The 115343-nt window shown below is 51.3% G+C and carries 107 protein-coding genes, 2 tRNA genes, 1 other RNA gene and 1 pseudogene (1 of these 111 cut by a window edge); 64 read left to right on the forward strand and 47 right to left on the reverse strand.

Features of this window, described 5'->3' with window-relative positions; all coding sequences use genetic code 11:
- Nucleotides 1-469, reverse strand: partial view of a DUF2851 family protein gene (locus tag EGM51_00385; protein ID QBG45941.1) — the 5' end (the start) only. It extends 875 nt beyond the left edge of the window; only the first 469 of its 1344 coding nucleotides appear in the window; the start codon lies at nt 467-469; its stop codon lies off the left edge, out of view.
- A gap of 99 nt (nt 470-568) precedes the next feature.
- On the opposite strand from EGM51_00385, the gene EGM51_00390 reads away from it, so the two are divergent.
- The 39 genes from EGM51_00390 (at nt 569) to rfbC (ending at nt 45670) form a co-directional block, all read left to right on the forward strand.
- Nucleotides 569-1072 carry a hypothetical protein gene (locus tag EGM51_00390; protein QBG45942.1) on the forward strand — a complete coding sequence of 168 codons (504 nt, stop codon included), beginning with the start codon at nt 569-571 and terminating at the stop codon, nt 1070-1072.
- Between the two features lie 129 nt (nt 1073-1201).
- Nucleotides 1202-3448, forward strand: coding sequence for a polysaccharide biosynthesis tyrosine autokinase (locus tag EGM51_00395; GenBank protein QBG45943.1), 2247 nt, complete (start codon nt 1202-1204; stop codon nt 3446-3448).
- A complete protein-coding gene (locus tag EGM51_00400; protein QBG45944.1) occupies nt 3448-4476 on the forward strand; it encodes a glycosyltransferase in 1029 nt (342 codons plus the stop codon). The genes EGM51_00395 and EGM51_00400 overlap by 1 nt, the downstream gene beginning before the upstream one ends.
- 795 nt (nt 4477-5271) lie before the next feature.
- Nucleotides 5272-7053: a hypothetical protein gene (locus EGM51_00405; protein QBG45945.1), complete on the forward strand. Its 1782-nt coding sequence runs from the start codon at nt 5272-5274 to the stop codon at nt 7051-7053.
- A gap of 26 nt (nt 7054-7079) precedes the next feature.
- Nucleotides 7080-7376 (forward strand): hypothetical protein, encoded by a 297-nt coding sequence (locus tag EGM51_00410; GenBank protein QBG45946.1) that lies wholly within the window; start codon nt 7080-7082, stop codon nt 7374-7376.
- A gap of 35 nt (nt 7377-7411) precedes the next feature.
- Complete coding sequence (locus tag EGM51_00415; protein ID QBG45947.1) at nt 7412-8140, forward strand: hypothetical protein; 729 nt, start codon at nt 7412-7414, stop codon at nt 8138-8140.
- Entirely contained in the window at nt 8140-9300 is a 1161-nt protein-coding gene (locus EGM51_00420; GenBank protein ID QBG45948.1) for a hypothetical protein, read from the forward strand. Before EGM51_00415 ends, EGM51_00420 begins: the two co-directional genes overlap by 1 nt.
- A 689-nt stretch (nt 9301-9989) precedes the next feature.
- Nucleotides 9990-11525, forward strand: a complete 1536-nt coding sequence (locus EGM51_00425; protein ID QBG45949.1) for a hypothetical protein — start codon at nt 9990-9992, stop codon at nt 11523-11525.
- Entirely contained in the window at nt 11474-12853 is a 1380-nt protein-coding gene (locus EGM51_00430) for a hypothetical protein (protein QBG45950.1), read from the forward strand. The genes EGM51_00425 and EGM51_00430 overlap by 52 nt, the downstream gene beginning before the upstream one ends.
- Nucleotides 12854-13140: 287 nt before the next feature.
- Nucleotides 13141-14688 (forward strand): hypothetical protein, encoded by a 1548-nt coding sequence (locus EGM51_00435; protein ID QBG45951.1) that lies wholly within the window; start codon nt 13141-13143, stop codon nt 14686-14688.
- Nucleotides 14685-15641 carry a hypothetical protein gene (locus tag EGM51_00440; GenBank protein ID QBG45952.1) on the forward strand — a complete coding sequence of 319 codons (957 nt, stop codon included), beginning with the start codon at nt 14685-14687 and terminating at the stop codon, nt 15639-15641. The genes EGM51_00435 and EGM51_00440 overlap by 4 nt, the downstream gene beginning before the upstream one ends.
- A gap of 32 nt (nt 15642-15673) precedes the next feature.
- Nucleotides 15674-16642 carry a glycosyltransferase family 1 protein gene (locus tag EGM51_00445; protein ID QBG45953.1) on the forward strand — a complete coding sequence of 323 codons (969 nt, stop codon included), beginning with the start codon at nt 15674-15676 and terminating at the stop codon, nt 16640-16642.
- 24 nt (nt 16643-16666) lie between these two features.
- Complete coding sequence (locus tag EGM51_00450; GenBank protein ID QBG45954.1) at nt 16667-17557, forward strand: glycosyltransferase family 8 protein; 891 nt, start codon at nt 16667-16669, stop codon at nt 17555-17557.
- Nucleotides 17558-17564: 7 nt separating this feature from the next.
- Nucleotides 17565-18647, forward strand: coding sequence for a glycosyltransferase (locus tag EGM51_00455; GenBank protein QBG45955.1), 1083 nt, complete (start codon nt 17565-17567; stop codon nt 18645-18647).
- Complete coding sequence (locus EGM51_00460) at nt 18644-19924, forward strand: hypothetical protein (protein ID QBG45956.1); 1281 nt, start codon at nt 18644-18646, stop codon at nt 19922-19924. Before EGM51_00455 ends, EGM51_00460 begins: the two co-directional genes overlap by 4 nt.
- Nucleotides 19925-20009: 85 nt before the next feature.
- A complete protein-coding gene (locus tag EGM51_00465; GenBank protein QBG45957.1) occupies nt 20010-21254 on the forward strand; it encodes an IS4 family transposase in 1245 nt (414 codons plus the stop codon).
- Between the two features lie 279 nt (nt 21255-21533).
- The gene (locus tag EGM51_00470; protein QBG45958.1) at nt 21534-22691 is read left to right on the forward strand and encodes a glycosyltransferase; all 1158 of its coding nucleotides are present in this window, start codon (nt 21534-21536) and stop codon (nt 22689-22691) included.
- Nucleotides 22692-22703: 12 nt separating this feature from the next.
- Nucleotides 22704-23831 (forward strand): polysaccharide pyruvyl transferase family protein, encoded by a 1128-nt coding sequence (locus tag EGM51_00475; GenBank protein QBG45959.1) that lies wholly within the window; start codon nt 22704-22706, stop codon nt 23829-23831.
- A gap of 22 nt (nt 23832-23853) precedes the next feature.
- Nucleotides 23854-24789, forward strand: a complete 936-nt coding sequence (locus tag EGM51_00480; GenBank protein ID QBG45960.1) for a glycosyltransferase family 2 protein — start codon at nt 23854-23856, stop codon at nt 24787-24789.
- Between the two features lie 9 nt (nt 24790-24798).
- A complete protein-coding gene (locus tag EGM51_00485; GenBank protein ID QBG45961.1) occupies nt 24799-25890 on the forward strand; it encodes a glycosyltransferase family 1 protein in 1092 nt (363 codons plus the stop codon).
- A 5-nt stretch (nt 25891-25895) separates the two neighbouring features.
- Nucleotides 25896-27032, forward strand: a complete 1137-nt coding sequence (locus EGM51_00490; protein QBG45962.1) for a glycosyltransferase family 1 protein — start codon at nt 25896-25898, stop codon at nt 27030-27032.
- Nucleotides 27029-28090 carry a glycosyltransferase gene (locus tag EGM51_00495; protein ID QBG45963.1) on the forward strand — a complete coding sequence of 354 codons (1062 nt, stop codon included), beginning with the start codon at nt 27029-27031 and terminating at the stop codon, nt 28088-28090. The genes EGM51_00490 and EGM51_00495 overlap by 4 nt, the downstream gene beginning before the upstream one ends.
- The gene (locus EGM51_00500; protein QBG45964.1) at nt 28083-29213 is read left to right on the forward strand and encodes a glycosyltransferase; all 1131 of its coding nucleotides are present in this window, start codon (nt 28083-28085) and stop codon (nt 29211-29213) included. Before EGM51_00495 ends, EGM51_00500 begins: the two co-directional genes overlap by 8 nt.
- Nucleotides 29210-30343 (forward strand): glycosyltransferase, encoded by a 1134-nt coding sequence (locus tag EGM51_00505; GenBank protein QBG45965.1) that lies wholly within the window; start codon nt 29210-29212, stop codon nt 30341-30343. Before EGM51_00500 ends, EGM51_00505 begins: the two co-directional genes overlap by 4 nt.
- Entirely contained in the window at nt 30340-31755 is a 1416-nt protein-coding gene (locus EGM51_00510) for an MBOAT family protein (GenBank protein ID QBG45966.1), read from the forward strand. Before EGM51_00505 ends, EGM51_00510 begins: the two co-directional genes overlap by 4 nt.
- Nucleotides 31730-32746 (forward strand): hypothetical protein, encoded by a 1017-nt coding sequence (locus tag EGM51_00515; protein QBG45967.1) that lies wholly within the window; start codon nt 31730-31732, stop codon nt 32744-32746. Before EGM51_00510 ends, EGM51_00515 begins: the two co-directional genes overlap by 26 nt.
- Nucleotides 32734-33300, forward strand: a complete 567-nt coding sequence (locus EGM51_00520; protein QBG45968.1) for a putative colanic acid biosynthesis acetyltransferase — start codon at nt 32734-32736, stop codon at nt 33298-33300. Before EGM51_00515 ends, EGM51_00520 begins: the two co-directional genes overlap by 13 nt.
- Nucleotide 33301: 1 nt before the next feature.
- A complete protein-coding gene (locus tag EGM51_00525; GenBank protein ID QBG45969.1) occupies nt 33302-34141 on the forward strand; it encodes a glycosyltransferase family 2 protein in 840 nt (279 codons plus the stop codon).
- Nucleotides 34138-35097 carry an NAD-dependent epimerase/dehydratase family protein gene (locus EGM51_00530; protein QBG45970.1) on the forward strand — a complete coding sequence of 320 codons (960 nt, stop codon included), beginning with the start codon at nt 34138-34140 and terminating at the stop codon, nt 35095-35097. Before EGM51_00525 ends, EGM51_00530 begins: the two co-directional genes overlap by 4 nt.
- Complete coding sequence (locus tag EGM51_00535) at nt 35097-35870, forward strand: glycosyltransferase (protein QBG45971.1); 774 nt, start codon at nt 35097-35099, stop codon at nt 35868-35870. The genes EGM51_00530 and EGM51_00535 overlap by 1 nt, the downstream gene beginning before the upstream one ends.
- A 17-nt stretch (nt 35871-35887) precedes the next feature.
- Complete coding sequence (locus tag EGM51_00540; protein ID QBG45972.1) at nt 35888-38143, forward strand: amino acid adenylation domain-containing protein; 2256 nt, start codon at nt 35888-35890, stop codon at nt 38141-38143.
- A gap of 32 nt (nt 38144-38175) precedes the next feature.
- Entirely contained in the window at nt 38176-39123 is a 948-nt protein-coding gene (locus EGM51_00545) for an alpha/beta fold hydrolase (protein QBG45973.1), read from the forward strand.
- A gap of 9 nt (nt 39124-39132) precedes the next feature.
- Nucleotides 39133-40143 (forward strand): hypothetical protein, encoded by a 1011-nt coding sequence (locus EGM51_00550; GenBank protein ID QBG45974.1) that lies wholly within the window; start codon nt 39133-39135, stop codon nt 40141-40143.
- On the forward strand, nt 40140-41186 hold the full coding sequence (locus EGM51_00555; protein QBG45975.1) for an SDR family oxidoreductase: 1047 nt from the start codon (nt 40140-40142) through the stop codon (nt 41184-41186). The genes EGM51_00550 and EGM51_00555 overlap by 4 nt, the downstream gene beginning before the upstream one ends.
- A complete protein-coding gene (locus tag EGM51_00560) occupies nt 41183-42352 on the forward strand; it encodes a methyltransferase domain-containing protein (GenBank protein QBG45976.1) in 1170 nt (389 codons plus the stop codon). Before EGM51_00555 ends, EGM51_00560 begins: the two co-directional genes overlap by 4 nt.
- 9 nt (nt 42353-42361) lie before the next feature.
- On the forward strand, nt 42362-43114 hold the full coding sequence (locus tag EGM51_00565) for a hypothetical protein (GenBank protein QBG45977.1): 753 nt from the start codon (nt 42362-42364) through the stop codon (nt 43112-43114).
- A gap of 15 nt (nt 43115-43129) precedes the next feature.
- A complete protein-coding gene (gene lhgO, locus EGM51_00570; protein ID QBG45978.1) occupies nt 43130-44335 on the forward strand; it encodes an L-2-hydroxyglutarate oxidase in 1206 nt (401 codons plus the stop codon).
- A 19-nt stretch (nt 44336-44354) separates the two neighbouring features.
- Entirely contained in the window at nt 44355-45134 is a 780-nt protein-coding gene (gene rfbF, locus EGM51_00575) for a glucose-1-phosphate cytidylyltransferase (protein QBG45979.1), read from the forward strand.
- 11 nt (nt 45135-45145) lie between these two features.
- The gene (gene rfbC, locus EGM51_00580; protein ID QBG45980.1) at nt 45146-45670 is read left to right on the forward strand and encodes a dTDP-4-dehydrorhamnose 3,5-epimerase; all 525 of its coding nucleotides are present in this window, start codon (nt 45146-45148) and stop codon (nt 45668-45670) included.
- Between the two features lie 70 nt (nt 45671-45740).
- Here rfbC and EGM51_00585 read toward each other — a convergent pair whose 3' ends face one another.
- Nucleotides 45741-46379 (reverse strand): redox-sensing transcriptional repressor Rex, encoded by a 639-nt coding sequence (locus tag EGM51_00585; GenBank protein ID QBG45981.1) that lies wholly within the window; start codon nt 46377-46379, stop codon nt 45741-45743.
- A gap of 361 nt (nt 46380-46740) precedes the next feature.
- Here EGM51_00585 and pflB point away from each other — a divergent pair, with 361 nt between their 5' ends.
- Nucleotides 46741-48969 (forward strand): formate C-acetyltransferase, encoded by a 2229-nt coding sequence (gene pflB / locus EGM51_00590; GenBank protein QBG45982.1) that lies wholly within the window; start codon nt 46741-46743, stop codon nt 48967-48969.
- Between the two features lie 91 nt (nt 48970-49060).
- The gene (gene pflA, locus EGM51_00595) at nt 49061-49813 is read left to right on the forward strand and encodes a pyruvate formate lyase-activating protein (protein QBG45983.1); all 753 of its coding nucleotides are present in this window, start codon (nt 49061-49063) and stop codon (nt 49811-49813) included.
- A gap of 197 nt (nt 49814-50010) precedes the next feature.
- Here pflA and EGM51_00600 read toward each other — a convergent pair whose 3' ends face one another.
- From EGM51_00600 to EGM51_00620, 5 genes are all read right to left on the reverse strand, one after another.
- Nucleotides 50011-51483 carry a 4Fe-4S dicluster domain-containing protein gene (locus tag EGM51_00600; GenBank protein QBG45984.1) on the reverse strand — a complete coding sequence of 491 codons (1473 nt, stop codon included), beginning with the start codon at nt 51481-51483 and terminating at the stop codon, nt 50011-50013.
- Nucleotides 51483-51746 (reverse strand): hypothetical protein, encoded by a 264-nt coding sequence (locus EGM51_00605; protein QBG45985.1) that lies wholly within the window; start codon nt 51744-51746, stop codon nt 51483-51485. Before EGM51_00605 ends, EGM51_00600 begins: the two co-directional genes overlap by 1 nt.
- On the reverse strand, nt 51743-52918 hold the full coding sequence (locus EGM51_00610) for a serine/threonine protein phosphatase (protein QBG45986.1): 1176 nt from the start codon (nt 52916-52918) through the stop codon (nt 51743-51745). Before EGM51_00610 ends, EGM51_00605 begins: the two co-directional genes overlap by 4 nt.
- A gap of 56 nt (nt 52919-52974) precedes the next feature.
- A complete protein-coding gene (locus tag EGM51_00615; protein ID QBG45987.1) occupies nt 52975-54675 on the reverse strand; it encodes a 4Fe-4S dicluster domain-containing protein in 1701 nt (566 codons plus the stop codon).
- 88 nt (nt 54676-54763) lie between these two features.
- Complete coding sequence (locus EGM51_00620) at nt 54764-55021, reverse strand: (2Fe-2S) ferredoxin domain-containing protein (GenBank protein ID QBG45988.1); 258 nt, start codon at nt 55019-55021, stop codon at nt 54764-54766.
- Between the two features lie 149 nt (nt 55022-55170).
- On the opposite strand from EGM51_00620, the gene EGM51_00625 reads away from it, so the two are divergent.
- The 3 genes from EGM51_00625 to EGM51_00635 all read left to right on the forward strand — a co-directional run bounded on the left by EGM51_00625 (nt 55171) and on the right by EGM51_00635 (nt 57101).
- Entirely contained in the window at nt 55171-55887 is a 717-nt protein-coding gene (locus EGM51_00625) for a 4'-phosphopantetheinyl transferase superfamily protein (protein QBG45989.1), read from the forward strand.
- Nucleotides 55875-56834 carry a hypothetical protein gene (locus EGM51_00630; protein ID QBG45990.1) on the forward strand — a complete coding sequence of 320 codons (960 nt, stop codon included), beginning with the start codon at nt 55875-55877 and terminating at the stop codon, nt 56832-56834. Before EGM51_00625 ends, EGM51_00630 begins: the two co-directional genes overlap by 13 nt.
- Nucleotides 56835-57024: 190 nt before the next feature.
- Nucleotides 57025-57101, forward strand: a tRNA-Arg gene (locus EGM51_00635).
- A gap of 472 nt (nt 57102-57573) precedes the next feature.
- Here EGM51_00635 and EGM51_00640 read toward each other — a convergent pair.
- The gene (locus EGM51_00640; GenBank protein ID QBG49212.1) at nt 57574-59169 is read right to left on the reverse strand and encodes a hydroxylamine reductase; all 1596 of its coding nucleotides are present in this window, start codon (nt 59167-59169) and stop codon (nt 57574-57576) included.
- A 164-nt stretch (nt 59170-59333) separates the two neighbouring features.
- On the opposite strand from EGM51_00640, the gene EGM51_00645 reads away from it, so the two are divergent.
- Nucleotides 59334-59409 (forward strand) — tRNA-Phe (locus EGM51_00645).
- A gap of 73 nt (nt 59410-59482) precedes the next feature.
- On the opposite strand, the gene EGM51_00650 is transcribed toward EGM51_00645, so the two are convergent.
- The 28 genes from EGM51_00650 to EGM51_00785 all read right to left on the reverse strand — a co-directional run bounded on the left by EGM51_00650 (nt 59483) and on the right by EGM51_00785 (nt 84174).
- Entirely contained in the window at nt 59483-59698 is a 216-nt protein-coding gene (locus EGM51_00650) for an RNA-binding S4 domain-containing protein (protein QBG45991.1), read from the reverse strand.
- Between the two features lie 2 nt (nt 59699-59700).
- Entirely contained in the window at nt 59701-59961 is a 261-nt protein-coding gene (locus tag EGM51_00655) for a hypothetical protein (GenBank protein QBG45992.1), read from the reverse strand.
- 11 nt (nt 59962-59972) lie between these two features.
- Nucleotides 59973-60194, reverse strand: coding sequence for a hypothetical protein (locus EGM51_00660; GenBank protein ID QBG45993.1), 222 nt, complete (start codon nt 60192-60194; stop codon nt 59973-59975).
- A gap of 35 nt (nt 60195-60229) precedes the next feature.
- A complete protein-coding gene (locus tag EGM51_00665) occupies nt 60230-60961 on the reverse strand; it encodes a tetratricopeptide repeat protein (GenBank protein QBG45994.1) in 732 nt (243 codons plus the stop codon).
- The gene (locus EGM51_00670; GenBank protein ID QBG45995.1) at nt 60958-61740 is read right to left on the reverse strand and encodes a hypothetical protein; all 783 of its coding nucleotides are present in this window, start codon (nt 61738-61740) and stop codon (nt 60958-60960) included. Before EGM51_00670 ends, EGM51_00665 begins: the two co-directional genes overlap by 4 nt.
- Nucleotides 61653-62723, reverse strand: a complete 1071-nt coding sequence (locus tag EGM51_00675) for a hypothetical protein (GenBank protein QBG45996.1) — start codon at nt 62721-62723, stop codon at nt 61653-61655. The genes EGM51_00670 and EGM51_00675 overlap by 88 nt, the downstream gene beginning before the upstream one ends.
- A gap of 11 nt (nt 62724-62734) precedes the next feature.
- A complete protein-coding gene (locus tag EGM51_00680; protein ID QBG45997.1) occupies nt 62735-63316 on the reverse strand; it encodes a hypothetical protein in 582 nt (193 codons plus the stop codon).
- On the reverse strand, nt 63313-64281 hold the full coding sequence (locus tag EGM51_00685) for a tetratricopeptide repeat protein (protein QBG45998.1): 969 nt from the start codon (nt 64279-64281) through the stop codon (nt 63313-63315). The genes EGM51_00680 and EGM51_00685 overlap by 4 nt, the downstream gene beginning before the upstream one ends.
- Nucleotides 64263-65264: a VWA domain-containing protein gene (locus EGM51_00690; GenBank protein QBG45999.1), complete on the reverse strand. Its 1002-nt coding sequence runs from the start codon at nt 65262-65264 to the stop codon at nt 64263-64265. Before EGM51_00690 ends, EGM51_00685 begins: the two co-directional genes overlap by 19 nt.
- The gene (locus EGM51_00695) at nt 65264-66226 is read right to left on the reverse strand and encodes a VWA domain-containing protein (protein ID QBG46000.1); all 963 of its coding nucleotides are present in this window, start codon (nt 66224-66226) and stop codon (nt 65264-65266) included. The genes EGM51_00690 and EGM51_00695 overlap by 1 nt, the downstream gene beginning before the upstream one ends.
- Nucleotides 66226-67200, reverse strand: a complete 975-nt coding sequence (locus tag EGM51_00700) for a hypothetical protein (protein ID QBG46001.1) — start codon at nt 67198-67200, stop codon at nt 66226-66228. The genes EGM51_00695 and EGM51_00700 overlap by 1 nt, the downstream gene beginning before the upstream one ends.
- 6 nt (nt 67201-67206) lie before the next feature.
- Complete coding sequence (locus tag EGM51_00705) at nt 67207-68136, reverse strand: DUF58 domain-containing protein (protein QBG46002.1); 930 nt, start codon at nt 68134-68136, stop codon at nt 67207-67209.
- Nucleotides 68133-68486 carry a four helix bundle protein gene (locus EGM51_00710; GenBank protein QBG46003.1) on the reverse strand — a complete coding sequence of 118 codons (354 nt, stop codon included), beginning with the start codon at nt 68484-68486 and terminating at the stop codon, nt 68133-68135. The genes EGM51_00705 and EGM51_00710 overlap by 4 nt, the downstream gene beginning before the upstream one ends.
- 45 nt (nt 68487-68531) lie before the next feature.
- The gene (locus tag EGM51_00715) at nt 68532-69518 is read right to left on the reverse strand and encodes a MoxR family ATPase (GenBank protein QBG46004.1); all 987 of its coding nucleotides are present in this window, start codon (nt 69516-69518) and stop codon (nt 68532-68534) included.
- A gap of 65 nt (nt 69519-69583) precedes the next feature.
- Nucleotides 69584-70036, reverse strand: a complete 453-nt coding sequence (locus EGM51_00720; protein QBG49213.1) for a tRNA (cytidine(34)-2'-O)-methyltransferase — start codon at nt 70034-70036, stop codon at nt 69584-69586.
- A 736-nt stretch (nt 70037-70772) separates the two neighbouring features.
- A complete protein-coding gene (locus EGM51_00725) occupies nt 70773-71174 on the reverse strand; it encodes a hypothetical protein (protein ID QBG46005.1) in 402 nt (133 codons plus the stop codon).
- 310 nt (nt 71175-71484) lie between these two features.
- A complete protein-coding gene (locus tag EGM51_00730) occupies nt 71485-71874 on the reverse strand; it encodes a hypothetical protein (protein ID QBG46006.1) in 390 nt (129 codons plus the stop codon).
- 676 nt (nt 71875-72550) lie between these two features.
- Entirely contained in the window at nt 72551-73549 is a 999-nt protein-coding gene (locus tag EGM51_00735) for a haloacid dehalogenase-like hydrolase (GenBank protein QBG46007.1), read from the reverse strand.
- Nucleotides 73550-73620: 71 nt separating this feature from the next.
- Nucleotides 73621-73857 (reverse strand): hypothetical protein, encoded by a 237-nt coding sequence (locus tag EGM51_00740; GenBank protein ID QBG46008.1) that lies wholly within the window; start codon nt 73855-73857, stop codon nt 73621-73623.
- Between the two features lie 3 nt (nt 73858-73860).
- Nucleotides 73861-75456, reverse strand: coding sequence for an IS66 family transposase (locus EGM51_00745; protein QBG46009.1), 1596 nt, complete (start codon nt 75454-75456; stop codon nt 73861-73863).
- A 42-nt stretch (nt 75457-75498) separates the two neighbouring features.
- The gene (locus tag EGM51_00750) at nt 75499-75849 is read right to left on the reverse strand and encodes a transposase (GenBank protein QBG46010.1); all 351 of its coding nucleotides are present in this window, start codon (nt 75847-75849) and stop codon (nt 75499-75501) included.
- Nucleotides 75843-76061 (reverse strand): hypothetical protein, encoded by a 219-nt coding sequence (locus tag EGM51_00755; GenBank protein ID QBG46011.1) that lies wholly within the window; start codon nt 76059-76061, stop codon nt 75843-75845. The genes EGM51_00750 and EGM51_00755 overlap by 7 nt, the downstream gene beginning before the upstream one ends.
- Before the next feature lie 114 nt (nt 76062-76175).
- Nucleotides 76176-77603, reverse strand: a complete 1428-nt coding sequence (locus tag EGM51_00760; protein ID QBG46012.1) for an arylsulfatase — start codon at nt 77601-77603, stop codon at nt 76176-76178.
- A gap of 123 nt (nt 77604-77726) precedes the next feature.
- On the reverse strand, nt 77727-78407 hold the full coding sequence (locus tag EGM51_00765; protein ID QBG46013.1) for a hypothetical protein: 681 nt from the start codon (nt 78405-78407) through the stop codon (nt 77727-77729).
- Nucleotides 78408-78410: 3 nt separating this feature from the next.
- Nucleotides 78411-81554, reverse strand: a complete 3144-nt coding sequence (locus tag EGM51_00770) for a multidrug efflux RND transporter permease subunit (GenBank protein ID QBG46014.1) — start codon at nt 81552-81554, stop codon at nt 78411-78413.
- Nucleotides 81555-81568: 14 nt separating this feature from the next.
- Nucleotides 81569-82717 carry an efflux RND transporter periplasmic adaptor subunit gene (locus EGM51_00775; protein ID QBG46015.1) on the reverse strand — a complete coding sequence of 383 codons (1149 nt, stop codon included), beginning with the start codon at nt 82715-82717 and terminating at the stop codon, nt 81569-81571.
- A gap of 170 nt (nt 82718-82887) precedes the next feature.
- Nucleotides 82888-83688, reverse strand: a complete 801-nt coding sequence (locus EGM51_00780) for a hypothetical protein (protein QBG46016.1) — start codon at nt 83686-83688, stop codon at nt 82888-82890.
- A 3-nt stretch (nt 83689-83691) separates the two neighbouring features.
- The gene (locus tag EGM51_00785) at nt 83692-84174 is read right to left on the reverse strand and encodes a hypothetical protein (protein QBG46017.1); all 483 of its coding nucleotides are present in this window, start codon (nt 84172-84174) and stop codon (nt 83692-83694) included.
- A 361-nt stretch (nt 84175-84535) separates the two neighbouring features.
- Here EGM51_00785 and EGM51_00790 point away from each other — a divergent pair, with 361 nt between their 5' ends.
- Entirely contained in the window at nt 84536-84814 is a 279-nt protein-coding gene (locus EGM51_00790; GenBank protein ID QBG46018.1) for a hypothetical protein, read from the forward strand.
- 85 nt (nt 84815-84899) lie between these two features.
- On the opposite strand, the gene EGM51_00795 is transcribed toward EGM51_00790, so the two are convergent.
- On the reverse strand, nt 84900-85850 hold the full coding sequence (locus EGM51_00795) for a glutaminase (GenBank protein QBG49214.1): 951 nt from the start codon (nt 85848-85850) through the stop codon (nt 84900-84902).
- Between the two features lie 217 nt (nt 85851-86067).
- Between EGM51_00795 and EGM51_00800 the strand changes: the two genes are divergently transcribed.
- Nucleotides 86068-86547 carry a hypothetical protein gene (locus tag EGM51_00800; GenBank protein ID QBG46019.1) on the forward strand — a complete coding sequence of 160 codons (480 nt, stop codon included), beginning with the start codon at nt 86068-86070 and terminating at the stop codon, nt 86545-86547.
- On the opposite strand, the gene EGM51_00805 is transcribed toward EGM51_00800, so the two are convergent.
- From EGM51_00805 to EGM51_00835, 7 genes are all read right to left on the reverse strand, one after another.
- Nucleotides 86544-86978: a phosphate-starvation-inducible E-like protein gene (locus EGM51_00805; GenBank protein ID QBG46020.1), complete on the reverse strand. Its 435-nt coding sequence runs from the start codon at nt 86976-86978 to the stop codon at nt 86544-86546. The two genes, EGM51_00800 and EGM51_00805, sit on opposite strands and share 4 nt — an antisense overlap.
- A 55-nt stretch (nt 86979-87033) precedes the next feature.
- Entirely contained in the window at nt 87034-88701 is a 1668-nt protein-coding gene (gene ettA / locus EGM51_00810) for an energy-dependent translational throttle protein EttA (protein ID QBG46021.1), read from the reverse strand.
- Nucleotides 88702-88924: 223 nt separating this feature from the next.
- Nucleotides 88925-89356: a hypothetical protein gene (locus EGM51_00815; protein ID QBG46022.1), complete on the reverse strand. Its 432-nt coding sequence runs from the start codon at nt 89354-89356 to the stop codon at nt 88925-88927.
- Nucleotides 89357-89430: 74 nt separating this feature from the next.
- Nucleotides 89431-90672 carry a HEAT repeat domain-containing protein gene (locus EGM51_00820; protein QBG46023.1) on the reverse strand — a complete coding sequence of 414 codons (1242 nt, stop codon included), beginning with the start codon at nt 90670-90672 and terminating at the stop codon, nt 89431-89433.
- A gap of 106 nt (nt 90673-90778) precedes the next feature.
- Entirely contained in the window at nt 90779-92596 is a 1818-nt protein-coding gene (locus tag EGM51_00825) for a HEAT repeat domain-containing protein (protein QBG46024.1), read from the reverse strand.
- A 114-nt stretch (nt 92597-92710) separates the two neighbouring features.
- Nucleotides 92711-93178 carry a hypothetical protein gene (locus EGM51_00830; protein ID QBG46025.1) on the reverse strand — a complete coding sequence of 156 codons (468 nt, stop codon included), beginning with the start codon at nt 93176-93178 and terminating at the stop codon, nt 92711-92713.
- Nucleotides 93179-93205: 27 nt separating this feature from the next.
- Complete coding sequence (locus EGM51_00835; GenBank protein ID QBG46026.1) at nt 93206-93751, reverse strand: hypothetical protein; 546 nt, start codon at nt 93749-93751, stop codon at nt 93206-93208.
- 321 nt (nt 93752-94072) lie between these two features.
- Here EGM51_00835 and EGM51_00840 point away from each other — a divergent pair, with 321 nt between their 5' ends.
- From EGM51_00840 to ssrA, 7 genes are all read left to right on the forward strand, one after another.
- Nucleotides 94073-94504, forward strand: coding sequence for a hypothetical protein (locus EGM51_00840; GenBank protein QBG46027.1), 432 nt, complete (start codon nt 94073-94075; stop codon nt 94502-94504).
- 76 nt (nt 94505-94580) lie between these two features.
- The gene (locus tag EGM51_00845; GenBank protein QBG46028.1) at nt 94581-95984 is read left to right on the forward strand and encodes an HlyD family efflux transporter periplasmic adaptor subunit; all 1404 of its coding nucleotides are present in this window, start codon (nt 94581-94583) and stop codon (nt 95982-95984) included.
- On the forward strand, nt 95981-96679 hold the full coding sequence (locus EGM51_00850; protein ID QBG46029.1) for an ABC transporter ATP-binding protein: 699 nt from the start codon (nt 95981-95983) through the stop codon (nt 96677-96679). The genes EGM51_00845 and EGM51_00850 overlap by 4 nt, the downstream gene beginning before the upstream one ends.
- Before the next feature lie 5 nt (nt 96680-96684).
- Nucleotides 96685-97830 (forward strand): ABC transporter permease, encoded by a 1146-nt coding sequence (locus EGM51_00855; protein QBG46030.1) that lies wholly within the window; start codon nt 96685-96687, stop codon nt 97828-97830.
- A 2-nt stretch (nt 97831-97832) separates the two neighbouring features.
- The gene (locus tag EGM51_00860; protein QBG46031.1) at nt 97833-98984 is read left to right on the forward strand and encodes an ABC transporter permease; all 1152 of its coding nucleotides are present in this window, start codon (nt 97833-97835) and stop codon (nt 98982-98984) included.
- A 112-nt stretch (nt 98985-99096) separates the two neighbouring features.
- Nucleotides 99097-99624, forward strand: coding sequence for a hypothetical protein (locus EGM51_00865; protein QBG46032.1), 528 nt, complete (start codon nt 99097-99099; stop codon nt 99622-99624).
- A gap of 98 nt (nt 99625-99722) precedes the next feature.
- Nucleotides 99723-100077, forward strand: a transfer-messenger RNA (tmRNA) gene (gene ssrA / locus EGM51_00870).
- A 535-nt stretch (nt 100078-100612) separates the two neighbouring features.
- On the opposite strand, the gene EGM51_00875 is transcribed toward ssrA, so the two are convergent.
- The 3 genes and pseudogenes from EGM51_00875 to EGM51_00885 all read right to left on the reverse strand — a co-directional run bounded on the left by EGM51_00875 (nt 100613) and on the right by EGM51_00885 (nt 103101).
- Nucleotides 100613-101026 (reverse strand): hypothetical protein, encoded by a 414-nt coding sequence (locus EGM51_00875; protein ID QBG46033.1) that lies wholly within the window; start codon nt 101024-101026, stop codon nt 100613-100615.
- Nucleotides 101023-102599, reverse strand: a pseudogene (locus tag EGM51_00880) (recombinase family protein). The gene EGM51_00875 and the pseudogene EGM51_00880 overlap by 4 nt, the downstream one beginning before the upstream one ends.
- Nucleotides 102592-103101 carry a DUF2924 domain-containing protein gene (locus EGM51_00885; protein QBG46034.1) on the reverse strand — a complete coding sequence of 170 codons (510 nt, stop codon included), beginning with the start codon at nt 103099-103101 and terminating at the stop codon, nt 102592-102594. The pseudogene EGM51_00880 and the gene EGM51_00885 overlap by 8 nt, the downstream one beginning before the upstream one ends.
- A 417-nt stretch (nt 103102-103518) precedes the next feature.
- Between EGM51_00885 and EGM51_00890 the strand changes: the two genes are divergently transcribed.
- From EGM51_00890 to EGM51_00935, 10 genes are all read left to right on the forward strand, one after another.
- Nucleotides 103519-104685, forward strand: coding sequence for a hypothetical protein (locus tag EGM51_00890; protein QBG46035.1), 1167 nt, complete (start codon nt 103519-103521; stop codon nt 104683-104685).
- On the forward strand, nt 104678-105739 hold the full coding sequence (locus EGM51_00895; GenBank protein ID QBG46036.1) for a hypothetical protein: 1062 nt from the start codon (nt 104678-104680) through the stop codon (nt 105737-105739). Before EGM51_00890 ends, EGM51_00895 begins: the two co-directional genes overlap by 8 nt.
- Before the next feature lie 322 nt (nt 105740-106061).
- On the forward strand, nt 106062-106646 hold the full coding sequence (locus EGM51_00900) for a sigma-70 family RNA polymerase sigma factor (protein QBG46037.1): 585 nt from the start codon (nt 106062-106064) through the stop codon (nt 106644-106646).
- 111 nt (nt 106647-106757) lie between these two features.
- Nucleotides 106758-107072 (forward strand): hypothetical protein, encoded by a 315-nt coding sequence (locus EGM51_00905; GenBank protein ID QBG46038.1) that lies wholly within the window; start codon nt 106758-106760, stop codon nt 107070-107072.
- Entirely contained in the window at nt 107072-108106 is a 1035-nt protein-coding gene (locus EGM51_00910) for a hypothetical protein (GenBank protein ID QBG46039.1), read from the forward strand. The genes EGM51_00905 and EGM51_00910 overlap by 1 nt, the downstream gene beginning before the upstream one ends.
- Before the next feature lie 31 nt (nt 108107-108137).
- Nucleotides 108138-108881 (forward strand): ATP-binding protein, encoded by a 744-nt coding sequence (locus tag EGM51_00915; protein QBG46040.1) that lies wholly within the window; start codon nt 108138-108140, stop codon nt 108879-108881.
- Between the two features lie 2 nt (nt 108882-108883).
- The gene (locus tag EGM51_00920; GenBank protein QBG46041.1) at nt 108884-109357 is read left to right on the forward strand and encodes a DUF669 domain-containing protein; all 474 of its coding nucleotides are present in this window, start codon (nt 108884-108886) and stop codon (nt 109355-109357) included.
- Nucleotides 109358-109360: 3 nt separating this feature from the next.
- A complete protein-coding gene (locus EGM51_00925; GenBank protein ID QBG46042.1) occupies nt 109361-109822 on the forward strand; it encodes a hypothetical protein in 462 nt (153 codons plus the stop codon).
- On the forward strand, nt 109777-111978 hold the full coding sequence (locus EGM51_00930) for an AAA family ATPase (protein ID QBG46043.1): 2202 nt from the start codon (nt 109777-109779) through the stop codon (nt 111976-111978). Before EGM51_00925 ends, EGM51_00930 begins: the two co-directional genes overlap by 46 nt.
- A complete protein-coding gene (locus EGM51_00935; protein ID QBG46044.1) occupies nt 111975-115274 on the forward strand; it encodes a DNA primase in 3300 nt (1099 codons plus the stop codon). The genes EGM51_00930 and EGM51_00935 overlap by 4 nt, the downstream gene beginning before the upstream one ends.
- Nucleotides 115275-115343: the final 69 nt, after the last annotated feature.

Consider the following 115343-nt stretch of genomic DNA (forward strand, 5'->3'; position numbering starts at 1 on the left):
TTTCGAAGGAGAAATCGGGATCTGCGGCGAGGGTTTCCTGCAGGGGAATCTGGATGAGACCGGGAATTTCCTGCCCCTGGAAGTAGACAACGTGGAAGCGGACCTGATCGAAGTTGGGGTCGTTGACGTGTCCGTGCTGTTTCCAACCGTTAGGGTGGATGTGAATTTCGAGGTCGCCGGTGACGCGGCGTTTTTCATTGCCGATCAGAAGAACCGTGTTGAGGAAATCGGGGCCGGATTCGAGGTTCCAGTGGCCGGGATGTTCGACGGTCACGGTTTCTCCTTCCGAGGTTCGGAGTTCGACGGGGCGGTTACGGGGATCGGCCCAGAGGCATTGAAGGTGGCGTTCGCGCCAGGGGAAGCGGCCGAAAGGGAGGGCGGATTCGTGTACGGTACCTTCCGCATGTCCGTTTCGGTAAAGACCGGAGCGGGGAAACGCGGTTTCCAGAGTCTGTAGGCTTATGGGCATTTATGTAGAATAATGAAAACTTTCAAAGTGGGCAATGGGTTTGATCGGCAAAAGGTGCAAAAATATTGCGTCGGGATCTCTGATGAATAGGATGGGCGCATGAATGAGTTACAGGCAGACCGGGTGCTGAAGGCCGTCGTAGACGGCGTGACGGATTATAAAGAAATCGGGGGGCGGGCGGCTGTGGATCGGGCTGAGCTGGTTGAAAAATCGGAAGTGCTTGACCGGGCGATTCAGCTGATTCGGGGTTTTTATAAATATGCACACGAAAATATGAAGCCGGCGGGGTTGCCGCCGCCGCGGAATCCGTATCTGGACAAAATGAAGGATATAGAAGAGCAGGCTCCGGAATATTTTGCGTTTGAGAGCGTGCAGCGGAACGGAATGACGATGGAAAAGTGTATCTGGACCTGTGGTCAGCTGGGGCTGGATGAGGTTGTTGCGGTAGCGGCGTTGGAGAATGTGGCCATGCCGTGGCGGGATTCCAATGGGTGGAAATCGTATGCTCAGGTGAATGCGGAAGGCTGTTTTGTGCTGATGGATAAACCGCCGGTGAAGCTGAAGCGGCATGTGGAGCGGTTTTTGTTGGAATTGGCCGAATAGGTCCGGGTTTTATAATCTGGCAAAGATGTTGCTTTCAGTTGCTTTAAGGTTGTGTTTTGTGGCGGTATGTCCGAGCATCCCGCGCATATTTTTGTTTAGGGATTGAGTAGAATTTTAAGGTGAAAATTTATGTTTTCTGGAAATGAGCCCCCTCCGGTATATGGAGCATCCCACACGCCGCCTCCTGTTGATCCGGCCAATCCGTATGGAGCTGCTCATCAGCCTGCACCGTTTAATCTGAAGGGGGGCGGCGGTTTCAAGCCGATGCGGCTTTTGTTTGTCGTGCTGCGACGGTGGTATATTCCGGTGATTTTCGGTCTTATCGGGATTGCGGTCGGAATTCTCCGGGCGTTGTATGCGGTTCCGGTTTATCAGGCCAAAGCTGAGATTGAAATGAGCGTGCAGCGGCCGCAGTTTATTCAGACTGAGGTCAATCTGGAAGAGGGCGGGGGTACGCTGAGTGAAGATGTGATCTTTAATACGCGTTTTGCGAAGTTCCGCTCGCCGGCTATGGAAGAGATCGCTGCGGAAGTGTATTTCAGCAAATATTCCAAAAAGGAGTATGAGGAGCGCACCTCCTGGATCGGCCTTGAGGATCTGGCTTACTGGGTGCGGCAGGTTGGCTGGTATAAGCAGGGAAATGCCAATATTGTGCATGTTTCTTTCCAGAGCCCGGATCCTGAGTTTGCCGCTCAGCTTGTGAATGTGATGATTGAGGCGGCGGGTGTGCTGATGGAGCGGGACAATAAAGAGCTGTCTGACGGCGCCGTAAAATGGCTGGTGGATCAGACTGAAGTCCTGCGGAAGGAGCTGGAGGCGGTGGAGCTGGAGCTGGCGGGTAAGCGGCAGGATTTTCAGATTGCGACGCTGGAGCAGCGTAGGGAAAGTCTGAGAGCCATTCTGGCCGATCTGGGGACGCAGAAGGCCGGGCTGGAGAATCAGCTGGCGTTGCGGCAGACGGAATATGATTATCTCTCTGAGTGGGAGGAATCGGGACGGAGTATTGAGACGCTTCCGACCGGTCTGCCGAAAGAACAGCAACTCTATGAGCTGCTCGGGGTCTGGCAGACGGCTCTGGACGAATTTCAGCGGGTTTCTGAAAAATATACGGAAAAACATCCGAGATATCAGGAGGCCAAACGGGCTGAAGAGCGGGCGCTTTCGAGACTGGATCAGTTTGTTGAGGTGTCCTGGAAGGCGATTCAGAATGAGTTGACGCTGCTGAAAACTAAAATCAGTCAGATGCAGAGCCGTATGGAGAATATTGAAACGGAACTGCGCGATCTGGATAAGCAGATCGCAGACGGAAAACGGAGATTGCTGAAGCTGGAGCGGAAGCGGGATGCCGCTGAGACATCGTACCGCTCGATTCTGCAGCGGACGGAGAATACGCGACTGGCGGCAGAGCAGGATACCGCATTTGTGAAGGTGCTGCGGGAAGCAACGGTGCCTCGGATTCCGGTTGCTCCGGATAAAAAGAAAATTGTGATCGTGACCGTTTTCCTGTTCGGAATAATCGGTGCAGGATTGGCGATTCTCATGGATTTTATGATGAACCGCGTCGGCAGTGTGACTGATTTGAAGGATCTGGGGCTGCATGTGCTGGGTATTCTTCCGCGTGAAAGTAAATATATGACCCGGGCGGATATTGCGAAATCAGGGATTGTGGACAGTTTCGGGCCGATGGTGGAAGTATTTGTCGGCATCAATGGTTATATCCTTTCTGAAAAGTATAAGGAACAGTCCAGGGTTCTGATGATCAGCAGTGCAGGCCCCGGCGAGGGGAAAACGATTTCGTCGTGCAATCTGGCGATCAGCCTGGCACGCAACGGACTGAAAACGCTGTTGATCGATGCGGATCTGCGCCGGCCTCAGATTGGGAATATTTTTGAAATTCCTGCGGAACATCCCTCGCTGCTGGAGTGGCTTTCTTCCGGCAGCTCAGAGCTGGAGCGAAGTGAGCTGGTATCCCGGAATGTCATCGAGCATCTGGATGTGATCACGAGCCGTCCTTTGAAAAATGTGAACCCGGCTGAAATGCTCGGGCGCAAAGAGCTGGCGGAGCTGATTAAGTGGGCTCGAGATGAATATGACCGGGTCATTATTGATACTCCTCCGATCGGACCGGTGGGGGACGGCGTGATTCTGGCCTCCTATGTGGATTCGGTTATTGTGGTTTCCCGGGTGGGTAAGACTAAAATGAGGGGGCTGAAAACCATGCTTTCCCGTTTGCTTGAGGTTGATGCGCTGGTTTTGGGATGTATAGCCAATGATGTGCCTTATTCCCTTGCCGGTAAATTTTCCGGCGCAGAGGGCTATGGTTATGGTCATAGTTACAAGTCGTATGTAAGTGATACAGCTGAGACTGCGAACTGATGGAATTTGATATACGCACAGATAAACCAGAAGTCAGCGTATCGGTCATCACGTACAATAATGGACCGTATATTCGGGAATGTCTGGATAGTATTCTGGCTCAGGAAACCGATTTTCCTTATGAAATCTGTCTCGGAGAGGATGGCTCTACGGATGGAACCCGGGAGATCTGTATTCAGTATGCGAAGGAATATCCCGGTAAAATTCGTCTTTTTCTGAGAACGCAGCAGGATGCGGGGCGCGAGCGCTTCAGATCGCAGGGGGTATACAACTATATTGAAACCACGAGGGAGTGTTCCGGAAAATATGTTGCATTCTGTGACGGAGATGATGCCTGGATCTGTAAGCACAAGCTGCAGAAGCAGGTTGATCTGATGAAGGCGGATCCGGGTATATCACTCGTCCATTCGGATTTTGATAAATCCAACGAGGTTACCGGGAAGCAGATTCATGGCTTTAATGCAAAACGCGGGATCAAACCCTGCGTAGAGCAGGAAGAGGACCGGATCATTATTGACCTTCTGTTGTGCCGTTATGCTATTGCGGCCAGTTCGGTGATGGCCCGTACTTCAGATGTGCTGGATATTTTCAATACCAATGAGGAGCTTTTTCTCTCCTATCCTATGGGAGATACTCAAACGTGGTGTGAGCTGCTGCGTCGGGGCAGGTTCCATTATATGGATGATGCGCTGGCTCTGTACAGAATCACCAGGGAATCGACATCCAATTCGCTGTCCGCATTAAGAAAATTTGAATTCGTTAATAAAACCGCTGATCTGGGGCTGAAGCTTATCGGCCGGTATAATCTGCCGAATCGGGAACTGATTGCTTATAAGGTAAAGAATTCCAACCGGTATGCGATGCTCAGTGGAAATATCCATGAGCTGGAGAAACTGTATGCCGCGCATCAAAGTGCTTTTGAGGGGATTGAAAAGCTGCTCTTCAGGATCAACCGTAGCGCCTTGTTCCGGCCTGTTATCGCGACGCTGTTTCAGCTGAGATATCTCCGGAATCATTTGAGACTGTAAGGCCGGCTGCTGTAATGCTACAGCCGCATTGAAAACGAAATTCGCCGTTTGCTGATGAGGCGTCTCTCATTTCTGTATAATCCTTGAAATTCACCCTGTTCAGCCTGCTCTTCAGATTCGGTCTGCGGCCTGCAACGGGAGTAAACCGGTCGGAAAGCAACTAATCGGGATAAAGAATTGACGGGTAGCAGACGGTTTAGTAAACACGTTCGCTTAACAGACTGGGGTATGTCTGTTAATGCGTAAGTCCTTATGGATTAAGGGAGAATGAAACAGATTTTCTATCGTTAAAAGAATTTACACACAAGCGTGAGGGCGTATAATCAGGACTTTTTATAAGTGTTTTTATCTTCGCTGATTATCTTCTCATTGCTGAAAAAAAGAGCGTCGCTGATACACAACAGATTGTTTATAAGTTATTAATATAATGAAACTTCCGTTTCGGGAGCCGTCCATTGATGGCACATCTTCAGGAGCTTTACCTGGCCTGACCGGGAAACGGTTGAATTCTTCCTTTGCAGCATACATACCCCGATAGATTGGCATACCGAATGCTGTAGAGGTCATACGTATTTCTTCGGCGGGCAAACAGGCCGTCCCGTCGAGACTCTTGGGGCAGAGTGGAATACGTGTGAACATCAATATAGGAAGAATTCGATGCATAAAAATAATAAGAGAGGGTGGTTTCGGGATATTGCCGTCAAACTGCTCGCACTATCCGTGATTTACTCGGGAGGCGAAGCATGGGCGATTGATATACCATCCCCTCCGCCTGGCGGCCCGCCGGCGCCGGTAATGACAGGTATTGAAATTTCCGGTCCTGCATCGATGGATGAAGATGGGGAAGCCCGGTTCATTTGCACAGCAAAATATTCCGATCTCAGCACGGAAACGGTAACTCCGACATGGTCGGATAATGCTGATTTTGCTGCCATCAGCGAGACAGGTATGCTGACATCCGATGATCTCATTGAGGATAAACCGGTGACGGTTTCTGCAACGTATGAGGGCGAAAGTGCCAGTCTGCAGATTACGGTTATTGATTCCGTACCTACACTTACCGGGTTGACTGTAGAGGGGCCGTCGCAGATTTATGAACAGACGAACGCGCTTTTCAGCTGTAAAGCAGCCTATTCAGACGGCAGTTCTCAGACGGTCGATGCGGACTGGAGTGTGTCGTCTACGGAAGCTTCTATTAATTCCGACGGATTGCTGACCGCCGGCGACGTAAGCGAGGATGTTGATATTCTCGTGTACGCGGCTTTCGGCGGAAAATCTGCGAATGCGTCGTTGTCTATTAAATATGTTCCTGCGGAACTGGTGGGAATCATGATTTCCGGCGGAGTTTCCGTGGATGAAGGGGATTCGATTGATCTGGACTGTATTGCTCAGTTCGCAGATGGAACAACGCGCGTTGTTGAGCCGATCTGGAGTGAGAATTCCGGGTATGCGACCATTTCCACCTCTGGACTGCTCGTTGCGGGCGATGTACTTTCCGATCAGACGGTGATTGTCGGGGCAAGCTATGGCGGTTTTGCTGATACCCATTCTGTTCTTATTTCCTATGTGGCGCCTTCGCTGGAGAGCATTTCCATTGCGGGTCCGGCTTCGATCTTTGAAGAATCGTCTGCGCAGTATGCATGTACAGCGCATTATTCTGATGGAACGCAGAAAACGGTGACGCCTACCTGGAGTGAATCTTCTGCATATCTTTCGGTCAGTGCCGGAGGGCTGGTCAGTACAGCTGATGTAACGGAAGATCGAACCGCTTCGCTCTCCGCTTCCTATGGCGGAAAATCCGCCAAAATAGATATAACGGTTCTTTATGTGGAGCCGGATCTGGAATCTATATCGGTTTCCGGAGCGGTCATTGTGGATGAGGGCGTTTCCACCCGTTATACTTGCACCGGCTATTATACCGATGGAACATCCGGCACTGTGGATGCGATCTGGAGTGTCAGTTCCTCGAATGCCGTAATCGGTGCTGACGGCTGGCTGACCGCCGGAAATATTCTGGAAGATGAAGTTGTCGCTGTGACGGCTTCAGTGGGTGAATTTTCCGATTCAATTTCTGTGACGCTCAAATTTGTTCCGGCACCGGTGGTGGTTACGGGGATCTGGATCGAGGGTACAAATACGATGTGGGAACTGGATTCCACCGAACTCACCTGCATGGCCTCGTTCTCTGATGGAACGACGAATGCGGTTGCAGCAGCGTGGTCGGTGTCTTCAGACCAAGCCTCGATTTCGTCCGGAATGCTGTCCACCGGTAATTTTGAAGAGGATACGGAGCTCACTGTGACGGCATCCTATGCCGGTTTCGGGGCTGTGCATGAGATTGTAGTGCACTATGTAGAAACCACTGTTATTTATCCGTTGATCGATCTTGAAGATAAGACCGTGATGGCCACAGTGTATGAACAGGCCACAGAGCAGTGGTATACTGTTGGACCTTTTAAAGATGAGATTAAATTCGAGCGTAAAGATCCGGTGCAGTGGTATTGGGTATCTATCTATGAAACCAATACTGTCAGCGGTGAAACGACTGAAATTCAGGCCAACTGGCTGCACTTATAATCGTTTGGATGATGAAGGAGTACACAATGAAAAGAATATGGATAACACTGATCGCGGCATTTTTCTGTCTGCAGGCGTTTACCGGAGAAATCGGTCTGCCGACAGAGAGGTTGGCATTGCCGGCGGTGAGCGGAACGCATCTGATCTGCATCTGGGATGATACTGCGCAGGATTGGATGGGCAGTTTTGAGACCTATGATCATAGCGGAGTGTACGAGTTTCAGGTTCCGGAATGGGGAAAATGGTACTGGATCGGTCTCTGGGATTCCTCGAAGGGCGAATATGTCTATGGAAAATGGATCGGTCATTTCCTGACGGATTAATCCTTTCATGGACAAAACCGCTTGTTCAGCAGTGAATGGATTGTATCCTTGCAAGAGAGCAGTCTTATATAAGACTGTTCTTTGTTTATAAGCGGAGTCGCGAAGTTATGTTTGGTAAAATTACAGTTGCTGCAGTTCTGTTAACCGTGTGCATGCTCTCCGGGTGTGTTTCCACGGATACAGAAGAAGTTTCTGCAAAAGAGTTTAAACCTGTGCCCGGTGCTGTGGGGTCGGAGCAGATTCCGGAACTCACTGCGGGTGATGCACTGGAGATTTCGGTGGAGGTTGACGGCAATATGGAAGTGGCGTCCTATCAGTCAGAAATCCGATCGACCGGACGGGTTACTTTACCGCTGGTCGGAGATGTGGCGATTTCCGGCATGACTTTGGAAGAAGCCCGTCTGGCCATTGCTGCAGCCTATGGGAAATATTTTGTCAGCAAGCCGGTTATCATCATCAACCGCGTGAATGATCTGGCAAATACGGAGTGGGGTTTCGTTACGGTTACCGGGGCCGTGGCGCAGCCCGGGCGGGTGAGTATTCCTTCTGCACAGGGCATCAAGTTGACCTCTGTAATCAGTAATTCCGGCGGATTTGCCGCCAGTGCCAAGAAATCGGAAATCCGCATTACCCGCAAGCTTGAAGATGGCCGTAAAATACGGGTGAACATCAATTATAATGATATTGGTCAGGATGGCGATGCCGATTCGGATATCACCCTGTTTCAGGGTGATATCGTGTATGTGCCCCAGCGGATTTTCTAATGAAGCGTATTGGTGCTCTTTTTATCCTGTTTTTCGTTTTTTCCTTTGCGGCACATGCTCAGGAGGAACTGACGGGGATTAAACTGGGGGGATTTGTGTTCAGACCTTCGGTGGCTGGAGCGCTTATTTACGATGACCGAATTCAGTATGATGAGGCGACCGATACGGCATTGCACGATGTCTACACAGAAACGTCTGTCGGAGGGGAGTTTTCCAACCAGGATGCTCTCGTGGATATGTCCGCCCGGGCTAACTACGGTTATCGTTACTATGATGACTATGATCGAAATAATGGTGAATTTTATAATGCCGGTGGAGACATTGGATCTGATGCCTATGCATTGCGCTGGAGGCTTGCTGCAAATGTTGCGAAGACGCTGGGTTACGACTGGAATTTGGAAAATGAAGCGGTCAACAATTCCGGATCTATTATATCGGATGAAGTCAATACACAGTGGATTTTCAATGGAAATCTGGATTATACCGCGCAACTATCTGAAAAAACCGCAATTATTCCCTCGTATTCGGTGCAGCACTATTATCAGGAATTTGAGGGACCCGATACGGCAGAGTGGCAGACGCATCAGGCTTCATTAATTTCAGCATATGCCTTATCGCAACGGACGAGTATTAATGTGGGCGGATATTATTCGATACAGGTGAACGATGATGAGGACGGTTCTATTGCGGTACTTGGCGGAGGGTTTGATAGCCGGGTAACGGACAAGACCGCAATTAGTTTCATGGGTGGTGTAGGGTATGCGGATTATGATCTGTCTGGATCCGATATCACAGGTCTGGTCGATTTGAAAGTCAACTGGCAGGCGGTCTCTAATTTCGGTCTCTATATTTCCGGAGGGAATTCGTATGAACCCGGCTATGATGGAGGCGAAGCACGTATGGTATATCGGATGGGGTATGGTGCAGATTGGTTGCTTGCATCTAAATGGAAATTGAGTGGATCGGTATTGCATAATTATGAAGATGGGATTGACGGAGATGATGATTCCATCTATGGCAGTGTACAGCACTTTTTTACCGTGCAATGTGCTTATGATCTAACCCGTAGATTAAATTTGGCACTGATTGGAAATTATGCCAACGATCAGGAGCCGGTTTCCCGTTCTACGGTTTCGCTGAGACTGGATTATACGTATTAGTCAAAATGCAATGGTCTCTTTTGGGGTGTCTGCAAAAATGTACTTTTTACGTCCGGGCATTCCTTTCAGAGAGTTGTTTCCAGACTTTTAATCGCCCTGTGTAACCGCAGTTGAAGAATGGGAAGTTCATGGTTTTTCAGGCATTCCGTTGTTCTTATGGTCAGCTGATTCGCATGGTATGCTTTTTCTGTGGGCGTATTTTCATGCACAGCTACTGTTGCACAATTAGAAGCGATGTTTTGTTAAGTCGGTTGTTGTGTTCTCTCCGCAATTTCGGTTCTGTAAGGCATTCTTGTTGCATGAGCGGCAATTTTACAGATTTAGTAAAAAATACTACTTCCGGTTTCTGCCCGCTCGGGGTTCAGGATGACCAATGGCGGCAGCGTGTTATTAGACTTGTAATATCGAATTGGTGATGCGGTCCAGAGGAGTGCCGGTTTTTATACTTATTTTCCATTCTGCTTGTGGCATAGGTGTTGCTTTATAGTCTGTAAGAGAGAAGCTTAGGCCGAAGTAACTGGAACGAATTTGAGATGAGGCTGAATTGATCAGCACCCGGCTTACTGTGTGATACAATGTGGAGCATGTATGATGAATACGATGCAGTATAATTTTCTGAAGTTTAGTTTCCTGTTTGCGATGACGATCGGATTGACGACTGTGGTTCGAGCGCAGGGGGATATCCCGATATGCAGGTGTCGGGTCCGACCGACGAGTTCCCTGCGGAGTTTGCCCCGTTTAATCCGCCTGTTGATACTGACTATGTGATTCCCGATGGGGCTCCTGAGATTGCAGAGTGGATACGGTCTAATCAGCCTGGTGATACATTAGTTCTTGCGGGAGAAAATTTTAGTTTAAAAACGGCTGATGAAGAAGGTGAGGATACTCGCTTTACCGTTTATGCAGGTGAAGAATTGTTGGTCGATGCTTCAATTCTTAGGTTGGATGGTCGTATCGGTTCTATAATGTTGCCGGAAATATTGCCGAAGAATGAAATGTATTTAATGTGGCCGTGCAATGCTGCAGGTTATGGCCGGCCTGTAGCTATCAATAAGGCGGAGCTTTGGTGGGTTGGTTTTGATCGGGTTGTTGCGGGAGAAACCTTTTCTGTCTATGGAAGGAATGTGTCTTTAAAAGGCGGAAAAAGTTATATCTTTGTGGAAAGTTACGGATGGGTTGAAAGTTTTTCGGCAAACCCGTTTAAAGCAACTTTTGCTGTTCCCAAAGAATTGGAAGAAGGAAGCTATCGGATCTGGTTGCACAATGGGTATGGGAAGGCATTCGGATGGTCTGATGCTACCAGTATACAGGTTGTATCAGCGGAAAACAGGAGCTCGAATATTTTCAATGTAATAGATTTCGGGGCTGATGGAGGGGATTCGTATTCCGATAGTGAAGCTATAGGGAATGCTTTATCTGCTGCTGAAAAGGTTCCGGGGTCTACAGTCTATTTTCCCGCAGGAGTATATTTAGTAGATACTGTTGTGGAATGTAGAAGTGACAAGGTTGTTTGCGGTGATGGGATGGGGAAGAGTGTGATTCGATCCACCGGCGAATTCCCAGCGAGCAAACCCGTGCTTGCTGCAAAAGATAATGTAATTTTACGAGATCTGACTATTGAGTGTACTGCTGTTCTGGACGGAGCAGACGCAGTTACCATGGGAGGGAGTGGCTCCTCTTTTCTCAGAGTGGAATTTTCTGCATTATTAGATGAGGAGCGCCGGACAATACTTGATATTACAGGGTCCTCTTATACAACGATTACAGATTGTCGATTTATTCAAGTGAATGATGTGAATTTAACAGAAGCCACACAGGCTAGATTCAGCGGATGTACTTTCTTGGGAACTGAAGACTGTAATCAGATGGTTACCCTGAAAGGATCGCAATATATTGATTTCAGTGAATGTTTTGCGGGGAATTATGATGAGACAGATGCTTCCGGTAGTTTTGGGTGGTGCAAGGGACGATGGTTGACCGGGGCTGGGCCATCTAAAGATTGTTATTTCGGACTTAATGAAACGAAAAATATGCTTCCAAGACAGTCTGCACCTTACGCGAAAGATATTTCTCCTTCATATATAGGGGATTATGAGCAGATTGATAATAATTGGGGCAGCAGGTTTGGAGATTTGAAAATCTTCCGGAAGTTGCTAATGGGAGAAAGGGACGTTTGTATATTATCGAAAGTCCGGAGGGCGATATTCTTAGAAGTTATGAAATAAAAGAACGGATTGATACTGCTTCTGGAGAACTAATTCTTGCTGTCGAGGATTGGCTTTCGAAAAAACCTTCTGATTTAAACTGTAAAGTAGAGTTGCGTGACGTAGTTGATCAGAATTCCGGTGAGCAGATTATGTTTGAGGGATTGGTGACTAGATTTCGGGGAAATCCGGTTGAAGTATCAGATTATAAGGTCCGTTTTGACAAGTTATCCGTCAGTAATGGCCCTCGGATGATTTCTGTTGTTCAGGGAAAAGGGGTTGGTCAATCGCGAAGGATTCTGTCCTTAGATGAGGCATCGGGGGAAGTTATTTTAGAAAAACCGTGGAGGGTTATTCCGGATACGGAAAGTGTTTTGGCTGTAGGAAACTATTTAAGCCGGGTGGTCGTCTATGGAAATACATTGGATGGAAGACCGTATGGCGCAACTAATGATAAAACAGCATCAACGGGAGCGGAGGCTTATGGTGGGGCATCAGATTTCATCGTGTATGGTAATGTTTTTACTGAGCTGGAAAGTGCTTCACATAATTTTGGATATGGATCTTTTGAGTTTGATGGGATCCATAGCACTGTAGCCCCAAATTATTTCAATGTTTTTGAATCCAATTTAGTTGAAACATGCTTCTTTGGGGCTCCAAACACTCTTTATTGTCCGAAAAGTGAACTGCCGATACAAGATGGAGATATCGGCCTTTTGGGCAATCTGTGGAGAGGAAATATATTTAGTAATATTGTTTCTACTGTATTCAGCTCTAGATCCACTTTTTCTGATCCGTCAATCTACATGAATGTATATGATGGAAATGTAGCTGTTAATTGTGGGGAGTTCCTAAATGAGGGCCAAGGGAATAGGCACAGTGTGATTGTTAATAACAAAAGCATACATCAGAATGTAGAAAAAGCTGAAATAAATACTGAAGCCGACAATGTTCCAATTCTGTATGGAAATCAATGGAGCTCATCTTCTCCATATGAGGCTTTGAAGGTGAAGCTGGGGGTTTTGGCTGCACCGCATCGGGTTATTCTGATTAATGAATCGGTTAAAAATTTCAAGATTTTTAATTTAGGTTCAGCGGAACTTCTATGGAGTGCAGTTTCGAAGGCTGATTGGATTTCTCTTGAATCTGACGAGGGAATGCTATCTGCAGAGGAGGCCGCACAGATAGGCTTTGAAATTTTAAATGTTCCCGAAGAAGGGGACGAGGCGCAGGTTGAACTTCAATCTGGAGATGGTAAAACGTTTTCCTTAACGTTGATTTATGAACCAGAAGCTATCATATTGAATGACAGCATTACATATCCTTTACGGGGTTTGAGGGGAAACTGATCAGGGCCAGTGTGTGGGATGAGGTCGCGGAAAAGTGGGAAATACTTTGGGCTAAAGAATCTCCAGTCGAGCTTAAGATAGATAACCTAGTAAATGGAAGATGGTACAAGGTTTTACTGGAGGAGTACGAAGAAGAGACGGAAATGTGGAAAAAAGCGCATGCCGAGTTCTGGTTCTGTCCGCGAAAATAACCCATACGGATTATTATTAATAGGGTTTAATCAAAGGTAATGTCTGTAATGTAAGAATTATGGATAATACCTTTTTGTAAAGATTGTTTGTGGCAGATGCCTGAGTTTAAGTCTGACAGTAGCTTGAAACGAATCCTGAGCAATGGTGTTTACACTGTTAGTCGATTCGGTGTATATGCGATTTCCGGAATTCTATTTATTCCTTTTTTGGTAAAAGAGTTTGGAAGCGGTTCTTATGGACTGCTTGCTCTGGGAGGATTCCTTACTCAGTATATTGGTATGATTTCCAGTTGTGTGGGAACGGCTGTTGCTCGCTATTTAAATATTGCTCTTAACAGCAATGATTGGAGACAGGCTAATGAGATCTTTACAACGGCTATTGTAGCGAATGCAGGTTTTATCTTGTTGCAACTTCCTTTGTTTGCTTTAGGGGTTTGGAAATTAGATTGGTTGATAGATTTCCCTGAGGAGCTTTCACGTGATTTTCGTATTTTAGTTGCGTGTAATATTTTGCTGTTTTTCTTAAACATTATGAAGGGGGTGCTGTTTACTCCTATTCAGGCTGCAAACCGTTTGGATATCAGTGAAAAATTCATGATCGGATCGCAGATTGCAAGAATGGTGCTTCTGTTTAGTTTAATCAAATGCTGTGGTGCAAGGCTTTGGATTGTCGGGGCTGTTGATCTGAGTCTTTCAGTTTGTGTGTTTTTAATCGGAATATCCATATACCACAGGCTTGTACAGAAAAACCTCGTTTTCAAGCGCGAATATATTACAGCCAAGTGGGTAAAGCCTATTCTTTCGATGGCAGGGTGGTCTTTGGTTTCAATGCTTGGGTTTTCGTTGTTTGTGAAGACTGATGTGTGGATTATCAATCGATTTGTGAGTAAGGAAATGGCAGGGGTGTATGCGGCATTATTGGTGTGGCCTAATCTTATCAAGCAGATTGGTTCGGTGTTGGGGGGATTGGTGGCGCCAGTCTTTACGATTGATTTCGCGCATGGGCGTAATGAACGTATGATAGATAGCCTGATGTTTTCCGCTCAGTTCGTGGCATATGCGGCATCGCTCCTTTGTGGTATATTTATTGCGTTGGCTCCGGGGTTGATCAGATTGTGGCTTGATGAGACCTTTATTCAGTATGCGTTATGGATTCGTTTATTACTGGGCTTGTTGGTTTTCACAATCAGCGGTTCTGTCTTTTGGCGGATTTTTGTAACGATCGGAGAAACAAAATATATGGGATTGGGAAATCTTATTCCGGGAGTATTGAACATATCCTTTTCATTATTGCTGGTACATTTCGGCTATGGTGCTTTGGGGGTGATTTGCGCGTCAATGGTTGCTCTGGTCTTAAAAGAAAATATTCTTTTTCCGGTTTGGATATCCAAAGAAGTTGGCATTCCGTTTTCGCGGTTTCTATTAATTTACCTTCGTGCTGGAGCCGGATGTGTGTTGGTTATTCTGGTAAGCCGGTTACTGATTTCAACGCCTGTTGATCTGTCGATATGGCAACTGGGTTATGTAATGCCCTTGAGTGGGCTGGCTCTTCTTGGTCTTGTCATATTTATGTCAACCAATAGTGAAAAGCTGGCCTTCATGAAGGTGCTTCAGAATCACTTTCTGATAGGAATAAAAAAATGAAGATATCCATATTAGTTGTTTATTTCGGAAATCTTCCGCCTTTTGTTCCGTTGTTTCTCTCTTCATGTGCAAATAATTCTGCAATCGATTTTTTATTATTGGGTGATGCATGGCAAACGCTTAATGGGGATGTGCCGAAAAATTGTCGTATACTTGGAATTGGTCTGGATGAATTTAAGAAACGGGCTCTTGCTGCCACGGGTATTAGGCCCGGGTTTTCATCGCCATATAAATTGTGTGATTATAAACCGGCTCTTGGAGCAATTTTTGAGCGGGAGCTTTCCGGATTTGATTATTGGGGGTTTTGCGATACCGATATCATCCTGGGAGATGTGATGTCGTTTCTAGGGGACTTGGAATCATATGATATTTTCAGTACCTGCAGGGAATATCTAAGCGGGCCGTTGTTTCTTTTCAGAAACACAGAGCGAGTCAACAGGTTGTATTCCGGGAGCAGAGATATTGAAAAAGTGATGAGTTCCGAGAGACATTATTGTTTTGATGAGTGTTCTTTCGCTTGGTCGAAGCTTCTCGCTGGTCAGTCTATTCTTGAGGTCGATACTGAAATTGAGAGTATGACGGAGGTTATTGTTAAGGCTCGCGATAGAGGGGAGATTACGGCTCATTTTGAGAGTCTTTCGCTGGAGCCTCGCAGGGGGTTTAAGGGTGTGGTATCGGTGGATAACGGGCGGGTTATGATGAATGAACAATCCTATATTCATTATCATCACTTACACAATAAAGGCAGTTCGGTTTATACCTATCCAAAATGGCACTGGAGTCAGGTGCCTGAGAGCTACTGGATTAATCGTTACGGTGTGTTTGGTAAACACGGGCTGGATATCGGTTACCGGCTTAATCAATATAAGAACCGGTGGTTAAAACGCGTTGGCAGAAATTTGAGCAACCCATTAGCTGGGGGGAAGGATAATAATGCCACAAAAATTACGTAGAAGGTCCAGAGCCAGATTAAAGGCAATTCTTGATGAAGAAGATGTTGAAGTATAATTTTGTCGGCAATCCAGATAGCGGGGATAATCTTAATGAATTACGTCGGTTGTCTTGGGATGAGGGTATCGTTATGTGTGCTCGGCATGCATGGGTTTGGCCTCTATATTGCCAGCTTAAGATGAAAGGACTGCCTGTTTTATTTAATTACGAATTACAAGAGGATGCGGTTAATTTTGTACATGCTCAGGTGGCGAGGGTTATACTGAGTCCTCATGAGCTGAGTAAATATTTTGTGGTTGTCATTCGTGCTGATTATCGGAGTTTTCCTTTCGGTCGATTTGAGATTGTGCAGAATAAGCATTGTGCAGCGGGAACTCGCCGGATTTTCATGCCTCACTATCCGCAACCGGGTTTATTGCCGCGGATGAAAGAGCGGACTAAGGTTGAAAATGTATGTTTTAGTGGGCAGGCCAATAATTTTTGTTTAGATAAAGAACAATTAGGAAATGATCTTGAGCAGTTGGGATGTAAATTGATTTTCCGGGAATGTGGTGAATGGCAGGATATGCGAGAGGTTGATGTACTTTTGGGTATCCGCTCTTTATCAAAAAAAAAATACCATAGCAAACCACCCACAAAATTGTTTAATGCCTGGCTGTCCAGGATACCATTTATTGGGGGCTATGATTCCGCTTATGAACAAGTGGGACGGCCGGGAACCGATTTCCTTAGAGTTTCAACATATTCGGAATTATTAGATGCAGTTTCTCAACTTAAGAAAAAACCGGAATTGTATAATCGCATCGTAGAATCAGGATTGAAAAAGGGAGAGAATTTTACCGCGGCGGCTACTACAGAACGCTGGGTTAACTTTATTGAAGAGAATGTTGTTCCTGCTTTTAATTGTTGGAATGCTTGTGAGTGGAGTATCTCTCAGGGGATTAAAAATCGGCTGTATACTATGGATAAATGGTATCATCGAATGCGTGGTCTGGGTCGTTAGCCAGAATGCAGAATTGGGATTATTATGAATATTTGTTTAGCGGCCGATGCGAACTACCTGCAGCACCTTGTTGTCACCATGGCATCCGTAATCATAAACTCGAATCCTAAGGAGCCGTTGGATTTTACGGTACTCACGGATGGAAGTATTAATCCGGACTGTCTGAATGGAATAAGCGGAGGGCGTTCATATGGTGTGCGAGTGATAAATGCTGCCGAGTTGGTACACGAGCATATGGAAATTGATACTGAATGCCGGTGGCCCGTGGCCGTATATTATCGTTTATTATTGCCTTCGTTATGTGAATCGGATTCACGGATTATTTATCTGGATTGCGATACAATTGTTCGCAAGCCACTCGATGAGCTGTGGAATCTTCCGATGGAGGAGTATTCTGTTGCGGGTGTCGCGGACGACGGATTCGGTCATAAAAAGCGGTTGGCACAGTATGGTGTGCAACTAAGAAATGAATACCTTAATTCAGGTGTTATGCTTTGGAATCTCGATCGTATTCGTTGCGGCGATTATGAAAGACGGCTGGAGGATGCCAGTATGCGCTTACCGAATCCGGAATTCCCTGATCAAGACTGGATTAATATAATGTTCGATACGGAAAAAAAGATAATTCCGGCGAAGTGGAATGCTATGAGTCACATATTTGAGCGGAAGAGGGGTACTGTGATCAATGATTCTGAGGAACTCCGTGCCGCAACGTGTGATCCCTACATTTGCCATTTTACAAACATAAAACCATGGACTATGACCTATACGGCGCATCCCTATTGGTTCGAATATTGGGAATATCTTGCTCGCACTTCATTTGCAGGTCGAAAGTACTGGGGAATTGTCAAAAAACAGTTTCTTTCCTCTGATCAGTCTTTGCTGTATCGACTGGTCAGATTTGTAAAAAAGTAATGGTTTTATGAAGGTATTATTTTATTTTGGTGTTTTTGCGCGAATCGGTGGTATCGAAGAGTTTACGAAAGATTTGGCTTCGGTGCTTTGCGTCAATGGGATGGAGGTCAGCATTGTATGTGCCTCATTGAAAAGTCCGATTCTGGATGAAATGGGGCGCATTGGAGTTAAAGTGCAGCGGATACCGTTTTATTGGGGGTGTCGGTGGAATTTGCCGGATTATGTGTTGCTCCCTTTCGCTCTTCACCAATTAAATAAAGCAGACGTAGTGATACATCAAAAGCCATTTAAAAAATGGTTTTACAAACTGTTTTCCAGAAAACCGAAACATGTATATATCACAGCTTATCGTCCTCGTGAGCAATTTCGGGATGCCAGCACTCTGAATTTTTTTTTCTCATGGTTTGATCATATTTTCACGCAGGCGACTTTGTTTAAAGAGGATCTACGAAAAGGGGGGGTGAATTGTTCTATTTCTGTTTTGCCTTACACGCCTCCACAGGGAGCTTCTGTTTTGCCAATGCCTTTCGAAAAAAATAAAGTGTTGCGTATTGCCATGATGGGAAGAATTGAGCCTCAAAAGAATCCATTTTATGCGATAGAAATTATTTCAGGGCTTTCCCATTGCTTGAAGCAGTCCGGCATTGGAGTTGAGTTTCATGTGTATGGATCGGGATCATTATTGGAGAAGGTAAGATCATTTGCGGATCAGCAAGGAGTCACGGTTGTATTTCATGGGGTTTATCAGCGTAAAGATGTCCCGGGTATTGTCGCTGAGAATGATTGTTTTTTGATTTCGTCCGTTTCGGAAGGACAGTGCATTGTTGCGTTGGAGGTTTTAGCTGGTGGCCGGCCTCTCTTTGCTACTGCAGTCGGTGCGTTGCCTGATATTTTACGTACACCCGTTCGTGGGGCATTAATTCCTCAGGGAAATTCAGAAAAAGCGATATCGATTATCCTAGATTGGCTGGAGGAAAATCAGCCGATTTCTCCTGAGTCTATTCAGGGAAGTTATAAGGACGATTATGACGGAGAAGCTGTAGCTAATCAGTATATTGGTGTATTTCAAAATTTAGTTGGGGACGTATGAATCTTATAGCGCTCATAGCATATGGCGGAGTGAATATTTCTATGTTCCTGTTCCATTTGCTAGGGAAAAATCGGATTTACCAATTTCCGTTTTGGGCGGCGGCGATTGCCTTGGGATGGTTTTTTCCTCAGTGCGTAGGCGGGTTTCGTACAGCTGATCAATATCCGGGAAGTGCCTATGCTACAGGGCTTATTTTTGCGACTTTTTGCACTGTGGCTTTATGGGCGGGATTTTATTCCGGTCATGAAAAAATGGATTATAGCCCTGCATGGTTAAATGCAAAATTTGATCGTAAAAGGTTATATATTGCAGGAGCGATATTGTGTCTGGGCGGGTTTTATTTCCGATATAAGCTAATGTCTTTGCCGGAAGAAGTTTTGGCAATGGGGCAGTGGTCTGGAGCTGCGGTTAAATATCTTTTTTTGGCAAGTATATTTGTTTTCGGATTTTTGAGCATATGGTTCTTATATTTGAGTCAGAACCGGTTAATAGTGGCTCAATATCTGTTATTTTTAATCCCTTCATTATTAATGCTTTTTCAGGCTGCTGTTATTAATGGGCGCAGGCGGGCGATGATGAATCTGGTGTCATATTTATTTGTAGCCCCTTGGTTTGTTCGGCGAATAGTACTGCCACGGTGGTTGATTGTTTCTGGATTATGTGTGGGGCTTCTATTGGTTAACTCGATTGGAATATACCGGTCAATAATGAAGAACAGTGATGAGAGTTTTCTGACACGACTAAAGCAGATTGTTGCAACAGACCTCACCAGTGAATCGGAAGAAGTTATTGAGAAGGGTGGGGCAGAATTCAATAATTATATATATCTTCGGCAGGTTCATGTTGAATTGGGGAAGTTTGATTGGGGAATTAAGCATTGGAATGGGTTGGTTTTTAATTATGTTCCCGGTCAGTTGATTGGGCGTGCCACCAAAAAGGCACTAATGCTTCCCGTTTTAAATGAGATTAAATTGGCCAATGAGATGTATGGTCATGTTTTTTTGACGGGAACAACGGCTACAGGATATTTGGATGCGTTTGCATCGTTTGGCTGGTTGGGCTTTATTAAATTTTACGCAATAGGATATCTCATGGGAGTGCTTTATAGACACGCTATGCAAGGTTTGTTTTTAGGCCAACTGTTGTATGTGTATGTGTTATCCCAAGCGATGCACGCGATTTCACATGGTACTCATATGATTCTGTTTTCAATATGGGTTTATTTTTTTGCGCTGGGCTATCCGGTTTTACGATGGGCAAGGGCTGAAGCTGAGTAGTAAAAATAGAAGTAAGATATTGTCATCCCATAGCTCTAAAACGAAAAGGCTGGCTTGTGAGCTCTAAATCCTCCACTCGGAGGGTATGAAAAAACAGAGACAAAAACACAAACCAGCCGGACATAGGTATACAACCTTGAAACAACTGTGCAACATGATTCCGGGACACATGGTCTCGAAGCTCGCGAAAGAGCATGGCGTGGACGCCCAAAGCAGGACGTTTACGCCGTGGAGCCACGTGGTCTCGGTGATGTACGCGCACCTCTCGCATGCATTCGGGCTTAATGACGTCTGCGACTCGCTCCAAATGAACTCCTCGGCGCTCGCCACGGTTCGTTCGGCGGTGCCGCCGTCGCGCAACGGCCTGAGCCACGCGAACACGAACCGGAATGCGGACATGGCCGAGGCGCTTTACTGGGGCATGATGAAGCACCTGACGCACACGGTGCCCGGCTTCGCGAAGCGCAAGGTGCGCAGCGGATACCTCCGCCGCTTCAACAAGACGATCCACGCGCTCGACTCGACCACGATCCAATTGGTGGCCAACTGCATCGACTGGGCGAAACACCGCCGCCGCAAGGCCGCGGCCAAGTGCCACTTGCGCCTGAACCTGCAAAGCTTCCTTCCGCAATGCGCCATCATCGATACGGCGAAGCACCATGACAGCACGAAGGCGCAGGAGCTGTGCGCCGGGCTCGAACCCGGCGAAATTGCCGTGTTCGACAAGGCCTACACCAAGTTCAGGCATCTCCATGAGCTGACGGAGCGCGGCATCTGGTGGGTTGGCCGCGCGAAGGACAATATGCAATACAATGTGGTTCGCACGCTCGAAACCACCGAACACAAACGCATCCTTTGTGACGAGGTGATCGAGATGGCGCTCGACAAATCGAAAGAGGCGTACCCCCGCGAGTTGCGTCGCGTCGCGGCCCTCGTTGAAATCAACGGTCAGGATGTCGAGATGGTCTTCATGACCAACAATCTGGAGTGGAGCGCGTGGACGGTCGCCGAACTCTACCGCTGCCGCTGGGACATCGAGGTGTTCTTCAAGGAAATCAAGCAGACGCTCCAGCTCAGCGACTTCCTTGGCCATAGCGCCAACGCCGTGCGCTGGCAGGTGTGGATGGGATTGCTTGTCCATTTGCTTATGCGCAGCCTCGCGTGCATGCACGAATGGGAACACAGCTTCAAGCGGCTGTTCACTGTAGTGCGGGCGTCGCTGTGGCGGCGATGGGATCTCGATGCGCTGCTCAAATCCTATGGGACAGCCAAACCGCCCGGACGCATGTGCGCCGCCCCGGAACAGGCGTTTCTACCGGGGTTCGGCTGAATGCTGTGGGACAGCCAAATGCATAAAACGAGGAGCCATTGTTATCCCATAACCAGGAAATCGGAACTGACTATATGGAACAGAGATCAAAAACCTTAACAAAACCGGGCGGTTACCAGCGGTTTTCGCCCTCTATGGGATGACAGTGGAAGGAAGAAGTATAATACTTTGTTTTATAAAAAATGCGTTTCGCATGTTGCTTTCCTGAACATTACAGAATTAGGACTGGAATGTGGTTGCTCTTTTTTTGAAGAAGGAAAGGGATGTCTTAGTGGTGATATGAGCCGGGTAATAGTGACACAAAGAGGAGCGCGGCATCGTTATCAGATACCGCGTATGCTGGAGGAGGCGGGGTTGCTTGCGGCGCTGTATACGGATTCAACGGCTTATAGTCCGGTCGGGCGTATAGCGGGTGTCCTGTGTAAAACGGGACTTGGTATTCATAAACTGAAAGCACTGGCTTCACGTTTGCCAGAGGGTATTCCGGCAGATAAAATATTTTCATCAGATCGTGAACTTTTGCACCGGGGGGAACTCAGTACAGATTTTGAAAAATGGGGGCTTCGCGGTGCAACGGTAGTTTACAATATGAATGGGGAGGATATCCCTTTTCTTAAATATGCTCGAGAACATGGTGCAAAGATAATTGTAGATGTTTTTATCAGTCCTCAGGCCAATCAAAATCTATATGATGAACAGCTACGGTTTAAAGGGGCTGGAGAAAAGGGGACTCTTTCAGAGGCGGACTGCCGACGCGCAGAGCATCGGGGAATCGGTGCGTATGCTCCTCTTGCGGATATTCTGCTTTGTCCTTCGGAGTGGGTGGCGGCCGGGGTTCGGGAGTTTGCTCCTGATCATGCGCACAAGATTCATGTAGTGCCCTATGGTTCAAGTATTGAGCCGAAGCGGCAGAGCGATGTGGAACCGGGCAGGCTTTTTTTTGCCGGTCGAGATGCATTGCGAAAAGGGCTTCCTTATCTGGCTGAGGCGGTTGCGCAGTTGAAAGAGTCCGGCCTTTCTCTGAAGGCTCGTATTGCCGGGTTATCCCGCGAGGAGTGCGACTGGATGCCTTATGCGGATCAGCTCGATTTTCTGGGGATTGTTCCGATGGGTGATATGACCAAGGAGTATGAGCGTGCTGATGTGTTTGTTCTTCCTTCATTGGCTGAGGGTCAGGCTGGAGTTATTCTGGAGGCGTTGTCGCATGGTTGCCCGGTTGTCGCGACCCGGGAGTCCGGTGTGGACCTGATCACGAATGAAAACGGTATGCTTGTGGAGTCGCGCTCGGCCGGTCAGCTTGCCGATGCCATTAAATCACTGGTAATGAACCGGGAGTTCAGAGATCGAATAGGTGTCCAGGGGCGTTGCTTTTTTGAGCAGGAGTTTGCTCGAAATGCATGGCGGTCCCGTCTTGTGGAAGTTGTGGAAAAACTTTAGATTGATGATCAAATGAATAATCATTCAGTGGCAATTATTACATTTCATTTATGGATTAACGGTAATCTGAACTATGGGGCAACCCTGCAGGCGTTTGCGTTGGCCCGTGTGGTGGCAGAGATGGGATTTCCGGTGCAGTTAATTGATTATATCCCGGAACCTCTACCGGCTAATGATATATTTCGTTCTGTTTATCGTCGTATTTTCCGATGGAAAGTTTCCAGAAGAATTCCTGGTGCGAAACGAAAAGGGTTTGAGGAATTTTTGCGAACTCACGGTTATTTAAGCCGGAACCGGTATGCCAGTCTGGAAGCATTGCGGGCAAATCCGCCGGAAGCGGATATCTATTTGGCCGGCAGTGACCAGATATGGAATACGCAGATTTTCCATGGAGAACTCTATAGAGCCTATTTTCTGGACTTTGGGGATCCTAAAGCAAGGATTTCATATGCCAGCAGTTTTGGTTCTGCAAACAATGAGAAAAAATATGATGTGGAGATTGGAAATCTGCTTTCTGAATTTTCTCATTTGGCGGTGCGGGAAAGCAGTGGAGCCGAAATAGTGAAAAGGTTGCTGCCTGGAACGCAGCGGGTAGAGACGGTTATAGATCCGACTTTGCTTCTGGAAGATTATACGCCATTTGTCAGATCGGTGGATGTGCAAGGGTGTCTGTTAGCCTATCTCTTCCATCCTTCGGAAACTGAAGTTGATGCATTAAAGAAAACGGCCCGGAACCTGGGGCTTATACCTGCAGTGATCAGCGATGTATCATCAGCTGTTTTTGAAGGGTGCAGAATTATACCGTGTAACTCTCCTGCCGAATGGCTGGGTGCCTTTCGGGGCGCTTCTGCGGTTGTTACGAACTCATTTCATGGCACAGTCTTTTCCATTTTATTTGAAAAGCCGTTTGTTAGTTTATTGAGTGACGAGCAGGGAGTTGCAAACCGGAATACGAGGGTACTCAATTTGGCCTCCAAACTGGGAGTAGAACCTCAGTTACTTAATCAGTATGATCCGGAGTTGTGGACTGGGCGGTTGCAGGCACCGATAAATTGGGAGACAGTACGTTCTTTGCTTATAGAGGAGCGTAGTCGATCGAAAGAATATCTCGTCCGGGCATTGACGGAATTAAAAAATTAATCTGATCGGAAACGGTTAAAGTATGAATACGGGAAATACAGCCGGAGTTTCAATTTACGTCATAACCTATATGTCTTCGGAGGAGCGATACCCGGTGTTACGCCATACCGTTGAATGTGCGCTTCAGCAGGATTATCCTGAATTTGAGGTGGTTGTTTCCGATAACTGCAGTCCGGTTTCTGTGCATGAAGCCCTGATAGGAATAGATGATCCGCGGCTACGAATCTGTACTAACCGTGAAAATACCGGATTCGCCGGGAATCTGAACCGCTGTGTTGAACATTGTGCTTACGATATCATCAAACCGCTTTGTGATGATGATCTGTTGCACCCCGGATTTCTTTCGACGACGGTGCCGCTAGTGGACGATTTTACAATGGTGGTGGCCGGAGTGGAAAAGTTTCTGGTGGGTAAAGAACCGGAAGGACTGAAGCAACCGCTGCCGGCCACCGTTCCGTCAACTGTTCGTGAAGCCGGTTACGGAGCGGATATCTGGCAACTGCCTTATGCTCCGAGTTCAATTCCTTCAGCGACGATCTATTCGCGCCGGCTTTTCGAAGAACTTGGCGGCTATGATGCCAAAACCGTAACGGCCGATTGGGATATGTTTATTGAAGCCTGTATTCATCGACGGGTGGCGTCGGTGGATATACCGCTCTGTTATGTCGGTGTATGGGGTGGGAGTCTGACTGAGGAGATGGTGGATAAACCGTATTTCTTTCCTCAGCAGGGGTTATATACAAAATTCCGTACCCTACACTGTAAAGAGCTCACTAAAGCAGATCGGCGGGAGTTAAAGAATATGCTTTATAAACAGCTTTTTATGCAGGGTTTGCGTCCTTTGAAACGATTCAACAGTGCTGCCTATCGAGTGGGGTTCCGGGCATACAGAAAACGGTTTTTTGAACTGCTTCATCAGACGCCTTCTGAATTCGGTGCGCGGCCGAATAATCCCTGAGTTTCTGTTATGCGCGTAATTCACATATGCCAGAGAGATGATCCGGATTCCGGGGGCTCCCTCCGTGTTGCGGAAGCATTGGGACGGGAGCAGCGGGCGATGGGCGTTGAGGTCTGGCTGCTTTTTCTTTATGGTTCGCGGTCCCATGTATGTGAGGAGTTTCAGGATCATGCCATCTGTTTGGATCTGGCTTCATCGAAGCAGGCGTTGCGGGGAATCAGGCGGTTCTGTTCGGTCCTTCGAAAGGTGAAGCCGGATATTATCCATTCACACGATGGGATCATATGGCCGCGTCTGGTTCTTATGCAGTTCCGTATTCCGGTCGTCATGCATTCCCATCTTCCATTGCGAAGTACAGACAGCCGAACAGGGCGTTTTCTGGTGAAGCATACAACAAAGCTGCTGGTCGGGATTTCTCTGCATACGATTGATACCTGGGTAGAGGATCACTTTCGGCCGTCACGCATTCACTATATTCCGAACGGTGTCGATTTCAACCGGTTCAGGATTGCGGATCAACGTGAAAAGACGGATTTGCGGAAAACGCTGAAGCTGCCGTCGGATAAGCGCATCCTGTTGTGGGTCGGACGTATTCACCGAAGTATGAAGGGGTCGGATCGGATAGAACGTGTGGCCCGTCAGCTTCCGGATGATATGGTTTTGGTCGTGGTTGGAAATGGTCCTGAATATCCGGGTATGCTCGAGCGCTGCAGTGCGGAGATTGCCGCCGGGCGGCTGATTATGGTGGGTTCCTGTAACGTACCGGAAAATTATTATAAAGCCGCTGATGAATTTCTTTTTACCTCTTATCATGAGCCTTTTGGTCTTGTTATTCTTGAGGCGGTGGCATCGGGTTTGCCTATTACGGCCTTCCCGGTGGTTGAGGGCGGCGGGGCGGTCTGTCTTCTGGAAGAATTCGGCGCTGTGATGCTGGAGGACAAAGCGACGGATGAAGAGCTGGCTGCGATGTTACAGCACTCAGGGAATCGTTCCGCGCAGGCTTTGGAAAATCGTACTCGTGCACTGAAAAAGTTCTCATGGCAGACCATCACCGGGAAGGTGATGGATGTGTATAAAATTGCTTTGATCAAAAAACTGTAATTCCTGTGAATATACTTTCCTACATTCATGTCCATCGTCTGCCCAATCCATCGGGAGTGGGGCGGGTTATCGATCAGTTGCTTAAGGCACATTGTGAAATGTTTCCAGGAGCCAGCCATCGGATACTGGTTGAAAAGGGGTTATACGACAGTGTGTATAAGCAACTGGATCATTTCTGGAAAAAGGCTTCTTTTATTCCGCATTCACGTTCGACGTCCTGGCAGCAGGCAGGCTGGGTCTGGCGCAATAAACCTGTGGCTGAGCATTATTGGGATGAGGTCGATCTGGTCTATTGTCCTGCGGAATCCTATGTTCCAACAGATAAGGCGCATCTGGTATGTACGATACACGATGTTGCCGGATTTGAAGAATCGTTGTATCCGCAGACGCTCAGTCGCCGTCTGCATTGTTTGAAATGGCGTTATCTGTTCCGGAGTATGGCGAAGTATGCCGATGCAGTCGTCACGGTTTCAGAGTTTTCCGCTTCGCGCATCGCCCGTTTTTTTCCAGCTTTGGAAAACAAGCTGAACGTGGTGTATAATGCGCCGCATCCCGTATTCGGCACTGAGGTGCCGGAAGCGCTGCTGGGTGAAGTTCGGGCACTGAGTGGCGGTAAACCTTATGTTCTGGTTCCCGGCGGATTGTCTCTGCGGAAAAATGCCGAGCTGATTATTAAGACGATACCTCTGCTCACCCAGCGGAATCCCGACATTCGGGTGATCATTTCAGGTTCGAATGCCCAGCCCTATTTGGACCAGCTCAATGCGCTTGGTTTAGATAATACTGTTCTTGCGGGTTATGTGTCGGATGAGCTGCTGAATGCGCTTTATCAGCAGGCGGCAATCGTTTGGTTTCCTTCGCGCTACGAAGGATTCGGCATGCCGGTGATCGAGGCCATGGCTGCCGGTGCTCCGGTGGTGGCCAGCCATGTGGCATCCATTCCAGAAGTGGCCGGAAAGGCCGCCCTGCTCTGTGATGTGGATGATCCGGCGGAACATGTTGAGGCGTTGCAGTCGTTGCTTGAATCCGGTTCGGCACGGAATGAACTGAGAGAACGGGGCATTGAGCAGGCGGGACAGTTCACCTGGCCAAAATCCGCTCAGAAACTGGAGCATGTTTTCCAAACGGTTGTAAACGGATGATTGTTGTCTGCGATATAAATGAGATCTGGCGGAGAAAGCCGTTTGCGGCTCTTGCAGAAATAGAGTCGGTGCAGGGGGTCGCACCGGCGGACTGGATGGTTGCCCGTAAACGCGGATTGCCTGATACGGATGATAGTCTGGATGTTTTGTCGGTGACCTTACCGCCGGGCTGGGCTTCGCGGACATCATGGCTGGGACAGCGCATGTTGTGGCGCCGCATTCGGAAGTGCTGTCCGGATGTGGAGACGCTGGTCGTCACCAGCCCGCATTATCTTCCGATGCTGGATTATATTTCTCCGAAAATCAGGACGATCTATTATGCATCCGATGACTACCGGAACTATGAAGGATGGGATGCCGTCGTTCGGCTGGAGGAACAGCTGGTGAAACGGGTGGATCATTCATTTTTTGTTTCAGAAGGTCTGAAAAACCGGGCACAGCGGGAGTACGGAGTGGATTCCGGAAAGCTGTCCGTGAGTATGAATGCGACTGAATCACGTTTTTTTTCTGAAGATCCAATGGAGCCGGTTTCTGCGCCGCTTGAAGGACTCAAGCGGCCGATTGCCGGGATCGTCGGGGGAATTAATGAACGGCTCGATTTTGAACTGCTTACAGCATGTGCGCAACTGCCCGAGCTGGGTACGCTTCTGCTGGTCGGGCCGCTGACAGGTAGTTCGTCTTCCGGACTGAATAAACTGCTGGAGCAGCCGAAATGCAGCGCGGTCGGCCGTCAGCCGCACAACACCATTCATCGATGGTTTCAGTGTCTGGATGTCGGTTTGATTCCGTATGTTGAAAGTGAATTCAATCAATTCTGTTCTCCGATGCGCCTGTTTGATCATCTCGCGAGCGGGGCACCTGTGATTGCGACAGCGGCCTGTGATCAGGTGCATGCATTTGAACGTCATGTGGTTGCGGCCGGGAATCGTGAGCAGTTTATTGAGGCATTGCGTAAAGCATTATCTTCCGGAACGAGACCGGGACGGATAGAAGGAATTACCTGGGCTGATCGTGCAACCTCCATGGCTGGAGTGATAAAGGGGTTATGCCATGATTAAGACGTGCATCTGGATGAATATTCCATCGCATTATCAGTCTGCGTTTTTTGAAGCGTTGGCTGCCCGGGATGATGTGGATCTGAACGTCGTGTATTTCAGTGGAACTTCGTCTGCCCGGGCTGCTGAGGGCTGGCAGTCGGAATATGCACTGAAAGCGTATGAACGTTTTGCGGAAGAGGGAGCCGCTCCGCAAAAACAGGTGGAACAGGTTGAGGATTGGCAGAACCGGGTGCATGTTATCTGCGGGTATTTTAATGAGGCATTGATCGACTTCTTCTGTAAGGCCGGAGTGTCCTGGTGTCACTGGTCTGAGATGCCGGGCATCCGGCTGGCGGATCTGCTGGGGTACCGCACGGTTCTTTACCGTATTTTTTATCCGCTTCAACTGATCGCCAAACGTTCTTATGGAGCGAGAATACGGAACTATGCGCTGGGGGCATTCGGGCAGGGGCATCTGGCAAGAAAAGCCTTTCAGCGTATGGGGGTTCCTGAGGCGAAAACGGCGGACCTCTATTATTCGCCGGAACCACTCTCACCGGCCGAGCCGTGTCGGCAGATGATGGATTTTGCCGGTGGCCGGAAAATCATTCTTATGGTTGGTGCGCTGTGTAAGCGCAAGGGTATTGATGTGCTGCTGAAGGCATTTTCCAAAGTGCGGGAAAACCGGGACTGGTGTGTGGTTTTCTGCGGACTTGATAAGGCCGGAGGACGCTATCATGCGTTGGCCGAAAAGCTGCGGTTGCAGGATCAGGTGCTTTTTCTTGGAGCTTATCCGGTTGACCGGATTTCCGAAGTGTACTGCGCTGCGGATGTGTTTGTGCTGCCTTCACGGTTTGATGGATGGGGCACGGTTTTCAATGAGGCGGCCTCGCTGGGTCTTCCGCTCATCGGAACTGATCTGTGCGGTGGGGCATGGCATCTGATCCGGGAAGGGCAGACCGGCTGTCGTGTTCGTACTTCTTCGGTGTCTTCTCTTGCCGGGGCATTGCGGTGTTACGTAAAAAATCCTGCGGATGCGGAAAAGCACGGGCGGGCCGCGCAGGAATGGTTTATGACTGAATTCACACCGGCCCGCAATGCGGAGCGCTTTGTGGCCACCCTGAAATTGTGGGGTGGGGTATGAAGGTAGCGGTTTTAACCACCAGTTCGCGTAAGGCGGGCGGGCTGTTCTATTCCGTCCGCTGGCTTTCGAAGGCGCTGGTGGATAAGGGATGTGTGCCGGAGGTGTTCAGTCCGGAGGATGAATTTTCAAAGGAAGATCTTCCGGTATGGGATCCGTTGCCGGTCAACCTCTATAAGGTTGCGGGTCCGTTGCAGCGTTCCTTGTCATTACGTAGAATGCTCAAAACATCCGGTGCGGATCTGATTCATCTGCACGGGATCTGGATGGACAACCAATGGGCGGCGATGCAGCACCAGCGGAAAAATAATGTGCCGGTGGTGGTTTCTCCGCGAGGTATGCTCGATCCATGGGCGATTCAGAATTCCGCCTGGAAGAAAAAGCTGGTGGAGGCTTTGTTTGCAAAAAAAGCGTTGCGGGAAGCGTCTTGTATTCATGCACTGTGTCGGTCGGAAGTGGAATCTATCCGGGCATATGGCCTGAAGAATCCGGTTGCGCTGATCCCTAACGGGGTTGAACTGCCCGGGCCCGGGCGTTTGCCGGCGGTTTCTGATTGTAAGACGATTCTGTTTCTCGGCCGGATTCATCCTAAAAAAGGCCTTGCTGAACTGCTGGAGGCCTGGAGTCGATTCGGAGGCGGCTGGAAGCTGCTGGTGGCCGGTTGGGATGACGGGGGGCATGATGAAGGGCTCAAGGCTCGAGCGACAGAACTGGGTCTGAAAAATATTGAATTTATCGGACCGAAATACGGGAAGGAAAAAGAAACGCTTCTGCGCAGCGTGGATGCGTTCATTCTCCCGTCTTTTTCCGAAGGACTTCCCATGTCGGTGCTGGAGGCCTGGTCGTACGGCCTGCCGGCCGTGATTACGGATTTCTGTAATCTGCCGGAAGGATTTGAATGCAATGCTGCGGTTCGGATTGAACCCCGGGCTGATTCGATTGTCGAGGGATTGGAAACACTGGCGGCGATGTCGGATGAAGAGAGGACGGCAATGGGTTCCGCGGGACGTGCTCTGGTCGAGAAGAGATTTACCTGGTCCGGAATTGCAGAGAATATGCGGCAGGTTTATGCATGGTGTCTGACGGGAGAAAATCCTCCGGAGTGCCTTGAGTTTGCGCGGACTGATTCATGATCTTTAATTCGCTTACTTTTCTGGTTTTTTTCGCAGTGTGCCTTGCGTTATATGCGTTGCCGTTAAAATGGACCGTGCATAAGGGCATTCTGCTGATCGCCAGTTATCTTTTTTATATGGCGTGGAATCCGCCGTTTGTATTGCTGTTGCTGATATCAACAGGAGTTGACTGGTGGGCGGCTAACCGGATTGCCCGAGCGGAATCGCAGAACATGCGGAAGCTTTTTCTGGCCTGCAGTTTAGGTGTGAATCTTGGTTTTCTGTTCTTTTTCAAATATTCGCCGATGTTGATGGAAACCCTGAACGGAATGCTGGGTTTTATCGGTGTTGAGATGGTTTTGCCTCGCTGGTCGATCATTCTCCCGATGGGTATTTCATTTTATACTTTCCAGACGCTTTCCTATACCCTGGATGTATATCGTAAAAGAGAGCTGCCCTCAGATTCGATGCTCGACTTTGCGTTATATGTCACGTTTTTTCCGCAACTGGTGGCCGGACCGATTGTCCGCTCAAATGAGTTTCTTCCTCAGCTTCAGGAGCGTCCGGAAATCAGGCCTGCCATGATCTCCTGGGGGATTGTTCTGATCGTTTTCGGCCTGTTTGAGAAGATTGTTCTGGCCGATACTATAATGGCTCCGGTGGCGGATACTGTTTTCGGTGCGTCCGGTGAGGCGGGGTTCCGCTCTGCGTGGATGGGAGTGCTGGCTTTTACGGGACAGATTTATTTTGATTTTGCCGGGTATTCCACGTGTGCCATCGGTATTGCGATGCTGATGGGATTTGAGCTGCCTGATAATTTCAGGGCACCTTATGGGGCCATGGGATTTGGAGATTTCTGGCAACGCTGGCATATTTCGCTTTCGTCGTGGCTGCGTGATTATCTCTATATTCCGCTGGGTGGAAATAAGAAGGGCAATGGAAGAACATATACCAACCTGTTTATCACCATGCTTCTAGGCGGGCTGTGGCATGGGGCGAACTGGACGTTTGTTGTCTGGGGCGGATTGCATGGGGCCTATCTGGCCATCGAGCGTCCGTTTCGGAAAAAACTGGAATCGGCGGCGGCGCGATCGTTGTTTTTCAGAATCGGCTGGATGCTCGCTACGCTGTTTCTGGTTATGCTGGCCTGGGTGCCGTTCCGAGCGGCATCGTTTGGAGACTGCAGTATTTTGTTTCAGGCGATGTTCGGTTTTGCGGATGGAAATCTTTCAGTTCACTGGTTCAGTGAATGTATGGTGGTTGGGCTGGCCGGAGTCATGTTTGTACTCCATGGTCTGATGAAAAATCACCGGTTGGAGCATATCGGCCGGAAAATGCCGATGTTGCTGGTGGCGGCTTCTGTCGTGTTTATGGTGTTAATGATTATTATGTCTCCGGTAAGTGATCGTGCCTTCATATACTTTCAATTCTAATACTGCTTTCGGACGCCACCCTTCTCATCTGGATGGAGGTTGTTTTGTACTGGCGGTTCTGATTATCCTGCTGTTGACCGGCGGCGGACTGGAACTGTTCTGGCGGTCAAAAGGGCATGTTCCGGTGGCGGCTGATACGGTTTCGCTCTGGGGGCTTCATGTGGATAAAGTATCTGCATTGGATTCGGATGGGTTGGTCATTGCGGGCAGTTCGCGCGTACAGCTTGGTCTGGATCCGGAAATACTGAAAGAAGAGCTGGGGTCTTCCGCTGTTGTACAGCTTGCGCGGGCGGCGGGATCGCCGGTTCCGGTGCTCGAATATATTGTGGATGAAACATCGTACGGTGGAACCGTGTTGTGCGGCATAACACCGGGGGTGGTTTTTGATGAACTGCAACGGTCGCGAAAAGCGCTGGAAGAGGCCTTGGTACAGCGAAAAAAACGACCCTTTTATGTGTTTTTGGAAGAACGGTTGATCTATGGCGTGCAATCGGTGTTATGTTTGAATAATACGGCTCTTTCGTGGAAACTGGCGGGAAACGGGTTGGTCCGAGGAAACTGGCCGGATCCGCCTTATGCAAAGTTTTATTCCAGCCGCTACATTGCGGCAGACTATTCGAAATGCAGGAAGGCGGAAATCTTACTGAATAATTTTGTTAATCTGCTGCAGGAAGGTGTTCCGATGACAGAGGATAGTTTGGCCGGGCTGGTGGATCAGTTTTCCGATCTGGCCTTTAAACTTGAACAACGCGGCGGAAAATTGGTGCTGATTCGTATGCCGTCGTCTGGAAAACTTTACGGGATGGAACATCACAATTATCCTGCAGGAAAATACTGGGCGGCCTTTAAACAGCGGTTTGGTGACCGGGCCATCCATTTTACCGATCTGGAAGAGGCTATGGGGACTATGTTCCGGTGTCCGGATGGCAGCCATCTGGATTATCGCGATGCAGAGCGGATTTCGAAGGAGTTAGGCCGGTGGATCAAGTGAGCGGACTGGATATCAGTAAAAATCGAAAAGCGCAGAAATATTCTCGTGCGGTGCAGCTTCGGCGTGTGCTGTGGGCGCTCGGGAAAGTCGTGTTCCGGATGGTGCCGCGGCCTTTTTATGCTCCCCGCCGGATGATTCTGCGCGCCTTCGGTGCCCGGGTGGGACGTCATGTGAATATCGCGAATACGGCAACAATCTATTTCCCCTGGAATTTTGAAATCGGGGACTGGTCATCAATTGGCGAACGGGCGATGATTTATAATCTGGGAAAAGTAACTATCGGTGAACGGGCGACGGTATCGCAGGGTGCGCATCTGTGTGCGGGGACACATGATTTTTCAGATCCGGCCACGCCGCTGCTGACACCGCCTATTAACATTGAATCGCAGGCGTGGATTTGTGCGGATGCATTCATCGGACCGAATGTGACGGTGGGTGAAGGGGCGGTGGTCGGAGCCCGGGCGGTGGCGGTTAAGGCGGTCGAAGCATGGTCGGTTGTTGCTGGAAACCCGGCAACGTTTATTAAGATGCGCAAATTAAAACAGGTGGAATAATATGGCAGGCGTATCGGTTCTGATTCTTACGAAAAATGAAGAGATCAATATTGAACGCTGTATTCGGTCGGTTGCCTGGTCGGATGATATTGTGGTGTTTGATTCATTCAGTGATGACCGGACGGTTGAATTAGCGGAGCGGCTTGGAGCCCGGGTGATCCAGCGGAAATTTGATAATTGGTCTGCTCATCAGAACTGGGGCGTGGAAAATATTAAATTCAAGCATCCCTGGGTTTACTATACCGATGCCGATGAAATCTGTGATGATCAGTTGCGCGATGAGCTGTTGTCGCTGGATAAAAACGGGGAATCGTTTTCGGCCTTTCAGGTGCGCCGGAAAGATTATTTTACGGGGCGATGGCTGAAGCGGTCGCAGCTTTATCCGACCTGGATTACCCGGGTGTTTCGTCCGGAAAAAATCCGGTATGAACGGCTGGTGAATCCGGTTGCCGTGGTGACCGGTGAGACGGGAAAACTCGATGGGCACATTATCCACTATCCGTTTTCCCATGGTATTGGACATTGGTTTGACCGGCACAATAGGTATTCTCAAATGGAGGCGGCGGATCTGGTGAACGAAGTAACAGAGAAAATCCGTTTCTCTGATTTTTTCTCCAAAGATGCGGCGGTAAAAAGACGGGCGCTGAAAACGCTGGCCTATAAAATGCCGGGGCGGCCGGTTTTAATGTTTTTATATCTTTATTTTTTCCGGTTGGGACTGCTCGATGGTCTGCCGGGACTGCGCTATTCGATCATGCGTTCGATGTATGAGTATATGATTGATTTAAAAGTGCTCGAATACCGCTATACGGAAACTGAAGGGAAAGGATCGACGCTTTGAAAATATTGGTTACAGGCGCGGCCGGTTTTATTGGATCGAATGTGGCGCATGTTCTACTGGATGCGGGGCATGAGGTGGTCGGAATCGATAATTTTAATGACTACTATCCGGTAGCGATCAAAGAGATGCGGCATACGGCATTGGAAAAAAGGTCGGGTTATACGGGCATACGTGGTGACTTTTCTGATCTGGAGCTGATGAATGAGCTTTTCGGGAAACATCGGTTTGAACGGGTCTGTCATCTGGGTGCACAGGCGGGAGTGCGTTATTCTCTGGAGAATCCGCATGCCTATGAAAGGTCGAATCTGGCCGGACATCTGAATGTGCTGGAATGCTGTCGGAATTTTGATGTGCCGCGGCTGGTATATGCATCAAGCTCCAGTGTATATGGGGGAAATAAAAAAGTACCTTTTTCGGAAACGGATCCGGTGGATCATCCGGTGAGTCTGTATGCCGCGACCAAAAAGACCAATGAATTAATGAGCCATGCCTATACCGATCTGTATGGGGTTCAAACCATTGGTCTGCGTTTTTTTACTGTATACGGACCGGCCGGTCGGCCGGATATGGCATACTGGCTTTTCACCGAGGCGATGCTGCAGGGACGGCCGATTACAGTATTTAATCACGGCGACATGAAACGAGATTTTACGTATATTGACGACGTTGTTCAGGGGGTGAAGGCCGCTCTTTTTACCGACGGCCTGGAACCGTATGAAATTTTCAACCTCGGGAATAATCAGCCGGAACTGCTGATGGATATGATCAGGTATCTGGGAAATTCGCTCAACCTTGAACCGCAGATGGAAATGCTGCCGATGCAGGCAGGGGATGTGCCGGTTACCTATGCTGACATTGAAAAAGCGAAAATAAAACTGGGCTATCAACCTCGCACAGGTTTGGCGGACGGGTTGGAGCAATTTGTGAAATGGTATAAGGACTGGAAGAAATCCTGATGAAGTTTTCGGTGATTACAGCGACCTATAATTGTGAGGCGAGTATCCTGGATACGGTGAAGTCGCTTCGGGAGCAGACCATTCCGCGGGAGGATATTGAATGGATTCTGGTGGATGGCGGTTCAACGGACCGGACGCTGGAATTGATCGAGGGGCAGGATTTTCATCCGGATCAGTGGGTTTCGGAAAAGGATAACGGCATTTATGACGCGCTTAATAAAGGGGTGCGGATGGCCACCGGCGATTTTGTCGGTTTTCTGCATGCGGATGACATGCTTGCGGCACCAGGTGTTTTGTATCATATCGGTTGTGCTCAGAAGAATTCGGGTGCGGATGCGGTTTATGGTGATCTGCAGTATGTTCGGCCGTTGGAGCAGGGCGGTTTCGGCATTGTACGGCATTGGGACAGCGGTGTTTATTTCCGCAGAAAACTGAAGTGGGGCTGGATGCCGCCGCATCCGTCGCTTTATTTAAAGCGTGAAATTTATGAGCAGGCCCGGCTTCCGAATGGTGAGTATTTCGATACCTCATACACTTGTGCGGCGGATTATGATTTTATGATGCGCATTCTCGGAAAGTATGAAGTGGAGCCGGCTTATCTCCGCATGGTTCTGGTACAGATGCGTGTCGGCGGAATCAGCAACCGCAGTCTGAAGCATATCATGACCAAATCCAAAGAGGATTGGCGGGTTATTCGTGAGAATAAAATCGGAGGGCCTCATACGCTGGCCTGGAAGAATCTGAGTAAACTGCAGCAGTTTTTCGTGCGTTAAATACAGGAATTTAAAATATGGATTGGCTCAAACTGTATTCAGAATTTGATAACGCAGTTCCTGTTTTATTCGGCATGGATGACGCGGGATTTGAACCGGGATGGACGCTGTCGCTGAATGTTGCTGAGACCGGGGTGGAGGTGTGTATCGGTGCCTGGGCATTATTGTTGTCCAGATGTTCCGGGGAACGCTGGGTTACGCTGGGTTATATGGATAAGGAGACCGCTGAACCGTTTCCTGTTCGACTTGAGATCGATGAGTCCCTTGTCGTAAGGGATTTTCTGAATTCGGTCAGAGATCAGCTCAGACTGCAGTTGGAGCATGCCGATATCGGCGAAGAGCAGCTTCGCCGATTGTTGGAACTGGAATCCGGACTGCAGCTGTATTCCAGTACCGTGCAGGAGGAAAAGAACGGGACCGTAATCATTTCCGGCGATAACGGGATGTCGGAGGAGACGGTTGGTCGGGTTGCATCCTATGTCGATACTGTTCTTGATTTATTCCGTTCGGTGCCGGAGGCCAAAGTAAAGGATCTCGTTTATCTACCCGACGAAGAGCTTCAGTTGGTTACAGAAAAGTGGAATCCCGCCGCTTCTGCGTATCCGGAACAACCGGCGCATCGTATTTTTGAAGAAACAGCGGCTGCTTATGCTGATCGAACGGCTTTGGTGCTGAAGGGTAAATCAGTTTCATATGGGGTATTGAATGAGCGAGCGAATCAGCTGGCCCATTACTTGAAGGAACAGGGGGTTGGTCCGGGCGGACAGGTTGCACTCATGCTTGAGCGGAGTGAAGGGCTGATTCAGGCTGTTCTGGCCGTGCTTAAGTGCGGAGCTTCGTATATTCCTTTTGATCCGGACTATCCGCGTGTACGGATTAAACAAATGCTGGATGATGTTTCTCCGCAATATGTTCTCGTGAATTCTAACGTTGAGGTTTGCGCTGGTACCATTCCGGATGGCATCGAGTGCATTCAAATTGACCGGATAGGGGAACAGCTTCAGAGTTTTTCCAGAGAGAATCCTGAAGCCGTGTGTACGATAGACAGTCCGGCTTATATTATGTTTACTTCCGGGTCTACCGGGCAGCCGAAGGGGGTGGAAGTTGTTCATCGGGGCATTGTCCGTCTGGTGTGTAACAGTAACTTTGTGCCTTTAAATCAGGATACGGTCCTTCTTCATATGGCGGCGGCTTCTTTTGATGCATCCACATTTGAGATCTGGGGAGCATTGCTTAATGGCGGATGTTGTGTTTTGTGTGAAACCGGAATTCCTACTATTGATGATATAGGACGTCTGATCGCTGATTTCGGTGTAAATACACTCTGGATGACCGCTGCGCTGTTCAACCTTGTGATCATGGAAGCACCTGAAGTATTGAAGCCTGTTCGGTATCTGTTGATTGGCGGGGAGGCATTGTCGCCGAAACATGTTGAGAAGGCACTGAATGAACTTCCGGATACTCAGCTGATTAATGGGTATGGACCGACTGAAAATACGACGTTTTCAACAACCTATGCTTTTGATCGGACTGCTTTTGATGTTCAGGCACCGATTCCGATCGGCTATCCAATTGCAAATTCAACGTGTTATATTCTGGATGTTTATCAACGGCCTGTTCCAGTCGGAGTCCGGGGAGAGCTTTACGTCGGAGGAGACGGCGTTGCCCGCGGTTATGTAAATCGGCCCGAATTAACCGCTGAACGGTTTCTTCCGGATCCGTTTTCTAAGAAAACGAGCAGACGCATTTACAGAACCGGCGATTTGGCCTATTGGAACCGCGACGGCTCCATCGGTTTTGTCGGGCGGGTTGATAATCAGGTGAAGCTGCGAGGGTTCAGGATCGAGCTTTCCGAAATTGATGCGACGCTCTCGCAATATCCGGATGTTGAGCAGGCGGTAACGGTTGTGGTGGATGGAGACGGCGGTAGTAAATGGCTCGCCGCATATGTAAAAGTTGAGCGGCCGGAGGAATATGACGTAAGTGGTCTGTTGTCTTTTGCCCGTGAGAATCTGCCCGACTATATGGTTCCCTCCCGTATCGTTCCGATTAAAGAGTGGAATTATACCCCTGCCGGTAAACTGAGTCGTACTAAACTTCCGCGGCCGTGGGAGAATGAAGCTTCATATGCTGATCCGGTTCAGTATGCAGGCAAGACGGAAGAGACGGTTGCGACCATCTATGGTGAAGTGCTGGGGCTCAAATCGGTTGGCCCGAATGCGGATTTCTTTGAGCTGGGGGGGATTCACTTAAGGCGGTATCCCTGTTCCTGAAAATAGAAAAGCAACTGGGAAAGAGTCTGCCTTTGGCGACGCTGACGCAGGCTTCTACGGTAAGCGATCTTGCCAAAATCATTGGTGGAGAAAAAAGTTCTACGGATGTGGAAGGATGCCGCTCGCTGAAGTGTATTCAGTCCGGCCACAAGGGAAAGGCCCCTCTGTTTATGGTTCATGGAGGAGCCGGTAACACGCTCATTTTTAAGGATCTGGCCCGGAATCTGGGTGCAGAATGGCCGGTTTATGCTTTTCAGTGGTCGGGATGGGACGGCCTGCCCGGAGAGACATCGATCGAATCTATGGCCTCGGTTTACGTCGAGGAGCTGTTAAGCGTGGCTGATGATGGGCCTTTTTATCTGGGCGGGCATTGCATCGGAGGATTAATTGCTCTTGAGATGGGGCGTCTGCTGAAATCCAGAGGTATTGCGTTTAAGGAGCCGCTGTTGATTACTGATTCGCCGAACATCCGTTCCCGGAAATATCTTCCGCGGAACAGGAATAGACGGCGGTTTGATACAATGCGGACAAAACTGCTGGAGAAAAAGATTACGGATTGCGAGGTGGATTCGCTTTCCGATGCTCACTCTGGCAGTGGACTGAAGGGATGGATCAAAGATTCCCGACTGTACGCTTATGTACGAAATCTGCGCACGGAAAAAAGAATCATGGCTATGCACGAACAGGCCGGAAAGGGAAAGCCGGTTCCTGTGGATTCACGTGCATTTTACAGTGGTCAGATGATGCATTTGGCGTTGAGAGCCTATAAAGGCAGAAAATATGAGGGAGCCGTGCTCTATTTCCGATCGGGCTGCCATGGGGATAGAATGCATCTTTCAGGCTGGTGGGATGATGTGTTTCTCGGATTCGAGGAACTATGTTCCGGACGTTTTACCGGATATGTCATCGGTGGTGGTCATGATGAGATTCTGTCACGACCGGAGTTGGAAGGTTTGCTGAAGGACGTGTGGGAGACCTAGGACGTATCCATGAGGCAATTCATTCCAGCCTTTTGTTTAGCCGCATATGCGGCTTTTCTTTTCTTTTTCGGGTTGCGGCCTTTCGAAATCATTTCCGGCCGTACTGTTTCCGGCGATGTTGCAGCGATGGAGGATGTGCGGGGCGGCGATAGAATCAGGGATAATATGCTGGAATCGCGGGCTTTTTCGCTTGATGTCGTATTGGAACCGTTTTCAGCGGAGCAATATGGTCCTGCACGCATTATTACGTATTCCCGCGACCCATTGGCCTGGAATTTTACGTTGGGACAGCAGGGGGAGGATGTCGTTTTCCGGTTGCGAACCTGTGAAAATGACGCCGGTATCGGCGGGGTTGAATTTCAGGGCGACGCTATATTCAGTACTTTACGCCCGTTGCATTTAGCGATCACATACGACGGGGTTAAAACGCGGTTGTATGTGGATGGGATTCTGCGCGCTGAATCCCATCTGATTCAGGGGAATTTCCGGAACTGGGGGAAAAATCACCGTTTGGTCATTCATGATGAAGTAACCGGCGGTCGTTTCTGGAATGGCCGAATTTACCGCTTTTTAATCTATAACCGGAGGCTGACGGAAAAAGAGATAAAAGCTGCTGCCTCCGGGACGCCGGCAGACGGTTCACTCTATCAGTATAAGCCGGGCTCTCCTGACTGGAAGCCGCTGAAATATCGTAATCTTTTCATCACGGTCGACAAGGTGTTTGATCCCCTCGATTGTGTGGCCAACATTCTGGCCTTCATTCCAGTACCCGGTCTTTTGTTTTTTGTACTTCCAGCGGCCTTTCGCAAAAAAAGATGGCTGTCCTGCATCAGTTTACCCCTTGCGTTGGGTTTGTCGATCAGCCTGTTCTTCGAATCCAGCCAGCGCTTTATCGTGGGGCGGGTTCCGTGCCTGGCAGATTTGGTATATAACGTGACAGGGACTTTAATTGGTTGTATTTTCTTGATGATTTGTGCGCGCCGCTACAACGTTATTTTATTAAAGGAGAGAAAAGGATGAAAATCATAGTTGTTGGTAATCTGGGCTATATCGGTCCGAGTGTGGCGGAGCAGTTTCGATCGAGTTTCCCGGATGCTGAACTGATCGGTTTTGATATTGGATATTTTGCGCACAGTCTGAGCAACGCGGCCTATTCTCCAGAAACCCTGCTGAACAAGCAGATTTACGGTGATGTCCGTGTGTTTCCGGAAGAGCTGCTGGCCGGTGTTGATGCCGTGGTCGATCTGGCCGCCATTTCAAATGATCCCATGGGCAACGAGTTTGAAGAGGTTACCATGGATGTGAACTATCGTGCCGCTGTCCGCCTTGCGGAAATGAGCAAACGGGCCGGTGTAAAACATTTTGTGTATGCCTCGAGCTGCAGTATGTACGGCGCGGCGAGTGAATATCCGAAGAAGGAGGATGATGAACTCAATCCTCTGACGGCCTATGCGCGCTCTAAAGTGGCGGCGGAAAGGGAGCTTGAGCCGCTGGCGGGCGACGGTTTTACGGTCACCTGTCTACGTTTTGCGACCGCCTGCGGTTTCACGAGTCGGCTGCGGCTGGATCTGGTACTCAATGATTTTGTGGCCGGTGCGCTGGTCAACAAAGAGATCGGTATTCTGAGCGACGGTACACCCTGGCGCCCGATGATCAATACCAAGGATATGGCGCGGGCGTTTGAATGGGGGGCCATCCGTCAACCGGAAAACGGTGGTGCCTTTCTGGCGGTGAATACCGGGTCCAATGAATGGAATAATCAGATTAAACCGCTGGCCGATGCCGTGGCCGTGCAGATTCCCGAGGCCAGAGTCAGCACCAATCCGGATGCGCCGCCGGACAAACGTTCGTATCGCGTAAATTTTGATCTGTTCAAAAAGCTGGCTCCCGATCATCAGCCGCAGTGCGATCTGGAAAGCACAATTCGTGAACTGAAGGATAATCTGGAGGCCATGAATTTTAATGATCCGGATTTCAGGACCTCGCAGTTTATCCGCCTCCGGGTACTTGCGCGTCATATGGAGCAGGGGCGGCTGAATAAAAATCTGGAGTGGATTCGATGAAACATACGGCGTGTCCCAACTGCGGGAAGACGGATCTGGAGGAATTTTTTACGATTCCGAATGCACCGACGCAGAGTCTGGTAACCATTAAAAACCGCGAAGAGGCACTGGCGATTCCCCGCAAAGATATTGTACTGACTTTCTGCAATTCCTGCGGGTTTATTTTTAATGGCGAGTTTGACACCACGATTGATTATTACACGCAGGGGTATGAAGATCAGCAGGGGTTTTCGCCGACGTTTGTGAAATTCATTACCGAGGTTACGAACCGGGTTATTGAACGCTACGATATCCGCAACAAACAGGTTATAGAGATCGGTTGCGGAAAAGGGGATTTTATCCGGTTGCTGAGCAAGCTCGGAAATAACCGGGGTGTCGGGATTGATCCGGCCTACGTTCCGGGGCGCGGGGAAGAGGTTGAAGGCGTCAGTTTTATCAAGGAATTCTATTCCGATAAACATGGCGATCTCCAGGCCGACCTTATTACATGCCGCCATACCATGGAGCATATACATGATACCCAGGGGTTCATGGAAACTGTGCGTTCATCGATCAAAGAAGCCGATCCGGTTCTGTTTTTCGAGGTGCCGAGTATTGTGCGTATTCTTGATATTCAGGCGTTCTGGGACATTTTTTACGAACACTGCAGCTATTTCAGTCCGGGGTCATTTGCCCGGCTGTTTCGTCAGACGGGATTCGAGGTGCTCGATATGTATCTTGAATACGATAAGCAGTATCTGTTTATCGAAGCGAAGCCGGCGGATGGCGTTTCAGAAAAGATCCATCCGTTGGAGGAGTCCATCGAAGAACTGAAGGAAAAGACAAAATATTTTGTCGACCAGATCAATATTCAGCTGAGTGAATGGCGGGAACGGCTTGCCGGTTTTAAAGCGGAAGGGAAAAAAGTGGTGGTCTGGGGCGGCGGCTCTAAATCCGTTGGATTCCTTACACAGTTTGCCGATCTCGATGTAATTGAGCATGTCTGTGATATCAATCCGCATATGCAGGGGAATTATATTCCGGGTATTGGAAAGCAGTATGTCGGCCCGGATTTCCTGACAGAGTATAAGCCGGATGTGGTGATTGTTATGAATTCGGTTTATATGGATGAAATTCAGAAGGATCTCGCAGATCGGGGACTGCATCCGCAGATGCTGGGACTTTAGGCAGACGTTATGTCGGATATTACGGTTGAAGATGAGGTGCCGGATGAAGGACAGCGTTGCTATAAAATAGTCACGGAGCGGGCGACTTATTTGTATCAGAAGAAGGGGTGCGCTTTTTCGAGTCTGTTGGATCGGGACGGGAAAGACTGGATCAGTTATCGGCCGAAGGGGGGACCTAAAGGGCATTACCGCGGGATTCCGAATATGGGCTATGAGACGTTCGGGCATCCGGGCTATGAAACCGGCGAAACGACACTGCTGGAGAAATCGAAGGAGCTGGTTCGTCTGAAGTCGACGGCGGATGGCGGAGCCTGGGATGTGGAGTGGACGTTCCGGACTACGCATGCCGAAATGCGGGCGTTGCATGTTGCATCGCCGGTTTGGCTGCTTTACGAAGGTACACCGGGCGGTAAATTCCGGCCGGATCTTCAGCAGATTCTGTTTTCTGACGGAACGCGGAGTCTGTGTTCACAAACGCGGAAGCTGGAAACTCCCGATCCCAAGTGGGTGGCGTTCTGCGATCCGAAAACGAAGCGCAGTGTCGCGTTGGCGTACGATGGTCCGGACCGGTTTCTGGATAAATACTGGCCGATGGGCGGTAAAGGCGGAATGACGGTGTTCGGTTTCGGGCGTACGGATGAGCAGGGTTTCGGATTCCTGATTAAATCGGTCCCATTTACCTTTTCTTTTGCGCTGGTGGAGAGTATCTCTTATGAAGAGGTGTCGGCTTATGTGGCAGATTATATGCCGGTGCGGCGGTAAAGAGGGATACGGTTTATGGCAGTAAAAGCGGTGGATTATCTGGTTATCGGTGGCGGCATCATCGGTGTGAATATGGCGCTTCATCTGAAGCGCAGGCATCCGGGAGCGTCGATCTGTGTGGTGGATAAAGAGCCGGAACTGGGCCGGCATGGTAGCGGGCGGAACAGTGGTGTGCTGCATGCCGGATTTTATTATACGGCCAACAGTCTGAAGGCGCGTTTTACCCGTGATGGAAATGCGTTGCTTAAGGACTATATACGCGAACATCAACTGCCGCTGAATGAATGCGGTAAGCTGGTGGTGGCTAAAGATGAATCGGAACTCCCGACGCTGGATGAGCTGCATAAGCGGGGGCTGGCCAATGGCGTGGAGCTGATCAAAATCACGGAAAAAGAGGCCCGGGAAATCGAACCGCGTGTGAAGACCTGTCAATATGCGCTGTGGAGTCCGAATACGGCAACGGGGGACCCGAAACCGGTGATGGCTCAGTTCCGGAAAGATGCTGCGGAAATGGGGATCGAGTTTCAATGTTCGGAGCCGTTTGTAAAATGTGATGGAAACCGGGTGTGGACCCGAACGCTGGAGTTTGACGCAGGCTATGTGGTGAATGCAGCGGGCCTCTATGCGGACCGGGTCGGTCACGCTTTCGGGTTCGGCAAAGCGTATGCGATTCTTCCGTTTAAAGGGCTTTATCTGAAATCGAATGAGCCGGCGGGAAGTTTTAAAACCAACATTTATCCGGTGCCGAACCTGAATAACCCTTTTCTCGGAGTGCATGTAACGGTGACGGCTGACGGGCATCATAAAATCGGTCCGACGGCGATTCCTGCTTTCTGGCGGGAGCAGTATAAAAGAATGGAGAACTTTAAGTTCGGGGAACTCTGCGAGACGACCTGCCTCGGTACACAGCTGATGATGAAAGCGGATTTTGATTTCCGTCGTCTTGCCCGCGAGGAACTGCGGAAATACAACCGGGCCCATCTGGTGGAGTTGTCTCAATCGCTTGCAACAGGTCTTGAACGTTCAACGTTACAGAAATGGGGGCCTTCGGGGATTCGGGCACAGCTGCTCAATCTGAAGAAAAAGAGTCTGGAAATGGATTTTCTGTTTGAGGGGGATGAAAAATCGTTCCATGTGCTCAATGCGGTTTCTCCGGGATGGACATGTTCCATTCCATTTACAGAATATATGGTCGACGAAATGGAAAAAATGCAGGGATAAACAGAAAGGGAGATGGAAGATGAAAGCTGTTATACTGGCGGGCGGCTATGGCACACGGATCAGTGAGGAAAGTACCGTGCGGCCGAAACCCATGGTGGATATCGGTCCGGAGCCGATTATCTGGCATATTATGAAAACCTATGCCTATTACGGTATTACTGACTTTATTGTGGCGTGTGGATATAAAGGAAATGTCATCAAAGAGTACTTTTCAAAGATTTTTCTGTCTGAGGCCGATGTTACCTTTGATCTGGCCAACAATACCATTGAATATCACCGTTCCCGCGTTGAGCCCTGGCGGGTCACCTGTGTTGATACCGGACTCAGCAGCATGACCGGCGGCCGTTTGCGGCGCGTTCGCGAATATCTTGATGACGAAACCTTCTGCATGACCTACGGAGACGGGGTTTGTAACATCAATATCGCTGACGAAATTGAATTTCATAAAAAATCGGGACGCAAAGCTACCATGGCCGCAGTGCAGGCTCCGGGGCGGTTCGGTGCGTTCACTCTGGGGCCGGATCAGGTTGAAGTGAAACATTTTCAGGAGAAACCCGACGGAGACGGAGCCTGGATTAACGGGGGGTATTTTGTGCTGGAACCGGAGGTGATCGATTATGTGGATTCCGACAGTGTGGTGTGGGAGCGGGAGCCGCTTCAGCAGCTGGCACTGGCGGGGGAGCTGAATGCCTATCGTCATTCCGATTTCTGGCACCCCATGGATACGCTGCGTGACAAGCATGTGCTCGAAGAGCTGTGGGCTTCCGGTAGAGCCCCTTGGAAAGTCTGGCAGGATTAAGGAGTTGAACCATGATTTTTGAACCGGCCCCTCTGAAAGATGCCTGGATTATTAAACAGAAACCGATCGGTGATGAGCGGGGTTATTTTGCCCGCGCGTTCTGTGAGAAGGAATTTGCAGCGCATGGAATACCGACGGGGTTTGTGCAGGTGAACACGTCGTTCAGCAAAGATGCAGGGACTCTGCGGGGGCTGCATTGGCAGATCGATCCAGCGCCGGAACCGAAGTTCATGCGCTGTACCCGGGGGGCGATCTACGACATCATGGTGGATATGCGTCCTGATTCTCCGACCTATCTCCAGCACTTCGGAATTGAGCTGACGCCGGAAAATCAGACGATGGTTTATGTGCCGGCCTTTTTTGCCCATGGATTTCTTACATTGGAGCCTGACAGTCAGTCGCTCTATATGGTTGGCGGCTATTACACGCCGGAGTGCGAGCGCGGGATTCGTTATAATGATCCGAAACTGGGCATTGAACTGCCCATCGAGCCGACGACGGTCAGTGAAAAGGATTTAAGCTGGCCTCTGCTTTAGGTTGGAGTTTATGAAAATGAAAAAGCCCGGTTTTGATCGCCGGGCTTTTTTGTTTTTCAGGGGTGGAGCATCAGATGCTGCTGCTTTCAACCAGTAGGCGGTGGGAGAGAACCGCGAGGGAGGAGGCGAGTTCTTCGCGCTGGAGAATGACGTGGTCAGGAACGTCGAGACTGGTGGGGGTGAAATTCCAGATGGCGCGGATGCCGCCTTCGATCATTTTATCGGCCACGCCCTGAGCGACCGAGGCGGTGACGGTCAGGATTCCGATCTGTACATGCATGCGTCGGGCGAGTTCGGGCATTTTGGCAATATCAAGGACCGTTTTCCCGTGTACTTCGGTGCCGATAATGGCGGGGTTGTTGTCGAAAGCGGCGACGATACGCATGCCGTGCTGCTCAAATCCTTTATAACCGAGGAGTGCGGTGCCCATACTGCCGACTCCGATCAGAAATGCATCGGAGGTGTTGGACCAGCCCAGGAATTCTTCAATGGCGGAAATGATTTCGTCCATGGGGAAGCCCAGCCGCGGGCGGCCGACGGCTCCGGTAATGGCCAGATCTTTGCGGACTACGATCGGATCGAGCCCCAATTCTTTGGCTACCACGGTGCCGGAAGCATACTCTTCCCCGCGTTCTTTCATTTTCCGCAATAACCGTAAATAGAGCGGCAGGCGTTTCAGCGTGGGGACGCCTGCGGTTTTTCGTTCCATTTGACTCATGAAAATTCTCCAAGTAATTACCTTAAATCGTACCAGTATGGGTCGATATACGTCAATCGATACCTGAGGTTCGATCGGAAGCGGCCGTATCTGAACCGAACCCCGGGGTATTACGTACACAGTTTGCATAAATATCGATCATATGCAATCGATATAAATGTATCTTAAAATAAGTTGCGTTCAAATACCGCTTTGTCTATAGAACGCGGTCTTGTTTGTAATTTTCGAACAGGAACAGGGGTGGATATATTAATCATGTTTGTTGGGGAGGGCCGTATCTTTTCTTAATTTCGGTTCACTTGCTGCAATTCATGAACATAATCCTTAAATAATGTTAACTCAGGAGTCAAAAATGGACAAAGCGTGGAATGGGTTTCAGGGAACGGCCTGGAGAGAAAAGGTGGATGTTCGGGATTTTATTCAGGCGAACTATACGCCCTATGAAGGTGACGGTTCTTTTCTGGAACCGGCAACCGAGGCGACGTCCTGTCTTTGGACGAAGGTGTCCGAGTTGATGAAGGAGGAGCTGGGCAAGGGCATTCTTGATGCGGATTGCGATCGGCCTTCAACCATTACTTCGCATGATGCAGGCTTTATTGATCGGTCGTTGGAAAAGATTGTCGGCCTGCAGACCGACAAACCGCTGAAGCGCGGTATTATGCCGAACGGGGGCCGGCGGATGGTTGAGATGGGGCTTGATGCCTATGGGTATCATTTTGATGATACGGTCAATGAATTTTATAAGAAATACCGGAAAACACACAATGACGGTGTGTTCGATGCCTATACGCCGGAGATGCGCGCAGCGCGGTCTGCCGGCATTGTGACCGGATTGCCGGATGCCTACGGGCGGGGACGTATTATCGGCGATTACCGTCGTGCAGCTCTGTATGGAGTTGATTTTCTGATTAAAGACAAACTGGCCCAGAAAGCGGAAACCGATCGCGTGCCGATGACTGAAGAGGTGATCCGGGAACGTGAAGAGTTGTCGGAGCAGCTGCGTGCGCTGGAGGAACTCAAGGTGATGGCTGAAACGTATGGGTTTGACATTTCCCGCCCGGCATCAACTGCGCAGGAAGCCGTTCAGTGGACGTATCTGGCTTATCTGGCGGCAACCAAGGAGCAGAATGGTGCGGCGATGTCGCTCGGCCGTGTTTCGACTTTCCTGGACATCTACATTGAGCGAGATCTCGCGAACGGCGTTATTACGGAAACCGAAGCGCAGGAATTCATTGACCATTTTGTTATGAAACTCCGCATGATTCGTTTCCTCCGCACGCCGGCTTACGATGAGCTGTTTTCCGGTGATCCCACCTGGGTAACTGAATCCATCGGAGGAATGGGGGTTGACGGTCGTCCGCTCTGCACCAAAAGCAGTATGCGTTTTCTGCATACCGTCTATAATCTGGGGCCTGCGCCGGAGCCGAATCTGACGGTGCTGTGGTCCGAAAAGCTTCCGGAAAACTTTAAGGCGTTCTGTGCGAAAGTCTCCATCGATACCAGTACGATTCAGTATGAAAACGATGATCTTATGCGTCCGAAGTTCGGCGACGACTATGGAATCGCCTGCTGTGTTTCGGCCATGCCGATCGGTAAGCAGATGCAGTTTTTCGGGGCGCGGTGTAATCTGGCGAAGGCTCTGCTGTATGCGATCAACGGTGGTGTGGATGACAAAAGCGGAAAACCGGTGGGGCCGGATTTCGGAAAGGTTGAATCTGAATATCTCGATTATGATGAGGTGATGGAAAAATTCCGGAAAACCCAGGCGTGGCTTGCGGGGCTCTATCTCAATACTCTGAATGTTATTCATTATATGCACGACAAATATGCCTATGAGCGTATTCAGATGGCGTTGCATGACCGTAAGGTGCATCGTACACTTGCCGGCGGTATTGCCGGACTTTCGGTGGTTGCCGACGCATTTTCCGCCATGAAATATGCAAAGGTGAAAGTGATTCGCAACGAAGAGGGGATGGCTGTTGATTATAAAGTTGAGGGCGAATATCCGGCCTTTGGCAATAACGACGACCGCGTGGATGCTATCGCCTGTGAACTGGTTGAAGGTTTCATGGCCGAGCTGCGCAAACATCCGACCTACCGGAATGCTGAACCGACCATGTCGATTCTTACGATTACATCAAATGTGGTGTATGGCAAAAAAACCGGCAACACGCCGGACGGCCGGAAGGCCGGTGAACCGTTTGCTCCGGGGGCGAATCCGATGCACGGGCGTGATGTGAAGGGCTCGGTTGCATCCATGGCTTCCGTGGCCAAGCTGCCGTACGATGATGCGGAGGATGGAATCTCCTATACGTTTTCAATTGTTCCGAAGGCTCTGGGGAAAACGGATGAGACCCGGATCCGGAATCTGTCCGGCCTGATTGACGGCTATTTCCTGGAAACCGGACAGCATATCAATGTCAATGTTTTCGACCGTGAAATGCTTGAAGATGCCATGGAAAAGCCGGAGCTTTATCCGCAGCTTACGATTCGTGTTTCGGGATATGCCGTGAACTTTACGCGGTTGACGCGTGAGCAGCAGCTCGACGTGATCAACCGTACCTTTCACGAACGGATGTAAAGGGATAACCGCAAAGATGCTTCAAAAAGGATGCGCAAAGTATTTCTGAGCACACTTTGAGTTTCCGGCGTCTTTGCGGTAGAAAGCAGGCATGACGATTGAAGAAGCCAGAGCGGTCCGCGGCCGGATCAGTGCTTTTGAAAGCTGCGGAACAGTGGATGGTCCGGGATTGCGTACGGTGGTTTTTATGCAGGGTTGTCCGCTGCGCTGTCTCTACTGTCATAATCCCGAAACCTGGGAATTCGGCGGGGGCGATGAATATACCGCCGGCGAGGTTTTTGACGAAATCAGTAAATACCGCAATTTCTGGAAATCGTCCGGCGGGGGCGTGACCTTTTCCGGTGGAGAACCGATGAGTCGTCCGCGGTTTCTTGAAGCGCTGCTGCAGCTTTGCCGGGCAGAGGGTATTCATACGGTGGTGGACACCAGCGGGTTTACGCTGATCACGGAGACCGTAAAACGGATTGTTGAGCGGACGGATCTGTTTCTGCTGGATATCAAAAGTGTGAATGCCAACATGCATCAGATCATTACCGGTGAATCCAACAGAAACACCATGGCCTTTGCGGAATATCTGGCATCGGTGAAGAAGCCGGTCTGGATGCGCTATGTTATTGTGCCGCGCCTGAACGACCGGGTTCACTGCCTGGAAAAACTGGCGCGGTGGGCGAAGGCGCAGGGGAATATCGAGCGGGTTGAACTGCTCCCGTTTCATAAAATGGGGGAATGGAAATGGAAAAAATATGAACTGCCTTACCGACTCTCTGAAACCTGGGAGCCGGGCGCGGAAGAGGTGGAAGAGTATGCCGGTATTTTCCGGGCTGCGGGGCTGATGGTCGAATAGTTTTTTCCAACAGCGGAAAAGGGAACGGCGCGGAACAGTGGTGGCAAAAGCACTGTTCCGCGCCGCTTTGTTACGGGAGTCGGAGTAGTCCCGGAATTCAGATCAGTGACTATGAATCATTTTTATACCATGTCCTGTCTGGATAAGTTGAAAAGGTATAAAAATATCGATAAAAGTCAATCGTATAAACGATATTTTTATATCGAAATTAAGCATGCTGTTCCGTTCGGAGTTAAAGGGGTGCTTTCATCGCACAGTCTGCGGAGTGTTTTGTGGGCGATTCGCGGGTTTCCGATTGTTCCGGGGCCTGCAATGCAGCCGCCTTCGCATGACATGACTTCAACAAAGTTTCCGGGGCATGAGCCTGTTGCCCATTGCTGCATTTGGCGAATGCTCTTTTTATCGATCCCGTCAATCTGAACCGGATCGATGGGCGTGCCGTTCGGTAATGCCGCCTGGACGGCCGCTGTCACGCCCCGGCTGGCTGCAAAACCGCGTCCTTCGCGGGAGGGGGCGATCTTTGCAGGTGCTTCCTGGCATTCCTGTACATCGATTCCCGCCCCTACCAGAATGGCGCCGAGCTCCTCAAACGTGAGGACAAAATCAACCGTGTCATTTTTTTGTGCTTCAACGCGTTTGGCGATGCATGGACCGATGAAAACCGTTACTGCATCCGGATTTATTTTCCGAACGGCGGCAGCGGTGTAGGCCATCGGAGTAGGGGTGTTCGAGACAAACGGTTTAAGGTCCGGAAGATGTTTTTCCACGGTTTCAATATAGGCAGGACAGCAGGAGGTGGTCATGAACCGGTCGCCGCTGCCGGTTTTTTCCTTCCATTCAGCACTTTCATGCACTGCTGTTTCATCGGCTCCGACAGCCACTTCGACTACGTCGGCGAATCCGATGGCTTTCAGGGCGGTAATGAGTTGAGGAAGGGTGCCGGGAAGCTGGCCGGCAATAGACGGAGCGATCATGGCAACGGTATATCTGCTCCCCAGTGTCTTCAGCACATCAATCATCTGGGAAAGATCGGTGATGGCGGCAAAGGGGCATTCGCGCAGGCATTTTCCGCAATAGGTGCACCGGGTATGGTCGATGGTCTCGCGGCCGGTATCCGGATCTTTGGTGATGGCACCGACAGGACAGGCTTCTTCGCACGGAATGGGGATGCGGATAATGGCATGGTAAGGACAGGCCTTCATGCAAAGGCCGCAGTTCACACATTTTGCGGGATTGATCCAGGCTTTTCCTTCGCGGGGTTCGATGGCCCCTTTGGGACAGACGGTTTCGCAGGAGCGCGCAAGGCATCCTTTGCATGCGTTGGTTGCGGAATACTGTGTGGTTACGCAGGCGCTGCAGGCCACATCTATGACCGTCAGAACCGGGGCGGCCGCTTTCGGCCGCTGGAGCGCATCTTCAAAATAGGCGCTGATCGGTTTCAGTTCATCGGTTTCATTTTCCACACTGTAGCCCAGGGCGGCCATGGTTCGGTATTTCACGACGGCGCGGTCTTTATAGATGCAGCAGCGCGAAGAGTCCTTTGCCTCTTTCGGCCGCATACTGATCGGGATACGGTTCAGCGTATCATCGGGCTGTTCAGCAAAGAAGGCGCGGGCAACCCGGGCCAGAATTTCTTTGCGGAGGCGGTTGGCCTTGTTGTCATGAAACATTATTCAACCTCCATGCCGATCTCTTCACGTACAGCGCGGAGCAGTTTGTTGAGGGTGGCATCGGAAACCACCCGGTCGTTCACCCGGGCAAACGGAGCTTTTCCGTTTTTTTCATGAGCGCATAAGCCGAGGCAGTGGGAGCCGGTCAGATTGACATACTGGGCCGTTACGGGATCCAGCATGTCATTAAAGGTCAGCAGATGGGCACCGCCCATCAGATAGCAGGTGGTTCCTGTACAGATCGAAACGTTAACGGTTTTCATATAAACTCCAGGGTAACTTCTTTCAGATAATTCTCTTCCAATACGGTTGCTATACGCCGCAACAGACTGCGCCGGATTTCCAGTTCCATCGGCAGACTGGGATCCTGATGGGCCTGATTGATCCGTGTGCCGACGAGCAGATGGATGATATCGGAATTCAGCAGCTGTTCTTTCAGCAGTGTGGCGGCATTTTTTCCGATTGATTTTTTTTTGCCTTCCAGCAGGTTCAGTACTTCGGTGAGAGTCAGAATCCCTTCGGTTACCAGATCGATACCTTCCAGCTCTGAAACCGGCGGCAGAGAGGCTCGTTTGAAGCGGAAAAGGTCGGTATGAATTTCCCGGTTCAGTTCGCGGGCGACAATTTCGGCGGATGTGCCGCCGCTGATGATTTTGGTTCCGTCGAACCGACGGATGGTTTCGGCATATTCCCGATCTTTTTGTTCTGAAAAAGGGGGGCCGGATGCCAGCAGGGTTCTGCGCGGAGTTCGGAAATAGAGTACGCCGCAGGTAATGTCATCATAGGCTTTCCTGTCGGGTTCATGCTGGAGGGCGGCCTGTACAATGGCACGGGCAAGCCGGCGTGCGGACATGGAGGAGTCGTGCTGAATCCGTTCCCTGGAGAAGGCGGCACAGCCCCGGCTGCGCCAGCCCAGTGGGTGGGTCGGGGTGCCCATGCCGGCTTCGGTTACGCCGTCGCTGAAAAAAATGATGCGGTCTTCCGGCTGTGCTGTAAAACGGCTTACACGCAACGTACGGTAATCATTCTGATCACTCCCGAATTCACGGAAGGGAATTTCAACCGGGTTGCCGTTTCGCAGCAGGATGAAGGGCGGATTGCCTTGTTCAACAATCTGTACGGAGCCGTTCCGGCGGCAGTCGATGACGGTGAATGTGGCATAGGCAATCCGACGGACCCGACAGACCGGCAGCGAGTTCATAATCACTTTGGCGTAGTGAACGAAATCGGTATAGGAATCGGCGAATTTGATGGCCATACTGGCTGTCATATTGGCCAGGATGTTTGCTTTTACGCCGCTGCCGAGTCCGTCGGAAAGCACCGCCAGCAGGCGGTGGTTTTCCGGATCTTTCTTCACCATGAATGCGTCGCCGGCGGTATGTTCCGAGGCTTTGCGGACCTGATGAAATTCCAGTTCTTTGAATAAATTCTTCATTTCTGATCCATGGGTTTTACGGATGTTGAATCCGTGGGATCTGGTTGGGGCCGGATTTATGAATGCTGTTCCGGTGTTTCGGCATAATCTTCGGCAATCGAGCGCAGAAGAATTTCCGTGTCTGCCATATGTTCACCGAGTTTGCAGGCAATGTCCTGCACGGCAGCCATGTTCTTATCAATCACTTCGCGCGCTTTCCGGGCGATCAGCTCCCGTCGGTATTCTGTCTGAGTAACATCCAGCAGCGTGGCCCCGACGGATTTTCCGGTTTCAATGGGAAAGATGCTTATTTTAAGGAGGCGCTCATCAAAGCGAAGAGTGTCGGAATGGTATTCCCGACCACTCCGGTTTACTTCGCTGAACAACGGTGCGAAAGGCAGAATTTTTCGCAGGTCGGCACCCTCAAGTCCCGGCCGGGCTTCGTAAGCCAGCAGTGTTTCCTCTCCGGCCAGTCGGGCAAAGTTTTCATTGCACTCAATCACCCGGAGGGTATCGTCCACAATCACCACGCCCGAGGGCATACAACGGAGCAGAGCATTGGCTTTTTTCTGCGCCTGTTTCCGAAGGTAGGACAGACACATGTCGGGCTCGGCTGTTTCATAAAAGAGGGCTTCGGCAAATGTACGGCAGGTTTCATAGCCGCATCCGCCACAGTTCAGTTCGTCCGTCGGTTTATATTTTCCGACCCGTTCCAGTGCCGAACGCAGTTCGGCTTCTGTTAAGCGGTCCGTCGTCGGCGGGACGGGGGAGAAGGAGTGGGCAATAGCTCGAGCGGGGGCGGAAGGCCGTTGGGGGCAGGCGTTGCGGCGGATGGCGAGTTCTCCGGCGAGCAGGGTCTGGCGGGCCTTCGTCTGGGGACCGCCGATGCATCCGCCGGGGCAGGCCAGGGCCTCAAGGAAAACCGGAGTTCCAAGTGATTCTGTATCCAGGTTTTCCAGAGTCTGGATAACGGCTTCAAGACCGTTCATGGCCAGCAGTTCGGTTTGGGGAAGTGGATAGTCCTCCAGCGTTTTATTCATTCCGCCGGCCAGCGGATAGAGCGCGCCGTGTTTTGCCTCTTGCGGCTCGAAAGCTGCCGGGGCTGATTCGGCCGGAATAATACCGCATTCATCCAGCCATTCGGCAAGTTCGCTGAAGGTCAGTGCAATATCAGTGAGTCCGCTGAATTCGTCACTTTCGCACTTTTTGGCAATACATGGGCCGATGAACACCACGGCGGTATCCGGGCCATAATGTTCTTTCAGGTACCGGGCGTGTGCCTGCATGGGGCTGAGTAAGGGGGAAAGGCAGCCGGTAAATTCGGGGCGGTATTTGCGGATGAGGTCCACGACGACCGGGCAGGCCGTGGAAATATGTAAGCCCGGACGGGCGTGGTTCAGTGATTCCGCAAGCGAGCGGGTTACCGCTTCGGCGCCGAGTGCCGTTTCGCTGACGGCATAAAAACCGAGCTGTTTGAGGGCGCCGACGATCGCTTCAGGTGCTGTATCCGGCCATTCACCCGCATAGGACGGGGCGAGTGAGGCGATGACTTTACTTTTTCGCTGCAGCAGGTTTTTGGCTCGTGTGAGGTCGTTCCGAACCTTTTTAGCTCCCGCCGGACAGGTATGCACACAGAGGCCGCAGGCAATGCAGCGCTCCGGAATGACTTCCGCGTGGCCGTTTTCGATTTTAATGGCTTTGACCGGGCAGTGACGCACGCATTTGTAGCAGTCGCGGCAGTCGGTTTCTTCGGTGTAGATGGGATATTTTCGGTTCATGGAATGTTCTGTTGATTGAAGGCCGCAGGATAAGGATGGGTGAATAGGGTGAATTTTTTAATCGGGAAACGTTTGAGCGCAGGAGCTGTCAGGTTTCATTTTTTACCTCTGCAAAATAGAATTCCAGCAGGTCGAGCAGGGTTCCTGTATCCAGTTCGCGGTGGAGGTTGCCGTTGATTTCAATATTGGGGCCGCATCCGCACTCGCCCCGGCATCGACAGCCCGAGAATGTGATGGCGGCGGCAATGCCGTTGCCATGCAGATAATTTTCAATCAGCTCCAGATGCTCGCGATTACCGCGCGCAAAGCAGGAACTTCCCATGCAGATTGTGATGCTGTTGCTCATTGCTTTCCCCTGTAATGCATATGCGGAACAAGGGTATTCCTGAATCGATATATGTCAATCGATAAATATATAATGATAAGAGGCTTTCAGTTGCGGGAGCAGGGTTTTTATTTGCGCAAAAATTCAGATTTCTTCACGATCTGAGGCGTATGGAAAGTGTTGAACAGATTTACGATATTCCGGACCTTGAATTATCTGATATTCATATTTGGGGGGCTGAAGTGCCGAAATGCATGGGAAAACTTCAGGATCTGGAGCGGGTTCTATGTGATGAGGAAAAGGAAAAGGCTGCGCGGTTTCTGCACGAGACCGACCGTCATATCTCGGTAGTTGCACGCGGGGCGCTCCGTATTCTGCTGAGCGTTTATGCCGGGGATGCACCGGAAAATCTGGTTTTTCATTATTCAGAAACCGGAAAGCCCGTTCTTGTGCCGACGGCTTTCGGAAGATCCGATGATACAATCGGGTTCAATGTCTCCCATTCCGGCAGCTGGGTGGTGCTGGCGTTCGGCCGGAACCGGCAGGTGGGAGTGGATGTGGAGAGAATCCGCCGTGAAATGGATGTGCTGTCCATTGCCGATCGGTATTTCGCTCCGGATGAAACCGCGCTTATCCGGTCTGCCGATGATGTACATGCGCTGTTTTTTCATCACTGGGTCCGTAAAGAAGCGTATGTGAAGGCGGTCGGTTCCGGTCTCTTCCGGGAACTCTCTTCATTTTCGGTGCCGCAAGAGGACGGGGAAAAGGAGGGCTGGTTTTTCCGTCATCTGGAGGCCGGGTCCGAATATGCTTCGGCTGTTGTGACTGACAAACCGGTTGACAATGTGTCATGTTTTGATTTTGGAGGTTTAAATTGGGACAGTTAAAGAACACGTTTTCATGGTCGTTCAGTGCGGCGGAGGATTTCGAGCAGTGCCGCCGCCGGCGCTACTGGAGTAAATATGCCATGTGGGGCGGTTGGGCGCGGAATGCGACCGAGGAGCAGAAGACGGCATACCGACTGAATAAAATGGATAACCGCTGGGGATTGATGGGACAGGCCGCGGAAAATGCCATTATGTGGGTGCTCCGTCAGCATCAGGCCGGCAGAAGTGTTTCCGTTGAGGAGGCCTGGAAAACCATCGCACGGCCTTTTATGACTAAAAAATGGAATGAATCGCTGGAGGGGAACTGGCGCTCAAATCCGAAACAGTTCTGCTGTCTGCGGGATCATTATTACGGAAAGCTTTCCGGCGAAGAGGAAAAAGAGGCCAAGCGCGTTCTGGCCGCCCAGATTCAGAACTGCATTAAAAACTTTATCGAACGGGTTCTTCCCAGAATCGGAACCGTTAAGCCGCAGCAGGAATTCCGAATTGCGACACCGGAAACCGGCGGCGATGTAGAGCATTTTATTTATGAAGGGGTGAAAATCTATTCGATCCCGGATTATGCCTACAGAGTGAACGATGAAGTGCATATTCATGACTGGAAAGCAGGAAAAGTTAAAACCGATCAGCACAGGCTCCAGCTTTCGCTCTATGCGTTATGGGCGATGGTGAAATACGGTGCGCAACTGGATAAAATTTTTCTCTACGTCGAATACCTCAATGAAGGGCAGGTGCTGCCGTTCCAGATTACGGATGCAGAGCTTGAAGAAACAAAACTGCTGATGAGTGATTCCGTGGGAGCCATGACCGAATATCTGGTGGATGGAGACCGCGAAAAAAATGAACCGCTTCCTAAAGAGGAGTGGGAGCTGACCTTCGATCCGGCCAACTGCGGCATGTGCGATTTCTATGAGCTCTGCGAACCGGAACTGGATGAAATGGAGTGACCGCAAGATACACAGCATATGCGAAAGGAAAGCATTCCGGCGTATAGAAATATCACTTTGTCCGGTCTGATTTCCGGGTTTTGAGCGTCTTTCTGGATAGGGATTCATTTTTTAACATTTTCCCATTGACCGGATCAGAGGTTCTCTATAGATTCCCCACTTCTTTCGCATGAAAGACCGCTTTTAAAGCGCACCCGTAGCTCAATTGGATAGAGCACCTGACTACGAATCAGGAGGTTTCAGGTTCGACTCCTGACGGGTGCGCCATTTTTTTGTCCGGACCCTTTTCAGCAACTTCTTGTCCTTTATTTCGGTATTACGACAGAACGCCTGCCGTCCTTTGCTCCGCGGATTTGATTCCCTTCTTTTCGATATCCAATGTTTCAGCACTGTCTCTCAGGGGCTGAATCTGCCGGTTGGAAAATCGTGCTTGGATTCCTGAGTGTATGAATAATACCATTTACTACAACATTCCGGTCTTAACGATAGCGTTATTCCGCGCAGAGAGCGCGGAGCCATTTATGACTGAATTTCTTTGCGTCCTCAGCGCCTCTGCGAGAGATCAAATTTATACCGGATAGTTTTAACGTTTGGTATAAGGGAAGACGGTTTCGATTTGTTGTTTTCGATCTGTGCCGCCGAAATCGCCGCGAAACTGTTTGGGGAGCGTGTGGAATAAAAAAGGGCGCCCCTTACGGAGCGCCCTGGTATTCCCTGTGTTAGTCCCCACTAACCCTGTTCAGGCACCGAGACACTGTTTCATGTCTTCTTCGACGGTGGTTACCGGTGCGATGTTGAAGGTGTCGACGAGCACCTGCAGCACGGTCGGTGTGATAAAGGCCGGCAAGGAGGGACCGACTTTGATATCTTTGATGCCGAGGTGCAGCAGGGTGAGCAGAATGCAGATGGCTTTCTGTTCGTACCACGAAAGAATCATAGAGAGCGGCAGATCGTTTACATCGCATTCAAAGGCATTGGCCAGAGCGACTGCAACCTGAATGGCGGAATAGGCATCGTTGCACTGTCCCATGTCGAGCAGCCGCGGAATGCCGCCGATGTCGCCGAAGTCGAGTTTGTTAAAGCGGAACTTACCGCAGGCGAGCGTCAGGATGGCGCAATCGTCCGGAACGGCTTCCGCAAACTCGGTATAGTAGTTTCGGCCCGGTTTGGCACCGTCGCAGCCGCCGATAAGGAAGAAGTGTTTGAGGGCACCGCTTTTGACCGCGTCAATCACCTGCGGGGCAACGCCGAGCACGGCATTATGTCCGAATCCGGTGAGTATGGTTTTTTCTTCTTCGGTTTCTGCGAAGCCATCGGCCGCAAGGGCGGCTTCGATGACCGGGGAGAAATCTTTATCGTCACCGATGTGCTCCACATCCGGCCACTGAACGAGTCCGGTGGTGAAGATGCGGGCCTTATAGTTTTCTTTCGGTTTCTGAATGCAGTTGGTGGTCATCAGAATCGCGCCGGGAAAGGCTTCGAATTCTTTGCGCTGGTCCTGCCAGGCTCCGCCGTAATTACCGACAAGGTGGCTGTATTTTTTCAGCTCCGGATAGCCGTGGCACGGAAGCATTTCACCATGGGTGTAAATATTGATGCCTTTGCCTTCGGTCTGTTTGAGCAGCATTTCCAGATCTTTCAGATCGTGACCGGAAACGAGAATGGCTTTGCCCTTTACCGGAGTAATGCGAACCGGGGTGGGAACGGGATGCCCGTAGGTTTCCGTGTTGGCTCCGTCGAGCAGACCCATTACGGTCAGATTGACCTCGCCGGTTTTCAGTGCGAGTGCAACCAGCTCGTCAACGGTCGGTTCCGGGTTCAGAAGAAAGGCCATGGCTTCGTGGAAGAACGCGAAAACAGAATCATCTTCTTTTCCGAGGACGAAGGCGTGGTCGGCGTAGGCGGCGGTACCTTTTAATCCGTAGAGAATCAGTTCCTGCAGACCGGTTACATCGGGGCCGAGGGTGTTCATTCGGCTTTCAATGCCGATTTTTTCCCCCATGGAAATCAGTTCATCGATATTGTTCGGCATTTCGCCATCACATTCGACACCCATTTCTTTTCCGAGCTGAAAACCGCGGGAGATGATGCCGGCGATATCGGCCGGATCAAAGTTTACATTGGTCACTGTGGTGAAAAGGCCCTGCATGACAAAGAGGTCGGCGTCGCGGGTGGATTTTCCTTCCTGGCGCAGCGCATGGGCTTTTTGGGAAATCTTTTTGCAGACTTCAATCAGCAGATCCTGAAGGGCTGCGGTTTCCGGGTCTTTTCCGCATACGCCGAAGGCGGTGCAGCCGGTGGCCTGACTGGTTTGTTCACATTGGTAACAGAACATGCTCATCTTTATCTCCTTGGTTCTTGGCTCGTTTATTTTCAAATGATGCGGCCATTATTCTCGGAATGAGGAAACTTTCCTTGATGCACGTCAAGAAGCGGAAAATTTTGTAAAACCGTTGACGGAACTGCGCGGATACGTATACTGCGCACTCTTGTTTTCAAGGCGAGATAGCTCAGTCGGTAGAGCAGGGGATTGAAAATCCCCGTGTCCCCAGTTCGATTCTGGGTCTCGCCACCATTTTAAACCTCCGGCTTTTAACGGGCCGGAGGTTTTTTGTTTTCTGTCAGGTGCGGTGGACTAGGCGGATTCTTTAAAGGGCTCCGTCGACAACGTCGATGGTGACTCCTTCGAATTCGACGGTCTGTCCGGCACGGATTTTACAGCGTTTCCGGGTTTCTAGTTCGCCGTCTACCGTGACCAGTCCCTGAGCCACAACTTCTTTGCCTTCGCCGCCGGACATGACCACGTTAGCGGCTTTGAGGAGTTTGCAGAGTTCGATGTACTCGTCTTTAAGCGTAAATTCCATGGCTATTCTCCCCGGGCTTTATCGCGCAGCTTTTTAACCAGTTCCAGGCGGTGATAGGGCAGACGTCTGCGGTGGTAGAGCACATCGACTTTTTCCACGATATTATCCCAGTCTTCCAGGGTAGGCGGAGTGTCGTAGTCCCAGGTTTCCTCGTCGGAACGCTTGGTCTGCCACTTCATCAGTGTTTTCCCGGGGAAGGTTATGCGGACTTTACGTTTAACCCGGTTCTCAAGTTTTTCCGTCCATTCAATATCGGCTTTCATAGGCACTCTTTCTATTTCGGATAGAACCAGCGGCTGGCCGTTCCGGCAATCAGACAGATACCCGCGATTACCGTGCCTATGAGCGGGAAAATCATGCGCTGCTGTCGCATTGTGACGTCGATCTCGGCCTGCGTTCCCAGGACAAAGTAAAGACTCCACGAAATGGTCAATGAGATGACGGCCACCCACCAGAGGAGGGCTTTGGGTTGAAATGGATTTTTATGTTTCATCATTAGAGAAGGCATTAACTACTTTGGTTGCTTCTATATCAAGGAGAAACCATATCAATATAGTCCTGTTTCAGCCAGCCGCGCTTCCCGTCATATTCCACCTCAATCCAGCCGGGGCCATGCGAACTCCGCTGCTTAACCAATGCGGCCATCGGCAGCTTGAAGTGAGCCGTCGAACCTTCTACGGGACTGAAGAGTGCGGTGGCCTCTTTATTCGTTACTACCCATTCCGGATGGAGCCGAAGGTCGTTCCAGTGCCGCCAGCCCATAAAAGACGCCGCCAGAATAAAGAGGGGAAGAAACAGAAACTTCAGTGTCTGCCGCCGGCCTTTTCGGACAAACAGCAATACCAGTAGACCGGCGCAGAGCAGCAGATAGCCCCCTGTTCCGGTTATGATCCACTCCTGCATGGAAAGGGATGAAAAAAAACGATCGATGAAGGAGGGTATGGTTTCAGCTGCGCCTGCGGCATTCAATGCAAAGTGCAGGTTGGCCTGAATATCAGGATCGCGCGGCAGGTCATATGAGGCTTTCCGGTAATGCAGTACGGCATTGGGCAGTTCGCTGTTTTTAAAACAGGCATTGCCCAGATTATAATGAATCTCCGGGTTGTCGAAACCATCAGCAATCATTTTTTCATAAAGCATGGCGGCCTCGCCGTAGCGGCCGTCGTCATAAGCCGCCTGAGCCCGGTTGAACAGATCCTCCTGGGCGTATGCAGCCGTGAAAATCAGTAAAACAGCAGCGAGGGTGTACAGAAAACGGATCATAGCTTCACCCTTTCACATTTTTTAAGAAGGGCGGTAAGGTCACGCAGAAGGGCTTTCATTTCCTCTCTGGAGGATGCTTCCGGCCGGATGCCGTACCGCCGCTGTTCAATCGTATTGAAAACGGAGCTGATGCTTTCCTTCTCCTCCGGGAAGGAGTCTTCCACATACCGGACTGAAACTTCTCCGGGGGCCAGATTCAGCCGGTGTCCGAAATAGTCCACCAATGCATTCCAAAGTGCTTCATAAAAAGCGGCGGCATCATTTTTCCGCATGGCCTGTTCCGCCATCTGAATCTGTTTGCGGGCGGCACCGGGAGCTTTCTGGCGGCGGGCCAGTGCCACATTGTTACGGAGCCGGCTGCGGTGTGCGCTGATCAGGCCGCCCAGAAGCAGGATCGCCAGAGGCAGAGCGGTGAGGACCCGGAACAGGGTGGTTTTATACCAGAAGGTATCTGTTGTTTTTTTCCAGTGCTTCGGCATGGGTTTCAGATAAATAATATCGCGACCGAGCACTTTGGTTTCCTGCTGTGCCAGGTGAGGGGTGGTGGCGATGACCTGAGCAGTCTGCTGCGGTGCCGGTTCAACAGTGACCGGGAACGGACCTTTGGTGATGGTACGGAAATCCGTTGTTGTGGTGTTGAAATAGGAAAATTCAATTTTCGGGACTTCGGTCACGGCATCCGACTTTGGAATCAGTACCTGTTCGAAACGGACTTCATGCTCTGACTCCGCCGGAACACTGCGCACTTCATAGAGTTTGTAGTCCGGGCTTTCCGGAATCTTCGGGGGGTAATCTGGGTTAGATTCCCCCGTCCGCGGATCCGCATTTTCACCGTGATGGGCTCGCCGGCCTTCACGTGATCCGGACCGACTTCCACATTGAAATCAAACAAACCGACACCGCCGGTAAAGCTATCGGGTCTTCCGGCCATGGGAACCGGTTTGACTTCCACGTCGAGTTTGTTGCAGTCGAGAATAAATCTGCGGGTTTCCTGACGACCGAACAAATCTCCGAAAAACGGATCGCCCAGATACGAGCGACGGTTCTGACGGGGGATGACCACATTCAACTGCACCTGAGGCTGGAAGGTGAACGTGCCGGCGGTCAGTGTTTTTACCCGCGCTTTGACGGTGTATACGTTGAAAATATTGCCCTTTTTCTGTTCGCGTCCGCGGTTGATAACCTCCCACTCGATTTCGCCGTCGAGGCCCTGGTCGGGCGTGCCGCCGACAATATTGAACCCGCCGACTGTCTGGACGCCATCTTTGATATAGACTTTCAGGGTCAGGTCGAAAGGTTCATTCACATGCGGTGCTTCGCGGTCCGCTGTAATCTCCGAAAACATGATTTCGGAGATTTCCTTTGCTTTTTCATCATCCTCCGATTTTATGACTTTCAGTTTTGCGGAAAGCGTTTTTTCGCCGCCCTTGAATTTTACGGTGACCGGTCCAATGGTGAAGTCGCCCACTTTTTCCGGAGTAACCAGATAGGAATGGGTTACCGTTGTGGTCGTTTTGAAATTGATCATTTCCATGCGCCGCGAAGGGCCCTGATATTGAATGTTGAGGCCCTCCACTTCCGGAATGTCGATGGCTGTTCCGTCGGTATCTTTGTACTCCACTTTGAGAATGGCCCGGTCGAGCAGGCTGATCAGTTCGGGTTCTATGGTCATTTTGACGTCGGCGGCAAAACCCGAAAAAGCCATTAGAAAAAGCCCAATGACCGGCAGTATGATTTTCAGATTTCGAATGCACGTGCTCAAGTTACTTGCTCCTACCAATCCTTATCCACCTTGACCGGAGCCCCCATGATGGGCTGCAGCATCAGGCGTTTGGTTTCCTCATCCTGCTTCATGGCATCCATTAGGCGTTCGGCTTCGTCCTGGCTCATTTCCTCGGCCCGGGGTGGTTCCTGCTGAGGCTGCTGGTTTTGATCCTGCGGTTGCTCCGGTTCCGGTTGCTCCGGTTCCGGTTTGTCCTGATTCCGGTCGTTCTGATTTTGATCCTGCTGATTCTGATCGTTTTGTTGATCCTGATTTTGCTGGTCGTCGTTCTGATTCTGATCCTGCTGGTCCTTGTTCTGGTCCTGATTCCGGTTCTGATCGGAATTCTGGTCCTGATTCTGTTCCTGCTGTTTATCCAGCAGTTCTTTCAGGCGCAGCAGTTTTCCGTTGTCAGGGAACAGGGCGAGGCCGGAGTATACCAGATTGCTTGCGCCGGCTGTATCGCCATGAATATACATGCTGGCGGCCGGATGAAAATAGGTGTTGTCAATATTCTCCTCCGGCATTTCCGCCTCCTGAGCGAAGACCGGAACTGTGAGTGCAAGTATCGCTATGGAAATCAGCTTCATCATTGCGCCATGTTGGTTGTCGGAAACAGATCCTGAATAATCTTCAGGACTTCCTGATTTTTCTGGATGGTCTCTTCATATTTTTTCTTCAGATCAGGTTTGATATCGAACGCATATTTTCGCTCATCCGTCTCGGTTGTCAACCGCTTCGCGGCCAGTATGTACTGATAATCCGAAATATATTTAAGCGCGACATCCAGATCAATCTCCGCGGCCTCGACCGCCAGCGCCAGCATTTCGAGCCGGTCATTCACCTTCGGCAGATACTGCAGCGCTTCCGGATGATTCGGGTCCACATTTTTAAGAATATGTTCAAACTGCTTTTTCGCCAGCTGATAGTTTTGCTGTGCATCTTTGGCTTTGAATTGGGGCAAAAGTTCCTCTGCCTGATCAAAATACCAGCGGCCGAGGTTGTACTCCAAATTGCCCCACAGTGTATGAGCCCGCTCAAAATTCTGTTTGGCCTCCAGATGATCCGGCTGCAGCAGAATCGCTTTTTCAAACATATCCATGGCCTGAAAGGCCAGTTCTATGGCCAGACTGATTTCCTCGGTTTTTGTGAGTGCGGTTGTGCGGGCGAGCAACGCATTGCCCCGGTTGAAGTAGGCCTTGAACTGGAGCTCCAGATCGGTCGTGCGGAGTGCTTCGTTAAATGCATCCGATGCGGCTTCATAGTCGCCGGCGCGATAGTGTGCATTGCCGAGGTTGTAGTTTCCAATGTCCGGAAATTCCAGCACTGTTTTTTCCAGATGTTCTATGGCATTCGTATAGTTGCCGCTTTTGTATGCTTTCAGTCCCTTGCGCATCGAAGAACGCGGTGTATCCTCGGCTTTAACAGAGAAAGCGGAGATGAGCAGAAGGAGTAAAACCACCGATTGAATCGATAGGCGGGAACGTCCTGAGTGCCTGGCCGGCCACCGGTACGCTGAAATCTTCAATGATGAAAAGTTCATCCGTGGCGTCTCCATTTTATAGGTCTGATCAGAGATTCCAAAATAAGGATAAGGAGCGCGACTCCAAGGAACCACTGGTAGCGCTCGGTCCAGATTTTCGACATCCGGGTTTCGCGGTCTTCGCGCTGCAGCTGGGCAATGCCCTGCTGATAAATCCGCTCCAGCCCGAAATCGCCGGGAGCGGAGCGGACATAAAAACCGCCGGTTTCAAAGGCCAGACGTTCCAGCATCTTCTCATCCAGCGCACTTTTCACCACATTGCCTTCGGGATCTTTCACAAAACCTTCCGAGGTCTGAATCAGTTCCCCTTCTTTGGTGCCGACGCCGATGGCAAAAACGCGAATGCCTTCTTCTTTCAGTTTCGGCAGCAGAGCCAGAGGATCGCCGGTTGTGCTTTCGCCGTCGGAGATCAGAATGATCACTTTGTCCGATTGTGCCTCCTCCGATTTTTCAAAGCTTTCCATCGATGTTTCCAGCGCCTGGAACAGATCAGTTCCGCCGATAGGAACAATGCCGGCATAGATGTCGTCAAGCATCATCAGGAATGCAGCGTAGTCAATCGTGGCCGGGCACTGCAGGAACGCATCGCCGGAAAAGGCCACAATACCGATCCGGTCGCCGCGCAGCTCTTTCACCAGATCCCGCACGCCCCATTTTGCCTGCTGGAGGCGGTTCGGTTTGATGTCCTGAGCCAGCATACTTTTGGAGGTATCAAGCGCCACAATAATACTTAGACCGCGCTGTTTAACTTCCTCCCATTTAAAGCCCCACTGCGGACGGGCCAGCGCAGCAATCAGAAAGGCGAAGGCCAGTACGCGCAGAAAATTTTTCGTCCGCTGTCGGCCGGGTGAAAGCAACGGCAGCATGGTGGACCAAAGGGCAGGATCCGCCATTTTTTTCAGCCGGCCAAGGCGACTGCGCAGCATCAGACTGCTGATCAGCAGAAGTGGCAGCAGGGCAATCAACCCAAGCAGGATATCCGGATTATGCCATTTCATCAGGGCAGCCTCCCGATTTTACTGAGTCCCAGCAGTTGCTCCAGTGCCAGGAAAACCATTCCGGCCACCAGCCAGCCGAACGATTTTTCTTCGAAGCGGGTAAAGCGCTCCACTTCAATTTCGGTTTTTTCAAGTTGGTCAATTTCTGCATAAACCGCTTCGAGGGTTTCAAGATCCTTGGCCCGGTAGAACTTGGCTCCGGTGGTTTTGGAGATCTTTTTGAGGGTTGCTTCATCCACTTCCTGACGCTGCATAAAGAAGCCGGTGCGGGCACCGCCGGCACCGATGGTGTAGATTTTGATTCCCAGAGCTTCGGCCGCACTGGCGGCGTTTTCGGGAGACAGTGTTCCTGCATTATTGGCCCCGTCGGTCAGCAGAATGATGACTTTGCTTTTGGCCTCGCTGTCGCGCAACCGGTTTACCGCCGAGGCAATGCCGTCGCCGATGGCCGTACGGTTGCCATCGAGCATTTTGGTGTTCAGGCCTTCCATACGCTGAATCAGCCAGCCGTGGTCGAGTGTGAGCGGTGCAACGGCATAGGGCAGGGTGGCAAAGGCTACCATGCCGATGCGGTCATTCGGACGGTTTTCCAGAAAACGGGTAATCACTTCCTTTGAAGCCTCCAGACGACTCATTCGCTGGCCGAACTTCTGGAAGTCGCGCGTGTCCATTGATCCCGAAAGGTCCATCAGCAGGATAATGTCCACGGCTTCGGTACGCACCCGACTGTCCTCCAGGCCGCGCTGCGGCCGGGCAAGGGCTACGATCAGGCAGACGAGTCCCAGGGTATAGAGCAGCGGGATGACAGGCTGAACACGAACCCGCCAGCTTTTCGGTAAACTTTTCAGAGCGGCACCACTGCTGAACTGCATCGACCGTTTCCGCACCATATAAAAACGCAGCCACAGCAGAAACGGGATTACGAGGAGCAGTAGCAGGAAATACGGATGGGCGAGTCGCATCAGCTTTTCTCCTCCATTTTGGTTTCCTGAATGAATTCCTCGGTGGTGGCAAATGCCGCTTCCATGGTGGAACGGTCGGGATTTCCTTTGGCGAATTTAACCATATCAGCCTGGGTCATGAAGTCGCGCAGAATGCTTTGCTGGTCCATATTCAGTTCCGGTGAGCGGCTTAAATTCTCCACAATTTCTTCAGTAGTTTCGTCGGTTGCATTCAGGTTGAAGCGGCCATCAAGATAGGTACGAAGGATCAATGACAGCTCCGTATAGAACGGATTACATTCTCCCTTTTCCAGCAGGCCCTTGTTTTTCAGGTTTTCCAGTGCCTGCAGCGCAATTACATGCGGCGGAACCGGCGGCGGAGCGGGAATCAGTGTGTCGCGGTTTTTCCAGAGTCTGGAGGTAATCAGACCAATGAGAAACGCAATCAGTACCGCGGCGGGAACGACCCATACCCAGGCGGGAATGCGGGGCGGCAGTTTCTGGACCGGTTGAAGGTCCGCGATTTCAGAAGAGACGTTTTCGGGTAGCGAGGAGGTTACGGACAGCATAACCGGTGGAAAATTTGTGGAGAACGTTTTATCCCCGACCGTACAGGAAATAATTCCGGTGGAGACCTTGTGTTCGCCGAGGCGGAATGACGTGATCGAATAGCGGGTTTCCGATTGTTTTACTCCGTCTGTGCGCGGTACATCGGTCCAGTCTCTGGACAGCAGAACCACATCTTTTTCTCTGCCGATCTCCGGAAGTTCAAGCGTTCCGTTGGTCGGGAAAAAGGCGGTAACGGTCAGGTTCACCGGGTCGCCGATTCGAATGCCCTCCCGGTCAACCGAATATTCCACCGTCAGCCGATCCTGCGGCACCGTTTTCTGTTCTTCCTCTTTTTTACACCCGGTCAGGAAAAAAAATATCAGTACCGGAACAACGCGAATGAACGCGGATTCTGAAATCGTAAATATGTATTTTTCGATGTTCATCTACAGTTAACGTCGTTGTGCCCGCTGGCGGAAAAATTTAATGAATTCCTTGTCGTATGGTTCGCCGGCAAAAAGTCGAATGGTATCGATGCCGGCCTTGCGGTTCAGTTCATCAATCGCTTCGGCCCGCCGCGTCTGTTCGGCCAGGAGTTTTTCCCTGACTTTTCGGCTGGAGGTATCAACCAGGACGGTTTCGCCGGTTTCCGCATCGTGCCAGTTGACGAGGCCGATGGAGGGCCAGGCGATTTCCCGTTTGTCGCCGATGACAACGCTGATCAGGTCGTTGCGGCGCGCCGAAATTTTCAGCAGCTGTTCATAGTTGTCATGGAATATAAAGTCGGAAATCAGGAAGGTGACATTTTTGCGTGTACTGATGTGGTTCAGGTAATCCAGCGCCGGTACAATCCGCGTTCCTTTACCCTGCGGTTTGTGGGAAAGCATTTCGCGGACAAGGCGCAGCACATGGCGTGTTCCTTTTTTCGGCGGAATATATTTTTCCACTTCTTCCGAAAAAAGAATCAGGCCGATCCGGTCATTGTTGCGGATGGCCGAAAAGGCGAGCACGGCCGCCACTTCGGCGGCGAGGTCGCGTTTCATCTGATTTCCGCTGCCGAACAGATGTGATGCGGAGACATCGACCACCAGCATCACGGTCATTTCACGTTCTTCTACAAACTTTTTGATGTGCGGTGCACCGGTGCGGGCGGTTACATTCCAATCGATGGTCCGTATGTCGTCGCCGGGCACATATTCCCGGACTTCATCAAATTCCATGCCGCGTCCTTTAAACGTGGAATGGTACTGCCCGGCAAAAACATCATTGACCGCATGCTTTGTGGTAATCTGAATCCGCCGAACCTTCTTCAGAAGTTCGCGGTGCGAAACTTCTGAAGAACTGCCGATTGCCGATTGCCGACTGCCGATTGATTTGCTCATTTCCTGTCCTCGGCTGTTTTTCGGGATGCTGTCATGATTGCTGTAAGCTCATCGGCTTCTTTCAACAGGGCATCGACTTTCAGTCGGGGCAGATATTCTCCTTCGGCAATGCGTTCAAACCAGAAAGCTGATTCATCAGCTTCCTCAATAACCGTTCCGATTTCAGCAATAAACTCAGCTCGTGAACACGCGCGGCAGCTTGTCCGACAGTTTGCCGCAACCGATGGGCCTGACCGCGCCGGTTGGTTCCGTATAACCCGGGCTCCGTCCGTTCCAGGTAAAGCGGCCGTTAACTTAAGGGTTCGCAATGCGAATGGTTTAGTTCTTGTTTTCAGTTCGTTTTGATCCATAGCGTTCGCTGAGAAAGGCTATTTAATCGGAAATCGGCAATGTGTCTACGGGACGGGGATTTCGCTGAGGATTTCTTTGATAATATCTTCGCTGGAGAGTTCTTCTGCTTCGGCTTCGTAGGAGACAATCACGCGGTGGCGAAGCACATCGGGTGCGATGGATTTGACATCCTGCGGCGTAACGTAGCCCCGGCCCTGCATGAAGGCGTGTGCGCGGGCCCCCATGGTCAGATTGATGGTGGCACGCGGTGATGCGCCGTACTGCAGATAGTCTTTGATGTCCAGATTGTACTTTTCCGGCTCGCGGGTGGCGAAGACGATACTGAGAATGTAATCCTTGATTTTATCGTCGATATAGATTTCGTCGACGATTTCGCGGGCCTTCAGGATTTCATCAGGATGCAGCACCGGGCTGATGGTGATTTCGGTATTGGAGTGGGCCATGCGGTCAAGGATACGGCGCTCTTCCTCGATGGTCGGGTAGCCGACTTTCAGTTTGAGCATAAAGCGGTCAACCTGCGCTTCGGGCAGGGGATAGGTGCCTTCCTGCTCGATCGGGTTTTCCGTGGCCATGACCAGAAAGGGTTTCGGCAGCGGAAAGGTTTCGTCGCCGATCGTTACCTGTTTTTCCTGCATGGCTTCGAGCAGCGCACTCTGTACTTTGGCCGGGGCGCGGTTGATTTCGTCGGCCAGAATGACATTGGCGAAAACGGGACCTTTTTTAATGATGAACTCGCCGTCTTTCTGGTTGTAGATCAGGGTGCCGATAAGGTCGGCCGGAAGCAGGTCGGGGGTAAACTGAATGCGCTGGAAGGCGGTGTCGAGGGCCTGGGCGAGGGTGTTGATGGTCAGCGTTTTTGCGAGGCCGGGCACCCCTTCAAGCAGAACATGTCCGTTTGCAAGCATACTGATAATCAGCCGGTCGATCAGATATTCCTGCCCGACAATCACCTTGCCGATCTCTGATTTTAACGTGGGTACAAATGCACTTGTCTCGCGGACTTTCTGATTAATGACTTCAATCCCGGCCATGTTCTAAGCTCCCTTGTTAAGTTGTAATGCGTGTTCGACCCAGGAACGTAATCTGCGTTCAAAAATCATCGGTTAATTTGCCGAAGTGCTTCAAACAGCACAATGGCTGCGCAGTTCGACAAATTGAGGGACCGCACATTATCGAGTTTGATGGGGATATTCAAGATTCGGTCGTCAGGTTGTGCGCTGATAATTTCATCCGGCAGCCCATAGGTTTCATTACCGAAAATAAGGAAGTCGCCCGCCTGAAAAGCCGCATCATGAAAGATTCGGCTGCCGGCGGTACTGAAGAAAAATTTTCGCCCGCCGGCATTTTTTTCGATAAAGGTTTCAAAATCGGGATAGACCGAGAGGTCGACAGAATCCCAGTAGTCGAGCCCGGCGCGCCGCACCGCCCGGTCATCGATATCAAAACCGAGCGGTTCAACCAGATGCAGGCGCGATCCGGTCGCGGCGCAGAGGCGGGAAATATTTCCGGTGTTGGGAGGAATAGAGGGGTAGACCAGCACGATGTTCATCGGAATTTCCGGAAAACGGAAGTCCATCTGCTGTCGTTTCCGGTCTGAGAAGCGCATCTGTATATTTTTACCCATAAGCCGGACAACATAGTGTGTCGGCTACTGAGTGGAAATAAAAAAAGGTCTTCCGCTGAATCTGTGGGGAAAAACAAAGGATTAACGCTCCGGCCGGGGGGCTCCGGCTTAATCGAAATCATATACGAACACCCTGATGCCATTAGGTTAAACAGGCCGATAGAAAATCAGTTTTTACGTTGACGAACAACCTCAGATGGGAATGGCACTATCCTGTTAAGGTCATATCTTTTGCCTGCAGAATGATTTTCCTGCATGCCTGTAGGCCCGATGCCCCATCGGGCGCGTGTACGCAGGGCGATTTAACCGGACGACGGGGAGGGACACCTGGCCTGGTCAAAAACTTCGTTTGCTTTTTTCATAGTGGCTGGAAAATTGATCTCCCGCAGAGCCGCTGAGTGCGCAGTGGAACACCATAATGTGAGCGGGATCGCTTGAAAGGATGGGCGCGGGAGAAGGGTGGAAAATATGGGGATACTTGGATCCGAGGACCGGCTCTTTCGATGTACGAGACCTTCAGGCGCCTTTCGGACGAGGTCGTTGAACCCTTTTCCAAGGATCGGAAAACATGGGGTTAGTTTTTTGGTAAATTGAATTTGTTACAAATAAATTACTCAATAGTTGCAGTATTAATTTTCATATCTATTCCAGTGGACGAAACTTACCTGTACATAAAAAGATAAATGAATAATGATATAAAAAACAAAAAGAAAGATAGGTATGATAGTGATTTGCTGATATAAAATATTAATATTTTACTATCACTTTTATTGTAATGATTTATAAGATTTGCTAAATCAGCAAGTATCAAAGAAAACAAGGCAGAAATGCATACTCGCGCTGCTATTCCAGTAATAAGCAATCCATTATTGTGTTTTCCTGGAATATATATTTTGCCATTAGCAATAGAAATAATCAGATATATAGATAATCCAATTACAATTATTCCAGATAACTGCCTATCGAATTTTGGCATAATGTTTCGATTATTCCAATTCTTTTGTTTTTCGTCAATAATTTCTCTAAATTTTAATAATATAATTTTATAATTAAAAACACTCATTGTATTCTTATTTGTGGATGGGATTTATGTTGTTAATATTTTATTGCATTATCTTTATAAAATTCAGTTGCTTTATTTTGATTTATTGAAGCTTAATGGGCTTAGAGAGGCCGCACAATCTTCATCTGCATTCAGTGAGATTCCTCCCATATTAAAGGTGATGGGTTCAAACTCGTCTATACCGTTGTTGTTTGATGTAGAAATCATGGGACTTTGGTAGAGAATCTCTTCGGCAGTGCGGTTTGATGCTGAATCCCCATCCATCTCTGAGGGAGGAAACAAAGAAAATACCCGGAGTTATGCACTATAACTAAAACTGACCAATGAGTGGTTTAAAGAGTGGGTCCACTTCTCTCCCCCAAAAAAGCTCCATTCCTGTTTGATTGTTTGGTTCAATATTAAGTTCACCATAATTAATAACCCCTCGAACAGGAACATCCATGCTAAGCATATCAATGGTTAGTTTGTGTGCGATATGACATACGTCCATGAGATATAATTGGTCTTGCGAGTGGTGCTTGTAATAAATAATAATTGTATCGGAGAAATAGATCATTCCATAATCGCTTTGTTCACCTTGAAAAAAGTGCGATTGACTGGATACGAATTTTTTGAGTATGCGACTAACTTTATCTGGCTCGGTCTGGCATAAGCGCTCGAACCCAAGGATGTCTATAAATGCAAAGAATCTCTTTTTCATATTCTGTGTCTTTATTTTTTGAAATAGAACAATTGGTTGGGCAGAAAATTTCGCGCTGTTTATTTTATAAAACACGGTAATAAAACGATGTTCGATTTGTAAGAGTTAAATTAAGAATTTTTAAGGGTTTGGCTGGTGCGGTTTTGCAGCAGGCGAGCCGCCTGCGGTACGATCAAACCCCGAAACCACCGAGGCGGCGGTACAGACTGGTATCGCAGGCCGTCGGCCTGCCCCGTAAAGCAGATGAAGGGGTATCCTGTTAAGGCCATATCAGTTATACCATTTACTAAAACATTCCGGTCTTAACGTCAGCGTTATTCCGCGCAGCGACGCAGAGCGCGCGGAGCCATTTATGACTGAATTTCTCTGTGTCCTCAGCGCTTCTGCTAGGGATCAAATTTATACCGGATAGTATTAACGTTTGGTATTACTCATATGCGTGTAGGCCCGATGCCCCATCGGGCGCGTGTACGCAGGGCGATTTAACCGGATGACGGGGAGGGACACCTGGCCCGGTCAAAAGCTTTGCGTCTTTTTGCCAACAGTGGTTGGGAAATTGATCTCCCGCAGAGCCGCAGAAGAACACCGTGATATGAGTGGGAGTGCTTGCAGGGATGGGGCGAGGGAGAGGGTATTAAATACGGAGATACTTGGATCCGAGGACCGACCTTTTTGACTATTTTGCTGTCGGGTAGATGGTTTTCCAGTTTTCTTTCATGCTGACGATGATCCAGCCGCGGTCAGGACCTTCGTCGAGTCCGCGTTTAAGGGCACCGATTTGGGAATCCCGGTCGTAGGCATATTCCCGTTCTTTATCATCGTGATGAATCAGGATCCCGAGTCGTTTTCCGTGGCCGGAGGTGGTGTATTCCAGCATCTGGAAATCGCCATCGGAATTGCCGGCCGCAAAAATGGGGCGGCGTCCAATATGCATGTTAATGCCGACGGGTTTTCCGGCCTTGTCGTCGATGAAATTCAGTTCCGGGAGGCGGGTGAGCTGTGGTATCCCATCGAGGACTTCATATTTTGTTTTAATGCTGCTGCCGACGACCTGTTCCGGAGGAATGCCGTAAACTGCTTCGGTCCAGGGGCGCATAAATTCAATACCACCGCCGGACACAATATAGGTTTTAAACCCGTTGGCCCGCAGATAATCCAGCAGTTCGAGCATCGGTTGATAGACCATTTCGGTGAAGGGTCTCCCGGTGTCCGGGTGCCGGGTGGTTTGCAGCCAGTTCAATACAATCCGCTCAAATTCGGCGTTGCTCATGCCGGCATGCGTGGCCATGGTCATTTTGAGCAGTGCTTTTTCGCCGCCGTCCAGGGCACTTTTCATATCGCCCATCAGCACCGAGGCAAACGGTTCGGTGGTCTTCCATTCCGGGTGTTCGGGAGCCAGCGTTTTAATCCGGTCGAAGATGAAACAGGCCTGGAAATAGAGGGGTTGTTCGCTCCACAGTGTGCCGTCGTTGTCGAACGTGGCGATGCGTTCCGTCACCGGAACAAAATCACCGGAGTCGGGTGTGGTGACCTGCGATACAAATTCGACGATGGATTTTTTCTCAGCGCCGTCTTTCCACGAGGGAAGTGGATCGGTCGGCGGTTTTTCGCGTGATAAAGTCGTGCCGGCGGTCAGGGCGGCGGCGCATAGGATAATTATTTTTACGGTATTCATTAGGAGCTATCTCCTGATTGCCCGGTAACCAAACCGCCCGCTGTGAAAGCGGGCGATATTCGGCGGGTTGCTTATTTACCGGATGCGGCGTTTTCGATCTGCTGCTGGATTTTGTCCAGATTGAAGGACCCGGGACTCTGGCTCGGGGGATATTCCGCCAGCGTTTCGAAAAACCTGCCGGCGATCTGCTGCATCGGAACAATCACATAAGGCCGGTCCAGGAACCAGTCGTGATAGACGTTGGCATCAATCTGTGCCTTTTCAAACGGATCGCGCCGCAGATGGAAGGTAAGCGTCTTTTGGATCACCCCCTATGCAGCCTCGCGAGATGCTGATAAGGTCTTGGATGATGGAGCAGGTTCGGCGTTTTCCCGGCGCGCCTTCCATTGGGCTGGCGTCCAGTCGGGGGCATCCCGACTGTCCATGGTCGGCAGGGCGTCCAGGACTTCTCTCAGATAGTCGGCGGGGTTGATATCGAGTTTGCGACAGGTTTCGACCAGGCTGTAAATGACTGCGCTGGTCTGTCCGGAGTCCGGGCTGCCGAAGAACAGGAAGTTCTTCTTGCCGATGGCCGTGGGCCGGATGGCATTCTCCACGAGGTTGTTGTCGATTTCCAGGCGGCTGTGATCGACATAATGAGTGAGGCTGTCCCACCGGCTCAGAGTGTAGCGAATGGCTTCGCCGAGTTTGCTTTTCGGGAGCTGACGTGTCTTTTCTCGCTCCAGAATGGTTTTCAGTTTTTCCAGGATGGGTGATGCGTCCTTCTGACGAACTGCGGATCGGTCGAGTTCAGGCGTCTTCCGCAGGTCGGTTTCGATGCGGTAGAGCTTGGCGATGTGTTTGACGATTTTGCGCGAGATGGAGTCGCCGGCCTCTACGAACTTGCGACGTGCATGGGCCCAGCACCCTGCATGGATGATGGATTCTTTTTCTTCAGTGTGGTCCGGTTTATTCAACCAGCATGGATACGCTTCGTAGCCGTCGCTTTGCAGATAGCCGGAAAAATCCGTGAGCATTCCGTCCAGACACTCATTGGCCCGGCTTGCGAACCATTCGAACAGCGCGCCGACCCCCGGGCTGTGATAAACCCATAGGTATCCGTTAGGACAGTAGTCCTTTTGCTTGTCCTGATGCTTGATAACAGTTTCGTCGGCCTGAATATATCCACTTTGTCGAATTTCATTTCGAAGGGATTCATAAATCATCGTCAGCCAATTGGCCGTCAGATACATCCAGTTGCCCATCGTTTTCCGACTGACTTCGATATCGTACCGATACTTTAAAATCCATTCCTGTCGATACAGGGGAAGATGGTCGCAGTATTTGTTCAGAATAATCTGTGCGATGAGTCCGGCTGAGGCATAGCTGTTTTGAATCAGTCGCTCCGGGGCCGGGGCAATCACCGGAGCGGCTTCACGATCATCGATCAGGACATATTTTTCGCGGACAATAATACGACGAAAGTAACGGGACGGAACCACGTCGAGTTCTTCAACCGTTTCTTCGCCAATTTTCTTATAGAGCTCCGGTTCTTCCTGTACTTCATCCGGAATGATCACAACCCGTTCAACAGGCAGATCTTCCGGCACCCGTTCTTTCAGTGGTTTACGTTTCCCGCGACGAGAGTCTTTTGGATCCTCCGGTTGCGGCATCTCATCCGCCGACTCTTCGGCCTCCTCCAGCTGCTTCTGCAATGCGTAGAGTTCTTCAAAGGCCAGCTCCATCTGATCCGGACTCAGTTTTTCCGAACTGCGCCCGAACAGTTTCTTCAGCAGATACTGAACCTTCTCTTCCAGGATTTTTATTTTGGATTTAAGCTGCTCACTTTCGGATTCGAGCGCTTCAAAAGAAGCGCTCTTCTCCAGCAGCAGATCGAAGTTTTCCCGATTAAAATCCATGGGATGCATTATACCAAAACCCGGCGGAAAATCTGATAGAAACTTCAATAATTATCGCTGATACCACGGCTTGAGAGAGCCGCGTCTGAGATCCACTCCGTCCAGTAGAAGCGATAGGGATTCCGGGGCAAGCTCCAGCTTTTTATCATCGCCCGTTACGCCTTTCGGCCAGGTAAAGCGCCCCTGCTCCAACCGCTTAATCATCACCCACATTCCCGTTCCATCCCAGTAAAGCGATTTGATCAAGGTTCTTCGCCGGTTCGTAAAAACAAACAACGCCCCGGAACAGGGATCTTCCTTCAGTTGTTCGAGCACAACGGTATGCAACCCGTTAAAACTCTTCCGCAAATCAACCGGCTCCACGGCAAGAAACACCCGCAGCGATCCTGTTAGGCTCAGCATTGTGCAGCCTCACGAAACACTGTCCCCAATGCCGAGGGAGAATCCACCTGCATGCGAACCTCCACCTGATTGGGGAAACAGACCCGAACTTCCAGTCTCGGAGCAGGCAGATTCACTTGAACTTCCTGCATCGGCGGTGAGTTCTTGCGCTCTTTTGCGAGCCAGCTGTAGAACGTCTGCAGATTGATCTCGTGCTCCGCACAGAACTTCACCGCCGAAAGGCCGCTCCGATGAAACTGAGCTACGAACTCCTGACGAACTGCCGCGCTGCGGTAAACTCGTCTCCGACATGTTTCTTGAGTATTGTTATCCATGCCGATACCGTATCAGCGAATCGCAAGCCTGACTACGGGGTCGACGAAGAGACGTTTACGATGGAAGAGCAGGGGAATACGCAGTTCCGTAAACGGTTCGCGCCAGATCTGGAACGCATCGGCGCGGTTTTCCTGAAAGACCGCTTTCCAGTCGCCCAGGCGCAGCGCAACCATCTGGCCGTCGTCATTGACATAGAAGAATTCCTTACGCGGTGATGCGCTGATATTCTCTTCAAAGGTTTCATAGCTCGCAGCCTGAGCAAAGTAGGCGTTCATGTCGTACCCGTCGAGGTGCTGGCGGTAGGTGCGGCCGATGGCTTCATAGCCGTCGAGCATATCCTCCTTCAGATCGGTTTTCCCGGCCGCGGAAGCGAGGGTAACCATCCAGTCTTCGTGGGCGACCAGTCCGTTCAGTGTGATGCCGGCCGGCCAGTGTCCATTCCAGCGGGCAAAGGCGGGTACGCGATAGGCCCCTTCCCAGTTGCTGTTTTTCTCCTTGCGGAAGGGGGTGTATCCGGCATCCGGCCAGGTGTTGAAGTGGGGGCCGTTGTCGGTGGAATACATAACGATCGTGTTGTCGGCAATGTCCAGTTCATCCAGCAGATCCAGCAGTTCGCCCACATGCATATCGTGCTCCACCATACCGTCGTGGTATTCATTTCCCCGCGGTCCGGCCAGCCCGGTGTGTTCCTCCTTTACATGGGTGCGGAAATGCATGCGGGTGGCGTTCCACCAGCAGAAGAACGGTTTGCCGGTTTCGGCCTGCCGTTTGATATACGCCTTGGCCGCTGCGACGGTTTCATCATCGATGGTTTCCATCCGTTTTTTGGTCAGCGGTCCGGTGTCCTCAATCGTCTGGGTTCCGTTCGGATTGACCCTGGAACGGATGACTCCGCGCGGGCCGTACTGCTCGATAAAGGTTTTCCCGTTGGGCAGTACATAGTCGGTGGGGTAATCGCGGTTTTCCGGTTCTTCGGAGGCATTCAGGTGATAGAGGCTGCCGAAATATTCATCGAAGCCGTGGTTGGTCGGCAGATGTTCATCGCGATCGCCGAAGTGGTTTTTGCCGAACTGACCGGTGGAATATCCGAGTGTTTTCAGCACGGCGGCGATGGTGATGTCCTGTTCCTGCCAGCCTTCTTTGGCGCCGGGCAGGCCGACTTTGGTCATGCCGGTCCGTACGGGAACAGTTCCGCCGATGAAGGCCGCCCGCCCGGCGGTACAGGACTGTTGGGCGTAATAATCTGTAAAGCTGAGTCCTTCGTGCGCAATCCGGTCGATATTCGGTGTACGGTAGCCCATCATGCCGCGGTTGTTGTGGCTGATGTTCCAGGTTCCGATATCATCGCCCCAGATAATAAGAATATTCGGTTTTTCCCCGGCCTGTCCGAGCAAAGGGATGGTGCCGGCAATACAAAGTACGGCAAGTGCGGTTTTCATGATTCCCTCCAGTTTGTGAATGAACTGCGTTTCCGTCTGTGAACGCAGATTTTAAAGGGAGGGTGTAATAGGGCAATAAAAAATAAGTTAAAATTTTATGAGTTTTGTTATATTTTAAAAAGGTTAAAATCCTGCGGTATAGGAGGCAAAAAGAGCAATGCCGTCGATTTCGGAAGTTCCGCCGATTTCCGAGAAGTCGACATGGGCCCAGTTGGCCCGGGCCCCGAGGCCGAGCATGCCTTTTTCGTGAACGCGGAATTCGAATCCGGTGCGGGCGTACCAGCCCAGACCGAATACCGATTCGGAATCGTCATCCGTTGTGGTTCCGTCATCTGTCTCGGTACGATAGTGCGCATAGAGCATCAACGGTCCGCTGCCGGCATAGATGCGGACCTTTCTGCCTTTATCCAGAAAAAGACCGGCATAAGCGCCGCCAGCCAGATCGAAGGTCCACATCGAGGTGGATAGGCTGACATACAGGCCTCCTCCTCCGGCAGTCAGATAGTTGATCTTATCAAAGCGGAAGCCCAACAGGAAGGAGCATTCCAGACCATACTGAAACCGCTCTCCCCGGGGCAGCGTCGTCCAGGCCCCGCCCAGCTGGGGCAGCAGCGAAACGTCGACCTTTTCTGTTTCACCGGTATCCGCATCCGGCGGCGAAAATTTGAGATCATCGTACTGAACGGCCCCCAGCAGGCCTGAAACGGTGAAGTTTTCTTCCCAGCTATCGTATTTATGGGTTTGTGCGGACAGCTTTCCGGCAATAAGTATGAGCAGCACAAGAGCCGGTTTCAGTTTCTGCATGGTTTATTCATCCTCTTCGGTTTCTGCCGGAAGTGCGGCCGGGGCCTTCTTCTGTTTTCTTTCTGCGGTACGCTGAACAATGTAATACAGCATCGGCACAAAAATCAAACTGGCAACAGTGGCCACAAGCATTCCGCCAAAAACAGTGGCGCCGAGCACGCGCCGGCTCATCGCCCCAGCTCCGGTTGCGATAACCAGCGGAATAACCCCGAGAATAAAAGAGAATGCGGTCATCAGAACCGCCCGGAAACGCAGGTCGGCCGCACTCATCGCTGCATCAAAAACGGATTTTCCTCCTTCATGCTCCACTTTGGCAAACTCCACAATCAGAATGGCCGTTTTCGTACAGAGACCGATCAGCAGAACGATGCCGACCTGGGCATAGACGTTGTTGTCAAATGCCGCTACTTTCAGGGCGATGACCGCTCCAAGCAGAGCCGTGGGTACCGACAGACAGACGGAAACCGGAATGCTCCAGCTTTCATACTGCGCCGCCAGCACCAGATAGACCATTATAATGGCGAGAATGTAAATGATGTTTGATGAGCCCTGGGCGGCCTTTTCCTGGTAGGAGAGCTCGGTCCACTCGACGCCCATCGTATTCGGCAGTTTTCGGTCGGCCATATTTTCCGCAATTGCCATGGCCTGGCCGGTGCTGTAACCGCCGCCGGGCTGCCCCATGATTTTTGCGGAGGGATACATGTTGTAACGGGTGATGGACTGTGGACCGAGAATTTCCTCTACATCGATTACGGATCCGAGCGGCAGCATTTTTCCATCGCGGCTGCGGATTTCCAGATCGCGGATCTGGTCGGCTTCACGGCGGAATTTTCCATCGGCCTGGGCACGAACCTGAAAGACACGGTTCATATAGGTGAAGTCGTTCATATAGACCGAGCCGTAGAAATACTGCAGGGCATTGAAAACGGCACTCATGGAGACATTTTTGGACAGGACCTGATCGCGTGTAATATCCACAAAAAGCTGGGGAACATTGGCGCGGAAAGTGGTGTACATGCCCTGCAGGCCGGACTGGGAATTTCCGTCGTTCATGAATTCCTCGGCGACCTGCTGCAGGGTGCCCATTCCGACACCGCCGCGGTCCTGAAGCATCATCACCAAACCGCCGGACATGCCAACCCCCGGAAGGGAGGGCATCGGGAACGCGAACGTAACGCCGTCTTTCAGTTGTGCCAGTTTCTTATTCAGTTCACCGATGATTTCCGTCTGCGGCCGGTCGGCCCGTTCATCCCAGTGTTTAAATGTCACCACACTGAAGGCCGCGTTCGGAATGGCCGCGCCGTCGAGAATGGAGAATCCGGCAATGGTCATGTAGTCGGCAATACCGTCGGTACTGCCGATAATGGCATTGACCGATTTAATGAATTTATCCGTGCGCTCCAGCGAAGCTGCATCCGGAAGCTGGACATTGACCATGCAGTAGCCTTCGTCTTCCTGAGGTACAAAGCCGCTGGGCAGGTCGGAAAATCCGGAGAATGCCGCAAAGGCCATGACCGCAAAAGCGATCAGGCCGATAGCTGATTTGCGGAGTACCTGTTTTACAATTTTCAGATACCCCGAACGGGTTTTGTTCATGCTTTTATTGAAGGCACCGAAGAGTCCGGTTTGAGATTCGCCTTTAGACGGGCGCAGTAGAATTCCGCACAGAGCCGGGCTGAGGGTTAATGCATTGATACTGGAAAAAACAGTGGCCACGGAGATGGTTACGGCAAACTGTTTGAACAGAATACCGGTGATTCCCGGCATGAATGAAGTCGGGACAAATACGGAAAGCAGGACCAGCGTCGTTGCAATGACCGGTCCGGAAACCTCGGTCATCGCCTGCATGGCCGCTTCTTTCGGCGGAAGTCCTTGCTCATCAATAAGACGCGTGCAGTTTTCCACCACCACAATCGCATCATCCACCACAATGCCGATGACCAGGACCAGTCCGAACAGCGTAAACTGGTTGATGGAATAGCCCAGTCCCGCCATGGCGGCGAAGGTGCCGATCAGAGCGACCGGAATCGTGACGGAGGGAATGACCGTGGCGCGGAAATTCTGCAGGAAAATATATACGGTCAGAACCACAAGGATCAGTGTCACGAACAGGGTATTGAGCACCTCGGCGATGGAGGCTTTAACGACCACTGTGTTGTCGTAGATTACGGTGTAATCCATACCTTCAGGAAAACCGGCCTTGAGTTCTTCCATTTTGGCGCGGACGCCGTCGACCACATCAAGGGCGTTTTCGCCGGGGATCTGATAGACCGCGATGGTGGAGGAGGGCTGTCCGTTGAGGCTTGATCGGATAATATAATTCCGGGCGCCGAGTTCGACCCGGGCAATATCCCGGATACGCAGTAACCGTCCGTCGTCGCCGGTACGGATGACAATGTCCCCGAATTCTTCGGCCTCCAGCAGACGGCCCTTCACCTGTATGGTAAACTGATTCGCCTGGCCTTTCGGCACCGGCGGTTCTCCGATCTGTCCGGCGGCCACCTGCAGGTTTTGTTCGCGGACCGCATTGACCACATCGTCGGCCGCCAGACCCCGCGCTTTCATCTTTTCCGGGTTGAGCCAGACCCGCATGGAATAGTCGCCCGCTCCAAAAGACTGCACTTCTCCAACCCCCGGAACGCGGGCCACTTCGTCTTTCACCCGGAGGGCCACGTAGTTGGCCAGAAAGATGTCGTCGTGATTTTCATTCGTACTGGTGAAGCCGATATACAGGTTGGCATCGGTCGATTTTTTCTGAGTGGAAACACCGAGACGCTGTACTTCCTGCGGAAGCTGGGGAATCGCTTTGGCCACCCGGTTCTGCACCAGTACATTGGCCATATCCAGATCCGCACCGGTTTCAAACGTCACGGTCAGTTTCATGGTTCCGTCGTTGGCGCTGACGGAGTTCATGTAGATCATGCCCTCGACACCGTTGACCTCTTTTTCGATGACTGCGGCGACGGTGTCGGCGACGGTATTGGCATCGGCACCGGGGTAGGCGGCGTCCACCGTAATAGCCGGCGGGGCAATATTCGGGTAGCGCTCAACCGGCAGCGAAACCAGCGAAAAGGTGCCGAGCAGCACGATGACAATCGAAATCACCGCAGCAAAGATAGGGCGTTTAATAAAAAAGTGGCTGAACATGGGAGTTCTCCGTTCTATTCAGCAGCCGGGGCGGCTTCTTTTTCGGTGGAGGGTTGAGGTTCCTGTGCTGCAATGCGCACGGGGATACCCGGTCGGGCGCGCTGCAGGCCGTTGACAATCACCTGTTCGTCGACGTGCAGTCCGTCGGTGACAATACGGTCCGTACCCACCAGTGCACCACGCTGAATATAGCGGCTTTCCACTGTATTTGCATCGTTCACGATCAGTACAAAGGCTCCGCTGAGATCGCGCTGAATGGCCATGTCGGGAACCAGTATGGCTTTTTTGATTGCTTTCGGAAGCAGGATGTTGCCGTACATGCCGGGAATCAGATTGATGTTTGTATTGGGAAATTCAGCCCGAACCCGCAGGGTGCCGGTAGCCGGATCAATTTCCGGATCGGAATAATCCACGGTACCCTCTTCGGTATGCTGTATGCCGTCGGCCAGTTCGAGTTTCACCGGCGGCATTTTTTTCTTATCGTCGGTGGTGCCGCGTCCTTCGCGCAGAAACGGCATCAGCGTGCGTTCATCGACGTTGAAAAAGACATCAATAGGTGTTTCCGCCACAATGGTGGTCAGCAGGGTGGGATTACCACTGCCGACCAGATTGCCGACGGAGAGCGAGCGCCGGGCCACGCGCCCGGAAAACGGGGCGTGAATTTCGGTATAGGACAGATCCAGCATGGCCTTTTCGAGTCCGGCTTCGGCGGCCATCACTGCCGCGGCGGCGGAATCTTTATTGGCTTCGGCCGTAAGCACATCCACTTCCGAAACCGCCTTGGTTTTGTAGGCGTTTTGGTTGCGCTGCAAGGTGGCCTCGGCCAGCTTCAGTGCGGCCTGCGCCTGGGCCAGCTGGGCTTTGGCGGCATTGACTGCCGCTTCATACTGTTCCGGCTCGATGGTGAAGAGCAGGTCACCTTTGTTCACCCGCTGGCCATCAGTAAATTCGATGGATTTCAGGAAACCCGTGACACGGGCACGGATATCCACTTTGTCCGAGGCCTCAACACGACCGGGAAAGCTGGCGAAGATGGTGACATCTTTCACGACCGGTTTCTGCACTCCCACTTCGGGCGGCGGTGGAGGCTGGAATTCATTTTTCGGGGTACACCCAGCCAGAATCAGGGCGGAAAAAGCACCGGAAAGAAACCGTTTATTCATTGAATATCTCCTCGTTTTGAGGATAAAAGCCTAGTTTTCCGGATGGGGTGTTGTCGAGATTTAATCCTATTTATTAAAATCGTTATCTGATATTCAGAAGAGTTTTAAGGTCTTTTACTTATTCGGAGGGCCGCTTTGTCCCGATTTTACGGAATGAAAGGGACGATGATTCAGCGTTTGAAAAGTGCGTTTTCGGGGAGCAGATATTCGATGGAGAAAAACATCGACCAGTCAGCGAGATCGTTGGGGCTTTCGGGGTAGGTATATGCTTCGAGTTTGAGGTTGAGGGGCAGTCTGCCGTCGATCACTTTTCCGAATCCTCCGCCGACAGGTACGGTCCGGATATTTTTAGAATCAGCTTCCCAGTTGGCGATGTTGACCGGAGAGGTGCCGATCCACCATCCGCGCCCGAGGTTGGCGTAGATCCAGTATTCGATCAGAGTCCGGTTGACATCCTCCCGATGGTCTTTCCCGGCAAACGACCAAAGCTGATTCGCACGGATGCCGGCGGTAAAAGCGCCGGTTTCGAGATGGGCGGCGACGGAGAGCCCTGCACTCCATTTTCCGGTGCCGATCTGCGGGTCGGTTGCGGTTGGAATCTGAAAGGCCGGGCCGAGGCCGATATTAAATCGGCGCCGTCCGGAAAGTGTATAGAAACTTTCATAGGTTACATCGCTCAGCCCGAACGAATCCTTCTCCCCGACAGTACGGCCGGGCTGGTATTTGAACGGGATATCGAGCCGGTTGACCAGATTCCAGTCATCGGAAAGCGCGGATACCATGGAGGGCTGAAAGGCAGAGGTACAGCTGACGCCGTTTTTCGGGCCATAGCCGAAATCCAGTTTGGTTTCGATCGGGAGTTTGATCAGATCGGCCAGCGGATTCTGTGCCTGCTTTGCCCAGTACGTCAGCTCATTCGCGCCGCAGGAAAGGGCGCAGCAGGCAAATACGATGGAGGCCAGACGTTTCATGAATCAGAAATAGATACCGGCGGTCAAAGCACCGCCGTCCCAGTCGCCGGCGACATATTTGGCTTCGATGAAGAGCCGGGTTTCGGCGTTGAGGTCAAACACACCGCCGAAACCGAGGTTGGCTCCGATCCGGTTGTACTTGCTCTCCGCGGCCCAGTCGACGCCGGCCAGTGGATAAAACTGAACGCCCGATTCGGGATTCAGAACATAGTGGAAATCCGCATCGAAGCGGCCGGTAATGCTGTGCTGGTTATAGAGTCCGGCCTGCAGAACGATGCCGTACTGCAGTTCAGGGCCGAAGATGAAATCCTTGCGCGCCTGGCCGCCGAAATCGCCGTCAAACGTTCCCAGTCCGATGCCCCAGCCTTTGGGAGCGGCCATTGATGGAACAACCGTAATCAGTAAAGCTGCGATAAACAGTGGATATATTTTTTTCATAATCAGAAAAAAGGCCGTTTTATGATAATAGAAAAATCGTATCACCATCGAAATTAAAGCCTGAAAACATCACTATATTCATAGGTTCCGGGAATTCATAGCTGAAACCGATGTTTACATCTCCGGGATAGCTCTCCGGTCTCCGCTGCGTTGCCGTTCTCTGTTCCGGTGTGGTTGAACACCGGAAAAAAGCGGGAAGGAATAGAAACAGAGCTTTCATTCTGCATCTCTTTTCTTTAATCAATTTTCTAATTCTGTAATTCTGGTGCCTTATGAAGACCGTCTTACTGATTTTAATGGTATCGTTTGTTTTGAACGGTTGTTTCCCTTATTCGCCGGAAGGATTCCGGTGAACGGTATTGTACGTGCCGTGCGTCTGAAACCCTGAGCCTACTGATGGAGTTTCCCAATGTTGCTGTTTATATTTTTCAGTGTTGCTGCTGTCGGATGTTTTATTGCTTCGGTGAAGGAATATCAGAAGTTAAAGCTGTGTCTTTTCGAAAGGGAGGAGGAACCGGAGGAGGGGGAGCCTACGCCGTCGTTCTCGTTTGTTGATCTGCTGTTTCATGATCGCATAAAAGAGGACGCTGACGTCCGGACCATTCAGAAGCGGACAATCGGGTTTTTCGTCGTCGCTCTGTTGATGGTGCATGTGGCGATGCTCTGTTGCGGGCAATGTATGCAGTAACAGTGAGGGGCGAACCGGAAACCGCCTCTTCCGGGGATCTGCTGGGCGGGGCGTAGGGTGAATAAGAAGCGGTATCTGTCGCAATCTATTCCGGGTTTGCTCCGTAAATCCCCAGACCGAGTTCGCCGGCAATCTGACGGATGGCTTTCATCGCCTTAATGGAATTGCCCGCCGGATTCAATCGCGGCGAAAAGGCCGCAATGGCAAATTTCCCCGGGGCGACAGCGAGGATGCCCCCGCCGACGCCGGTTTTCGCGGGCAGTCCCGCTTCCGCCATCCATTCGCCGGATTCGTCGTAAAACCCGGCCGTAGCCATAATGGCCAGCAGTTCGGGGACATGCTCTTTTTTCAGGACCTGTTTTCCGGTGACGGGATTTTTTCCGCCGTTGGCCAGTGTGGCCCCCATAATTGCCAGGTCCTTGCAGCTGACGCCGAGAGCGCACTGTTTGGTATAAACCCGAAGAGCTTCCTCCGGATCGCAGTAGAGCCGGCTGTAACTGTACAGCAGGTTGGCGATCCCTCGGTTGCTCCAGGCGGTATCGTATTCCGATTTGTAGACCTTTTCCAGCAACTGGAGTTCGGTTCCGGCAAAGTCGCTGAGATTCTGGCGGATCAGATACCAGCGTTTATCCTCGGAATCCGCCTCAATCATACTGACCGCTGCAAGGGCCCCGGCATTCACAAGAGGATTGACCGACCGTTTTTCGTGGATTTCCAGGGCGAGTTTGGAATTGAAAGGAAGACCGGTGGGTTCAAAGCCGATTTTCTTTTCCAGTTCATCGGGGCCGAACCGGTTCAGGACCAATGCGGTTGTGAACGGTTTTGAGATGGATTGAATGGAAAAGGTGTAGTCGGTGTCGCCGGCGGTGAACAGGGTGCCGTCGGGGGCGGCCAGTACGATGCCGAAAAGATCGCTGGGGGTTTCTTTCAGAATTGGAATATAGTCCGCGTTCCTGCCCTCGTTCAGGTCTTTGAAGTCTGCATAGGCTTTGTTGACAGCGGCCTGAAGCTGTGACGCGGTAAACCCGGAATACATGGGCTCTTTCTGGAGGGAATTCATCTGCGTTTCGTCAGATGGAGGGGCGGGCGGTCTACTTGCTCCTGCAAATGAGCCGGTTGCTGTGAGTAGTGCGAGAAATAAGGCTGAACACGATAAAGCTTGCATGATGGCTCTCCCTGTCAATTATAACTGCTCAGAAACCACTGAAATCTTCCGCCGTCGGGGGATCATGTCAAATCAATATGAGGAACGTATGAGGCTGAATAAACTGTTAAAAAGCGGGCTGGTGGCAGTTGCTGCTGTGCTGACCGGATGTGCGATGATAGGGCGTGAGCATGATCTCGCTATGAATCACACTGCCGATCATACACTGGCGGGAATGATACTGGAACATCAGGATTTACAGTCGCGGCTGGGAATGGCTCCGGGGTATCTCATCGTGGAGCGCTCCGGATCTCTGTTTTCGAAATTCGGCAAAAGAGGCCGGGGTATTCTGACCAATACAAAAACGGATGAGCGGATCCCGGTACGTTTGAATGAACTCGAGATTGATGGCGGCTGGGGATTGGGTGATTATATCGGCCTTTATCTGTTTCAATCGAAGGAAGCGCTTGATGAGGCCCGGAAAGGTGCGTGGAGTGCGGGCAAGGATGCAGGTACGATTTTTGTCCGTGCCGATGAGGGTAGGTCGGTGGAGTATGCGGTATTGAAAATATCCACTGAACCGAATTAACGGTCCGGGTTTTCTGAGCGCTTCCGGTGGTCGGACAGGGAATGGCGCACCAGGAAAAAGCCGGCCGACATGGAGAGCACCAGTGCGGCAACCGCCAGCATCATCTCGGGACTGACCGTTTTGTAATCCAGAATGATGACTTTTCTGGCCACGGCCACCAGGGCAATCAGCAGTACAACCTCCACATGAATTTCATGCTTCATCAGGTAGGCTTTGATCGTATCCAGCAGTTCAAGACCGATGACCACCATCAGGATAAACCCGAAGACTTCCATCATTTCTGCAACGTTCAGCAGCCATTTCGGCGGCTTCAGCATTTCCTGCCAGAGGATAACCCCCACTTCGATGGTAGTGAGAAGCACAGCAAGCATCATGAAGCTCATCAGGGTGAGAACGATAACGCGTTCAAATTTTTCAAGGAGTGTTTTCATACGGAAACCGTACACTGAAACAGGGCGGCCGGAAAGACCCGGATGAAACCGAAACCTATTTTTTCAGCGGGCGGTAACGAATGCGGTGGGGGCTCCAGCTTTCACCCTTCGACTTTTTCATGAATTCCTTGAAAGATTCATAGTTGCCTTCGTGCCAGATAACTTCATCGCCCTCAAACGCGAGAATATGGGTGGCGACACGGTCGAGGAACCAGCGGTCATGGCTGATTACCACCGCGCATCCGCCGAAATTCATCAGGCCTTCTTCCAGCGAGCGGAGCGTTGCCACATCGAGGTCGTTGGTCGGTTCGTCGAGCATCAGCAGGTTGCCGCCGCCTCGTAACAGTTTGGCCAGATGCACGCGGTTGCGCTCGCCGCCGGAAAGTACGCCGACTTTTTTCTGCTGTTCAGCACCTTTGAAATTAAAACGCGCGCAATAGGCCCGCGAGCTCATTTCGCGTCCGCCGACCTCAATGGTCTCTTCTCCTCCGGAAATTTCCTCCCAGATGGTTTTATCGGGATCGAGATCGTCGCGTAGCTGATCGACGTAGGAGATGTCGACACTGTCGCCCAGTTCCAGGGTTCCGGCCGTCAGGTCTTCCACACCGATGATCATTTTGAAGAGGGTGGTCTTACCTGCACCGTTTCCGCCAATGATCCCGACGATGCCGCCGGGCGGAAGATCAAAATTGACGTTATCAAACAGTAGACGGTCACCGAAGGCTTTTGCCACATCGCGCGCCTGCACCACTTTCCGGCCGAGGCGTCTGCCGACGGGAATCTGAATGGAAAGATTATCTTCGGCCGTATCGAATTCCTGATTGGCCAGTTCTTCATAACGTTTCAGACGCGCCTTGTTTTTAGTCAGGCGGCTGGAGGCATTCATGCGCACCCATTCCAGCTCCTGTTTCAGCAGTTTTTTACGGGAGGCGTTGAGTTTCTGTGTCTGTTCCGCGATCCGTTGTTTCTGCTCCAGCCAGGCTTCATAATTTCCTTTATAGGGGAAGGCGCGTCCCGCATCCAGCTCAAGGATCCATTCGGTTACGTTGGAAAGGAAGTAACGGTCATGTGTTACCACAATGAGTGTGCCGGTAAAGCGCTTAAGGTGTTCTTCCAGCCATCCGACGGATTCGGCGTCCAGATGGTTGGTCGGTTCGTCGAGCAGCAGTACGTCCGGATTCTGAAGGAGCAGACGGCAGAGGGCCACACGTCGTTTTTCACCGCCGGAGAGAACGTCCACAACCTGGTCACCCTCCGGCAGGCGAAGGGCATCCATGGCCATTTCCACCTGACGGTCAATCTCCCAGAGGTTGTTGGCATCAATCTCATCCTGCAGTCTGGCCACTTCATCGTTCAGTTTGTCGGATTCTTCATCAGAAAGTTCTCCGCCGAGGAGTTCCCAGATTTCATCATAGCGATCCAGCTTGGCCTGCTGTTCGGCCACGCCTTCCATCACGCATTCCTGCACGGTTTTTCCGGGGGTCAGTTCCGGTTCCTGCTCAAGATAACCGATTTTTGTATTCTTTGCGATGATGCACTGGCCCATGAATTCGTCATCCAGTCCGGCCATAATTTTTAATAGACTCGATTTTCCTGAACCGTTGCCGCCGATTACGCCGATGCGCGCTCCGAAAAAGAAGGACAGATTGACATCGTCCAGGATGGTTTTGGCGCCATGCTGTTTAGTCAGATTCTCCAGCGTATATACATATTCTCCTGCCATTGGAAAACTCCGTCGCCGCACTGCGGCCGTTTTAAATGTTCGATTTCCGGTTCCCGAATGCGGGGCCGTACCCTGAAAATGAAGTCCGGCTTTTTACCTGCGGACACCGGAAAGGGCAAGCCAGAGCTGGATTATCCTTTGATTTCTTTCAGCTAAAAGAGCGATTGTGCTTTTGTTAAATAAAAGTTGAAGGCTGTGGGATGGATCTGAAAATGGAGTGGTTTCAGGGAAGTGCGTCGGGCAGTGGCGGATCGGGAAGCCAGTTTCCGTCTTCATTCAATCGGAAAACAAGCTTCATTTCTTTGGCCTTCCCGTTGTTCAGGTATTTCAGCCGGAACGGTTCTGCAGTGGGATGCTGTTTTCCCGGAGGCAGCGACATATTGGAAACCTGAACGCCCGGATATGTTTTTCGGAAAACATGGAGGGCTCCGGCCGGGCTGGGGCGGACTTTCTGTATGAGTTTTTCCGCTTCCGGAAGATGAAGTTCAAGCATTGCGTCATAAAAGGGGGAATTATGCAGGTCTCCGCCGTTTTCGATCCGGGAGGCAAAATTTTCGATTACAGCAGCGATTGTACGGGGGTCATCCTTGATAGTTGCGAGTATTTTTGCGGCGTGTGCTGCAATTTGAATATCGCTGTCGTTGAGAGCGGCCATTAAAGGAAGTTTTGCGGTGTTTTTATAAACACGGAGTTTTCGGTAGGCCAGCTGACGACGTTCCCGTGCACTTTTTATTTCTGCCGGATTCTCTGAACGGGGGCGGCCATCTGCCGGATCAGCAGGGGAATTATTTCACGGCGCGGGCGAAAATCATCAGAACGGAGCAGATCGATTGTGGGTTTTCCGGTGTCATTAAGCAGTATGACCTGCCGGGCATTGAGCAGAAAGAAGGGATTAAGGGCTGTGGCGGCACCCCAGAGGTCGAGCTGCCAGGCCGGTGCTCCTGGCCATGTATTTCTGCCGTTCAGCCATTTCGAGGCTTCGGGGTTGGCGGCGGCCGCTGCGGCGAGTGCCGGTGCGGCAGCGGATTTTCCGATGAATTCTATCGCGATAAATGCATGTTCGCGAATAACTTCGTTCGGATGGGCAAGGGCTTCAAGAAGCGGTTCTGCGGCCCCTTCGATTGTTGCGATTTCCAGAGCGGCGGATCTGCGGATTTCGGGATTTACTCCGACAGCAAGGTCAGCAAGACAATACCAGACCCGATCATTTCCGACCGTTGGAACTTTGCCGGTTTTGTCAAGAATGGTGAGTGCACCCTGTCGGGCGTGGTCGTTGGGGCTGCGCAGCATGAGAAGAGCTTTTGCTTCCACTTTGTCGCCCTGTTCAATCAGTCCGGCTACGGCTTCGTTGTGAACTCTGGTACTCGGGTCATTCAGTGCGGCAAAGAGCAGGTCGGTCGCCCCCGAACCGCCGATCTGACGAATAGATGCCACGCATGCGGCTCGGTAGCGTACGGACCCCTTTTCAGCGGCTTCCCCAAGGGCGGAAAGGGCTTTTGCATCTCCGATTTTTCCCAGCGCAACTGCGGCTTCGACTCCGACGTTTTCATATGTATCGTCAAGAGCGGCGATCAGTGCCTCTACGGCTTCGGTCGATTTCAGGTTGCCAAGTGCACGAGCGGCTGTGCGCCGGGCGGGTTCCGTATCGAAGGTAACCGCCTGCAGCATGTAGGGTTCAATGGATGGTGTGTTGATTGCCGCCAGAGCTTCGATGGCGCTGTGAACAACCACCGCATCGGTATCCTTGAGGAGGGCGCCAAGTGGATTGACCGCATTTTCGGCATTCAACTCTTTCAGGGCTTCGATGGCTTGGAGCCGCATGAACTGCCGTTCATCGTTGAGGGCTTTTATCAGCCGCCCCGTATTGTTTTCAGCTTTCCACGTTTCGATATCATCGGGGTTAGGCTGGCATCCTGCCAGCAGTATTGCCGTTGCCGCAAGGGCCTGAAAAAACCGTATTCTCCCGTTCATTCATCTCTCCTCTAACACGAATCCCCTGTTCCCCAATGGAGCAGGACTTAAGGTTATTCGCCGGTTAGAGGAGAATTAGGCATGAACTTGTGGATATCTTATTCGGCTACAGGCTCGGGAGCTGTTCGGGAAGCGGCGGGGTGGGGACCCAGTCTCCCTCTTCATCGGACATGAAGGTAACCATCATATCTCCGATCCGACCGCTGTTGTTAATGTAGCCGATCCGGAAGTGTACGGGCTGGGAAGGATCATCAACATCATTTTTGGTTTCCGCGCTGATGGGGCGAATGCCTTCATACTTCCGCGCGAATACGCGCATGGCGCGGTCCGGATTCGGGCGGATTTTCAGCAACAGCGGTTCAGCTACAGGTTCATCCATTTTCTGCAGGGCGATATAAAACGGGGAATCTGTCAGAATTTCTCCGGCTTCCAGTTTTTTTCTGACCACATTCATCAGGGGTTCAAGCGCACGTTTTTCGCCCTGGCTGCCCAGGATGTGTGCGGCATTTCCGGCGATCAGTTCATCTTCGTCCTCAATGGCGGCGATGAGTGGAAGGGTGGCTTTATATCCCGCAGCGGAAAGTTTTTCCTCGCTGATGGTGCGGTTGGCTTCGCCGCGGAACATATCGCGTTTTTCTTTGATAATCGGAATGCCGTCGGCGTCGTAATCAGCCTGTTCCGAGGGCGGCATGGTGGTGTCGCCAAGCAGGGCAATCAGAAGCGGAATATATTCGCGAGTAACGTTAAACTGCGGGTTAATGATGACGTTGAACGCCGGACGGGCCTGCATTTCCAGGCTGGAGACAACCGCGCGGTCGAGATTGAAGGATGGATCAAGGGCGGCCAGAGCGGCCCAGAGGTCGATCTGCCACGAGGGCGCCCCGGGCCAGGAGCCGCGCGCCGCCATCCATTTTTTTGCGGCGTCACCGGCATTTTTTTCTGCGGCGGCGATCACCGCTTCAAGTACGCTGCGGCCCATATGTTCGAGGACATAGGTGGCATGTTCACGGAATGCTTCAACCGGATGCGCTGCGGCCAGCAGTAACGTGTCGACTGCGGCGTCACCCATATTGATCAGATTGGCCGTGACTCCTTCGTCGAGATCCTGGTCCGAATCGACAGATGCACGGGCAAGCTGATACCAGATCAGATCATTGCCGGACGTTGGGACCGCTTTCAGACGTCGCAATACTGCAATCGCACCGGACCGGATCTGTGCGTTTTCATGTTTGATTGCTTCAAGTGCGTATGATCTGGAAAAATCGCCGAGTGTTTCGAGCGAATCAATGGCGGCTTTGCTGATGTTCGAATCAGAATCACCCAGTGCCCGGATGAGCGCGGCTGCGGCGGCATCGCCGCCGCACTGTCCCAGGGCTTTAACACAGGCGAGGCGTAAAGCGGCAGAGGAATCGTCGATTTTGCCGGCCAGACCTTCGCCGGCGGAGGGATCGCCGATCTGACCGAGAGATTGAGCGGCGGCCAGCTGTACAGCGGCTTCGGAATCGTCGAGTGCATCAACCAGCTGAGGCACTGCGCCGACTGCTTTGAGTTCGCCCAGTTTTTCCGCTGCGATGATACGGGATTCAGAAAAGTCGAGTTTCAGTGCGGCGCTGAGCGGCGTTACGGTCGCCGCCGTGCCGATTTCAGCCAAGGCTTCAACGGCGGCCATAACAATTTCGTCTTCGGTATCGTTGTACAATGCGGCGAGATCGTCAATAGCCTGTTCAGCTTTGAGGTCGCCGAGGGCTTCTGTTGCGGCAAGGCGCACTTCATATTTCGGGTCCTGCAGTGCTTTGATCAGTTTTTCAACATTTCCGCCGGCTTTCCATTTGGCCACATCATCGACCGTTCGGCTGCAGCCGGTAAGGCCCAGCAGTAGGGCGAGTGTGATTACATAGATGAATGAAAATCGTTTTTTCTTCATGGAACTTAACCCCCTTGGTTTACGGGACGTATCCACATACAATCTCTGGACGGTCCCGGTTCGAATTTGCGGTTATAGTACTGTGCGCTATGCGGTCTTTCAAGTGAGTTGCATCTACTCCGCGAACGATGCCGGTTCCTCCTGGAGTGAGGCGATCCAGTTGGAATAGCGGGTAATCGTCACCCAGTGGATTATCCAGCAGACGAATCCGCCGATGCTTAATATGCTTCCCAGATAGGGAATCGGACTGATTACATTCAGAATACACATGGCCAGTCCCACCGCTTTTCCGGGGTCTGCGCTATCGGGTTCGACATTAAGCGATGCCAATTCGTTTTTAAGCGATTTCGACACGTTGATGACCACAAAAAACTGCCAGACGATGTTGAAAATCGGAATCAGCACCAGCCAGACCATCGCCGGCGCCATGGCCTGATTTTCCGGCCGGCAGCGACTGAGTGCTTTCTGAAGGGTGAGCAGCCAGAAGAGGGTCGGAATAAACAGCAGCAGCATTACAGCGAGCATCACTCCGATAGTGATGCCGATATCTGCAGTGCCCAGATTGCCAAACACGGTGTTCATGAACAGTTCCTTTCGGGAGGCAAACGATTAAAAAACGAGCAGGTTCTGCGGAGCATCAATTCCGAACAGTTTTTTGGACAGATCGGCCATCGCACCCAGGGTCTCAGGCGAAAGCAGTTCGATAATTTCCTCAATAACATCACCGCACAGGATATAGGGGGCGCCGCTGAAGATCAGGTCTTTGTCTATGCAGAACCCGTACAGCTGGTATTCATCGACTTCTTCAACGGGGAATCCTTTTATGAGGCAATGCGAAATCCACGGTTCATGGTGGGTGCCGTATTTTTCCAGAAACTGCTCCTGCCGGGCATTCATATCAACATGCGCGGCAAAATAGTCGGCAATGCGCTCGCGGCTTTCGGAGGACATGGCGTTGTGGCTTTGGGTGTAGCAATCCAGACAGAGGGCATGTTCAAAAATGGTTTCGCCCTTTTTAAACGCTTTTTCGATCAGATAGTTGGTGCCCGGCTCCATGAGGTCGGTTTCGCAAAGCCGACACTTTTTAAAGGGTTTTCCGGTTTCGAACGACCAGAAAACTTCCGGAAGCGGTATGTAGTCTCGATGAATATCCATAAAGGAAAGGTACGCTTCTGAAGGTATGAGGCAAGTCTTTATAAAGCAGGATGAACGCCCGCTTCCCGGGTTAGTATTTTTTCTGTATTCATCTTTTGCCGTTGAAAAAGGAGCAGGAAAACCATGCGTCACAAACTTGAAATTCCGTGGACGACCCGGCTGAGGAATGTGCTCTGTATCCGCCGTGCCCGAACGGTATTTTTCCGACAGTTCGCAGAATAGGAGCTCCGTGCGAAACATTCCGGGGCCGGACACGGTGGAGGGGATGTATTTTGAACATAGCCTTGAAACGTGTGTCTGATGGGCCTATAAGGATTTCATATGAAACGAGCACCGTCATCCCGCACATTGAGAAGCCGCCGTAAAAGGCCGGCGATATCTTTGCTGGTAGTGGGTGCTTTTCTTTTCACCGTTCTGATTAACTGCATGTGCGGCCCGTATTGCGCGCAAGCCGCTCTTGAAGACGGCCTGGCAAAACCGGTGCAGAGCGGCTGCTGTTCATCGCATGCTCCGGCACCGGAGCACAGTTGCTGTAAACACAAAGCGGGTGAAACGCATTGCGATGAAGATATCGCTGAAAATGCACTGGAACTTCCGAATTCATCGGTTCAGGTTGCCGTTCCGGCTGCCGCGATTGTTGAGATCGTGCTTTTTGAGCCGTTGGAATCCGTGGCATTTCATGTGCCGGATATCTGCAGTTATATCGTCCACGCCCCGCCGAACTATATTCAGTTCCAATCCTTCCTGATCTGATTCCTTCCGGCCTTTCTTTTTAGAAAAGCACTGCAGGTGAACTGTGCCTGCACTAACCGGAAATCAGGATCAGAGAATGGAACACGATTTATCAAAAACCATGGCGGAATTCCCGGCCGCCGGGGAAAAAACGAGTCATCGGGAGCGGCTTCGTCCGTTGCTGCTGGCGGTATTACTGTTGGGCGGTATGGCAGCTTTGCTGGGCTACGTCTTTCGCGCACAGCTGACTCCGGCGGTGCCGGTGGAGACGGCGCGCGTTGTGCTGTTGGCGCAGGAGGAAGGGGCTGCTGAGGAAAGATCTGCTGCTGCAAACCCGCAGCTGCTTTTTCAGGCTTCAGGATGGGTGGAACCCGATCCGTGGCACGAGAGCATTGCCGTCAAAACCGACGGTTACATCGAGGATGTTTTTGTTCGCGAAGGGGATGCGGTTACCAACGGGCAGATTCTGGCCACGCTGGATCCGGCCGATCATCAACTGGCATTGGCTGAAGCGGACGCCAATGTGCGCAAGCAGGAGGCGGTACTGCATTCCCGGAAAAGTATCGCCGATGCAGAACGGAAGCAGGTTGAAGCGGCGCGGTTCAAGGTCGAGGCTGCCGTGGCGCGCCTGACCCGCGAACGCGATACCTCCGAACGCTATGCCAACTCTTCGCCGGGCGTGATTTCGCATGCCGACCGTGTGTCGGCGGAGCAGGCGGTGGTCGAATTCGAGGCCGAGGAAAAGGCGGCGAGGGCGGAGCTGACGGCACTGGAAGCGCGCGCACTTGCTGCTGAAGCTGAAATCAGGGTTGCTGCTGCGGCGCTGGCATCGGTCAGAGAGAAGCGTGCTATTGCGCAGCTGGCACTGGACCGGACGGTTGTCCGGTCGACCATGGACGGGATCATTTTACGACGGTTTGTGAAGCCGGGCGATAAACGTGTGGTGATGTCGGACGATCCGCACAGTGCACATATAGCTGAAGTGTATAATCCCGAAAAGCTGCAGGTGCGGGTCGATGTACCATTGTCGGAAGCGGGCAAGCTGGAGATCGGGCAGCCGACTAAGATTACAACAGCGATGCTGCCGGGGCGCAGTTTCGACGGCGAGGTGACCGCCATTACCGGCCAGGCCGATCTCCAGCGGAATACACTGCAGGCCAAGGTGGCGATCAGAGAACCCGATCCGCGTTTACGGCCGGATGTGCTCTGTCGCGTGGAATTTTATGGGATGCCGGCCGCCGGAAATTCCGGAAACGTTTCTGTTTCCGGATATTCGTTGTGGATTCCTCAGGCCGCTCTGCAGTCGGATGCTTCGGAGCAGACGGTGTGGGTGGTGGATCCGTTAAATCATGTGGCAGAGCCGCGCGCGGTCAGGCTGACGACCGCCGTTAAAGATGGATTTCGTGGTGTATCAGAGGGCGTTCGGGCCAATGAAAAGGTCGTCGTGCAGGCCGAAGGCAAACTGGCCGATGGTGTAAGGGTGAAGGAGATGAGTAAATGAATGAAAGCAACGATGTTTTAATCCGGTGCCGTAATCTGACAAAGCACTATAAAAAAGGCAGCCGGCAGGTGACGCCGCTGGAAGGGCTGGACCTTGATGTGCAGCGGGGTGAATTTCTGGCGCTGATGGGGCCGTCAGGATCGGGCAAAACCACACTGCTGAATCTGATGGCCGGTATTGATCAGCCGAGTGAAGGTCTGCTGGAGGTCTGCGGCGAAGAAATCGGCAAACTCTCGCGCAGTCGGCTGACGCGCTGGCGGGCGGCGAATGTGGGGTATATTTTTCAGCTGTATCATCTGGTGCCGGTACTGACGGCTTTTGAAAATGTGGAGCTTCCGCTGCTGCTCAGCAATATGTCGCGTCGGGAACGGAGGGAGCGGGTGGAGCATACGCTGGCGCTGGTCGGGCTGGACGGGCGCATGCACCATTACCCGAAAGAGCTCTCCGGCGGACAGGAGCAGCGTGTGGCGATTGCGCGGGCGCTGGTGACTTCGCCGGACCTGCTGGTCGCCGACGAGCCGACCGGCGACCTCGATCGCGAGGCCGCGGATTCTGTGCTGCAGCTGCTGCAACAGCTGGTAACGGAATACGGTAAAACCATCGTGATGGTCACCCACGACCCGCGTGCCGCCGAGCGTGCGCATCGGCTGCTGCATCTGGAAAAAGGCCGATTGCTGGAAACGGAGGCTTCGTGATGTTCATGAAACTCATAAGATTGCTGGTGTTGTCCTGCAAACAGTTGATCCGGCATCGGGTCCGGACGCTGCTGACGCTGCTGGGCGTGGCGTCGGGGATGTTTCTTTTTACGACGGTGCAGACGATGCAGCGGTCGCTGGATAAATCCACCCGGATGACGGCGTCGGATACCACGCTGGTGGTGTACCGGGAAAACCGTTTCTGCCCGGAGACAAGCCGGCTTCCGGAATTCTATCTGGATGAAATTGCCCGGATTGACGGGGTCCGTGAAGTGATTCCGGTAAAAATTGCCGTGAGCAACTGCGGGGCGAGTCTCGATGTGGTGACGTTCCGGGGGGTGCCGGCGGACCGGTTGGCGAACTATGCCCCGGAGATGGAGATTCTTGAGGGATCATATGATGCCTGGCGCAAACGCGATGACGGTGCATTGGTGGGTAAAGAACTGGCCGCTAAGCGCGGACTGAAACCCGGCGATGCCTTTGAGGCGGCCGGTGTGCGTGTGGTGGTTTCGGGGATAGTGGATTCGCCGCTGCCGCAGGATAACAGTGTGGCGTATGTGCATCTTCCGTTTATCCAGCAGGCGTCGAAGCAGGGCCTGGGGATTGTGACGCAGTTCAATGTGCGGGTAAATGCGGGCGAGGATCTTGAAGCGGTTGCCGACCGCATTGATGAGCGGTTCCGCAGTGAAACGGAACCGACTTCGACACAGCCGGAAAAAGCATTTTTTGCGCAGACGGCGCGGGAGCTGATTGACCTGATCAGCTTTACCCGCTGGATCGGACTGGGAGCGGTACTGGCGGTGCTGGGCCTGATCGCTAATGCGGTATTGCTGGTGGTGCGCGGCCGGGTGAAGGAGAATGCCATTCTGCAGACGATCGGATTTCCGGGCGTGGCCATCGGCTATCTGGTGATTTGCGAGGGGGCACTGCTCGGATTCGGCGGCAGTCTGCTGGGTGTAGGGCTGGCGACGCTGTTTCTGCATGTGCGCGGTCTTTCGTTCGGTAATGAGGGCCAGGTGATGGCATTGCTGCCGGATGCCACGGTTCTGTTTTCGGGTATGGGCCTGGCGCTTATTCTGGGGATGGGGGCGTCGCTGGTTCCGGCATGGACGGCGATGCGCCGGCCGATTGTGGAAAGTCTGAGGAGTTGATTATGCTGCCGTTTGGATATGCTTTACGAAACCTGATGCGCGATCCGATGCGTCTGCTGCAGGCGGTACTCGGCAGCGGGCTGGTGGTGCTGATGGTGATGATTGCCGCGGCGATCAATAATGGAATGACCGGTGTGCTGTCGGCCTCGGGATCGGAACAGAATGTGATCCTGCTTGGCGCGGGGTCGGAGGAGAGTGTGCTGCGCAGTGAGATTTCGGAGCGCACGGCCGGGATTGTGGAGTCGAGCATCACGGGGTTGGAAGAGACGGCCGGTGTACGGGCGGTTTCGCCGGAAATTCATCAGATGACCTTTATTTCGGTGGATTCCGGGGATCGGAAACAGGCCTTTGTGCGCGGCGTGACACCGCAGGCGCTGATGGTTCATCAGGAGACTTCGGTGCAGGCGGGGCGTTATCTGCGTCCGGGCCAGGTGATGGTCGGGCGGCTGGCCTGGCGCCGGCTGGGATTGCCGGAGGAGGCCCTGCAGCCGGGGAAGGAGATCCGGATTGAAGATTCGACGATGACGATTGCCGGTATTTTTTCCGCGCCTGGCACGGTGATGGAATCGGAGATCTGGATGGATATCAATGATCTGCGATCCATGAGTCAGCGCGAACATCTGAGCTGTGTGGTGGTGCGGCTGGGCGACGGCGAATTCGAGGATATCGATCTGTTCACGAAACAGCGGCTGGATCTGGAGCTGGGGGCACTGCGGGAAAGTGATTATTTCGCTAAAATCGCGGCGTTTTATGCGCCGATTCGCGGCATGACCTGGGTGACGGCATTGCTGATCGCCACCGGTGCGCTGCTCGGCGGTCTGAATACCCTCTATGCCGCGTTTGCGCCGCGCATTCGGGAAATTGCCACGCTGCAGGCGATCGGTTACGGACGCCGGGCGATTATGTTTTCGCTGATTCAGGAATCCACGATTGCCGCGCTGAGCGGGGCGCTGCTGGCATCGTTTGCGGCGATTGGATTCCTCGACGGCATTGCGGTGTCATTTTCGATCGGCAGTTTTATTCTGCGGGTTTCGCCGTCGGTGGCGGCAGCGGGATTGATTGCCGGGCTGGGGCTTGGACTGGTGGGGGCGATCCCTCCGGGACTTAGATGCCTGCTGCCGCCGCTGCCGAGTGCGCTGCGTTCAGCAGGGTAGGCTAAAAGGTCAGCCGCTGAAGTTATGGAGGATACAGCAAAGCTGAAATTGGAACCGTTCTGTGAATACGGTGGTTCTTTGGTGTGAAAACAGGAGAGAAACGGAGAATACGATGAAGAAGATGATGACGATGGGAATGCTGGCCGCTGTGGTGTTGCTGGCCGGATGCGGGAAAAAGGATGCGGTGGTTCAGACTGCGAAAGCGGATCTTCCTCCGGTGTTTGTTTCGGAGCCGATTGCCGGAACGCCGGTACCGATTCCGGAAGCCCGCAAAGCGGAACCGGGCGATGAAATTGTGCTGACCGGACTGGTCATGGGCGTGCCGAATCCGTTTGTGGAAGGGCGCGCGGTTTTTGTTCTGGGCGATGAGGGGACTGTCACGCCGTGTGATGCCATGGGAGACGATGATCATTGCCCGACGCCGTGGGACGCCTGCTGCGATCCGGCGGAACTCAAGCAGGCGGGTACCGCTGCCATACAGGTTGTCGGCGAAAACGGCCGGCCGGTCAAAACCGGGCTTAAAGGGGTAAGCGGCCTGAAAGAACTCAGCCGCGTCACGGTTTCCGGCACCGTTGCACAGAATTCCACCCCGGACGCCTTTATCGTCAATGCCTCCGCCATTCATGTCGGCGTGCGGTAGGATCATGGCCCATGCGGAGGGAAGGGGAGGGCGTTATACCGCTTGACGGATGAACGTTTTTCATGTTCCCTCTGTCTCTGCTTATGACCCATTGATTTGGGGGCGACTGGTTTCGACGGGTAGGTTGAAGCTTCAGTGGCGTGTCGAGGTTGGTCTCCAGGCCTCGTAAAAAGGAGCCCGAAAAACACAAATGCTGACGAAAGTTACGCACTGGCTGCATAAATGCGCCACGTCTCTACTCTGACTCCCGCTAAGGGATAGAGGCGACGACAGCGGGATAAGGCCAATACCGGGGATCCGGGTTGCGGCACGAAAATGATAACAGGATTCTAGCGACCCAAGTGGCCCCGTCGGGGGGCAGCGAAGGCGGCGAATCTTTTAATCCCCGACTACACACGTAGAAGCTGTAGTGACTCTTACTCGGACGGGGGTTCAACTCCCCCGCCTCCACCAGTTTTATAAAAAAACTCCTTCTCTCACGAGGGGGAGTTTTTTTTATTTATGCCTCGTTTGCCCCTTAAACAGCGGCGTTTCTGACGTTTCAGCATTTTATATTGAACCGGACATGGGCTGCTATTCTCCGGTTCTCAGCAACATGTATTCTCTGTTTCTCCGCTTTTTCTCTGAATTCTTCGGACTGAGTCCGGATCGCGTCCGAAAATAGATATCCTTTAGATGCAGGTATTTGCGCAATATGCCGTTTTTCACGGTTGTGCCTGCGCAACATTCGGTGGCTTATTTCGGGCGCACATTCGAACCACAGATTCGGACTGGCCAAAGGAAGAAACGTTAATTTTCCTTCTGCCATGCCGTTACCAACTCAAAACAAGTCAGTTGCAAAATCCTCGCGCCGAACCTAATTGCTCTGCCCCGATGTAACAGGAATTAACTTTCCTTCCTCGCTGGGCAATCCGCTGAAGCGGTCCAGACAGCAAAAAGCCCGAACAGCGTGATGCTGCCCGGGCCTGCCGTAACGTTTACCTTTCGTTTATTTGAATCCGAAATGCGCTCGTTGCTCTTCCCAATCCAAGGGGAAGCTGAGCACCAGCTTGGACAGCGATAGGCCGTCGGGTTCCTCTCCATTAAGAATGGCTTCAATGATATCAGGGGCAAGCGTGGTGAGTTTGAGCGTTCGCGAGATATACGAACCGTCCACATAAAGCGACCGGGCGAGTTCGGCCACAGATTTTACCTTGCCGCTCTCCAGTAGCTCAGCCCATGAAAACGCCCGGGCGAGTGACTGAGCGACTGCGGATTGAACGATGTCCGGCATATCGGCGTTGTCGCCTTCCAGTGTTTGGGGCGTATAAATAATCTTCCGACCGTGGCTTCTCTTCACAAACATGGGAATATGAATGTGCAGATTGCCGTTTTCGTTCACGCTGATGGTTGCTTTGCTCATGCTGTCCTCCCTTCGACTTCTTCCGCCAGACCGCTCAGTTCGGATACCAATCCGGTCAGTCCGTTGGTTTTCAGCGTCATATCTATTCCTTCTTCCCGAAGTTCAATCCGATCCACCAGCAGTTGAATAAGTCGATGTCGCTCCAATGGGAAAAGATCCTCCCAGAAGACCTCAATGCTTTGGAATGCGGCGGAAACGTCGGCCTCTGTAATGGCTCCAGACTTCATCGCATTCAGGCGGGCCACGATTGGGGCGAGCTGATCGCTGAGTTCGCCCACAAGGCGATTGGCCTCCGTTAATTGGCTAAAGGCTTCAGGATCGGTGTTGTCTGCCGACATCAAGGCCAATGCGCCCCTTTGTGCGGAGCGGAGCTTCTCTTCCAGCTTCAATCGTTCCGCATCCAGCCGTTCCCGTTCTTCATTTTCCAGATCCCGGGCGGTGAAGTAGGTTTTCGCCACCAACGTTGGCGTCCGGAAAACTGCGCCAAGTTGTTCCAGCACCACCTTTTCAATGTCGCCGCTAGAAACGCGCTTTATCGGGCACGTACTGACCGGGCGCTTATCATCTTTCATGCAGATGTAATATGAATAGCGGCGATCCTTCTTCTTCGTGTAGGTGATCCCCATCGCGCAATCGCAATGGCCGCACCGAATCATGCCGCTCAGGGGGATATTGTTTTCACGCGAGCTTTGACCCTCTTGGCTCGTTGATTTTCTGAAAGTAGCGCCTGCGCTTGATTCCACACCTGCTGGTCGATCACCGCATCATGCTCTGCCGGATAGTTTTTTCCCTTATAGGCGATCTCACCAAGATACAGTCGATTATTCAGCAATCGATAAAGTTGGCCGTTATTCCATTCGGTGCCTATTCGCTCTATCCCTTTTTTGGTTGTCCACGACTTGGTTCGATAGCCTTGTTCGTTCAGTTCTTTTCCCAATTGCTGAACGGAGCCGAGCTGAACGTATCGTTTGAAAATGCGCTGTACCAATCGCGACTCTTCCGGATTAACCATCAACTTTTTCTTATCTCGATCCACGTCATATCCCAGAGGAGGAACGCCACCACAATATTTACCGCGCCGCTTTGCCGCCGACACCTTGTCTCGGATGCGTTCGCCGATCACTTCGCGTTCGTATTGAGCGAACGTAATCAGGATTCCGAGGAACATACGCCCCGTAGGATCCGTTGTACTGAAATGCTGGGTGACGGAAACAAAGCTCACTTCCTTCTCATTAAACACCTCAATCATTTTCATGAAATCAAGTAATGAGCGTGAAAGCCGGTCTATCTTATAGACCACAATCAAATCGACCTTTCCGGCATCGATGTCAGCCAGAAGCTGCTTCAAAGCCGGACGCTCCATGGTACCGCCGGAAAAACCGCCATCGTCATAGCGCGTTGGAATAGCCTGCCAGCCCTGAAGCTTCTGACTTTCAATATAGGCCTCTGCCGATTCGCGCTGAGCATCCAGCGAGTTGAATTCCTGATCCAATCCCTCTTCATGACTCTTACGGGTATAGATCGCGCACCGCAGGGGTTTCCCATCTTGTCGGGTATTTACATTATTAAGCATCTGCGGCCTCCTTTTTCTTTCTGTAGTCTCGCTTCACGCCGAAAAAGATTTTCCCGTTCCATTGCGTCCCTGTGATCGTACGAGCCACTGCGCTGAGTGAACGGTATATTTGCCCTTCGTATTCGAACCCCGTTTCCCGGGCGATTACTTCGTACCGTCTTTTGTGCCAAATTCTCACAAAGCGCGTCCCGGGCAGGATGGACTCCTGTGGCTTCCGGGCATCTGGAACCTGAACTTTGACCGTCGCGACTGGATCTTTGGCCGCAATTTTCTTCAGGCATTTTTTTGCGGGGGCCGATAGCCCGCCGTGATAAAGCTCCTGAATCCGATACGCCAGCCGTTTTAAGAGAAACGACTTCCGGTAATTCGGGGCCTTCTCTCCATACAGATCCAGCCACTTTTCCCGTAGCTGCTGAGCGCTCATTTTGTCCAATGCGGCCAACTGGCGCAGGACTGATATGCGGGACCGTTCATCGTTCCGCTGTTTCTTTAATTCATCCATGAAATCCTCCTTCTCTTGGTTCTGGACTTGGTTTCCATGACACACACGCTCTTGTCGCAAAACTTAGCAAGTCCTTCTCTGACCACATCGGCATTAATCTGACGGGTGTAGCCGTCTGAAGCGGTTTCTGAGCACTGCAACCGCTAGAATTTCCGAAACGGCATCCCATTGATCCTTGGATGCCAGTTGGTTGGACGGACCGGATGACTCTTGAAGTGGGGCTGAAAATGGGTTTTCCGGGGCAAGCTCAATGTTCTGCATACGATATCTCCTAAATTTCGAGGTGTACTGTCGTTTACCTACCGGAAACGTTAGAAAAATGCCGAAAAGCAGAACTAAAAATAGGTTTCCATTTTCTTTTAAGAGCCTACTTCGATAAAGTTAAACGGTTTTTTGGTATTAAAAGAGAGATAAGCCATGAGTACGCTGAATTTACGTCGTTTTTCAAAGCCGGAGGTGCTGCAACAGATCGATAAATCCCATCTGATCAGCTTCTTTACGCCGCATGCGGATTACTTCCATACCCGTAATGTTGATGTTGTGGGTGAGCTGAACAGTGATGAGCCGAATTACGGATCCATTCGGCAAATTCTCGTTACCTCCGACGACGCAACGCCGGATGAACTGGCCGAAGCTCTTTATTATATAAACGAGGTTTCAACAGATGATGGAGCGGATGCCATATTAGAGTATTTGGAACGGGAACCTCCGCTTTTCCCTATCAATCAGAATACCTCTCCGGCGGATTTAGCTCTGCAGGTCTGGATGGTTTTACCGGATGTCATTAAACGCATTAGCGGAAATCTGCTCTCTACCAGTAAACGGGCATTCGATTACTACAAAACCAGCCAGAACCCTGTCCCCAACTTTGAAGATCCTTCTGAAGAAGTCCTCACTTTGCTGGAAAATACGCTCGATAATTGGTTCCAGCGCCATCTCAAAGGCCGTTTTTCTAAAATCATATGCGTATCAAAGAACGATTATATCTGGTTTATGGTTCGTCATGGGAAGCGCTACTCCCGCGAAGCCGTGATTGACGACGGAAACTCCACTAGCTTCCATTTCCGCCCAGAAAAACATGACGTCGTTGTTTACAACCCGGCCAACGGCGAATTGCGGATCAACGCTGATTCCAAAGGTGAGATTAAACTCTATCGAGCCGCATTCGGCGCACATATCTTCGGCGACGGGAACTACTTTGACTTGTGCAGGCAGTTCAATCTGGATCCGATTCGTACAGATGGTGAAGATGCCATGCTTTCCGAAGATATTGATGAAATTGAATTTGTGAAGTTGCGTGAAGTGCAGATTTCGAGGGGCGGGCCGTTTAAGGATGTTGAAATATTCAAATCCGATGACCTTTTCGCATCTCTTCGGGATCGCGGTGGTGCATTGCCGACTTACGGTGAGATTACTCAGATCAAGGTTCGCATTAAGTTTCGCCACTCGCCGAGCCCCAAGATCATCTCGATTACCTCGGGTAATCGAGCGCAATATAAATGCAATGAAGACGCAGAAGCGGTTGAACGGTGGCTGTGGAATCGTGGGTTTATCATAGATGGTGATGGTGAATCGGATGCCTGATCCGGTTTGGTCATTCATTGAGTCGCTTCCTGGCTATTCCGCTCCGCAGGCAGAATGGAATCAAGGGCTGGATGAGTGGCCGCAATTGCCCCATTTCAAAAAGCACTTTCTACAGCTAACGAAAGAGCATGCGGACTCTATTCGTTGTCTGACCAAGTGCGCTTTCAGTTGTCCGCGCCGGATCGTGCGCCATTCCGATGACGACATTGCTGCAATCTGTGATGAGGGGGAGCCAGAATTTCAGGTATCCCGCAGCGACTTGCTGATCTATAAGCTGAAACAAACCATATTAAACAAGGCGCTGTGCGCTTCACTGGACATTTCATTTAAAGAATCCGCAATCGATGGTCTATGTAACACATGGAGGATCGGCGAATTTATTCCAACTGAGGGATTTCGGTTCCCAGTATTCGTCACCATGCAAAAAACAGAATCCGCTTTACAGGATGTTTGTCGCCAGCTCTGCCATACCCACGAGGACTCGTTTGCACTGATCATCCCCTCCCGCTGTGGATTGACACCATCCATTGAAGAACTGCTGGCACAAAAGAAATGTGCGCTAGGCGTTTTCGCGGAAGATTTCAATATCAACAAATCGGCTCTCACTGTGAACCGGACGCCTGAGATCATCTTTAAGCCATTGCTGGATCAGGTGCCTGAAGCGGATTCCGGCGGCACCGTATTCTTCCAGACTCCGAAAGGAACCACATGGGAAGACATCAAAATTCAGTTCCGCGACAATCACACTGTCAGTATTTGGGCCGGTGAAAAAACCGGCATGTACACCTATAGCGATATGGGAATGAGCAACCAAAGAAATAAGAAGCCCACAAAGCAGTGGGTTGCCTTCCTAGCTTTTGCTGCGACAGAGGGGGCAATTGATTGGAACAGTGAACTGGCCGCTACAAACTTGAAATCGCAGAAGGCAGCTCTTTCAAAACGACTCCGAGCATTCTTCCATTTGGAAGATGACCCCATCTACTGGGATGATTCCTCTGGTAGCTATCGTTGCCGCTTCACAATTCTTTCGGAGGGTACAGACGACAGCTGGTAGCTGCCATTGATAACAACCACTCTATAAAGAGCCTCGATCCATTCATTTGGGTCGGGGCTTTTTTCGTTTCCGGCGGTGGTTCGGTGAAATTTCACCGGGCAAGCAGAAGAAAAAGTTAAGAAATATTTCCCGACACAATCATCAAATTCCTTAGCAAATCAGGGAATTCGTCTCTCTGTGAGTAGTGAAATTTCACCGTCTCAACGAAATTTCACCAAGGCGGGGTGACAGGTCTGGTGTTCAGCATGAAACCACGACCGCACCCGGAGAAAATTTTCCAGTCCTGTCATTCGGGCGGTTCGACAATGACAGGAGATTCGGAATGTTATCACCGAATTCGTATGAAGGTATTGATACCTACGCCGCCGACCTTATCAGAAACAAAGCCCGATTGCTGATTGGCAAAGCTGGTCTCACCGAAAGCGACCGCCCCGACCTGGAGCAGGAACTAATGATTGACCTGCTCGAACGCATGAAACGTTACAACCCGGCCAAAGCCAAAAAGACCACCTTTATGGCCCGGATTGTTGAACGCCGCATTGCGTCGCTGCTGGAAAAGCGATTTGCACAACGCCGCGATTGCCGCCTTTGTTCTACCTCCCTAAACGAGATCGTTCCCGGAAATTACGGAGACCGAGACCAGCGGGTTGACCTTTTGAGCAGCGACCTGAATCCGGCATCGAAAACCAGCGAACCACTGGAGCGAAAGTCCGGCGATATGCAGATTGATCTGGAGGAGGTCATCGCTTCGCTTCCCGAACAATTGCGTGACCTCTGCGAACGACTGCGGACCAGCAATATGATGGAGATTTCGCGGGATACCGGCATTTGTCGCGGCACCCTTTATTACCGCCTGACCCTTCTGCGCGAGGCGTTTCAGGAAGCTGGGCTGAAAGAATACCTCTAACCACCCCGACACTTTTCACCTGTTTCCGGTAGGTAACGACTACCGCCCAGAAAGCGGATTACCGGGGCCTCGGTGAAGAACATTTAACTGCAATCAACTGGAGAATAAACAATGGAACACTACACCTATCGCTTTGCCTCGGATGTTCCGGCACAGGAAATGGAAGACACTTTTATGCTGGCTCTGTTGGCCGTCGAAAGCCTGTACGGTCACTCCCGGGTACGTATGGAATCCCGCTTCACCGTAAACAAAGAAAAACGCACCTGCCTGATCGAAACCATGACGCAGATCGGCAGTGATCTGGCCAAAATTTTCACCGGCTTCGCCACCAAAGAATATGGCGAACGCGCCGTGATGATTGATCGCCAAAACGGCGATGTCTTCGGTTCCAAAGCCGAACAGAAAATGGCTCAGGGGGTGGCGTAATGAATAAGCCGATGACCACCACCTATTCGATGTGGCGCATGTTCCGCAACTGCCGAAAGGCCTGTGAATACCGCTACCTTCGCAATCTCGTCCCATTAGAAAAAGACCACAATATGGCTTTCGGATCCGTGATTCACGACTGCCTTGAGATTTGGCACGGAGAGCGCGAACTTGAAAAGGTGATTGAGCATATCGACCGCACGTATGCCGACCGCATAAAGGACGATAAACAATTAGCGGACTGGCATTTGGCTACCGCAATGATGACCTCCTATTCGGAACGGTATGCCACAGAGGGATTCGATGTTCAGGCGCTGGAAGAAACCTTTGAAGGCTCTATTATCAATCCGGATACCAACGCTGCCTCCCGCAGTTTTGTGCTGGCGGGCAAGGTTGACGGGTTGGTGATTCAGGATGGTCAGTATTTCCTGTTGGAGCATAAAACCGCTGCGCAGGTTGATGCCGCTTACTTGGAACGACTCTGGACGGACTTTCAGATCATTCTTTATGCGTGGTACCTGGAGCAGACGCTTGGCATCAAAATAACAGGCATCATTTACAACGTGCTGGTTAAAGCAAAATTGCGCCAGAGCAAAGGTGAAACCGAAGCAGAGTTTGAAACTCGGCGTGCCGAACTGATCGCCAAATCTAAGACCGGAAAAAGCAGTGCAAAGCGCAAGATGCCGGAAACTGATGAGGCCTTTCAGGCGCGGCTCAGGGCGAAGTATGACGATCCGGGCATGTTCCATCGCGAGGAGCTATACCTTTCCCGCGATCAATTTACCGAGCTGCGCAGTGAGCTATGGGAGCTGTCCAAAGCGATGCTCGATGCTCGCCGCCGGAACACATTTTATCGAAACACCGCCTTTTGTTTTCAGTATGGCCGGGCCTGTCCTTACTACCCGCTTTGCCGTAGTGGCGAAAACCCCAACGTTATCGAGAACTGTTTCGAGGAGGTCCGCCCGCATGAGGAACTCCGGACAGAGCCGAAAAGCGATGCACCGAAGTCGGATCCGCAAAACCCTGTTTTTTAACCCGCAACATCATTAACCGAAGGAGATAACTATGCTTCCTCAAAGCAAAACCAAACCGAAAGCAAGCCTGCATAACCTGACCGCCTTGGTCTACGGACCGAGCAAAATCGGAAAGTCAACGTGGTGCTCCCATGCCGAAAATGCCCTGTTCCTTGCAACCGAGCCGGGACTGAACTCCCTTGAGGTGTTCGAAGCCCCGATCACCTGTTGGGATGACCTACTGCAGGCCTGCGCCGAAATCGCGGAAGGAAAACACGATTTCAAAACCATCATCATTGATACGGTCGATAATGCCTATCGCATGTGCGCCGACTATGTGTGTAAAAAATTCCAGATCGAGCACGAGTCCGACCTCGGTTTCGGCAAGGGCTATGCGCTGATCAACAATGAGTTCCAGCGGGTCATTAACAAGCTGGCGTTCCTTCCGTATGGCCTGATTCTCATTTCGCATTCACAGGAGCGCGAGATTGAAACGCGTACCGGTAAACACACGCGTATCATGCCAACGCTTCCGGACAAAGCCCGCAAACTGCTGACCGGATTGGTCGACTTGATTCTGTTTTGTGATCTTGAAACCAAGGTCGGAGAAAACAGCAAGCCTATCCACCAACGGGTGATGCGAACGAAACCCAGCCCCAACTATGACGCAGGTGACCGTACCGGAATGCTGCCGGAAGTAATCCCGCTCGACTTCCCATCCTTCATGCAGGCGTTTGCCGCGACGAGCGCTCCCAAGCCCACCGCAAAAGAAACCGCTAAACCCAAGGAGAAATAATCATGAGCTGGAATGAAAATGACGATCTCGACCTCGCGCAGTTTGATGACGACTTTGAAACGGCAGATGTTGAAGAGAAGGAATTCGACGAGATTCCAGATGGGAAATATCAGGTCAAAGTGGATCGCGTTGAGCTGACCCGCTCAGAGACATCCGGCAATCCGATGCTGAAGTGGGCGTTGAAGATTCTCGGTCCGGCCCATAAAGGCCGTCTGCTGTGGCGCAATAACGTGATCGCCAGTAAAGACAATGTGAAATGGCTGAAACAGGATCTCTACACCTGCGGTCTTCAGATTGAAAAGTTGTCGGAGCTTTCGGGCAAACTGGAGTCCCTGCTGGATGTTGGCCTCGAAGTGACCAAGCGCACGAAAAACGAATTCGAGAATATCTATTTCAACCGACGCATTGTGTTGGATGAAAGCGATACAACCGGTTCGGCGGACGGTCAGGACGTAAACGACATGATCCCGTTTTAGGCCATGATGACCGTTGTAATCGATACAAGGGAGCAAGAGGGATATTCTTTCTCTGCTCCCTCTATTCGCCGGAAACTGGAGGCGGGCGATTATTCCCTTGAAGGCTTTGAAGACTGGGTGGCTGTGGAGCGCAAATCGATGGCTGATTTTGTTTCCACCGTCGTTCGAGGGCGCAAACGCTTTCACAAGGAACTGCAGAAGCTTCGTGATTATGACGCAGCCTGTGTGGTTGTCGAAGGGAACTTTCGCGATCTGCTCGAAGGGCGTTATTTGAGCGACGTGCATCCCAACGCCCTCGCGGGAACCATTGCCTCCATCATTATCGACTTCGGTGTGCCGGTCTACTTTTGCTCGGACCGGCAGGCCTCCTGCCTTTTCACCGAAACCTTTTTATCCCGATTTTACCGGAGGTTTGCTCCATGCCACGAAAAAGAAAAACCCCCGTCAGACTCCGGGGACGTATAGAAAAAGTATATTTTGCCGGGCCGAAATTTTCAGCCGGTCGAATGCTGACGGACAGCGGCGATGCCGTGCAGTTCGCTGGAAACCTGTTTGCGCAAGAAGAGCAGCCTGTTGTTTTTGTTGGAGAATGGGCAACGCATCCGAAGTTTGGTCGCCAGTTTAAGGTGGAAATGATGGAGCACGACTTGGACTTGGATCAGGACGGGCTTATTCATTATTTGGCCAACCATCCGGAGATTAAAGGCATCGGCCCGGCCAAGGCCCGACGTATCGTTGAGGCCTTCGGTGATGATTTTGAAGCCACGTTGATGGCTGAACCGGAACGCATCGCTACGGAAGCAAGAGTCTCCATTGAGGCCGTCGAGCGTCTGCAGGAAGAATGGGCGAAGAACCGGAGCGTCAACGCCGTATTGGCATGGCTGTCCGCCTTCGGTCTGACACACCATCAGGTCACGACGCTGGTGGATAAGCTGGGAGGCAATGCGCTCGATGTGCTGAAGGCCGATCCATATATTCTAATTCGGGAACTGCGCGGCTTCGGCTTTAAGAAGGTAGACAAGATTGCCCGCCAGCTCGGCACACCAAAAGACCATCCGCCCCGCGTTCGAGCCGGAATCATCTATTGTGTAAAAGACGCGCTTGATCAAGGGAACTGCTGGGTGGAATACGAGGAGCTGCTTGATCAGTCCAATCTCCTGTTGGTGATGGATTGCTTTGATAGCCGGGATCGAATTGAAACCGCATTGGATCAGTTGATTCATGAAAACCTGCTGGTCTGCGATTCAATCGGTGGTCGGTTTGTGGTTGCCTTGCCCGAAATCCTCAAGATGGAACGGGAACTGGCAGACTTCTTTAAGCGGGCTACTAAACCCAATCCGCACTTCGGGGTGGAGAAGGATCTGAAAACCATCATCCTTCGCCAATGCGAAACGCTGAATGAAAAGCAGTTTGAAGCCGTAGAGCTGGCCTTGCGCAATTCGGTCAGCCTGATTTCCGGGGGCGCTGGATCGGGTAAGAGTTTCACGGTGGCCGCAATCAATGCGATCTGCGAAGAGTGTGATTTGGAAGTGGTATTGACTGCGCCGACCGGTAAAGCAGCCAAACGTCTGGAAGAAGTCAGTGGCCGTCAGGGAACCACCATCCATCGCCTGCTGGGCTATGACGGTAAAGAGTTCGCCCGGAACCGGGACAATCCGATTGATGCCGATTGGCTGATTATCGATGAATTTTCCATGGTCGATGTATCGCTTGCATGGCATTTGATTCAGGCGGTTGATGCATCGCGCACCGCTATTATTATCGTCGGGGATCACAATCAGCTCCCTCCGGTTGGGCCGGGCAATGTTCTACGAGACCTGATTCAGACCCGGGCGATCCCGACGGTGATTCTCGATAAGGTGGTTCGTCAGGCCGGAGTGCTGAAAGAAAACAGCATCGCGATATTGAACGGAGAGGTCCGCAAAACCAGCGAGGCAAAATCGCAAGAATGCCGGGACTGGTATCTGGCTGACAAATTCACCGATCCATCCGAAGCCCGTCGTTTCCTGCTCAGCCTATTTTCGACGCGATTGGATGAACTGGGATTTGACCTCGTAAAAGAAGTCCAGGTTTTAACCCCCACGCATAAAGGCCCGCTTGGTACGCAGGTTTTGAATGAAGAGCTACAGCGTCTCATTCAGAAGAAATTCTGGAATGTAATTGTCCCGCCGATACCGCCCAAACGCAAACCGCCTCTATTCAAACACGACAAGGTAATCCAGACTCGGAACAACTATGATCTTAATGTGATGAACGGCTCCATTGGGTATGTGCTGGACGTTTTGCCCAACGGCACGTTGCTGGTTGATTTTGACGGTGTGGCCGTGGAGATTGAAAAAGGTTCGCCCAACCTGAAGGATATTCAGCTTGCCTATGCACTGAGTTTTCACAAAGTCCAGGGATCGGAATTTCCATGCGCCGTATTGCTTGTTCATAAGATGCATTCCTTTATGCACCACCGGAACCTGTTTTATACCGGCGTCACCCGTGCAAAGAAGACGGCCATCATTATTGGCGATCATTGGGGCGTCAGAAACTGTGCGAAGAAATCACAGGTCGATGAGCGCAAAACCTTCCTCTCCATTCTGCTGAATCCAGCCGCATTGGAGGTGGCTCAATGAGTTCAGGTACGGCTGATAATATTCGTGAATATTATCGTCAGATCACCGAAGTCGATATTGGCGATATTGCCCGGGAGTTGCTGTCCGGACGGATCACGCAGGAAACGAAACAAAGTATCCTGTGTGATTGTCCGCATCATCAAAGCCAGTCACGGCGTTCGCTGCATATCATGCTCGATAAACAGGGCTGGTATTGTTTCGGGTGCGGTGTGGGCGGCGACGTGCTGCAGCTGGCGGAGTTTGTTTTATACGGCACTGTCACTGCTGGTCAATCCGGCCCCATGCCTGAGAGCCATAAGAATGCCCGCGATTTCCTTGCTGGAAAGGCCGGGCTTCCGCCGCTTTCGGGCTATGGGTTGTCGCCGGAACGATTAGAGCAGTTAGAAAAAGAACGCACCCACGAGCTGCGTGTGAAGGATGCGCTCTCGACGTTAGCCGCGTTTTATCACCAGCAACTGAAATCCAATCCGGACGCAATGGAGTGGCTGAAATCCAAGTATGCGATCAGCGATGAAACCATTGATGCCCTGCAGATCGGCTTTGCCGACAACACCGGCGTAATGGCGCACCTGTTGTCCGGTGACCAGAAATTTACCAAACGCGAACTCGCCGCCACCGGAGCCTTCCGCACCACATCGCAGGACGGGCTGGTTCCCTTTTTTGAAAAGCGGATGATTTTCCCGTACTGGAGCCGTGGACGAGTCGTGTTCATGATTGGGCGCAAAACACCAAAGACGCCCAACAATAAATGGGAACAGGGAAAATATAAGAAGCTCCCAGTTTACGATGAGCATCAGCGCCCGACCATCGCACCGTTTATCAATAACGCCGTCCTCTTTAATGAAGATGCTCTCCTGAGCAAACCTGAGCGGATCATTATCACCGAGGGCGTGACGGATTGCATTGCCCTCATGCAGCAAGGATTCCCGGTTATTTCACCGGTAACTGTTCGGATTCGCGGAGAAGACTGGAAGCGGTTGATTCCAAAAATGCGCGACATAAAAACGGTCTATATCTGTCAGGACAACGAGATCTCCGAAGCCGGATTGAACGGTGCACTGATTACCGCACGCACGCTGGTCAAGCACCAGATCGAAACAAAGGTGGTAACGATCCCGCTGAACGAATCGCAGACGCTGGCTCGGTCTGCATTGCGGGAACGCTACAATTTAACGACTGCAGTCGGCCCCAAAGAGCTGATCAAATTGCTGGCCGGTCGGTCGGATGAGGAGGTGCGTGAAGCCAAGGCTTTGTTGGCGCAGGCAAAGATCGATGCGAACGACTACTTTGCATCAGGAAAAGAATCCTCCGATTTTGAGGGACTGCTCGCGTCGGCCTGTACGCCGGTTGAGTTGGGCATTCAAAACCTGCCGGACGACATGTCGGAATCAGAGCGGGATCGCCTGCTGGAGCCGATTCTGGCCGAAGTCGCCGCCCACTCGCCGCTAAAGCAGGATCGTTTGTTGAAACAGATCCATACGCGGATCAATAAAACCGTTCCTCTTGCCGCCCTGAAAGAAGAGATCCGGCAGGTGTCTCGCAATCGAAAGAAGTCAGAGACGGAAGCTGAAAAACGGGCAAAACGTCTGAGCGGCATTACTCCAGGTTCCTGCAAGGCTCGGATTCAGGAAGCTCTTTTTGATTCCGAGCTGGCAACTGGATCCGCTGATTATACCCAAGCCGCCGAAGCTGCCTTTGAATGGTTCGCCGAACATAGCGGTCAGTTTTTCTATACCTTGGCAAAAGAGCCGTTCATGTATTACGACAACTCTATCTATTGGATGGATTCATCGGACCGTGGGCGCAAACGACACTTTGCTTCGATGATTTATAAAATGACTGGTCTTGTTCCAACCAACAATGGCGGACGCATCTTCTTTGACGTGCTGCCGACTCTTGCGCTGATCAAAGGCGAACGGCGCGACCATTTTTCATGGCTCCATTCCGACATTTCCAAGCATGCCGTTTTTTTTAATCTCAATAATGAGGCGCAGGAAATCGTAAAGATCACACCCGATGGTATTGAGGTCATGAAAAATGGCGGAAACGCCGACGGTGTGATTCTCGACGGATCGCAAAAGATGAAGCCGATCAAATTCATGTCCGACGCAGATGTAGAGGAAGCCGACCGCCTGCTGATTGATCTTATTTTCCATAATCTGACCTGCTCACCGGACGACCGTTATCTCATCATGTCGTGGATGAGCTGTTTTCTGCTGATTGATTTTTCCGGCACCAAACCAATGACCCGCTTCGAGGGTTCCGCCGGATCCGGAAAGACCACGGCCAGCAAACTGATCTCGACACTCCTCTACGGAGACCCGCAGCACAAGAAAGCGACCGATGCCGCCAACTATACCGATGGCACGAAGAACCCGCTGATCGCACTCGACAACATCGAGGTCAAACAGATGACCGAGGAGCTGACGACATTCATGCTCACCAGTATCACCGGCATAGCAAAGGAAAAGCGAAAAGGAGGAACCGATAGCGAAACGGTATCGGAGCGCACCAAGTGCCTGCTCAATACGACCGGCATTGAACCGCTTTGCGGGGAGCTATCTGAAATCCAGTCGCGCAGCTTTGTCATCAACTTTGAACGGAAGAACCAAACGAACGCCTGTTTTATTGAGTCGGAGATCATTGCGGCCATTCAAAAGAATCGCGACCTGATCCTTTCGGCCCTTATGAAACGAACCAGCGAGGTATTGGCGATGATCCGGGATGGTAAGCGTTCAAAAACTATGGAGCTATTGCTCGGAGCGTTAGGCGATCACGATAAACGCCGCTGCAATGAATATCTCAGTCTGATGTATCTGATGATGCTTTCCAATGATTCTGCCGAAGAGCGGGAGCAGGCATTGTCTGAGGTCCGGCCAGAGTTTGTTCAACAAATAAAAAGCCTGAACGAGGCGACACAAGCTACGGCTCGGGATTCAAATCATATTGCGACGGCCTTGCACGCACTATTCAAGGCATACAAAAATGCGGTCGAGCTGGATGAAAAAGCCACCTTTTCAGGAGAACGGAGCAATCATCTCAGCTCGTTTATAGAGCGGTACCAGATCAAATTATCCCACCGGGATCATCTGAATGGACTCTCATCCAGTCAGCTGTTGATTGCGCTCCGGCGTATCAGTAAGGACTTCAGCCTGGAGTTTGATTTCAAGACCCCGGCACAGTTGGGTAAACGAATCGCCAACGACATGGAAATTATCGAATCCGCTGGGCTAAGAATCGAGCGAACCCAAAACAAAAAGATGAAAAGCTGGCAGTATTCCATTGAGCTTATATGACACGCTGAATAGACGATACATAATATTGTTAACGGGCATCCTTCGGGGTGCTTTTTTTGTTGGCGGGTG

The organism is Verrucomicrobia bacterium S94 (assembly GCA_004299845.1).
Classification (GTDB): Bacteria; Verrucomicrobiota; Kiritimatiellia; order Kiritimatiellales; family Pontiellaceae; genus Pontiella.

What these genes read in the sequence shown, in the direction of transcription:
- EGM51_00440 (QBG45952.1), top strand. Translation starts at nt 14,685, where the DNA reads ATGAAGATATCCATATTAGTTGTTTATTTCGGAAATCTTCCGCCTTTT.
- EGM51_00935 (QBG46044.1), top strand. Translation starts at nt 111,975, where the DNA reads ATGAGTTCAGGTACGGCTGATAATATTCGTGAATATTATCGTCAGATC.
- EGM51_00925 (QBG46042.1), top strand. Translation starts at nt 109,361, where the DNA reads ATGATGACCGTTGTAATCGATACAAGGGAGCAAGAGGGATATTCTTTC.
- EGM51_00425 (QBG45949.1), top strand. Translation starts at nt 9,990, where the DNA reads ATGCAGGTGTCGGGTCCGACCGACGAGTTCCCTGCGGAGTTTGCCCCG.
- EGM51_00615 (QBG45987.1), bottom strand. Translation starts at nt 54,675, where the DNA reads ATGAACCGAAAATATCCCATCTACACCGAAGAAACCGACTGCCGCGAC.
- EGM51_00930 (QBG46043.1), top strand. Translation starts at nt 109,777, where the DNA reads ATGCCACGAAAAAGAAAAACCCCCGTCAGACTCCGGGGACGTATAGAA.
- EGM51_00395 (QBG45943.1), top strand. Translation starts at nt 1,202, where the DNA reads ATGTTTTCTGGAAATGAGCCCCCTCCGGTATATGGAGCATCCCACACG.
- EGM51_00860 (QBG46031.1), top strand. Translation starts at nt 97,833, where the DNA reads ATGCTGCCGTTTGGATATGCTTTACGAAACCTGATGCGCGATCCGATG.
- EGM51_00825 (QBG46024.1), bottom strand. Translation starts at nt 92,596, where the DNA reads ATGAAGAAAAAACGATTTTCATTCATCTATGTAATCACACTCGCCCTA.
- EGM51_00790 (QBG46018.1), top strand. Translation starts at nt 84,536, where the DNA reads ATGTTGCTGTTTATATTTTTCAGTGTTGCTGCTGTCGGATGTTTTATT.
- EGM51_00835 (QBG46026.1), bottom strand. Translation starts at nt 93,751, where the DNA reads ATGGATATTCATCGAGACTACATACCGCTTCCGGAAGTTTTCTGGTCG.
- EGM51_00820 (QBG46023.1), bottom strand. Translation starts at nt 90,672, where the DNA reads ATGAACGGGAGAATACGGTTTTTTCAGGCCCTTGCGGCAACGGCAATA.
- EGM51_00555 (QBG45975.1), top strand. Translation starts at nt 40,140, where the DNA reads ATGAAAATCATAGTTGTTGGTAATCTGGGCTATATCGGTCCGAGTGTG.
- EGM51_00450 (QBG45954.1), top strand. Translation starts at nt 16,667, where the DNA reads ATGAATATTTGTTTAGCGGCCGATGCGAACTACCTGCAGCACCTTGTT.
- EGM51_00435 (QBG45951.1), top strand. Translation starts at nt 13,141, where the DNA reads ATGCCTGAGTTTAAGTCTGACAGTAGCTTGAAACGAATCCTGAGCAAT.
- EGM51_00660 (QBG45993.1), bottom strand. Translation starts at nt 60,194, where the DNA reads ATGATGAAACATAAAAATCCATTTCAACCCAAAGCCCTCCTCTGGTGG.
- EGM51_00565 (QBG45977.1), top strand. Translation starts at nt 42,362, where the DNA reads ATGTCGGATATTACGGTTGAAGATGAGGTGCCGGATGAAGGACAGCGT.
- EGM51_00700 (QBG46001.1), bottom strand. Translation starts at nt 67,200, where the DNA reads ATGAACATCGAAAAATACATATTTACGATTTCAGAATCCGCGTTCATT.
- EGM51_00895 (QBG46036.1), top strand. Translation starts at nt 104,678, where the DNA reads ATGCCTGATCCGGTTTGGTCATTCATTGAGTCGCTTCCTGGCTATTCC.
- EGM51_00900 (QBG46037.1), top strand. Translation starts at nt 106,062, where the DNA reads ATGTTATCACCGAATTCGTATGAAGGTATTGATACCTACGCCGCCGAC.
- EGM51_00805 (QBG46020.1), bottom strand. Translation starts at nt 86,978, where the DNA reads ATGAAAACACTCCTTGAAAAATTTGAACGCGTTATCGTTCTCACCCTG.
- EGM51_00695 (QBG46000.1), bottom strand. Translation starts at nt 66,226, where the DNA reads ATGCGACTCGCCCATCCGTATTTCCTGCTACTGCTCCTCGTAATCCCG.
- EGM51_00785 (QBG46017.1), bottom strand. Translation starts at nt 84,174, where the DNA reads ATGGTGATACGATTTTTCTATTATCATAAAACGGCCTTTTTTCTGATT.
- EGM51_00750 (QBG46010.1), bottom strand. Translation starts at nt 75,849, where the DNA reads ATGCTGAGCCTAACAGGATCGCTGCGGGTGTTTCTTGCCGTGGAGCCG.
- EGM51_00720 (QBG49213.1), bottom strand. Translation starts at nt 70,036, where the DNA reads ATGAACATCGTGCTGGTCTACCCCTCTATTCCTCCCAACACCGGAAAT.
- EGM51_00540 (QBG45972.1), top strand. Translation starts at nt 35,888, where the DNA reads ATGGATTGGCTCAAACTGTATTCAGAATTTGATAACGCAGTTCCTGTT.
- EGM51_00405 (QBG45945.1), top strand. Translation starts at nt 5,272, where the DNA reads ATGACAGGTATTGAAATTTCCGGTCCTGCATCGATGGATGAAGATGGG.
- EGM51_00840 (QBG46027.1), top strand. Translation starts at nt 94,073, where the DNA reads ATGAAACGAGCACCGTCATCCCGCACATTGAGAAGCCGCCGTAAAAGG.
- EGM51_00625 (QBG45989.1), top strand. Translation starts at nt 55,171, where the DNA reads ATGGAAAGTGTTGAACAGATTTACGATATTCCGGACCTTGAATTATCT.
- EGM51_00915 (QBG46040.1), top strand. Translation starts at nt 108,138, where the DNA reads ATGCTTCCTCAAAGCAAAACCAAACCGAAAGCAAGCCTGCATAACCTG.
- EGM51_00620 (QBG45988.1), bottom strand. Translation starts at nt 55,021, where the DNA reads ATGAGCAACAGCATCACAATCTGCATGGGAAGTTCCTGCTTTGCGCGC.
- EGM51_00905 (QBG46038.1), top strand. Translation starts at nt 106,758, where the DNA reads ATGGAACACTACACCTATCGCTTTGCCTCGGATGTTCCGGCACAGGAA.
- EGM51_00525 (QBG45969.1), top strand. Translation starts at nt 33,302, where the DNA reads ATGGCAGGCGTATCGGTTCTGATTCTTACGAAAAATGAAGAGATCAAT.
- EGM51_00855 (QBG46030.1), top strand. Translation starts at nt 96,685, where the DNA reads ATGAAACTCATAAGATTGCTGGTGTTGTCCTGCAAACAGTTGATCCGG.
- EGM51_00865 (QBG46032.1), top strand. Translation starts at nt 99,097, where the DNA reads ATGAAGAAGATGATGACGATGGGAATGCTGGCCGCTGTGGTGTTGCTG.
- EGM51_00760 (QBG46012.1), bottom strand. Translation starts at nt 77,603, where the DNA reads ATGAAAACCGCACTTGCCGTACTTTGTATTGCCGGCACCATCCCTTTG.
- EGM51_00650 (QBG45991.1), bottom strand. Translation starts at nt 59,698, where the DNA reads ATGGAATTTACGCTTAAAGACGAGTACATCGAACTCTGCAAACTCCTC.
- lhgO (QBG45978.1), top strand. Translation starts at nt 43,130, where the DNA reads ATGGCAGTAAAAGCGGTGGATTATCTGGTTATCGGTGGCGGCATCATC.
- ettA (QBG46021.1), bottom strand. Translation starts at nt 88,701, where the DNA reads ATGGCAGGAGAATATGTATATACGCTGGAGAATCTGACTAAACAGCAT.
- EGM51_00665 (QBG45994.1), bottom strand. Translation starts at nt 60,961, where the DNA reads ATGATCCGTTTTCTGTACACCCTCGCTGCTGTTTTACTGATTTTCACG.
- EGM51_00455 (QBG45955.1), top strand. Translation starts at nt 17,565, where the DNA reads ATGAAGGTATTATTTTATTTTGGTGTTTTTGCGCGAATCGGTGGTATC.
- EGM51_00775 (QBG46015.1), bottom strand. Translation starts at nt 82,717, where the DNA reads ATGAATAAACGGTTTCTTTCCGGTGCTTTTTCCGCCCTGATTCTGGCT.
- EGM51_00400 (QBG45944.1), top strand. Translation starts at nt 3,448, where the DNA reads ATGGAATTTGATATACGCACAGATAAACCAGAAGTCAGCGTATCGGTC.
- EGM51_00795 (QBG49214.1), bottom strand. Translation starts at nt 85,850, where the DNA reads ATGTATTCCGGGTTTACCGCGTCACAGCTTCAGGCCGCTGTCAACAAA.
- EGM51_00655 (QBG45992.1), bottom strand. Translation starts at nt 59,961, where the DNA reads ATGAAAGCCGATATTGAATGGACGGAAAAACTTGAGAACCGGGTTAAA.
- EGM51_00415 (QBG45947.1), top strand. Translation starts at nt 7,412, where the DNA reads ATGGATTGTATCCTTGCAAGAGAGCAGTCTTATATAAGACTGTTCTTT.
- EGM51_00725 (QBG46005.1), bottom strand. Translation starts at nt 71,174, where the DNA reads ATGAGTGTTTTTAATTATAAAATTATATTATTAAAATTTAGAGAAATT.
- EGM51_00920 (QBG46041.1), top strand. Translation starts at nt 108,884, where the DNA reads ATGAGCTGGAATGAAAATGACGATCTCGACCTCGCGCAGTTTGATGAC.
- EGM51_00780 (QBG46016.1), bottom strand. Translation starts at nt 83,688, where the DNA reads ATGAAACGTCTGGCCTCCATCGTATTTGCCTGCTGCGCCCTTTCCTGC.
- EGM51_00470 (QBG45958.1), top strand. Translation starts at nt 21,534, where the DNA reads ATGAGCCGGGTAATAGTGACACAAAGAGGAGCGCGGCATCGTTATCAG.
- EGM51_00885 (QBG46034.1), bottom strand. Translation starts at nt 103,101, where the DNA reads ATGGATGAATTAAAGAAACAGCGGAACGATGAACGGTCCCGCATATCA.
- EGM51_00600 (QBG45984.1), bottom strand. Translation starts at nt 51,483, where the DNA reads ATGTTTCATGACAACAAGGCCAACCGCCTCCGCAAAGAAATTCTGGCC.
- EGM51_00735 (QBG46007.1), bottom strand. Translation starts at nt 73,549, where the DNA reads ATGAATACCGTAAAAATAATTATCCTATGCGCCGCCGCCCTGACCGCC.
- EGM51_00680 (QBG45997.1), bottom strand. Translation starts at nt 63,316, where the DNA reads ATGATGAAGCTGATTTCCATAGCGATACTTGCACTCACAGTTCCGGTC.
- EGM51_00800 (QBG46019.1), top strand. Translation starts at nt 86,068, where the DNA reads ATGAGGCTGAATAAACTGTTAAAAAGCGGGCTGGTGGCAGTTGCTGCT.
- EGM51_00610 (QBG45986.1), bottom strand. Translation starts at nt 52,918, where the DNA reads ATGAAGAATTTATTCAAAGAACTGGAATTTCATCAGGTCCGCAAAGCC.
- EGM51_00850 (QBG46029.1), top strand. Translation starts at nt 95,981, where the DNA reads ATGAATGAAAGCAACGATGTTTTAATCCGGTGCCGTAATCTGACAAAG.
- EGM51_00765 (QBG46013.1), bottom strand. Translation starts at nt 78,407, where the DNA reads ATGCAGAAACTGAAACCGGCTCTTGTGCTGCTCATACTTATTGCCGGA.
- EGM51_00505 (QBG45965.1), top strand. Translation starts at nt 29,210, where the DNA reads ATGAAGGTAGCGGTTTTAACCACCAGTTCGCGTAAGGCGGGCGGGCTG.
- EGM51_00685 (QBG45998.1), bottom strand. Translation starts at nt 64,281, where the DNA reads ATGGAGACGCCACGGATGAACTTTTCATCATTGAAGATTTCAGCGTAC.
- EGM51_00730 (QBG46006.1), bottom strand. Translation starts at nt 71,874, where the DNA reads ATGAAAAAGAGATTCTTTGCATTTATAGACATCCTTGGGTTCGAGCGC.
- EGM51_00890 (QBG46035.1), top strand. Translation starts at nt 103,519, where the DNA reads ATGAGTACGCTGAATTTACGTCGTTTTTCAAAGCCGGAGGTGCTGCAA.
- EGM51_00480 (QBG45960.1), top strand. Translation starts at nt 23,854, where the DNA reads ATGAATACGGGAAATACAGCCGGAGTTTCAATTTACGTCATAACCTAT.
- EGM51_00830 (QBG46025.1), bottom strand. Translation starts at nt 93,178, where the DNA reads ATGAACACCGTGTTTGGCAATCTGGGCACTGCAGATATCGGCATCACT.
- EGM51_00560 (QBG45976.1), top strand. Translation starts at nt 41,183, where the DNA reads ATGAAACATACGGCGTGTCCCAACTGCGGGAAGACGGATCTGGAGGAA.
- EGM51_00535 (QBG45971.1), top strand. Translation starts at nt 35,097, where the DNA reads ATGAAGTTTTCGGTGATTACAGCGACCTATAATTGTGAGGCGAGTATC.
- EGM51_00500 (QBG45964.1), top strand. Translation starts at nt 28,083, where the DNA reads ATGATTAAGACGTGCATCTGGATGAATATTCCATCGCATTATCAGTCT.
- EGM51_00495 (QBG45963.1), top strand. Translation starts at nt 27,029, where the DNA reads ATGATTGTTGTCTGCGATATAAATGAGATCTGGCGGAGAAAGCCGTTT.
- EGM51_00585 (QBG45981.1), bottom strand. Translation starts at nt 46,379, where the DNA reads ATGGAACGAAAAACCGCAGGCGTCCCCACGCTGAAACGCCTGCCGCTC.
- pflA (QBG45983.1), top strand. Translation starts at nt 49,061, where the DNA reads ATGACGATTGAAGAAGCCAGAGCGGTCCGCGGCCGGATCAGTGCTTTT.
- EGM51_00420 (QBG45948.1), top strand. Translation starts at nt 8,140, where the DNA reads ATGAAGCGTATTGGTGCTCTTTTTATCCTGTTTTTCGTTTTTTCCTTT.
- EGM51_00390 (QBG45942.1), top strand. Translation starts at nt 569, where the DNA reads ATGAATGAGTTACAGGCAGACCGGGTGCTGAAGGCCGTCGTAGACGGC.
- rfbC (QBG45980.1), top strand. Translation starts at nt 45,146, where the DNA reads ATGATTTTTGAACCGGCCCCTCTGAAAGATGCCTGGATTATTAAACAG.
- EGM51_00550 (QBG45974.1), top strand. Translation starts at nt 39,133, where the DNA reads ATGAGGCAATTCATTCCAGCCTTTTGTTTAGCCGCATATGCGGCTTTT.
- EGM51_00745 (QBG46009.1), bottom strand. Translation starts at nt 75,456, where the DNA reads ATGCATCCCATGGATTTTAATCGGGAAAACTTCGATCTGCTGCTGGAG.
- EGM51_00445 (QBG45953.1), top strand. Translation starts at nt 15,674, where the DNA reads ATGAAGAAGATGTTGAAGTATAATTTTGTCGGCAATCCAGATAGCGGG.
- EGM51_00475 (QBG45959.1), top strand. Translation starts at nt 22,704, where the DNA reads ATGAATAATCATTCAGTGGCAATTATTACATTTCATTTATGGATTAAC.
- EGM51_00410 (QBG45946.1), top strand. Translation starts at nt 7,080, where the DNA reads ATGAAAAGAATATGGATAACACTGATCGCGGCATTTTTCTGTCTGCAG.
- EGM51_00875 (QBG46033.1), bottom strand. Translation starts at nt 101,026, where the DNA reads ATGAGCAAAGCAACCATCAGCGTGAACGAAAACGGCAATCTGCACATT.
- EGM51_00460 (QBG45956.1), top strand. Translation starts at nt 18,644, where the DNA reads ATGAATCTTATAGCGCTCATAGCATATGGCGGAGTGAATATTTCTATG.
- EGM51_00710 (QBG46003.1), bottom strand. Translation starts at nt 68,486, where the DNA reads ATGGATCAAAACGAACTGAAAACAAGAACTAAACCATTCGCATTGCGA.
- EGM51_00705 (QBG46002.1), bottom strand. Translation starts at nt 68,136, where the DNA reads ATGAGCAAATCAATCGGCAGTCGGCAATCGGCAATCGGCAGTTCTTCA.
- EGM51_00640 (QBG49212.1), bottom strand. Translation starts at nt 59,169, where the DNA reads ATGTTCTGTTACCAATGTGAACAAACCAGTCAGGCCACCGGCTGCACC.
- EGM51_00815 (QBG46022.1), bottom strand. Translation starts at nt 89,356, where the DNA reads ATGGCCGCTCTCAACGACAGCGATATTCAAATTGCAGCACACGCCGCA.
- EGM51_00605 (QBG45985.1), bottom strand. Translation starts at nt 51,746, where the DNA reads ATGAAAACCGTTAACGTTTCGATCTGTACAGGAACCACCTGCTATCTG.
- EGM51_00770 (QBG46014.1), bottom strand. Translation starts at nt 81,554, where the DNA reads ATGTTCAGCCACTTTTTTATTAAACGCCCTATCTTTGCTGCGGTGATT.
- rfbF (QBG45979.1), top strand. Translation starts at nt 44,355, where the DNA reads ATGAAAGCTGTTATACTGGCGGGCGGCTATGGCACACGGATCAGTGAG.
- EGM51_00715 (QBG46004.1), bottom strand. Translation starts at nt 69,518, where the DNA reads ATGGCCGGGATTGAAGTCATTAATCAGAAAGTCCGCGAGACAAGTGCA.
- EGM51_00690 (QBG45999.1), bottom strand. Translation starts at nt 65,264, where the DNA reads ATGAAATGGCATAATCCGGATATCCTGCTTGGGTTGATTGCCCTGCTG.
- EGM51_00845 (QBG46028.1), top strand. Translation starts at nt 94,581, where the DNA reads ATGGAACACGATTTATCAAAAACCATGGCGGAATTCCCGGCCGCCGGG.
- EGM51_00510 (QBG45966.1), top strand. Translation starts at nt 30,340, where the DNA reads ATGATCTTTAATTCGCTTACTTTTCTGGTTTTTTTCGCAGTGTGCCTT.
- pflB (QBG45982.1), top strand. Translation starts at nt 46,741, where the DNA reads ATGGACAAAGCGTGGAATGGGTTTCAGGGAACGGCCTGGAGAGAAAAG.
- EGM51_00485 (QBG45961.1), top strand. Translation starts at nt 24,799, where the DNA reads ATGCGCGTAATTCACATATGCCAGAGAGATGATCCGGATTCCGGGGGC.
- EGM51_00465 (QBG45957.1), top strand. Translation starts at nt 20,010, where the DNA reads ATGAAAAAACAGAGACAAAAACACAAACCAGCCGGACATAGGTATACA.
- EGM51_00910 (QBG46039.1), top strand. Translation starts at nt 107,072, where the DNA reads ATGAATAAGCCGATGACCACCACCTATTCGATGTGGCGCATGTTCCGC.